At 60.5% G+C, this 112,709-nt stretch carries 109 protein-coding genes and 2 pseudogenes (2 of these 111 only partly in view); 61 read left to right on the top strand and 50 right to left on the bottom strand.

Annotated features, from left to right (window positions below):
• Both BMX80_RS10630 and BMX80_RS10625 read left to right on the top strand, forming a co-directional pair.
• Positions 1-460: the 3' portion of a hypothetical protein gene (locus tag BMX80_RS10630; RefSeq protein WP_074868140.1), read on the top strand. Its footprint begins 350 nt before the window's first position; 460 of the gene's 810 nt are visible here — the last part of the coding sequence; the start codon falls outside the window, past its left edge; it ends in the stop codon at positions 458-460.
• A complete protein-coding gene (locus tag BMX80_RS10625; protein ID WP_074868137.1) occupies positions 426-851 on the top strand; it encodes a hypothetical protein in 426 nt (141 codons plus the stop codon). The genes BMX80_RS10630 and BMX80_RS10625 overlap by 35 nt, the downstream gene beginning before the upstream one ends.
• Before the next feature lie 817 nt (positions 852-1,668).
• Here the strand turns inward: BMX80_RS10625 and BMX80_RS10620 are convergent.
• On the bottom strand, positions 1,669-2,049 hold the full coding sequence (locus BMX80_RS10620) for a VOC family protein (protein ID WP_074868134.1): 381 nt from the start codon (positions 2,047-2,049) through the stop codon (positions 1,669-1,671).
• A gap of 265 nt (positions 2,050-2,314) precedes the next feature.
• On the opposite strand from BMX80_RS10620, the gene BMX80_RS10615 reads away from it, so the two are divergent.
• Together BMX80_RS10615 and BMX80_RS10610 are read left to right on the top strand one after the other, a co-directional pair.
• Positions 2,315-3,361, top strand: coding sequence for an alcohol dehydrogenase family protein (locus BMX80_RS10615; RefSeq protein ID WP_074868130.1), 1,047 nt, complete (start codon positions 2,315-2,317; stop codon positions 3,359-3,361).
• Positions 3,362-3,430: 69 nt separating this feature from the next.
• Positions 3,431-4,656 (top strand): annotated as a pseudogene (locus tag BMX80_RS10610) (PilT/PilU family type 4a pilus ATPase).
• 56 nt (positions 4,657-4,712) lie between these two features.
• Here BMX80_RS10610 and BMX80_RS10605 read toward each other — a convergent pair.
• The 7 genes from BMX80_RS10605 to BMX80_RS10575 form a co-directional block, all read right to left on the bottom strand.
• Positions 4,713-5,939 carry a heme biosynthesis protein HemY gene (locus BMX80_RS10605; protein WP_074868230.1) on the bottom strand — a complete coding sequence of 409 codons (1,227 nt, stop codon included), beginning with the start codon at positions 5,937-5,939 and terminating at the stop codon, positions 4,713-4,715.
• Between the two features lie 8 nt (positions 5,940-5,947).
• A complete protein-coding gene (locus BMX80_RS10600; protein WP_074868128.1) occupies positions 5,948-7,135 on the bottom strand; it encodes a uroporphyrinogen-III C-methyltransferase in 1,188 nt (395 codons plus the stop codon).
• A 38-nt stretch (positions 7,136-7,173) separates the two neighbouring features.
• Positions 7,174-7,458 carry an antibiotic biosynthesis monooxygenase family protein gene (locus tag BMX80_RS10595; RefSeq protein ID WP_071872301.1) on the bottom strand — a complete coding sequence of 95 codons (285 nt, stop codon included), beginning with the start codon at positions 7,456-7,458 and terminating at the stop codon, positions 7,174-7,176.
• A 33-nt stretch (positions 7,459-7,491) separates the two neighbouring features.
• Positions 7,492-8,268, bottom strand: a complete 777-nt coding sequence (locus tag BMX80_RS10590) for a uroporphyrinogen-III synthase (RefSeq protein ID WP_074868119.1) — start codon at positions 8,266-8,268, stop codon at positions 7,492-7,494.
• Complete coding sequence (hemC, locus tag BMX80_RS10585) at positions 8,265-9,209, bottom strand: hydroxymethylbilane synthase (RefSeq protein WP_074868116.1); 945 nt, start codon at positions 9,207-9,209, stop codon at positions 8,265-8,267. The genes BMX80_RS10590 and hemC overlap by 4 nt, the downstream gene beginning before the upstream one ends.
• A gap of 93 nt (positions 9,210-9,302) precedes the next feature.
• Positions 9,303-10,055: a LytR/AlgR family response regulator transcription factor gene (locus tag BMX80_RS10580; RefSeq protein WP_071872298.1), complete on the bottom strand. Its 753-nt coding sequence runs from the start codon at positions 10,053-10,055 to the stop codon at positions 9,303-9,305.
• A gap of 5 nt (positions 10,056-10,060) precedes the next feature.
• A complete protein-coding gene (locus BMX80_RS10575; protein WP_071872297.1) occupies positions 10,061-11,131 on the bottom strand; it encodes a sensor histidine kinase in 1,071 nt (356 codons plus the stop codon).
• Between the two features lie 203 nt (positions 11,132-11,334).
• On the opposite strand from BMX80_RS10575, the gene argH reads away from it, so the two are divergent.
• The 5 genes from argH to BMX80_RS10550 all read left to right on the top strand — a co-directional run bounded on the left by argH (position 11,335) and on the right by BMX80_RS10550 (position 16,739).
• Positions 11,335-12,726, top strand: coding sequence for an argininosuccinate lyase (gene argH / locus BMX80_RS10570; RefSeq protein WP_074868113.1), 1,392 nt, complete (start codon positions 11,335-11,337; stop codon positions 12,724-12,726).
• A 26-nt stretch (positions 12,727-12,752) separates the two neighbouring features.
• Entirely contained in the window at positions 12,753-13,610 is an 858-nt protein-coding gene (gene ypfJ / locus BMX80_RS10565) for a KPN_02809 family neutral zinc metallopeptidase (protein WP_074868110.1), read from the top strand.
• A 140-nt stretch (positions 13,611-13,750) separates the two neighbouring features.
• On the top strand, positions 13,751-15,280 hold the full coding sequence (locus BMX80_RS10560; RefSeq protein ID WP_074868107.1) for a methyl-accepting chemotaxis protein: 1,530 nt from the start codon (positions 13,751-13,753) through the stop codon (positions 15,278-15,280).
• Positions 15,281-15,288: 8 nt separating this feature from the next.
• The gene (locus tag BMX80_RS10555; protein ID WP_074868104.1) at positions 15,289-15,987 is read left to right on the top strand and encodes a substrate-binding periplasmic protein; all 699 of its coding nucleotides are present in this window, start codon (positions 15,289-15,291) and stop codon (positions 15,985-15,987) included.
• A gap of 17 nt (positions 15,988-16,004) precedes the next feature.
• Positions 16,005-16,739, top strand: coding sequence for a substrate-binding periplasmic protein (locus tag BMX80_RS10550; RefSeq protein ID WP_074868101.1), 735 nt, complete (start codon positions 16,005-16,007; stop codon positions 16,737-16,739).
• A gap of 54 nt (positions 16,740-16,793) precedes the next feature.
• Here BMX80_RS10550 and BMX80_RS10545 read toward each other — a convergent pair whose 3' ends face one another.
• From BMX80_RS10545 to BMX80_RS10530, 4 genes are all read right to left on the bottom strand, one after another.
• The gene (locus tag BMX80_RS10545; RefSeq protein WP_083394304.1) at positions 16,794-17,570 is read right to left on the bottom strand and encodes a substrate-binding periplasmic protein; all 777 of its coding nucleotides are present in this window, start codon (positions 17,568-17,570) and stop codon (positions 16,794-16,796) included.
• 90 nt (positions 17,571-17,660) lie between these two features.
• The gene (gene phnX, locus BMX80_RS10540) at positions 17,661-18,488 is read right to left on the bottom strand and encodes a phosphonoacetaldehyde hydrolase (protein WP_074868099.1); all 828 of its coding nucleotides are present in this window, start codon (positions 18,486-18,488) and stop codon (positions 17,661-17,663) included.
• Positions 18,485-19,603: a 2-aminoethylphosphonate--pyruvate transaminase gene (locus BMX80_RS10535; protein WP_074868096.1), complete on the bottom strand. Its 1,119-nt coding sequence runs from the start codon at positions 19,601-19,603 to the stop codon at positions 18,485-18,487. Before BMX80_RS10535 ends, phnX begins: the two co-directional genes overlap by 4 nt.
• Before the next feature lie 11 nt (positions 19,604-19,614).
• Positions 19,615-20,304 carry an HAD family hydrolase gene (locus tag BMX80_RS10530; protein ID WP_074868094.1) on the bottom strand — a complete coding sequence of 230 codons (690 nt, stop codon included), beginning with the start codon at positions 20,302-20,304 and terminating at the stop codon, positions 19,615-19,617.
• Between the two features lie 177 nt (positions 20,305-20,481).
• Here BMX80_RS10530 and BMX80_RS10525 point away from each other — a divergent pair, with 177 nt between their 5' ends.
• From BMX80_RS10525 to BMX80_RS10505, 5 genes are all read left to right on the top strand, one after another.
• The gene (locus BMX80_RS10525) at positions 20,482-21,387 is read left to right on the top strand and encodes a LysR substrate-binding domain-containing protein (RefSeq protein WP_074868092.1); all 906 of its coding nucleotides are present in this window, start codon (positions 20,482-20,484) and stop codon (positions 21,385-21,387) included.
• A 161-nt stretch (positions 21,388-21,548) separates the two neighbouring features.
• Positions 21,549-22,562 carry a putative 2-aminoethylphosphonate ABC transporter substrate-binding protein gene (locus tag BMX80_RS10520; RefSeq protein ID WP_074868089.1) on the top strand — a complete coding sequence of 338 codons (1,014 nt, stop codon included), beginning with the start codon at positions 21,549-21,551 and terminating at the stop codon, positions 22,560-22,562.
• Between the two features lie 64 nt (positions 22,563-22,626).
• The gene (locus tag BMX80_RS10515; RefSeq protein WP_071872284.1) at positions 22,627-23,685 is read left to right on the top strand and encodes a putative 2-aminoethylphosphonate ABC transporter ATP-binding protein; all 1,059 of its coding nucleotides are present in this window, start codon (positions 22,627-22,629) and stop codon (positions 23,683-23,685) included.
• 25 nt (positions 23,686-23,710) lie between these two features.
• Positions 23,711-25,420: a putative 2-aminoethylphosphonate ABC transporter permease subunit gene (locus BMX80_RS10510; protein ID WP_074868086.1), complete on the top strand. Its 1,710-nt coding sequence runs from the start codon at positions 23,711-23,713 to the stop codon at positions 25,418-25,420.
• The gene (locus BMX80_RS10505) at positions 25,421-26,326 is read left to right on the top strand and encodes an EamA family transporter (RefSeq protein WP_074868083.1); all 906 of its coding nucleotides are present in this window, start codon (positions 25,421-25,423) and stop codon (positions 26,324-26,326) included. It abuts the gene before it with no gap.
• 8 nt (positions 26,327-26,334) lie between these two features.
• On the opposite strand, the gene BMX80_RS10500 is transcribed toward BMX80_RS10505, so the two are convergent.
• On the bottom strand, positions 26,335-28,248 hold the full coding sequence (locus tag BMX80_RS10500; protein ID WP_074868079.1) for a methyl-accepting chemotaxis protein: 1,914 nt from the start codon (positions 28,246-28,248) through the stop codon (positions 26,335-26,337).
• Between the two features lie 140 nt (positions 28,249-28,388).
• On the opposite strand from BMX80_RS10500, the gene BMX80_RS10495 reads away from it, so the two are divergent.
• The 5 genes from BMX80_RS10495 (at position 28,389) to BMX80_RS10475 (ending at position 33,263) form a co-directional block, all read left to right on the top strand.
• Complete coding sequence (locus BMX80_RS10495) at positions 28,389-28,664, top strand: hypothetical protein (RefSeq protein ID WP_071872280.1); 276 nt, start codon at positions 28,389-28,391, stop codon at positions 28,662-28,664.
• Between the two features lie 71 nt (positions 28,665-28,735).
• Positions 28,736-28,984 (top strand): TIGR02647 family protein, encoded by a 249-nt coding sequence (locus BMX80_RS10490; RefSeq protein WP_071872279.1) that lies wholly within the window; start codon positions 28,736-28,738, stop codon positions 28,982-28,984.
• 52 nt (positions 28,985-29,036) lie between these two features.
• The gene (locus BMX80_RS10485) at positions 29,037-31,874 is read left to right on the top strand and encodes a class I adenylate cyclase (protein ID WP_074868075.1); all 2,838 of its coding nucleotides are present in this window, start codon (positions 29,037-29,039) and stop codon (positions 31,872-31,874) included.
• Between the two features lie 2 nt (positions 31,875-31,876).
• Positions 31,877-32,494: a glycine-rich domain-containing protein gene (locus BMX80_RS10480; RefSeq protein WP_074868072.1), complete on the top strand. Its 618-nt coding sequence runs from the start codon at positions 31,877-31,879 to the stop codon at positions 32,492-32,494.
• Positions 32,484-33,263: a substrate-binding periplasmic protein gene (locus tag BMX80_RS10475; RefSeq protein WP_175474904.1), complete on the top strand. Its 780-nt coding sequence runs from the start codon at positions 32,484-32,486 to the stop codon at positions 33,261-33,263. The genes BMX80_RS10480 and BMX80_RS10475 overlap by 11 nt, the downstream gene beginning before the upstream one ends.
• On the opposite strand, the gene BMX80_RS10470 is transcribed toward BMX80_RS10475, so the two are convergent.
• From BMX80_RS10470 to BMX80_RS10450, 5 genes are all read right to left on the bottom strand, one after another.
• A complete protein-coding gene (locus tag BMX80_RS10470) occupies positions 33,260-34,072 on the bottom strand; it encodes a lipase family protein (RefSeq protein WP_071872276.1) in 813 nt (270 codons plus the stop codon). The two genes, BMX80_RS10475 and BMX80_RS10470, sit on opposite strands and share 4 nt — an antisense overlap.
• A 140-nt stretch (positions 34,073-34,212) precedes the next feature.
• Positions 34,213-35,517, bottom strand: a complete 1,305-nt coding sequence (locus BMX80_RS17890; RefSeq protein WP_074868069.1) for a PI-PLC domain-containing protein — start codon at positions 35,515-35,517, stop codon at positions 34,213-34,215.
• Positions 35,518-35,685: 168 nt separating this feature from the next.
• Positions 35,686-35,880 (bottom strand): DUF1289 domain-containing protein, encoded by a 195-nt coding sequence (locus tag BMX80_RS10460; RefSeq protein WP_074868065.1) that lies wholly within the window; start codon positions 35,878-35,880, stop codon positions 35,686-35,688.
• Positions 35,867-36,199 carry an iron donor protein CyaY gene (gene cyaY, locus BMX80_RS10455; protein ID WP_074868063.1) on the bottom strand — a complete coding sequence of 111 codons (333 nt, stop codon included), beginning with the start codon at positions 36,197-36,199 and terminating at the stop codon, positions 35,867-35,869. The genes BMX80_RS10460 and cyaY overlap by 14 nt, the downstream gene beginning before the upstream one ends.
• Before the next feature lie 5 nt (positions 36,200-36,204).
• Positions 36,205-37,257 carry an AraC family transcriptional regulator gene (locus BMX80_RS10450; RefSeq protein WP_074868059.1) on the bottom strand — a complete coding sequence of 351 codons (1,053 nt, stop codon included), beginning with the start codon at positions 37,255-37,257 and terminating at the stop codon, positions 36,205-36,207.
• A 159-nt stretch (positions 37,258-37,416) separates the two neighbouring features.
• On the opposite strand from BMX80_RS10450, the gene lptM reads away from it, so the two are divergent.
• From lptM to BMX80_RS10420, 6 genes are read left to right on the top strand one after another with little or no spacing between them, the layout of a single operon-like run.
• Positions 37,417-37,548, top strand: a complete 132-nt coding sequence (lptM, locus tag BMX80_RS10445; RefSeq protein ID WP_071872271.1) for an LPS translocon maturation chaperone LptM — start codon at positions 37,417-37,419, stop codon at positions 37,546-37,548.
• A 10-nt stretch (positions 37,549-37,558) separates the two neighbouring features.
• Positions 37,559-38,809: a diaminopimelate decarboxylase gene (gene lysA / locus BMX80_RS10440; protein WP_074868056.1), complete on the top strand. Its 1,251-nt coding sequence runs from the start codon at positions 37,559-37,561 to the stop codon at positions 38,807-38,809.
• Positions 38,810-38,812: 3 nt separating this feature from the next.
• Positions 38,813-39,643, top strand: a complete 831-nt coding sequence (gene dapF, locus BMX80_RS10435; protein WP_074868053.1) for a diaminopimelate epimerase — start codon at positions 38,813-38,815, stop codon at positions 39,641-39,643.
• Positions 39,640-40,332, top strand: a complete 693-nt coding sequence (locus BMX80_RS10430) for a DUF484 family protein (RefSeq protein ID WP_074868052.1) — start codon at positions 39,640-39,642, stop codon at positions 40,330-40,332. The genes dapF and BMX80_RS10430 overlap by 4 nt, the downstream gene beginning before the upstream one ends.
• A gap of 5 nt (positions 40,333-40,337) precedes the next feature.
• Positions 40,338-41,231 carry a tyrosine recombinase XerC gene (xerC, locus tag BMX80_RS10425; protein WP_074868223.1) on the top strand — a complete coding sequence of 298 codons (894 nt, stop codon included), beginning with the start codon at positions 40,338-40,340 and terminating at the stop codon, positions 41,229-41,231.
• Positions 41,228-41,923 (top strand): HAD family hydrolase, encoded by a 696-nt coding sequence (locus BMX80_RS10420; protein WP_074868049.1) that lies wholly within the window; start codon positions 41,228-41,230, stop codon positions 41,921-41,923. The genes xerC and BMX80_RS10420 overlap by 4 nt, the downstream gene beginning before the upstream one ends.
• Positions 41,924-41,969: 46 nt before the next feature.
• Here the strand turns inward: BMX80_RS10420 and BMX80_RS10415 are convergent, their stop codons facing one another.
• From BMX80_RS10415 to glnK, 4 genes are all read right to left on the bottom strand, one after another.
• Complete coding sequence (locus BMX80_RS10415; RefSeq protein ID WP_074868046.1) at positions 41,970-42,311, bottom strand: hypothetical protein; 342 nt, start codon at positions 42,309-42,311, stop codon at positions 41,970-41,972.
• Positions 42,312-42,394: 83 nt separating this feature from the next.
• On the bottom strand, positions 42,395-42,817 hold the full coding sequence (locus BMX80_RS10410; RefSeq protein ID WP_074868044.1) for a secondary thiamine-phosphate synthase enzyme YjbQ: 423 nt from the start codon (positions 42,815-42,817) through the stop codon (positions 42,395-42,397).
• A 136-nt stretch (positions 42,818-42,953) separates the two neighbouring features.
• A complete protein-coding gene (locus tag BMX80_RS10405; protein WP_074868041.1) occupies positions 42,954-44,204 on the bottom strand; it encodes an ammonium transporter in 1,251 nt (416 codons plus the stop codon).
• Between the two features lie 212 nt (positions 44,205-44,416).
• Positions 44,417-44,755 (bottom strand): P-II family nitrogen regulator, encoded by a 339-nt coding sequence (gene glnK, locus BMX80_RS10400; RefSeq protein ID WP_071872263.1) that lies wholly within the window; start codon positions 44,753-44,755, stop codon positions 44,417-44,419.
• Between the two features lie 408 nt (positions 44,756-45,163).
• Here glnK and BMX80_RS10395 point away from each other — a divergent pair, with 408 nt between their 5' ends.
• Positions 45,164-45,430, top strand: coding sequence for an accessory factor UbiK family protein (locus tag BMX80_RS10395; protein ID WP_074868038.1), 267 nt, complete (start codon positions 45,164-45,166; stop codon positions 45,428-45,430).
• Positions 45,431-45,459: 29 nt separating this feature from the next.
• The gene (locus tag BMX80_RS10390; RefSeq protein ID WP_074868036.1) at positions 45,460-46,953 is read left to right on the top strand and encodes a YifB family Mg chelatase-like AAA ATPase; all 1,494 of its coding nucleotides are present in this window, start codon (positions 45,460-45,462) and stop codon (positions 46,951-46,953) included.
• A gap of 22 nt (positions 46,954-46,975) precedes the next feature.
• On the opposite strand, the gene BMX80_RS10385 is transcribed toward BMX80_RS10390, so the two are convergent.
• On the bottom strand, positions 46,976-47,893 hold the full coding sequence (locus tag BMX80_RS10385) for a LysR substrate-binding domain-containing protein (protein WP_074868032.1): 918 nt from the start codon (positions 47,891-47,893) through the stop codon (positions 46,976-46,978).
• 118 nt (positions 47,894-48,011) lie between these two features.
• Between BMX80_RS10385 and BMX80_RS10380 the strand changes: the two genes are divergently transcribed.
• Positions 48,012-49,421 carry a NorM family multidrug efflux MATE transporter gene (locus tag BMX80_RS10380; RefSeq protein ID WP_074868029.1) on the top strand — a complete coding sequence of 470 codons (1,410 nt, stop codon included), beginning with the start codon at positions 48,012-48,014 and terminating at the stop codon, positions 49,419-49,421.
• Here the strand turns inward: BMX80_RS10380 and BMX80_RS10375 are convergent.
• Positions 49,377-51,041, bottom strand: coding sequence for a putative bifunctional diguanylate cyclase/phosphodiesterase (locus tag BMX80_RS10375; protein ID WP_235821634.1), 1,665 nt, complete (start codon positions 51,039-51,041; stop codon positions 49,377-49,379). The two genes, BMX80_RS10380 and BMX80_RS10375, sit on opposite strands and share 45 nt — an antisense overlap.
• Positions 51,042-51,244: 203 nt before the next feature.
• Here BMX80_RS10375 and rep point away from each other — a divergent pair, with 203 nt between their 5' ends.
• Entirely contained in the window at positions 51,245-53,254 is a 2,010-nt protein-coding gene (gene rep, locus BMX80_RS10370) for a DNA helicase Rep (protein ID WP_074868026.1), read from the top strand.
• Positions 53,255-53,324: 70 nt separating this feature from the next.
• Here rep and rpmG read toward each other — a convergent pair whose 3' ends face one another.
• The 3 genes from rpmG to radC all read right to left on the bottom strand — a co-directional run bounded on the left by rpmG (position 53,325) and on the right by radC (position 54,588).
• Entirely contained in the window at positions 53,325-53,480 is a 156-nt protein-coding gene (gene rpmG, locus BMX80_RS10365; RefSeq protein WP_071872257.1) for a 50S ribosomal protein L33, read from the bottom strand.
• An 11-nt stretch (positions 53,481-53,491) separates the two neighbouring features.
• On the bottom strand, positions 53,492-53,728 hold the full coding sequence (rpmB, locus tag BMX80_RS10360; protein WP_071872311.1) for a 50S ribosomal protein L28: 237 nt from the start codon (positions 53,726-53,728) through the stop codon (positions 53,492-53,494).
• A gap of 185 nt (positions 53,729-53,913) precedes the next feature.
• Positions 53,914-54,588, bottom strand: a complete 675-nt coding sequence (gene radC / locus BMX80_RS10355) for a RadC family protein (protein WP_074868023.1) — start codon at positions 54,586-54,588, stop codon at positions 53,914-53,916.
• Between the two features lie 118 nt (positions 54,589-54,706).
• Between radC and coaBC the strand changes: the two genes are divergently transcribed.
• From coaBC to argB, 4 genes are all read left to right on the top strand, one after another.
• Complete coding sequence (gene coaBC, locus BMX80_RS10350; protein WP_074868020.1) at positions 54,707-55,918, top strand: bifunctional phosphopantothenoylcysteine decarboxylase/phosphopantothenate--cysteine ligase CoaBC; 1,212 nt, start codon at positions 54,707-54,709, stop codon at positions 55,916-55,918.
• 5 nt (positions 55,919-55,923) lie between these two features.
• Positions 55,924-56,379, top strand: a complete 456-nt coding sequence (gene dut, locus BMX80_RS10345; RefSeq protein WP_074868017.1) for a dUTP diphosphatase — start codon at positions 55,924-55,926, stop codon at positions 56,377-56,379.
• Positions 56,380-57,599: 1,220 nt separating this feature from the next.
• Positions 57,600-58,994 (top strand): phosphomannomutase/phosphoglucomutase, encoded by a 1,395-nt coding sequence (locus BMX80_RS17885; protein WP_217641974.1) that lies wholly within the window; start codon positions 57,600-57,602, stop codon positions 58,992-58,994.
• A gap of 79 nt (positions 58,995-59,073) precedes the next feature.
• Complete coding sequence (gene argB / locus BMX80_RS10335) at positions 59,074-59,979, top strand: acetylglutamate kinase (protein WP_071872252.1); 906 nt, start codon at positions 59,074-59,076, stop codon at positions 59,977-59,979.
• A 58-nt stretch (positions 59,980-60,037) separates the two neighbouring features.
• Here the strand turns inward: argB and BMX80_RS10330 are convergent, their stop codons facing one another.
• Positions 60,038-60,613: a DUF4124 domain-containing protein gene (locus BMX80_RS10330; RefSeq protein ID WP_074868013.1), complete on the bottom strand. Its 576-nt coding sequence runs from the start codon at positions 60,611-60,613 to the stop codon at positions 60,038-60,040.
• Positions 60,614-60,637: 24 nt separating this feature from the next.
• On the bottom strand, positions 60,638-61,288 hold the full coding sequence (gene pyrE, locus BMX80_RS10325; RefSeq protein ID WP_071872250.1) for an orotate phosphoribosyltransferase: 651 nt from the start codon (positions 61,286-61,288) through the stop codon (positions 60,638-60,640).
• 80 nt (positions 61,289-61,368) lie between these two features.
• Between pyrE and BMX80_RS10320 the strand changes: the two genes are divergently transcribed.
• The 4 genes and pseudogenes from BMX80_RS10320 to BMX80_RS10305 all read left to right on the top strand — a co-directional run bounded on the left by BMX80_RS10320 (position 61,369) and on the right by BMX80_RS10305 (position 65,269).
• Positions 61,369-62,148, top strand: coding sequence for an exodeoxyribonuclease III (locus tag BMX80_RS10320; protein ID WP_071872249.1), 780 nt, complete (start codon positions 61,369-61,371; stop codon positions 62,146-62,148).
• Positions 62,149-62,238: 90 nt separating this feature from the next.
• Positions 62,239-63,576 (top strand): 3'-5' exonuclease family protein, encoded by a 1,338-nt coding sequence (locus tag BMX80_RS10315; RefSeq protein WP_074868010.1) that lies wholly within the window; start codon positions 62,239-62,241, stop codon positions 63,574-63,576.
• Positions 63,573-65,108, top strand: a pseudogene (locus BMX80_RS10310) (cryptochrome/photolyase family protein). The gene BMX80_RS10315 and the pseudogene BMX80_RS10310 overlap by 4 nt, the downstream one beginning before the upstream one ends.
• An 8-nt stretch (positions 65,109-65,116) precedes the next feature.
• Positions 65,117-65,269, top strand: a complete 153-nt coding sequence (locus BMX80_RS10305; RefSeq protein ID WP_217641973.1) for a DUF2256 domain-containing protein — start codon at positions 65,117-65,119, stop codon at positions 65,267-65,269.
• A gap of 3 nt (positions 65,270-65,272) precedes the next feature.
• Here BMX80_RS10305 and BMX80_RS10300 read toward each other — a convergent pair whose 3' ends face one another.
• Both BMX80_RS10300 and rph read right to left on the bottom strand, forming a co-directional pair.
• Positions 65,273-65,623 (bottom strand): DUF4870 domain-containing protein, encoded by a 351-nt coding sequence (locus BMX80_RS10300; RefSeq protein ID WP_074868005.1) that lies wholly within the window; start codon positions 65,621-65,623, stop codon positions 65,273-65,275.
• Between the two features lie 20 nt (positions 65,624-65,643).
• The gene (rph, locus tag BMX80_RS10295; protein ID WP_074868002.1) at positions 65,644-66,363 is read right to left on the bottom strand and encodes a ribonuclease PH; all 720 of its coding nucleotides are present in this window, start codon (positions 66,361-66,363) and stop codon (positions 65,644-65,646) included.
• 124 nt (positions 66,364-66,487) lie between these two features.
• Here rph and BMX80_RS10290 point away from each other — a divergent pair, with 124 nt between their 5' ends.
• Complete coding sequence (locus BMX80_RS10290) at positions 66,488-67,351, top strand: YicC/YloC family endoribonuclease (protein ID WP_074867999.1); 864 nt, start codon at positions 66,488-66,490, stop codon at positions 67,349-67,351.
• Between the two features lie 29 nt (positions 67,352-67,380).
• On the opposite strand, the gene BMX80_RS10285 is transcribed toward BMX80_RS10290, so the two are convergent.
• The gene (locus BMX80_RS10285) at positions 67,381-69,336 is read right to left on the bottom strand and encodes an LTA synthase family protein (RefSeq protein ID WP_074867995.1); all 1,956 of its coding nucleotides are present in this window, start codon (positions 69,334-69,336) and stop codon (positions 67,381-67,383) included.
• A gap of 98 nt (positions 69,337-69,434) precedes the next feature.
• Here BMX80_RS10285 and BMX80_RS10280 point away from each other — a divergent pair, with 98 nt between their 5' ends.
• From BMX80_RS10280 to BMX80_RS10240, 9 genes are all read left to right on the top strand, one after another.
• On the top strand, positions 69,435-70,103 hold the full coding sequence (locus BMX80_RS10280; protein ID WP_074867993.1) for a response regulator transcription factor: 669 nt from the start codon (positions 69,435-69,437) through the stop codon (positions 70,101-70,103).
• Between the two features lies 1 nt (position 70,104).
• Positions 70,105-71,361 (top strand): sensor histidine kinase, encoded by a 1,257-nt coding sequence (locus BMX80_RS10275; protein ID WP_074867990.1) that lies wholly within the window; start codon positions 70,105-70,107, stop codon positions 71,359-71,361.
• Positions 71,362-71,453: 92 nt separating this feature from the next.
• Positions 71,454-71,855 carry a diacylglycerol kinase gene (locus BMX80_RS10270; RefSeq protein ID WP_074867987.1) on the top strand — a complete coding sequence of 134 codons (402 nt, stop codon included), beginning with the start codon at positions 71,454-71,456 and terminating at the stop codon, positions 71,853-71,855.
• A gap of 29 nt (positions 71,856-71,884) precedes the next feature.
• The gene (gene cptA / locus BMX80_RS10265; RefSeq protein WP_074867984.1) at positions 71,885-73,621 is read left to right on the top strand and encodes a phosphoethanolamine transferase CptA; all 1,737 of its coding nucleotides are present in this window, start codon (positions 71,885-71,887) and stop codon (positions 73,619-73,621) included.
• Positions 73,622-73,741: 120 nt separating this feature from the next.
• Positions 73,742-74,362 (top strand): guanylate kinase, encoded by a 621-nt coding sequence (gmk, locus tag BMX80_RS10260; RefSeq protein WP_071872237.1) that lies wholly within the window; start codon positions 73,742-73,744, stop codon positions 74,360-74,362.
• A gap of 73 nt (positions 74,363-74,435) precedes the next feature.
• Positions 74,436-74,696: a DNA-directed RNA polymerase subunit omega gene (gene rpoZ / locus BMX80_RS10255; RefSeq protein ID WP_071872236.1), complete on the top strand. Its 261-nt coding sequence runs from the start codon at positions 74,436-74,438 to the stop codon at positions 74,694-74,696.
• 62 nt (positions 74,697-74,758) lie between these two features.
• On the top strand, positions 74,759-76,867 hold the full coding sequence (gene spoT / locus BMX80_RS10250) for a bifunctional GTP diphosphokinase/guanosine-3',5'-bis pyrophosphate 3'-pyrophosphohydrolase (protein ID WP_074867981.1): 2,109 nt from the start codon (positions 74,759-74,761) through the stop codon (positions 76,865-76,867).
• Positions 76,868-76,901: 34 nt separating this feature from the next.
• Positions 76,902-77,282: a RidA family protein gene (locus tag BMX80_RS10245; RefSeq protein ID WP_074867978.1), complete on the top strand. Its 381-nt coding sequence runs from the start codon at positions 76,902-76,904 to the stop codon at positions 77,280-77,282.
• Between the two features lie 3 nt (positions 77,283-77,285).
• A complete protein-coding gene (locus tag BMX80_RS10240; RefSeq protein WP_074867974.1) occupies positions 77,286-78,026 on the top strand; it encodes a ZIP family metal transporter in 741 nt (246 codons plus the stop codon).
• A 3-nt stretch (positions 78,027-78,029) separates the two neighbouring features.
• On the opposite strand, the gene BMX80_RS10235 is transcribed toward BMX80_RS10240, so the two are convergent.
• Complete coding sequence (locus tag BMX80_RS10235; protein ID WP_074867973.1) at positions 78,030-78,875, bottom strand: NAD-dependent epimerase/dehydratase family protein; 846 nt, start codon at positions 78,873-78,875, stop codon at positions 78,030-78,032.
• A gap of 240 nt (positions 78,876-79,115) precedes the next feature.
• On the opposite strand from BMX80_RS10235, the gene BMX80_RS10230 reads away from it, so the two are divergent.
• The gene (locus BMX80_RS10230) at positions 79,116-80,033 is read left to right on the top strand and encodes a hydrogen peroxide-inducible genes activator (protein WP_074867970.1); all 918 of its coding nucleotides are present in this window, start codon (positions 79,116-79,118) and stop codon (positions 80,031-80,033) included.
• A 4-nt stretch (positions 80,034-80,037) separates the two neighbouring features.
• The gene (gene recG, locus BMX80_RS10225) at positions 80,038-82,116 is read left to right on the top strand and encodes an ATP-dependent DNA helicase RecG (RefSeq protein WP_074867967.1); all 2,079 of its coding nucleotides are present in this window, start codon (positions 80,038-80,040) and stop codon (positions 82,114-82,116) included.
• Between the two features lie 14 nt (positions 82,117-82,130).
• On the opposite strand, the gene BMX80_RS10220 is transcribed toward recG, so the two are convergent.
• Positions 82,131-82,577, bottom strand: a complete 447-nt coding sequence (locus BMX80_RS10220) for a c-type cytochrome (RefSeq protein ID WP_074867965.1) — start codon at positions 82,575-82,577, stop codon at positions 82,131-82,133.
• A gap of 183 nt (positions 82,578-82,760) precedes the next feature.
• Here BMX80_RS10220 and BMX80_RS10215 point away from each other — a divergent pair, with 183 nt between their 5' ends.
• A complete protein-coding gene (locus BMX80_RS10215; protein WP_074868217.1) occupies positions 82,761-84,161 on the top strand; it encodes an aminoacyl-tRNA deacylase and HDOD domain-containing protein in 1,401 nt (466 codons plus the stop codon).
• 207 nt (positions 84,162-84,368) lie between these two features.
• Positions 84,369-85,001, top strand: coding sequence for a LysE family translocator (locus BMX80_RS10210; RefSeq protein WP_074867963.1), 633 nt, complete (start codon positions 84,369-84,371; stop codon positions 84,999-85,001).
• A 24-nt stretch (positions 85,002-85,025) separates the two neighbouring features.
• On the opposite strand, the gene BMX80_RS10205 is transcribed toward BMX80_RS10210, so the two are convergent.
• The 5 genes from BMX80_RS10205 to BMX80_RS10185 all read right to left on the bottom strand — a co-directional run bounded on the left by BMX80_RS10205 (position 85,026) and on the right by BMX80_RS10185 (position 88,415).
• Positions 85,026-85,805, bottom strand: coding sequence for a hypothetical protein (locus tag BMX80_RS10205; protein WP_074867960.1), 780 nt, complete (start codon positions 85,803-85,805; stop codon positions 85,026-85,028).
• A gap of 232 nt (positions 85,806-86,037) precedes the next feature.
• Positions 86,038-86,433 carry a helicase gene (locus BMX80_RS10200; protein ID WP_074867957.1) on the bottom strand — a complete coding sequence of 132 codons (396 nt, stop codon included), beginning with the start codon at positions 86,431-86,433 and terminating at the stop codon, positions 86,038-86,040.
• A 126-nt stretch (positions 86,434-86,559) separates the two neighbouring features.
• Positions 86,560-86,832, bottom strand: a complete 273-nt coding sequence (locus tag BMX80_RS10195) for an HU family DNA-binding protein (protein WP_074868214.1) — start codon at positions 86,830-86,832, stop codon at positions 86,560-86,562.
• A 188-nt stretch (positions 86,833-87,020) separates the two neighbouring features.
• Entirely contained in the window at positions 87,021-88,172 is a 1,152-nt protein-coding gene (locus BMX80_RS10190; RefSeq protein ID WP_074867955.1) for an NAD(P)/FAD-dependent oxidoreductase, read from the bottom strand.
• A gap of 75 nt (positions 88,173-88,247) precedes the next feature.
• Positions 88,248-88,415, bottom strand: coding sequence for a rubredoxin (locus BMX80_RS10185; RefSeq protein WP_071872224.1), 168 nt, complete (start codon positions 88,413-88,415; stop codon positions 88,248-88,250).
• A gap of 200 nt (positions 88,416-88,615) precedes the next feature.
• Here BMX80_RS10185 and BMX80_RS10180 point away from each other — a divergent pair, with 200 nt between their 5' ends.
• Both BMX80_RS10180 and ubiA read left to right on the top strand, forming a co-directional pair.
• A complete protein-coding gene (locus BMX80_RS10180; RefSeq protein WP_074867952.1) occupies positions 88,616-89,149 on the top strand; it encodes a chorismate--pyruvate lyase family protein in 534 nt (177 codons plus the stop codon).
• Between the two features lie 27 nt (positions 89,150-89,176).
• On the top strand, positions 89,177-90,067 hold the full coding sequence (gene ubiA, locus BMX80_RS10175) for a 4-hydroxybenzoate octaprenyltransferase (RefSeq protein ID WP_074867949.1): 891 nt from the start codon (positions 89,177-89,179) through the stop codon (positions 90,065-90,067).
• A 41-nt stretch (positions 90,068-90,108) separates the two neighbouring features.
• Here the strand turns inward: ubiA and BMX80_RS10170 are convergent, their stop codons facing one another.
• Positions 90,109-91,290: a patatin-like phospholipase family protein gene (locus tag BMX80_RS10170; protein ID WP_175474902.1), complete on the bottom strand. Its 1,182-nt coding sequence runs from the start codon at positions 91,288-91,290 to the stop codon at positions 90,109-90,111.
• A gap of 202 nt (positions 91,291-91,492) precedes the next feature.
• Between BMX80_RS10170 and phoB the strand changes: the two genes are divergently transcribed.
• Both phoB and phoR read left to right on the top strand, forming a co-directional pair.
• A complete protein-coding gene (gene phoB / locus BMX80_RS10165; protein ID WP_071872221.1) occupies positions 91,493-92,182 on the top strand; it encodes a phosphate regulon transcriptional regulator PhoB in 690 nt (229 codons plus the stop codon).
• A gap of 5 nt (positions 92,183-92,187) precedes the next feature.
• Positions 92,188-93,507: a phosphate regulon sensor histidine kinase PhoR gene (gene phoR, locus BMX80_RS10160; protein WP_074867946.1), complete on the top strand. Its 1,320-nt coding sequence runs from the start codon at positions 92,188-92,190 to the stop codon at positions 93,505-93,507.
• A gap of 56 nt (positions 93,508-93,563) precedes the next feature.
• On the opposite strand, the gene BMX80_RS10155 is transcribed toward phoR, so the two are convergent.
• From BMX80_RS10155 to BMX80_RS10115, 9 genes are all read right to left on the bottom strand, one after another.
• A complete protein-coding gene (locus tag BMX80_RS10155) occupies positions 93,564-94,415 on the bottom strand; it encodes a Tim44 domain-containing protein (RefSeq protein ID WP_074867944.1) in 852 nt (283 codons plus the stop codon).
• An 80-nt stretch (positions 94,416-94,495) separates the two neighbouring features.
• Positions 94,496-95,197, bottom strand: a complete 702-nt coding sequence (gene tsaA / locus BMX80_RS10150; RefSeq protein WP_074867941.1) for a tRNA (N6-threonylcarbamoyladenosine(37)-N6)-methyltransferase TrmO — start codon at positions 95,195-95,197, stop codon at positions 94,496-94,498.
• Entirely contained in the window at positions 95,194-95,793 is a 600-nt protein-coding gene (locus BMX80_RS10145; protein WP_071872216.1) for a YitT family protein, read from the bottom strand. The genes tsaA and BMX80_RS10145 overlap by 4 nt, the downstream gene beginning before the upstream one ends.
• Before the next feature lie 8 nt (positions 95,794-95,801).
• Complete coding sequence (locus BMX80_RS10140; protein WP_074867939.1) at positions 95,802-96,461, bottom strand: ribonuclease T2 family protein; 660 nt, start codon at positions 96,459-96,461, stop codon at positions 95,802-95,804.
• Positions 96,458-97,210 (bottom strand): DUF4344 domain-containing metallopeptidase, encoded by a 753-nt coding sequence (locus tag BMX80_RS10135; protein WP_074867936.1) that lies wholly within the window; start codon positions 97,208-97,210, stop codon positions 96,458-96,460. The genes BMX80_RS10140 and BMX80_RS10135 overlap by 4 nt, the downstream gene beginning before the upstream one ends.
• 2 nt (positions 97,211-97,212) lie before the next feature.
• Positions 97,213-98,295: a 5-(carboxyamino)imidazole ribonucleotide synthase gene (locus tag BMX80_RS10130; RefSeq protein ID WP_074867933.1), complete on the bottom strand. Its 1,083-nt coding sequence runs from the start codon at positions 98,293-98,295 to the stop codon at positions 97,213-97,215.
• Between the two features lie 17 nt (positions 98,296-98,312).
• Positions 98,313-98,804 carry a 5-(carboxyamino)imidazole ribonucleotide mutase gene (gene purE / locus BMX80_RS10125; protein ID WP_071872212.1) on the bottom strand — a complete coding sequence of 164 codons (492 nt, stop codon included), beginning with the start codon at positions 98,802-98,804 and terminating at the stop codon, positions 98,313-98,315.
• Positions 98,805-99,068: 264 nt separating this feature from the next.
• A complete protein-coding gene (locus BMX80_RS10120) occupies positions 99,069-99,644 on the bottom strand; it encodes a YceI family protein (protein WP_074867930.1) in 576 nt (191 codons plus the stop codon).
• A 22-nt stretch (positions 99,645-99,666) separates the two neighbouring features.
• Entirely contained in the window at positions 99,667-100,221 is a 555-nt protein-coding gene (locus BMX80_RS10115) for a cytochrome b (RefSeq protein WP_074867927.1), read from the bottom strand.
• A 226-nt stretch (positions 100,222-100,447) separates the two neighbouring features.
• On the opposite strand from BMX80_RS10115, the gene BMX80_RS10110 reads away from it, so the two are divergent.
• Complete coding sequence (locus BMX80_RS10110) at positions 100,448-101,236, top strand: substrate-binding periplasmic protein (protein ID WP_175474901.1); 789 nt, start codon at positions 100,448-100,450, stop codon at positions 101,234-101,236.
• Between the two features lie 47 nt (positions 101,237-101,283).
• Complete coding sequence (locus BMX80_RS10105; RefSeq protein WP_074867922.1) at positions 101,284-102,036, top strand: substrate-binding periplasmic protein; 753 nt, start codon at positions 101,284-101,286, stop codon at positions 102,034-102,036.
• A gap of 36 nt (positions 102,037-102,072) precedes the next feature.
• Here the strand turns inward: BMX80_RS10105 and BMX80_RS10100 are convergent, their stop codons facing one another.
• The gene (locus BMX80_RS10100; RefSeq protein WP_083394300.1) at positions 102,073-103,434 is read right to left on the bottom strand and encodes a flavin monoamine oxidase family protein; all 1,362 of its coding nucleotides are present in this window, start codon (positions 103,432-103,434) and stop codon (positions 102,073-102,075) included.
• A gap of 148 nt (positions 103,435-103,582) precedes the next feature.
• Between BMX80_RS10100 and BMX80_RS10095 the strand changes: the two genes are divergently transcribed.
• The 4 genes from BMX80_RS10095 to BMX80_RS10080 form a co-directional block, all read left to right on the top strand.
• Positions 103,583-104,989, top strand: a complete 1,407-nt coding sequence (locus BMX80_RS10095; protein ID WP_074867916.1) for an adenosylmethionine--8-amino-7-oxononanoate transaminase — start codon at positions 103,583-103,585, stop codon at positions 104,987-104,989.
• Positions 104,990-105,212: 223 nt separating this feature from the next.
• The gene (locus BMX80_RS10090; RefSeq protein ID WP_074867913.1) at positions 105,213-105,935 is read left to right on the top strand and encodes a 16S rRNA (uracil(1498)-N(3))-methyltransferase; all 723 of its coding nucleotides are present in this window, start codon (positions 105,213-105,215) and stop codon (positions 105,933-105,935) included.
• 63 nt (positions 105,936-105,998) lie between these two features.
• The gene (locus BMX80_RS10085; protein WP_083394299.1) at positions 105,999-106,487 is read left to right on the top strand and encodes a hypothetical protein; all 489 of its coding nucleotides are present in this window, start codon (positions 105,999-106,001) and stop codon (positions 106,485-106,487) included.
• Between the two features lie 132 nt (positions 106,488-106,619).
• Positions 106,620-112,709, top strand: the 5' portion of a protein-coding gene (locus tag BMX80_RS10080) for an FG-GAP-like repeat-containing protein (protein WP_074867910.1). 714 nt of this gene lie beyond the right edge of the window; the window shows 6,090 of its 6,804 coding nt (coding positions 1-6,090); its start codon is at positions 106,620-106,622; its stop codon lies off the right edge, out of view.

Below are 112,709 nucleotides of genomic sequence, written 5' to 3'. Positions count from 1 at the left end.
ATGGGTCATGGGCGGGGGGTTGATTAACTACCCGCTGCTGAGCGACGCTTGGCAGGAATTAATAAAGTTTGCCGAGCGCCATGATGCCTTTAAAAGCATTAAGGGTGGCGATGCGCTGAAAAAGTTTTTCCACAGTATCGTGTATTTTAATCCTGCATCACTTGTTGCAATTGAGCCGTTACTGAACTATTTCTCTTTGCGCTTCGATTTTTCTGTATTGAGCTCAAGTACTGCCGATGCATTAATCCGCTTTATGGTGCCTGCATTGCGCGGTGATCTTATTGAGGGTGGTCCAGAGGTTTATGAGCACCCCGCAGTGCTGCGCTTTTTTACCTTATTGCTAAGCGGTGAACTGCCTGAGCCTTTCTTAAGTTTTTGCCGCGAACATTACGATGCGCTGCCTGCCGATCAACGAGTGACCTTCGATGGAAAACGCCTTTTATTGCCTGCTCAGCAGTGAGTCTGCTGAGCACTGCGCCCAAGTGGAGTGCTTTCTGGGCCCCGATAAGCCTGTGCTGGACGACGATGTGGCCGAGCCTTGGCAAGCTTGCTACCGGGCGCTGGAGTTTGTCGTAGAGCCTGTGTACCTACAGCGCGAAGACAACCGCCGCCTGTGGGCCGGTTGGGATATTCATGCCGGTTTTGAAGTGGCGCAAACCCTGATCGCAGCCTGCCGCGAGGCGGGCTGTGAGGTTTGGGTGCCCACCTTGTGGTTAGGCGGCGATGTGCTGGCTATCGAAAACCCACACGACCTCTACGCCCCCAAAGCGCTGAAAATGCTCAAAGAAGATTCGGTGTTTGATGAGAGCAAATTAATTAAGCTGCTTAAAAAACGCTTGCCTGATGCTTAACCAAGCAACAACAGCGTATTTAATACACCTTGTAGGGCGGGTCATTTGACCCGCGCTGCAACTATTAAAATCCTCCCGATAATCATTAACCCCATCACGTAATCACCGTGCTTTAGCTATTTAACAGTGAGCGACTGAGAGCCCTAATTTCGCCTCCCGGCGACTTACTATTCTTTACGAAAGAATAGTAAGCACAAGAAACAGGCCCCCAACATTGGCTCGGCTGCGCCGAGTTCCCTCGCTCCAGACTGCTTACAGAGGCCCAGCCCGAAGGACCATCCATGGCCCATCGGGCTTTGCGCGGCATCCCTGCCGCTTAACCTCTTCCAGCAGCCTTCCACTCGGCCTGCTGGAGGGGGCATTGGTGCAAGTCGATGGTTTGGCGGTTTCAATATTTAGGCTGTTTGAGCTCGCGCACTTCAATTTTTCATATTTGGAAAACGCATGTCGTGCGAAGGCGCCAACCCCTTCGTGTTCGGCTGAGCAGAGGGTTTGCGCAGCGGGGCGCGAGACAAGGATGTCGAGCGAGTGGCGATGGGCCAGGATGGCCCTTCGCCGCGACCCGTGGAGCAGGCCCGGCGCGAAGGGAGTTTGGCCGCAGGCCAAACCCGGACACAGGGTGCCCTTCTTCTTTGGTTACTTTCTTCTTGGGCACGCAAGAAGAAAGTGACGCGCCGGGAAGGCGCAAAAAATGGTTCAGCGCGATCAGCAATCAGCTTGGCACCTCAACCCTCGTGAAACACGGAAAGCAGAGCAAGGGCCAGTACGCCGGATTACGCCGTTAGCTAACCCGGCCTACGACCATCAAGCTAACGAATCACGGCATCCGATACATCGCACACACCTTATTCCCCGCCGGATCCAGCAGGTAGGCCAAGTACAGCTTCATCCCCGCGCCCTCGCGCACGCCGGGCGCGTCTTCAATGGCTACACCGCCGTTGGCTAGGCCTGCCGCGTGCCAGGCGTTTACTTCATCGGCACTCTTAGCGCTAAAGCCGATGGTGCTGCCGTTGCCTTTGCTGGCCGGCTGGCCGTCGATGGGCTTAGTGAGGGCAAACACATCGTGCTTGCTGAAGTAAAAGCAGCGGCCTTTGGGGTCGATCACGCCTTCTGGGTAACCGAGCACCGCCAAGGTGGCGTCGTAGAAGGTTTTCGATTGTTGAATATCGTTAGCGCCGAGCATCACGTGACTGAACATGGCATTTCCTTGCAGTGCATGCGGTGGATGAAGGGAGTCGCGGGCGGTGAGCGCGCGACGAGCTATCAGTGGATAGCAGATTTACGCCACGCCCGCGAGCCGCTTATCACCCAGCATTCACAGCCCACACAGGCGGCACGCTGGTCTGGCCACTTCCTGCAAGGGTTAAGTGTGAGCGCTCAATCGCTTAAGCTTGGTCACCTTATTGGTCTTTGTGTGCCGGCGTTTTTATCCGCCAGCACCATCAACCACCACTGAGGAGCCTATGAATTCCCTTCCCTCCCACATGTGCGGCGTTGTGTTAACCGGCTACGGCGAACTGGATCAGCTGCATTACCAAAATGACTTGCCCGTGCCGCAACCCGGCCCGCAGGAAGTGCTGATTCGCGTTGGCGCAGCGGCGGTGAACAACACCGATATCAATGTGCGCATCGGCTGGTATAACCGCAACGGCGATGGCGAAGCCGCCGGCTGGAGCGGCCAAGCGCTGCAACTGCCGCGCGTGCAAGGTGCCGATGTGTGCGGCGAGATTGTCGCCATCGGCAAAGGCGTAGTGCCCGAGCGCTTGGGTCAGCGCGTGCTGGTCGACCCATGTTTTTGGCAGCAGCATGGCCAAGCACTCAGCCAGCCGTGGTACATGGGTTACGACTGCGACGGCGGCTTTGCCGAATACGTCTGCGTGCCCAGCGACAACGCCTATGCCGTGCGCAGCGCGCTGAGCGATAGCGAGTTGGCGTCTTTCCCGTGCTCGTATTCCACGGCGGAAAACTTACTCACCAAAGCCCGCGTCAGCGCCAGCGACACTGTGCTGGTAACGGGCGCCTCAGGCGGTGTGGGCTCGGCGGCGGTGCAGCTGGCCAAAGCACGCGGCGCGCGGGTATTGGCAGTCACCAGCGCGAGCAAAGCGGCAGATCTGCTGGCCTTGGGCGCCGAGCAAACCCTCGACCGCCAACAGCCGCTCAACGAGCAACTGGCCGATAACAGCGTGGATGTGGTGATTGATTTGGTCGGTGGCGAACAATGGCCGCAGCTGCTCGACGTGCTCAAGCCGCAAGGCCGCTATGCGGTGTCCGGCGCTATCGGCGGCGCGCATGTCAGCCTCGACCTGCGCACCTTATACCTCAAAGACCTGAGCTTCTTTGGCTGTACTGTGCTGGAGCCCGGTGTGTTTGCGCAGCTGGTGGCGCGTATCGAGCATGGCCAGATCAAACCCTTGGTCGCCGCTCGCTACCCGCTACAAGATATCGCCCAAGCGCAGCAGGCGTTTCTGGCCAAGCAGCACACCGGCAAGATTGTGCTGACGGTGCGCTAAAGCCGCTTTTTGCAGCGCTCCGCGCAAGGCTCATCTAAGGTGAAGTAACCGCCTTAACGGAGCACCGCGATGGAACTGGTTGCCATGCTGAAGATTCTTGCCACGCAGGATGGCTCGGATCTGTACTTATCGACCGGCGCACCGCCGTGCGCCAAGTTCAATGGCGTGCTTAAACCGCTGTCGAACGAGGCGCTTAAACCCGGCGAAGTGGCCGAGATTGCGGCCTCGGTGATGGATGACGAGCAGCGAGAAGAGTTTCACCACCAGCTGGAAATGAACCTCGCCATGTCGGTGCCGGGCGTGGGGCGCTTTCGCATCAACATTTTTAAGCAGCGCAACGAAGTGTCGATTGTGGCGCGCAATATCAAGTTGGATATCCCGCTGTTTGCCGATCTCAAACTGCCCGAAGTGCTGCTGAAAGTGGTGATGGAAAAACGCGGCTTAGTGCTGTTTGTCGGCGGCACCGGCTCGGGCAAATCCACCTCGCTGGCCGCGCTGATCGACCACCGCAACCACAACAGCGGCGGGCATATCATCACCATCGAAGACCCAGTGGAGTACGTGCACCGACACCGTAAATCGATCATCAACCAGCGCGAAGTGGGCGTGGATACGCGCAGTTTTCAAGCAGCGCTGAAGAACACCCTGCGCCAAGCGCCGGATGTAATCTTGATCGGCGAGATTCGCGACCGCGAAACCATGGAGCACGCGCTGGCCTTTGCCGACACCGGGCATTTGGCATCTCCACCCTGCACGCCAACAACGCCAATCAGGCGCTGGATCGGATCATTAACTTCTTCCCCGAAGAACGCCGCCCGCAGCTGCTCAACGACTTGGGCAACAACCTCAAAGCCTTTGTTAGCCAACGCTTGGTGAAAACCCTCGACGGCAAGCGCCGTGCGGCGGTGGAAATCCTTTTAGGCACGGCGACCATCAGCGACATCATCAAGCGCGGCGACTTCAACCTGATCAAAGAAGTGATGGAAAAGTCCCGCACACTGGGCATGCAGACCTTCGACCAAGCGCTGATCGAACTGGTCCGTGAAGGCGCCATCAGCGAAGAAGAAGCGACGAAAAACGCCGACTCGGCGAACAATGTGCGCCTGCAACTGAAACTGCACCGCGATCAGCCCGCCGCCGCATCCACAGCAACCCCCGCACCTGCGCCGGCAGCGCCTGCGCCACAACCCATGGCAGCACCAAGCATGGCCGACAGCAAAGCCTGGGGCTTAGAGCTGACGCTGGAAGATATCGACGAGCCCGACGACGAAGAGCCGCCTAAAGAGGGCCAATAACCAGCCCTTCAACAACAACGGCGCCCGCAGGCGCCGTTGTCTTATTAGCAAACCACTTAGGCCGCCGGCATATCCACATCCAGCAACTGGTTGTTGCTATACAGGCCTTTTTGCAGCAAGGCAAAGGCGCCTTCGCGGTCGCCTTCGGCCACCAGCAAGCGGGCCAGTTCGGCGGCGGCATGCGGCAAGTTGGCGAAGCTCAGGCTAGCCTCGAAGTATTCCCGCGCCTTGCCCCATAGCTGATTACGCAGGCACAGACGGCCCAAGGTAAGCAGCAGCTGGGCATCTTGCGGATGCTCTTTCAGCCAGCCCTCGGCCACTTTTAGCTGGCGTGCGGCATCGCTGCCACGCACCTGACCGTACAGGGCGACCAAGTCGGCGCGGTAGTCTTGCTCGATAGCTTTGCGCAGCACCTTCTCGGCCTCTTCGCCGGCGCCTAGGCGTTTTAATTGCTCGGCGTACAGGCCCAACAAGGCGGGGTCGTCGCGACGCTTAGCCGGCAAGGCTTGCCATGCTTGGGTGAGCGGCTGCAGGCTCAATTCGCCCTCGCCTTCGCCACTGTCGGCGGCTTCCGTCAAGCGCACATGCCAGGCTTCTAGCTCCAGTGCATCTAAGTGCGCCGGCGGGAAGATACCTTGCTTGCGCAGCTCGGGCAGCAGCTGGCAAAGCTTGCTCCACTGATCGCTGTGCTCGTACAGGTTGGCCAATTGACGCAGCAGCTGCGGCTGACGCGGATGGCTATCCCGCAGCGGCTCGAGCAACGCGGCGGCTTGCGCGGGGTCGCCGCGCTCGGCCAGCAACTCGGCGCGGGTCAGTGCCAGCGGCAAGTCACCTTTGGGTGCTACAGCTTGTGCTTGCGCCAGCAGGGCATCGCACTCGTCGTATTGGCCCAGCTCGTTGGCAGCCTGCGCCGCGCCTAAGTAGAACGGCAACGGCTGCTTGCTGCCTTCGGCGGCTTTTTTCAGGTGCACCAGTGCGCGCGCCCAACGACCTTCGGCCAGCTCCAAGAAGCCATCCAAACTGGCGCGCTCAATGCGCTTGGCTTTGTGGTGCCGCGACCACGGGTTAAGCGCGCTGTTGGATACCTTGAGCATGCCCAGCAGTAAGCGCAGCAGCCACACCACGGCCCACAACACCAACAACAGGGCGAGGAAGATCCACAGGCTCGACTCGAAGCGCACTTGCTTGTATGACACCAGCACATAGCCGGGGTGCTCGGTCAGCGCCCACGCCACTAAGGCAATCGGCGCGGCGATCAGCAGTAGTTTGAACAGGCGGAGCAACCAGCGCATCACTCACCCCCTTGCACGGCGGGCTCGACGGGCTGAGCCGCCGGAGCGGGCTTAAGCAGCAAATCTTTGCGTTCGCGCTGGGCCAGATACAGCTGATAGGCCGTTAAGGTGTCGGCAACGCTCGGCAGGGTGACATCCACCGGCTGTGCGGCCAGTTCTTTCAAGCGCTGGCGCACATTGCGCACTTCGGCGTGCTCCAGCGGGAAATAGCGCTCAATGATGCGCCCGGCTTGCTTGAGGGCATCTTTGTACACCGCCGGGTCGCCGTTAAACACGCTCCACTGCGCTTGCTGCAAGGTCAGGCTCAGGGCCAGCTGCACTTGCTCTAAGCTTTCGCCGGCGAGCAGTGGGCGGATGCTTTCTTCGGCGGCCACATCGATGCGCACATAGGCCGATAGCTTGCTCAGCCATTGCTTCCACTCTGGGTCGCTGTCGTTGGCGGCAAGCAGCGGCGGTTCAGCATCGGCGTCGTAATCTGAGGGCAGCGGCTTTAAGGCAAACAGTTGCTCACGCAGGGCCGAGAGTTGCAGGAACAAGCCCGTGCGGTCGATGGCCGGCAGCATGCGCAGTGCTTCGATGCTCTTGGCCAGCTGCTCGCGGGCGCCATAAGCGGCGGGGTCGTCTTGTTCACGCAGAATATTATCGGCGGCCAGCAACAGCGCGGTGGCGCCTTGGCTGTCGCGCAGGCTCTGCAAACGCAGGCTGGCAAGGCGCACTAAGTGCTCACCTTCGGCCAAGCGCCAATCTTGGCGACTACGGTCCAGCAAGCTAGACAGACGCTGATCAAACTGTTGCTGCGCCTGTTGCACGGCGGCAAGCGCCGCTTGCTGCTCGCTCAGCCCCGCTTGCGACGGCATTTGCGTGACGGCCTGCTGCAGTTCGCTCTGCAAACTGGCTAGGGCTTGTTGTTGGTTCTGCAGGGTTTGCTGCGCGGCTATTAGCGCTGGATCAGGCTCTGGCTCGGCGGCTACGGCCTGCACCTGTTGGCGCTGAAATTCTTGCCAAGCGGCCCAGCCACCCGCGCCGGCGCCCGCCAAGGCGATCAGCAGGGCGAGTAACGACAGGCCGGTGCCCGACGATTTCGCCGCTGGCTTGGCTGAGGTGGGCTCACTCTTAGCCACTGTCACGGGCGTCTCGGCGGCTTTGTCCACATGAGCCGCCGGTTGTTGTTCAGGTTTATCGCTCACCCTTGCTCCCCCTTCGTGTTGTTATGCCTTGCCGAGCCTTACAGCGGCTCTAGCAAGGTGATGCGTTCTTCATCTTCCAGCATTGGTTGGATCACTGCCACCGTGGCCAAACGCTCCGGCGACTGATGCCACACCTGCCAGCTGGCCAGATCACGCATGGTGACGATCACCACGCGATGGTTCGGCCGTTGCAGATCGGCAAAGGCTTCCCCGGAAATAAACCCCGGCGCATTCACCGCCGCCTGAATCACTTGGCGGATGGCCATTTCGTAGGCGCCTTCCAGCCCTTCGGCAATCTCGCGTTCAATCAGTACCTTAAGCATGTCGTACTCCTCGCTTGCGCGTTCTCGATCACCTTAAGTAAAGCTGATGGCCTCAGGCGCGGCCGGCAGACTGGCCAATAACTCGTCGCTGCGTAGCCCTTTAAGCACATGCACGCGCCGCGCACCGTGCTCGCGCGCCTGCTCGGCAACCCGCTCGCTGGGCACCAGCAAGACCCGTTCGCAGACCTCCGGCCAGTCGATGCCAGTGCTGCGCAGCAGGTGCTCTAAGGCTTGCGCACTGGACAGCACAATGCCATTGATCGCCGCTTGCTCCAACTCAGCCGCTATTTCACCGGGCAAATAGTGCGGTGCTTCGCGGCGGTAAAGCTCCAGCACATCCAAGGCGATGCCACGGCCTTGCACTTGCTCGCTTAACCAATCGCGCCCACCTTCGCCGCGCACCAACAGCACGCGCGCGCTGGGTACCGCCAAGGCCGCTTGCACCTCGGGCAGCGCCCACAGAGCTTCGCTGTCGCGGCCTGCCGCGGGGTAGGCCACGTTTAAGCCGTAATCGGCGAGCAGTTCTGCCGTGCCGGGGCCAACACAGGCCCACAACTGGCGCGCCGGTGGTTGCGGCCAGTATTGATCGACCCGTTCGATCATCAAGCGCGCCGCCGTTTTGCTCACCACAATGACCAAGCTGTAGCGGTCGAGATCGAGCAGCAGACTGCGCTGTACCGGCGTTTCTGCCATTGGCTTGAGCGCCAGCATCGGCAGCGCCCGGGCCACAATGCCGGCAGCGGCTAACTCCGGCAGCTGCGCTTGGCATTCATCCGCCGGGCGGGTAAGCAGCAGACGCCAAGGGCTCATGCCGGCGGGTTGTCGCTGTACACAGCCGCGAGAATTTCCCCGGCACCCTGCATCAACAGCGCCTCGGCCACTTGCACGCCCAACGCTTCCGGCGCTTGCGCCGGGCCATAGGCTTCGGCACGCAGCAGGCGGGTGCCTTGCGGCTCGCCAACTAAACCGCGCAAGTACAACTGGTCGTTATCCAGCGTCGCGTAGCAGGCAATCGGCACCTGACAGCCGCCGTTTAGGCGGGTGTTCAGCGCGCGCTCGGCACGTACACGTAAGGCGGTGGGCTCATGGTGCAGCGGCGCCAACAAGGCCTGCACGCGGCTATCGGCCACCCGGCATTCGATACCCACAGCGCCTTGGCCACCAGCCGGCAGGCTGTCTACATCGCTGATCGCGCTCTTGATGCGTTCGGCAAAGCCCAAGCGAATCAAACCGGCGGCGGCGAGAATAATCGCGTCGTACTCGCCGGCATCCAGCTTGGCCAAACGGGTGTTGACGTTGCCGCGCAGAAAGCGGATCTCCAGATCGGGCCGGCGCGCCAGCAACTGGGCTTGGCGGCGCAGGCTAGAAGTGCCGACCACACTGCCCTGCGGCAGCTCGTCGAGACTGGCATAGGTGTTGGAGACAAACGCATCGCGCGGGTCTTCGCGCTCGCAGATGCAGTACAGCCCCAGGCCTTCGGGGAACTCCATCGGCACGTCTTTCATCGAGTGCACGGCGATGTCGGCCTCGTCGGCCAGCAAGGCGTTTTCCAGCTCTTTAACGAACAAGCCTTTGCCGCCGATTTTCGCCAGCGGCGCATCCAGCAGCTTGTCGCCGCGGCTGACCATGGGCAGCAAGGTGACGGTTAAGCCCGGGTGGGCCTGTTCAAGACGGTCTTTAACGTAATTGGCCTGCCACAGCGCCAGAGCGCTCTGGCGGGTGGCAATGCGCAGGGTGTTGGCGTGAGCCATAACGCGGCAGCTCCAGAACAAAACTGCGGCGATGATAGCACGCGCTTAACGCGCGGCTTTTTGACTGAAGGCAGGTAGCCGCGCAGCTGCGCGTTACAGGTGTTGCATGAGCTTACGCAGACCCGCCACATGCCGGCGGCTGACCGTCAGGCTGTCTTCCTCCAGCCCGCGCAGGTGCAGCTGGAAGTGCCCCAAGGGCGTGCGATGCAGACGTTCGATACGTTCGCGCATGACCAAGGCATTACGGTGGATGCGCACCAGCTGGTCGCCAAATTCGTCTTCCAGCGATTTCAGTGGCTCATCCAGCAGCACTTCGCCGCCTTCGTGGCGCAAGGTCACGTATTTGTGATCGGCCATGAAATACAGCACTTGCTCCAGCGGAATCAGCTCGATGCCCTTGCGCGTGCGGGCGCTGATGTGGCTGCGCGCTTGCGCGTGACCGGCGTCGTCTTCCAGCGGTTTGGTGAGCGTTGCCAGTTGCACACGATTGGGCCGCTCGGCCTTTTTCAGTGCCTCCGAGAGCTGCTCTAGGCGCACCGGCTTCACCAAGTAGCCTACCGCGCTGACTTGAAATGCCTCAAGGGCAAACTCATCGTGCGCGGTGCAGAAGATCACCGCCGGTGGCGCATCCAGCTCGCACAGTCTAGCGGCCACCTGCAAGCCATCCAGACCGGGCATGCGGATGTCCAGCAAGACAATGTCAGGCTTCAAGCGCTCGACCAGGCCCAGCGCCTCTTCGCCATTGGTGGCCATGGGCTCAAGCACACGGTACCCGTTGATTTGCCCGACTAAACGGGCCAGGCGCTCACGCGCCAGTGGTTCATCATCGACAATCAGTACATTCATAGCGCTCAGGCTTCCGGCATGAGTCTCGAACAAGGATAGCTCAGCGTGGCAATGTAGCGACCCGCGTGCCGCTGAGCCGAGATCAAGGCCTCGCTGCCAAACAACACCTGAAGTCTGGCTTGGATATTCTCCAATGCCAGATGGGTGCCGGTGGACTCCACCACCTCCTGCGCCGCACACGGATTACTTACTTCTAGGCGTAGCAGCTGACCGTCCCACGCGCCAGTCACAATCACTTCGCCACCTTCAATCCGTGGCTGAATGCCGTAGATCAAAGCGTTCTCGAGCAAGGGTTGCAGGGTGAGCTGCGGTATTGGCAGATCATCGGGGATACCTGCGACATCCCAGCGCATTTGCAGACGATCGCCCAAACGATACTGCTCAATCGACAGGTAGCGCCGGCATAAATCCAGCTCTTCGGCCCAGCGCACTAACGTGCCGGGCTTAGCCAAGCTGGCGCGGAACAAATCAGATAAATCCAGCACCGCCTGTTCGGCTTTGTCGGCATCCACGGCAATCAGGCTGGCAATGCTATTCAAGCTGTTGAATAAAAAATGCGGGCGAATCCGCGCTTGCAGCGATTGGATGCGTGCCAGCAGTTCGGCTTGGCGTTGCAGGCGCCACTGTGATTGCAGCCAGAAGTAACGCAGCACCAGCGCCGAGACGATCAGACTGATCGCGCCATTACGCAGATAACGCTCTTCGCCGGATTCCGGCAGCACCACAAAAAGGCGCAGAGTTTCCGCCGCCAGCGTGCAGGCCAAGGTCAGCAGCACCACCAAGAGCAGGCATAACAAACCGGCACTGCGCGGGCTAAGCAGCGCCAAGCGTGGCCGCAAGGCACACAGCATGGCCGCCGAGAGCAGCACATTCCACTGCACAAACAGCGAGGTCAGTGCCAAGCGCGACCAGTCAAAACTGCCAGCAAAGGGCTCGGCCAGCACCAGCACTAAGACCAGCAATTCGGCCATCACTACTAGAGTGAACACCGCCTCGCTGGTACACAGCGACGGCACAAAAAAATCATCGTCGCCCAGAAAGGGGCTGCGCTCACTGTCCTTCGCCAACTTGGCCATGGGGTTTCCTTGCGTAATGACTGGCTAACGCGGTGCCGGCACGCCCAGTGCAGGGCTGTGCGCTGGCTGCGCCCGCGTTACACGGCGCCTCTTGTCGCAGAGCCTAGCGCGACTGACAAGCCACGCAGGCCATGCGGGCAAAAAAACGCCCTGAAATGCTATGATCGGCGCACTTTTGCCAATCGATAAGCAGGTTTTTGTCCATGAGCCAGCACACCAATCAGTCTTGGGGCGGTCGTTTCAGTGAGCCCGTCGACGCCTTCGTGGCCCGTTTTACCGCCTCGGTAGACTTCGACAAGCGCCTGTACAAACACGACATTCAGGGCTCCATCGCCCACGCCACCATGCTGGCCAAAGTCGGTGTGTTAAGCGACGCCGAGCGCGACACTATCATCGACGGCCTGAACGCCATTCGCGGCGAAATCGAAGCGGGTAACTTCGACTGGCGCGTCGACCTCGAAGACGTGCACATGAACATCGAAGCCAAGCTCACCGAGCGTATCGGCATCACCGGCAAAAAACTGCACACCGGCCGCAGCCGTAACGACCAAGTCGCCACCGACATTCGCCTGTGGCTGCGCGAAGAAATCGACGTCATCTTGGCCGAAATCAGCCGCCTGCAAGACGGCCTACTGAGCCAAGCCGAGCAACACGCCGAGGTGATCATGCCCGGCTTCACCCACCTGCAAACCGCGCAGCCGGTGACCTTTGGCCACCACTTGCTGGCGTGGTTCGAAATGCTCAGTCGCGATTACGAGCGCTTGGTCGATTGCCGCAAGCGGGTTAACCGCATGCCGCTGGGCTCAGCGGCACTGGCCGGCACCACCTACCCGATCGAGCGCAGCATCACCTGCGAACTGCTGGGCTTTGAGGCCATCTCCGGCAACTCGCTGGATGGCGTGTCGGACCGCGACTTCGCCATCGAATTCTGCGCTGCCGCGAGCCTGGCGATGATGCACCTGTCGCGCTTCTCTGAAGAATTGGTGCTGTGGACCAGCGCGCAGTTCAACTTCATCGACCTGCCAGATCGTTTCTGCACTGGCTCGTCGATCATGCCGCAAAAGAAAAACCCCGACGTACCTGAGCTGGTGCGCGGCAAAAGTGGCCGCGTCTACGGCCACCTGATGGGCCTGCTGACCCTGATGAAAAGCCAGCCGCTGGCCTACAACAAAGACAACCAAGAAGACAAAGAGCCGTTGTTCGACGCCGTGGATACCCTGCGCGACAGCCTGCGCGCCTTTGCCGACATGATCCCGGCCATCCAGCCCAAGGTTGAAGTGATGCGCGAAGCGGCGCGGCGTGGTTTCTCCACCGCCACCGACTTGGCCGACTACTTGGTACGTAAAGGCCTGCCGTTCCGCGACTGCCACGAAATCGTCGGCAAAGCGGTGAAATACGGCGTCGATAGCGGCAAAGACCTCGCCGAAATGAGCTTGGACGAGCTGCGCCAGTTCAGCGAGCAGATCACCGACGACGTGTTCGCCGTGCTGACGCTAGAAGGCTCGGTCGGCGCCCGCGACCACATCGGCGGCACCGCACCCAAGCAAGTGCGCGCGGCAGTTGGCCGTGGTCGCGAGCTGCTGGCTAACCGCTAAACCAGCAACACCGCCCGGAGGCTGCCATGCGTTGGCGTAAAGCGCGCTCCAGTGACAACGTGATCGACGCGCGCGGCCGTGGTGGCCGGCGCGGCGGTGGCAAGCTCACCTTAGGCGGTGTGGCTATTGTGGTGGTGGTCGGTTTGCTGATGGGTGAAGACCCGCTGCAAATCCTCGGCAAGCTGGCCGGCCAAGCGCTTACCCAACAAAGCGCGCCCAGCAGCGCCAGCACCGGCAGCAACGAAGAGGTGGCGTTTGTGAAAGCCATCTTGGGCGATACCGAAGACACTTGGCAGGCGCTGTTTAGCGCCAGCGGGCAACGCTACCCCGAGCCCAAGTTGGTGCTGTTCTCCGGCCAAGTGCAATCGGCCTGCGGCTTTGCCAGCGCCGCCGTGGGGCCGTTTTACTGCCCCGGCGATCGCCGTGTGTATCTGGATTTACAGTTCTTCAGCGAGATGGCCACGCGCTTTCGCGCCGCCGGCGACTTTGCCCAAGCCTATGTGATCGCTCACGAAGTGGGCCACCACGTGCAAACCGTGCTGGGTATCTCGAGCAAAGTGCAGCAAGCACGCCAACGCGGCCAGCGCGTGGAAGGCGATAACGGCCTGTTGGTGCGCCAAGAGCTGCAAGCCGACTGTTTTGCCGGCGTGTGGGCTCATCATGCGCAGGCGCGTCATAAATGGCTAGAGCCCGGCGACATCGACGAAGCACTCAACGCTGCGCATGCCATTGGCGATGACACCCTGCAACGCCAAGCCCAAGGCCGCGTGGTGCCCGACGCCTTTACCCACGGCACAGCCGCGCAGCGCCAGCACTGGTTTAGCCAAGGTTTTCAGCACGGCCAACCCAGCCAATGCGACACCTTCAGCGCACAACGCCTGTAAGCCCAGCTCCACAGCACGAAACTTGCGCACGCCCCTTACTCTGCTAAACCTGCTTAAGAGGCCAGCTCTTTTGCAGGACGCCACTTCCCCTTGAGGACGACTCGCGCTTTGGCCTGAAATAAGCCATTCAGGACACGCTTATGAATCGTCAAAGTTTGAAATTACGCTTGGGCCTGTTCATCGTCACGCTAGTGACCTTGCTGCTCTTGGGCTTTGCCTACTACGGCTACCACAACACGCAAACCACCCGCAGCGAACAAATCAACGCCTCGATTGAGCGTCTGAGCAAACGCCTGCAACTGTCGTTACCGGGGCCGCTGTGGAATTACGAGAAAGGCTTTGTCGAGTCGGCCATCCGCTCCGAGATGAACGACCCCAGCGTGGCGATGATCCTGATCAGCAACGAAGGCAAGCTGATCTCCGGCTTTCGCAAGGATGACGACGGCACCATCCGCACCCTACAAGAGCTGCCGAAAAGCCTGCCGGAAGGCATTCTCACCCAACCCCTCATCTACCAAGACGGCGACGAGAAAAACCGCGTCGGCCAAGCCGATTTGCTGATCAGCGATGCGCTGCTTAAAAGCGAGCTGCGCAGCTTGCTGATTCGCTCGCTGGTGCAGGCCCTAGTGCTGGATGTGGTGATCATCTTTATTCTCATGAGCCTGATGCACAGCAACGTGCTCAAGCCGCTGCACCACATGAACAGCGCGCTCAGCGAGCTGGCCCAAGGCGGTGGCGACCTCACCCACCGCTTGAAGATCAAGCGCCTCGATGAAGTCGGCACTTTAGGCGCCAGCACCAACCAGTTTCTGGAAAAACTGCAGCAAATTATTCGCGACATCAAAGGACTGTCTGCGCAAGTCAGAAGCAGCGCGCAGAGCAGCCAAACCCACAGTCAGGCCAATGTGCGCGGCATCGAAGCGCAGCAAAGCGAGCTGGATCAAGTGGCCACCGCGGTGACACAAATGACCAGCGCGGTAGAGGAAGTGGCGCGCAATGCCACGCAAACCTCACAAGTCACCGACGAAGCCTCCAGCTTCGTCAATCGCGCCGCCGAGGTGTCGCACAACGCCAATCAGGCCATCGGCAAGCTGGTCACCGATATCCAACAGGTCGCCTCCCTCACCGAGTCGCTGGCCGAAGAAAGCAACGAAATCGACAAGGTTATCGAGGTGATCAACGCGATTGCCGAGCAAACCAACCTGCTGGCCTTAAACGCCGCCATCGAAGCCGCGCGCGCCGGCGAAATGGGCCGCGGCTTTGCCGTGGTCGCCGACGAAGTGCGTGTGCTCGCCAGCCGCACGCGCAACTCCACCGAAGAAATCCGCACCATCATCGGCCGCCTGCAAGAAGCCACCGGCAAGGTGGTGCACGCCATGGGCCAAAGCTGCCAATACGCCAGCGATGTGGGCCGCGAATCGGAAGACGTGCAGCACTCAGTGAGCAACATCAACGAGAAGATGAACAAGGTGCGCGAGATGAACATCTACATCGCGCAGGCCGCCGAAGAGCAGCACAGCGTGGCCGAAAGCATCAACAAAAGCGTTACCCGCATCGCCCAGCTCAACCACGAAAACACCCAAAGCATCAGCATTGGCCAACAAGAAATCGACAAACTCAACCAGCTTTCGGCTCAGCTTGACCGGCTGATCGACCGTTTCAGCGTTTAGGAGTACTCATGCGCCGCCTCTCTTGCCTCACCACCTTAGCCCTTGGCCTGAGCCTTTGCGCCAGTGCCTACGCCGACACCTTTCAACTGAACAGCCTCGACTGGCCGCCTTACACCGGCGCCAAACTGCCCGAGCAAGGCACCTCGGCGAAAGCCGTTAAAGAAGCCTTCGGCAAAGGCGGACACAAAGTCAGCGTGAAGATTCTGCCGTGGCAGCGCGCGGTGGATACCGCTAAATCAGACCCAAGCATCGTCGGCTACTTTCCCGAGTATTACGACGCCAGCCTCGACTGCGTGTTCTCCGACCCCATCGGCACCGGCCCACTGGGTTTTGCGCAAAACAGCAGCAAACCGATCAGCTGGCAAAACCTCGACGACCTCAAGGGTCTGCGCATCGGCGTGGTGGCCGGCTACGTGAACACAGCCGAATTTGACGAACGCGCCAGCAAAGGCCAACTCAACGCCGATGCCACGCAAAGCGACGAACAAAATCTGATCAAGCTGGCCAACGGCCGACTCGACCTCGCCGTGATTGACCGCAACGTGATGGATTACCTGCTCACTAACTCGCCAAAACTGGCGGCACTGAAAGACCAGCTGCAGTTCAACGCAACGCTACTGGAAGACAAAACGCTGCACATTTGCTTCACCAACGACGCCAGCGGCAAGGCCGCCGCCGACGCTTTTAAACAAGCTCAAGGAAACTAACCGCTGGAGAACACCCAATGCCCATCAAGCAATTACTCGCAGGCATCGCCCTACTGTGCGCCAGCCTAGCGCAGGCCGACACCATCACCGCCGCTGGCGACCCTTGGCCACCGTTTCTCGACCCCGAACACGCTAAGCAAGGCGTAGCGGTAGAGATAGTCACGGCCGCGCTGGCCAGCCAAGGCCACACCCTGAAATTTAGCTTTATGCCTTGGCAGCGTGCGTTGGATGGCGTGAAAGACGGCTCCATCGACATCCTCGTCGGCGCTTGGCACACCCAAGAGCGCGAAGCCTATTTAATGTTTGGTGACGCTTACCTGTCGAATGACCTCAAGTTCATCAAACGCAAAGGCGACAGCTTTGCCTACACCGGCATCGACAGCCTCAAAGGTAAAAACATCGGCACCGTACGCGGCTATGGCTACGGCGACGAATTTGCCAATGCCACCCACTTCAAAAAGCAAGAAGCCGCCGAGCTAATGCCCAGCATTCTGAAACTGGCAGGCGGGCGGATTGACCTGACGCTGGAAGACGAAGTCGTGGCGCGCAGCATGATCAGCAAGAAAGACCCAGCCCTGCTCGAGCAACTGGAGTTTGTCGACCCGCCGCTGTCGAGCAACCCACTGCACATCGCCACCGGGCAAAAAAACGCCAACAAAACCAACATCATCGACGCCTTTAACAAGGGCCTTGCGGCGATTAAAGCCGACGGCACATTCGATGACATTCTGACGCGTAATGGCTTGAAGTAACGCGCCCTAGGCGTGCACAACCTTGTGCACGCCTTCGGCACACTCACTGCACATTCATTGCAACTGATACTTAGCCTTCAGCGCAGCAATCTGCTCGGCCTGCGCGGCCAAAAACGCGTTGAACTGCTCGATCAGCGCCGCATGCTTGAGGCTGGCCAATTGATAGCTGCCTTGGGTGTGCGGCAAGCCAGCATCGAACACCAGCGCATCGGGCTGCTGGATGTTCTCGCGCAGCAGGTAGCGCGCCACGTCGACGTTCATGTACACACCATCCACTCGGCCATTAATGCCCTGCTGCAACGAGGCATCGAAAGCGGTAACTTCCTGCACTTTGAGGCTGCCGGCCTTGATGCGATCCAGATAGTCCCACGCGGTAAAACCACGCACAGTGCCGAGGCTCTTTAAGCTATCGGCGCCGGCGCCGACTTTGCTCGGCAACACCATTACCCCGTCAATGGCCTGCACCACCGAAGCGGAATAGCTGATGCTCTTACCGGCCTTGGCGTCTTGTTGCCAGTTGGGGTTGTCGGGGTATTTGAAATCGACCTGCCCTTCCAGAAACGCCGGGTACAAACGGCTGATCGGCAGCGGCTTGTAGTCGAAACGAATGCCCTGCTGGGCGGCAAACAGGTCCAGCACATCACGGGCGAAGCCCTGATAATCGCCACCTTTGGCGCGGTAGTGCGGGTAGTAGTCGAGGTCTTCGACGCCAACTACATAGGTATCTTGAGCCTGCCCAAGGGTTGGGCTTAACGCCAAACACAGCGCAAAAAAACCACGCAGCCAGCCGTGCAGCCAAGAGTGCAGCCAAGAACGCAGAGAGCAGCGCATAGTACGGTCCTCGCTAACAACACGGCAGACCCCAACGGCCTGCCCTTGTTGTTAGCCTAGTCGGCCTCGGCGCGACTGCCAGACCAGCTGTCAGGGCCGCTCGCCGCGCGCAAGGCGCTGTTCGATGTCAGCCAACACCGCGCCAAGCTCGGCCACACTGGCGATCACATAATGCGCGCCGGCCTCGGCGAGCGGCTGGCTGGCCAGCGCCAGGCGCTGCTCACGCTCGGCTTGCTGCAGCGCTTGCCACTGCGCCCAGTTCAGGCCCATGGCATTGCCCGAGGCCGCTAAACCCACCGTCCACATGCCGGCGTTATGGCCCTCGAGAATGCCCGGCACGGTGTCGTCCACCTTCACGCAGGCGGCGACATGGCTCACGGCTAAACGCTGCACGTTCTCCAGCGCCATCCACGGACCGGGGCGCCCTCCGGCTGGTAGGTCGTCGGTGGCGATGGCTTCGTCGGGGGCGATACCGGCGGCGCGAGCGTGCGGCAGTAGGGCATCCATCACCACGCGCGGGTAGCCGGAACAAGAGCCGATCTTCAAACCCCGCTCACGCAGTGCTTGCAAACACTCGCGGGCACCGGGAATCGGTGCCGAGTAATCGGCCACCCGCTCGATTTGCAGCGGCATAAAAGCAGCGTACAGGCGATCCACATCAGCGCTGCTCATCGGCGCGCCAAAGCGGGCCTGCCAACGGGCGGCTACCGCTGGCAACTGACCCAGCGCCTGAATGTGCTGCCACTTACCAAGCCCCATGGGAGTGCGGGCCTCATCAAGGCTAACTTGGACATCTTGCGCGGCAAACACGTCGAGCAGTACTTGGGTGGGGGCAAACGAACCGAAGTCGACCAAGGTGCCGGCCCAATCAAAGATGACCGCCTGCAAAGCCCCGCGATGGTTAGTTACTGAGTTCATGCGGCACACTCCTTAGGGGCTTGCCAGCCCATATCGGCTAAAGCGCTGCCCAATGCAGCTAGGGCCTGCTGTATATCGGCGCGATTTATGGCGCCAATACAACCAACACGGAAGGTTTCCAGCGCCGTAAGCTTGCCGGGGTAAAGAATGAAGCCGCGCTCACGCGCTGCCTGGTACAGCCTGCCAAAGCCATAACCGGCAAGCCGCGGCGCGTGCACGGTAACGATGATCGGCGCCTGACACGCTGGGGGCAGATAAGTCTCCAGCCCTAACTCACGCAGCCCAGCCAGCAGTGCTTCTGCGTTATCGCGGTAACGGGCCAGCCGCGCAGCTTGGCCACCCTCGGCGTGATAACTATCCAAAGCACTGCGCAACGCCGCCAGCACGTGGGTCGGCGGCGTATAGCGCCATTGCCCCGTGCGCGCCATATAGGCGTGCTGGTCATACAGATCCAACGCCAACGAGTGGCTATTGCCTTGCGCAGCACTCAAGGCTTGTCGCTCAACCAATACAAAACCCATGCCCGGCACGCCTTCTAAGCACTTGTTGGCGGAGGCAATCAGGGCGGTAAACGGCAGGCGGCGCGCATCTACTGGCAAAGCGCCAAACGCACTCATGCTGTCGACCAACAAGCCGCGCCCCTCTGCGGCCACCACCTCTGCCAGCGCCTGTAATGGATTCAGCAAGCCGGTGCTGGTTTCGCAATGAATCACCCCAACATGGGTAACTTCCGGGTGCACGCTGAGGTAAGCCGCCAGCGCCTTGGGGCAAGCCGGTTGATCGTCAGCAAACTCCAACACCTGCACGGCGCGGCCCATCACTTCGGTGAGCTGCGCCATGCGCCGCCCGTAAGCGCCGTTGACCAGAACCAGCAGGCAGCCATCGCGGGGCACTAACGTGCCTACGGCGGCTTCCACGGCGAAGGTGCCGGAGCCTTGTAGCGGCACGCACACATGGCTGGCTTCGGCGTTGGCGATGCGTAATAAGTCGCGGCAGATGCCAGCGGTTAGCTCGTTAAAGGCGCTGTCCCACGAGCCCCAGTCGCGCAGCATGGCGCTTTTGGTAGCGAGGCTAGTGGTCAGTGGGCCGGGAGTCAGCAATAGCGGTTCGCGCATAAGGGCCTCCGTTATGCCTGCGCGCGGCGGCGCGGCGGTTGATTCAGCTGCAAGCAAACCCAACCGCGTGCAGCGGCGATCTGGCGTAATTGCGCATTAGGGTTGGTGGGTACCGGCTGGCTCACCCACTCCAGCAGCGGCAAGTCGTTGTGCGAGTCGCTGTAAAAGGTGCTGTGGGTGGCGTGCTGGCCACGGCTGGCCAGCCAGCGCTCTAGGCAATGCACTTTGCCTTGCCCATAAGTAGGCTCACCGGCGCCACGCCCGGTAAAGCGGCCGTCGCTGCGCTCACAGGGCACGCCGAAGATGTACCTAAAGCCCAGCGCGCGACCAATCGGGGCGACCAAGAAGTCTTCACTGGCGGAGATCAGCAACAGCTCATCGCCAGCGCGGCGGTGCTGGTCGAGCAAATCCCAGCTTTGTGCATACAGGCGCGGCACTATGTGCTCCTGCACAAACAGCGCAACCTCTGTATTGACCTCGCGCTCGCTGCGTCCGGCCAAAGGCGCCAAGGTCAGGGCCAGATAGGCCTGCATGTCGAGGCCGCGCTCGTGGTAATCGGCCATCAAGGCTTGGTGCGCGGCGGCAAACGCCTGCGCCTCCACCCAGCCGAGGCGCTGCATGTGTTCACCCCACAACTGCGAGCAGTCGCCGGCCAGCAGGGTGTGATCCAAATCGAAAATGGCCAGGTTGGCACCGGGCATGTGAGTCTCCAAAGGGGCAGCGAAAACATGCCGCTCAGTATCGGCAGCCACTCTGGCCTAGCCCAGACACCACCCCTTAGCCGCTGACCAAGTTTTGCTTAACCCTTGTCACATGCCTGTCATGCGCCTGCCGTTTACTGCCAACCCATCACATGACTGACTAGGTATAAGCAGACCATGACCAGCCTGCCGCCACTCAACGCCCTGCGCGCCTTCGAGGCCTCGGCCCGCTTGGGCAGCTTTACCCGCGCCGGGGAAGAACTGCATGTCACCCAAGCGGCGGTCAGCCAGCAGGTCAAACTGCTGGAGCGGCACTTGGACTGCCAACTGTTTATTCGCGAAGCCAAAGGCCTGCGCCTCACCGATATTGGTCGCAGCTATTTGCCGCCGCTGACCCAAGCCTTCCATAACCTGCACAGCAGCACCGAAGAGCTGTTCGGCGAACGCAGCCGCACGCAGATCTCGGTCAAGGCCTCCAGCTCGTTTGCCGAGCACTTTCTCGCCCCGCGCTTGCATCGCTTTCTCGCCGAATACCCGCGTTTTCGCCTGCGCATCAGCTCATCGCCATGGACCGTGTTCGAGGATGACAGCAACGCCGATGTGGAGATCTGCAACGGCTACGGCGACTGGAGCAACCGCCAAGTCGAGCGCCTGACCACCGAGCATTGGCTGGTGGTATGCAGCCCAGAAACGCTGGATCAGCGCGGCGCGCCGGGCTCGGCCCGCGAGCTGTGCGAGTGGCCGCTGTACAGCGTGCTCGGCTACCGCGAAGGCTGGCATCAGTGGCTGGCCTGCCAACAAGTGGACGGCTTGGCACCGCCAGCGGCGCTGGAGTTCGACACCACCACCTTGGCCATGCAGGCCGTGCGGCGTGGCGATGGCGTGCTGCTAACGCGCAGCTTTTTGGTCGAAGACGCGCTGCGCGACGGCAGCTTAGTACGCCCCCACGCCGGGGTAATGGCCACCCGTGGCGGGCACTATTTAGTCTGCCAACGCGGCGATCAGCGCCCCAAAGTACTGGCCTTCTGCGACTGGCTAAAGCGCGAAGTACGCCACCACGGCGCGGGGCTGCGCCGTTGGTAAGCCTTGGACTAGCCCAAGGCGACCTCAGCAGTGCCCCAAGAAAATCTGGGGCATATGCCGCCACCCCGTCACACCGCTGCAATACGGCCTGCCTAGCATCCTCCCTCAATCTCACCCCGCAAGCCCAAGCTGCGGTTATAACGACCTAGGAGTGATTCACCATGCGTAAGCCGTTAAAGCACCTGCTGGCCTTGTCCGGCACCTTGTTCGCCCTCACCGCGCAGGCCAATACCGAGCTGACCGTGTACACCGCGCTGGAAGCCGAAGACCTGCAAAAGTACGCCGAGCGCTTTAACCAAGATCACCCGGAGATCACCATCAAGTGGGTGCGTGACTCCACCGGCATCATCACCGCCCGCTTGTTGGCCGAGAAAGACAACCCGCGCGCCGATGCGGTATGGGGCTTAGCCGGCACCAGCCTGATGCTGCTGCAACAGCAAGGCCTGCTGGAAGGCTACGCGCCCAAAGGCGTCGAGCAGCTGAACCCGCTGTACCGCGACAAGCAAAACCCGCCGCAGTGGGTTGGTATGGACGCATGGATGGCGGCGATCTGCTTCAACACCGTCGAAGCGAAGAAGCACAACCTGACCCCGCCGACCAGCTGGCAAGACCTGACCAAGCCGGAGTACCAGAACCACATCGTCATGCCGCATCCGGCCTCCTCCGGCACTGGCTATTTAGATGTGTCGGCTTGGCTGCAAACCTTTGGCGAAGACAAAGGCTGGGCTTACATGGATGGCCTGCACCAGAACATCAAGAGCTACACCCATTCCGGCTCCAAGCCCTGCAAGATGGCCGCCAGCGGTGAAGCCGCGATCGGTATCTCGTTCGCCTTCCGTGGTGCCCGCGAGAAAGAAAACGGCGCGCCGCTGGAGCTGATCTTCCCCAGCGAAGGCCTCGGCTGGGAGATGGAAGCCGCCGCCATCATCAAAGGCAAGCAAAGCGACGCTGCCAAGACCCTGCTCGACTGGGCGGTGAGCGAAAAAGCCAACCAGCTGTACAACGAAGGCTATGCCATCGTGGCCATGCCGGGCGTGGCCAAGCCGGTTAAGCACTTCCCCGCCGAGCCGGAAAAGCTGCTGATTAAGAATGACTTCACGTGGGCTGCCGCTAACCGCGAGCGCATCCTCAGCCAGTGGCAGAGCCGTTACGAAGGCAAAGCCGAAGCGCAATAACCGTTCGCCACGCCGCGCGCCGTTGCCTTGCAGCGGCGCGCGGCCGTTTACACAAGGAGTTGCCATGCACGCTCATGGATTAAGCCTGTCGGGAATCAACAAACACTTTGGCGCCTTCCACGCCCTGCGCGATATCCAACTGAATATCGCCGCCGGTGAGCTGGTGTGCTTTCTCGGCCCCTCGGGCTGCGGCAAGACCACCCTGCTGCGCATCATCGCCGGGCTGGAGCAACACGACAGCGGCCAGCTGCAACAAAACGGCCGTGACATCGGCAACCTGCCGCCGCGCGAGCGTGACTTTGGCATTGTCTTTCAGTCCTATGCGCTGTTCCCCAACCTCAGCGTGTTCGACAACGTGGCCTTCGGCCTGCGCAGCCTGAAGTGGCCCAAGGCGAAAATCGCCGCGCGCGTCGCCGAGCTACTGGCACTGATTGGCCTGAGCGATCAGGCGCGCAAATACCCCAATCAACTCTCGGGCGGCCAGCAGCAGCGTGTGGCTTTGGCCCGCGCGATGGCCCCGGAGCCGGGCCTACTGCTGCTCGATGAGCCGCTTTCGGCGCTGGATGCGCGCGTGCGCCAACACCTGCGCCGCGAGATTCGCAGCCTGCAACAGCAACTCGGCGTGACCACCATTTTGGTCACCCACGACCAAGAAGAGGCGCTGACCATGGCCGACCGCGTGGTGGTGATGAACCACGGCGTGATCGAACAAATCGGCACCCCGCTGGAGATCTACCAACACCCAGCCAGCGCCTTTGTTGCCGACTTTATTGGCGCGATGAACTTTGTCGACTCCACCCTGCTGGGCCCCGAACAAGCGCAAGTCGGTGAGCATGTGCTGCGTTTAGCGCACACCCACGGCAAGCAAGGCAGTGCCCTGCGCCTGGCGATTCGCCCGGAAGAAGTCGAACTGTGCCGCCCCAGCGCCGACAGCCTGCCGGTGGTGGTCGAGCAGCTGGATTTTCTCGGCACCTTTATCCGCTCGCGGGTGCATGTGCCGTGCCTGCAACAGCGTTTGATCGTCGATATTGACCCGCGCAGTGCGCGCGCCTTGGCCTTGGCCGAAGGCCAGCAACTGGGCCTGCGCCTGCCGCAAGAAGCCCTGCGCTGCTTTGCCGCGTAACGGCCTTGGCCTGAAGGAAGACCTTGTGACTGTTTCCGCTACCGCATTACCCCCGGCCCGCTGGGCCCTCACCGCGTGGCAACGCGAGCGCCTGCGCTGGGCCTTGTGGCTGGTTGCCGCGCTGGGCCTGTTTGCCGTGCTGCTGCTCGGCCCGCTGTACAGCTTGCTGTCTAAGAGTGTTGCCGATGGCAACGGCGCCTTCGTCGGCTTGGCTAACTTTGAGGCCTATTTCGCCAGCGGCGGGATTGCCCGTGGCTTAAGCCATTCGCTGTGGATTGCCAGCGCCAGCACGGTGATCGTGGTCAGCCTAGCCTTTGCCAGCGCCTGGGCGCTGACCCGCACCCGTTTGCCGCTGCGCGGTGGCATTCAGGCACTGCTGATGCTGCCGATTCTCGCCCCGTCGCTATTGCCGGCGCTGAGTTTGATCTACCTGTTCGGCGAGCAAGGCATCTTTAAAAGCTGGCTGGGCGAGACCTCCATCTACGGCCCACTGGGCATAGTGCTCGGCTCGTGCTTCTGGACCTTTCCGCATGCGCTGATGATTCTAATCACCGCCATGCGCCACGCCGATGCGCGCCACTACGAGGCCGCCGAAGTGCTGCGCGCCTCCAGCCTGCGCACCTTCTTCACCGTCACCCTGCCGGGGGCGCGCTACGGCTTGGTCAGTGCCGCCTTTGTGGTGTTTATTCTGGTGTTTACCGACTTCGGCGTGCCTAAGGTGATCGGCGGCAACTACGAGGTGCTGGCCACCGACATCTACAAACAGGTGATCGGCCAACAAAAATTCGAGATGGGCGCGGTGATCAGCGTGTTGCTGCTGTTACCGGCGCTGCTGGCCTTTGTCGCCGACCGTTGGGTGCAGCGCAAACAAGCCGCCAGCCTCACCGCGCGCGCCGTGCCTTATCAACCCAAAGCCAACCTGCGCCGCGAACTGACCGGCGCCGCCTTGCTCACCCCGGTGCTGGGCTTTATTGGCTTAGTCATCGGCATGGCGATCTATGCCTCGCTGGTGCGCTACTGGCCGTATAACTTGGAACTGAGCCTGCGTAACTACGAATTTGGCCGCATGGATGGCGGCGGTTGGACGGCCTACGGCAACTCGCTGACCCTCGCCGCGCTGACCATGCTGGTCGGCACCGCCGTGGTGTTCTTCAATGCTTGGCTGAGCGAGCGCACCCCGCAGCCCAAGCCGCTGCTGGCACTGTTCCAACTGTGCAGCCTGTTGCCGCTGGCGGTGCCGGGGCTGACTTTGGGCTTGGCGTATATCTTCTTCTTTAACCACCCCAGCAACCCGCTCAACGGCCTGTACGGCAGCATGGCGATTCTGGTGCTGTGCACGGTGGCGCACTTCTATTCGGTGGCGCACCTCACCGCGCTGACGGCATTGAAGCAGCTGGATCACGAGTTCGAGGCCGTCGGCCAGTCGCTGCGCGCCTCGCGCTGGCGCATGCTGCGGCAAATCACCCTGCCGCTATCGGCCCCGGCGCTGTTGGATATCGCCCTGTATTTGTTCGTCAATGCGATGACCACCGTCTCAGCGGTGATCTTCCTCTACGGCCCGGACACCGCGCTGGCCGCCGTGGCGGTACTGAACATGGACGAAGCCGGCGACACCGCCCCCGCAGCGGCCATGGCGGTGACCATCATGGCTACCTGCTTGCTCGCTAAATTGCTGCACGGCGCGCTGAGCGCGTGGCTCAGCCGACACACCCAACACTGGCGCGGCGGCCGCTAAATGAGTGGCCTGAGCCTGCTGTTGGTACTGCTCTCGGCCATCGCCCACGCCAGTTGGAATCTGGCCGGCAAGAAGGCCAGCCCGACGCTGGGCTACTTCTGCTTGGCCTCGTGGTGGGGCTTTCTGCTTGGCCTGCCGCTGGTGCTCGGCTTGGCCTGGCCGCTGCTCACCGCCTTAACGCTGGAGATCTGGGGCTGGCTGCTGCTCACCGGGCTGTGCCAATGCCTGTATTTGTGGGGGCTGGCACGCGCCTACCAACAGGGCGAGCTGTCGGCGCTGTACCCGCTGATCCGCTCGTCACCGCTGATTTTGCTGCTGCTCGGCAGCCTCCTGTTGGGCACCGCCGAACGCATCAGCACGCAAGCCGTGGTGGGTATCGTGCTGATCGTCGGCGGCTGCTTTTTTCTGCCCATGCAGCGCTTTAGCGACTGGCACTGGCGCAATTACCTCAACCAAGCGACCTTGTTCGCCCTGCTGGCGGCCAGCGCTACCGCCGGTTATTCGCTGGTCGATGACATCGCCACCCGCGCCATGCGCCAACTGCCCGGCCATGGCCTCAGCGACGGCGGCATTGCCTTGGTGTATGTGGTGCTGCAGGCCGGCACCGCCAGCCTGTGGACGAGCCTCGCCATGCTGCTGCCCAGCGAACGCGCGCAACTGCGCGGGCAGCCCATGGCCTGGCGCAGCAGTGTGTTTACTGGGGTGATGATGCTGGTCACTTACGCCTTAGTAGTGTGGGCCATGGCCTACGCCAGCGATGTCAGCTACGTGGTGGCGCTGCGCCAAGTGAGCATCCCGCTCGGCGTGGGCCTGGGCATCGCCCTGCTTGGCGAGCGCATGACGCTGCCCAAGCTACTCGGCGTGAGCATTGTGGTCGGCGGGCTGGTGCTGGTGGTGCTCGGTTAGGCCGCCAGCTAGTCGAAATGCCGCAGGTTTTGCTCCAAGCGCTGGGCCAGCTCGCGCAGCGCTTGGCCTTGCTGGTCGGTGTCACGCGCGGCGGCCAAGTTGTCGTCGGTGCCTTGCTGAATCTGGTGCATGTTTTGGGTGATTTCTTCGGTGGCCGCCGATTGCTGATGCGCCGCTTCGGCAATCTGCCCGGCCTGCGCGGCCAAGGTGTGCAGCTGGCCGCGCACCTGCTGCAAGGCATCCTGCACTTGCTGGGTTTCACCGCCGAGGCTCTGGCTCTGCTTGGCCGCTTGCAGCATGCCTTGCACGGCCTCTTGCGCCACTTGCTGCAAACGCTGAATGATCTGCGCAATCTCTTCGGTAGAGGTTTGGGTTTTCTGCGCCAAGGTGCGCACCTCGTCGGCCACCACGGCAAACCCACGACCCTGCTCGCCGGCGCGCGCCGCCTCAATCGCCGCGTTAAGCGCCAGCAGGTTGGTCTGCTCGGCAATGCTCTGAATCACCTGCAACACACTGCCAATGTTTTGCGCGCCCTCGGCCAGCGACTTCACCACTTGCTCGCTGTGCTGAATGCCGCTGACCAGCGTGCCTTGCTCATCGAGCATGTGCTGCATGCGCGTTTGCATATGCGCGAAGCTGTCGTTGGCGGTAGTGCAAGACGCCGCGCTGGCAGCGGCGTTCTCGGCGATGCCGCGCACTGTGGCAGCCATTTCGTCGATCGCCACCACCATCTGGTCGAAGGTCTGTTTCTGCCCGGTAGCGCGCTGGCGCGTGGTGCCGGCGGCATCCACCAAGCCATCGCTGCTGGCGCCTAAGCGCACGGTGAGCTGACGCAGCTCGTCAATCAAACTGGCCCAGCGCGCGGCCATCTGCGCCAAACTGGCCATCAGGCTATCGCCGTGCTGATTCTCGGCAGCAAACACGCGCAAATGGCCTTCGCCCAACTGCTGCGCCAAACGGCGCATCTCGGCCGGCTCGGCGCCCAGCGGATTGATCACCGCACGAGTGATGCGCCATGTCGCCACCGCCACCACCACGGCGGCGGCCAGTGCCAGCAGCAGTAAGGTGCGTTGCAGCAAAATCAGCGTGGCAAAGGCCTGCTCGCGGCTAACTTCTTCGACCAACACCCAGTTTTGCTGCCCAAAGCGCGCCGCCTGATAAGCACGCAGTGCCGGTTCGCCATTTAGCCCAAGCTGCTCACTCACCACCGCGCTGCCTTGCAGGGCTTGCTGCAGCGCCACGTCGCTGCGCCAATCCTGTTGCTGCGCAGCGCTAGAACCGAGCCGCCACTGGCCATCGGCGCCGACCCAAAAACTGTTGCCGTCACCGCTGGCGCTGTGCAGCGCGCCGAGCCCGGCTTCGTCGATGCTCAACACCAGCCAAACCAGCAGCTGCCCTTCGTCGCGCACCGGGGCGAGCAAGTACACCGTGCGCTGGCCATCCAGCCACGCTTCGCTCTGCACATCGCTGAGCAGGCTTTGCCCGGCGGCCTTGGCTTGCTGCCACGACTGCGCCAGCGCCGTGCTAGCGCTGGCGAGGTTTTGTTGATAATCCTTGCCGCGCTTGAGGGTGAAAATCACTTGCCCATCGGGGCGCACCAGCTTCATGTCGGCAAAGCCAAACAGGGCAGTAAATTGCTGATAGAACTGGCTGTCGTAATTGGCCGCGCTGATGATGCCGTTGTCATCCATGCCCTCGTAATTGCTCTCTAAATTACGCGTGAGCATTTCTAGCTGAGCCAGCCACGCCTGTTGCTGGCGCTCCAGCTGCTGCACTTTGAGCGCCGCCAGTTGCTCCATACGCTGCACGGTTTGGGTCTTTAAGCGCTCGCCCACCTGCGCGGTGACTACCGCCAAGGTGAGCAATAACGGCACCACGCCGACCAGCACAAAACTGGCGATCAGTCGGTGTTTCAAGCGCATAACCATCTCCCCGGCAGACTTCTTAATTCAGGCCATCCAACAGCGCTATCGGCCAAACGACGCGGCAATTGAGTGCCAGCATTTGCCAAGCCCGCCGCGCTTAGGCAGATTGAACGCTGATTGTTCAATGAGTAAAGCGCATGTCGCACGATGACGACGCCGCCTTCAGCGAAGGCAAACTGATCGAAGCGGTTGAAAACCAACTGCGTGATAACCACCCCAGCTTTGTCCAAGCGGTGCTGAATAAGCTGACCTTAGTCGGCTATGCCCGCGAAGAGTCGCTGCAGATGATGGCCTTGGTCTTGGCCTACTGCATCGAACAGATGCTGCGCGACGAAGCGCCGAGTTTTGACCTAGAAAACTACGAAGCCCACCTGCGCAACCTGCCGGATTTACCGCCCAGCTTCGAAGACTGATTTAGCGCAAGTCAGGCATGGCTTGGCCAGCTACACTCAAGCCAGTACGCCCCCGCCATTAAGGAGTCACCATGGCTTTTACCCAAGAGTTACTGGCTGAAGTGGAACTGCTCGCCCTGTTCGATCTGGATAATCACCAAACCGGCCTCAAGGTGCACCATGATGCGGCCGACAGCACCGTAGCCGCCGCGCAGCGCCTGCACGCCAAAGGGCTGATCAGCCAAGCCGATGGCGGCTATCTGACCAGCCTCGGGCTGGATGCTGCCGAGCACGCGCAAGGCCTGTTGACCATTTTGCGTAGCGCCACGGCCCCTGCTTAATTCGCCGCGCCGGCCAAGGATGGCCGCGTAGCCCAGCCGTAGCCAAAGAACTGTGGTGCTAAAGCCAGAAATCCGCCTTGAAATCGACGAGGGCATCGACCGCAAAACCCTTGCGCAGCTGCGCGAGCGTTTTTTAACCATCAACCGTGGCCGCCTAAGCCGCGCGCAAGAGGCCCTGCCGACGCGCCAGCAACTGGTGCTGCAACTGTTGCCGCTGCTGTTCCACGTTAACCACCCGCTGCTGCCGGGCTATGTCTCGGGCAGTACCCCAGCGGGGCTGTGCCTGTATGAGCCCGATGACAGCGTGCTGCTCGAAGTGGCGCGGCTTACCCGTTCGTTCTCTTACAAGCGCCAGCGCAATGCCCCCACGCCGATCTGGAGCCTGTTCTTAATGGGCAGCGTCGGCACCGTGGCGCATTCCGACCATAGTGATTTGGATATCTGGGTCTGTCACGACCCGGCCTTGCCCGCCGAGGCGCTGGCCGAGCTGTCGCGCAAGTGCGAGCTGCTCACCTTGTGGGCCGCCAGTTTAGGCGCCGAAACCAATTTCTATCTGGTCAACGCGCAGCAGTTTGCCCGTGGCCAGCGCACCAGCGAGTTATCTGCCGAAGACTGCGGCAGCGCGCAGCATTTTCTCTTGCTCGATGAGTTCTACCGCACCGCCGTGCACTTAGGCGGGCGCTACCCGCTGTGGTGGTTGGTGCCGGTGGATGACGAGCTGCGCTACAACGAGTTTTGCCGCACGCTGATCGACAAACGTTTTATCCGCGCCGAAGAAACCATCGACTTCGGCCATCTGGCCTACATTCCGCCGGGCGAGTTTATCGGCGCCGGCATGTGGCAGCTGTTTAAGGGCATTGAGTCGCCGTATAAATCGGTGCTCAAGCTGCTGCTCACTGAGGTTTACGCCAGCGAACACCCCAAGGTGGAGTGCCTCGCGCTGCGCTTTAAGCAGGCGGTGTATGCCGGGCGCTTGGAGCTGGATGAGCTCGACCCCTATGTGATGGTCTATCGGCGGCTGGAGGAATACCTCGCCGCGCCGGCTGAGCGTGATCGCCTAGAGCTGGTGCGCCGCTGCCTGTATTTAAAGATCAACCAAAAACTCAGCCGCAACAGCCGCTATGCCAGTTGGCAGCGCGCCTTGGTGCAGCGCTTAGCTACCCAGTGGCAGTGGTCAGAACGCCAGCTGGCGCTGCTCGATAGCCGCAGCCAGTGGAAGGTGCGGCAGGTGCTGGGCGAGCGCAAACAGCTGGTCAGCGAGCTGACCTACAGCTACCGCTTTCTCTCCCAGTTTGCCCGCCAGCAACAGGCCGAAGTGCAGCTTAATCAACGCGATTTAGGCGTACTGGGCCGCCGCCTGTATGCCGCGTTCGAGCGCAAGGCAGGCAAGATCGAATTCATTAACCCCGGCATCGCCCCAGATTTAGCCGAAGACACCCTGACCTTAGTGCGCCTCGACAGCGAACAATACGCCAACGAGCCGCAGTGGGCTCTGTTCCACGGCATTCTGAGCGCTAACGAAGCCGCCGATTACGCGCCCCTCAAGCGCAGCCGCGACCTGATCAACCTGCTCACTTGGTGCCAACGCAACGGGGTGATCGACGCCAGCACGCGGCTGGCTCTGCATCCGGGGCAAACCGAGCTGAACGACCCGGAGCTAACCAATCTGCTCAACAGCCTGCAGCACAGTTTTCCTCTGCCGTTTACCCCAGTGGTGGAAAGCGCGCTGCTAGAGCCTGCGCGGCCCGTGCAAATATTGTTGCTGGTGAATGTCGGCCGCGACCCGCTCAAGCACATCACCCAACGCAATTTGCAGCTGACCACCGCGCGCACCGACTCGCTGGGGTATTCGGGACTCAAAGAAAACCTCGTGCTGACCTTCGATCAGGTGACCCTAAACAGCTGGAACGAGCTGTTCGTCAGCCGTCACGATGGCCCGCAGGCGCTGCTCGATTGTTTGTCCGATTTGCTCGACAGCATTCCCGCCGGCGCCCCAGCACCGCTGTTAGAAGTGCGCTGCTTTAGCCGCAACCGTGGCCCGGCGATCAGCCAGCGGCTGGAGGAATTATTCCAAGACGCGCTGCAATGCCACTTAAGCGAGCAGCCGCAGCGCTTACTGATCCAAGTGCAGGAGCAGTTCCATTTGCTCGATTGGGCCTATGCCAGCCCGCGCCCGTTTCATCTGCACGATCGCGCCGAGCTGCTCGAAGCGCTTAGCCAGCCTCGCCCACGCTTTAGCCCCATCACCCTCGATCGCCACGCGCTGGAAGATGACGAGCTGCATTTAGTGTTGGAAATGGGCCGCCCCAATTGCGTGCAAGTGTTCTACCGCCGCGAAGAAGAGCTCGGCACCGTGTACGTGCTGGATGAGCACAACAGCCTATGGACCCGGCAGCTGGCCTGTCGCGATGACATCAGCCTGCTGCTGCCGCTGCAGCGCTTTCTGCAGACTGTGCTGTACCGCCGCCTCAATGCGCTGCCGCTGGATGAAATCGCCAGCCCGCCGGAGGTGCTGTATTACGAGATGCTGCCCGCGCCGCCGCTGAAAGCGCAGCGCCTAGAGCGGCGCAATGCGCCGCCGAGTCAGTCGCTGACGCCGTTTTATCAAGTGCAGGCGCTGGTCGAACCACACCCGGCCAGTGGCCGCGAACATATCACCCTGTTCTGCGACGATCGCGAATTTTCCGAGCTAGAATATCGCAGCAAGGTTTACCAAGCGGCGGCTCAACACATTCTGCGCCAGCGCCAAAACGGTGAGCGTTACCCCTGCCACCTGACCGACCTTGACCTGTCGCGGCTGTTTAGCGAAGCCGAAACGCAAACCGTGCATTACCTGCGCTACAAGCGCGACATTGAAGACACCCTCAACAAAGCCTTGCAGCGAGCGTAGCGATGGCATGGATGACCTTGGGCCTAGCCGCCCTCCTCAGTGGCTGGTTGTATTGGCGCTGGCGCCGTCAGCAACAGCTGAAGCTGATTAATCAGTACCCACTGCCCAGCCAGCTATGCAAAGCGCTGCACAAGCGCTACCCACACTTACAAGAAGCCCAATTGCAGCTGGCGCAAGACGGCCTGCGGCAGTTTTGGCGGCTCTGCCATCAAGCCGGGCAGCGCCAAGTGGCCATGCCCTCGCAAGCGGTGGATGTGCTGTGGCACGAATTTATTTTGCACACCCGCAGTTATCAGCAATTTTGCCAGCGCGCCTTTGGCCGCTTTTTGCACCACACACCGGCCGAAGCCATGCACAGCCAACGCCAAGCGCAAGAAGGCATCCGCCGCGCGTGGCGCTTGGCCTGTGCCGATGAAAAGCTCAACCGTAAAACTCCCACGCGCTTGCCTCTGCTGTTTGCGCTGGACGCCCTGCTGGTGATTCCCGATGGTTTTAGCTATCAGCTGAACTGCCAACCCGGCACGCAAGATTACTGCGCCAGCCATATTGGCTGCGGCAGTTGTGCCAGCGGTTGTGGCGGCGATAGCAGTTGCAGCGGTGGGGGCTGCGGTGGCGATTAAGCGCCTCGCGCTATTCGGGCTGCTATTTAGCCTGTGCAGCAAAGCACTGGCAGCCCCGCCCATTGCCATTGGCGCGGAAGACGATTGGTACCCGTTCACCGGCACTCACCAACAACAGCTGCAAGGCCTTTCGGTCGAGTTGGTTGAAGCAGCGTTTGCCGCCAGTAACACGCCGATCACCTTTAAGGTGTATCCCTATGCCCGCTGCATGCACTTGGCGCGCCTCGGCAAACTGGCTGGCTGTTTTAACACCGCTGCCGACGCCAGCTTGAGCAAAGACTTCGCGTTTTCTGCCGAGCCGTTATTTAGCGCGCCGATTGTGCTCTGGCAGCACAAAGACGACCCCCGCCAACCGCGGCATTTAAGCGACTTGGCCAAGCAACAAGTGGCCGTGACTTTGGGCTACGAATACGGCCCCTTGTTTGATCAATACCCCGACATACATCGCATACCCGTACGCAAAGACCTATACGGCTTACGCATGCTCGCTAACCAGCGGGTGGACTACAGCGTGGCGTATTTAGGCACCACGCTGGCACTGTTTGAGCGTTATCCCAAGCTGCAAAAACACGTACGCGCCAGCCTTGTGGTAGCCACGCCCACCCTGCACTTATCCTTCTCGCGGCAGCACCCACAAGGTCCCGAGGCCAAACGCCAGTTCGATGCTGGGTTAAAACAACTGCGCTTGAGCGGCCAATACCAGCAGATCATCGCCCGCTGGCAACGCTTTCTGCCTACCGAGCCCGCTGCCCCCGACCTGTTGCCTTAAGCCTGCTGAGCATCATTCACTGGCGCCTGCGAATGCTGCAGGGCATAGGCGTAGCAGCCCGCCAAGCTGTGGTTGTCGCTAAAGCTGGCGTAACTGGCGGCAAACTCCACCGCTTGGCCATGGTGCTGATAGCGCCAATCGCCACACACCGCCGTGGGGGTTTGCGGCACTAAGTCGCTGTCATTGACCAAGCGAAAGGCATGCAAGCAGTGCTGATCCAGCCAAGCAGCGAAGGCCGGATTACCCACGCGCGGGCCGCCAAAGCTGTAGTAATCCAAGCTGCGTTGCGGCCAACGCTGGCGTAAATCGGCCAAAGCCAACGCCGCCAACGCACCGCCTAAGCTATGCCCACACAGCACCAGCGGGGTTTGCACCGGGTAGCGCTCCAGCGCCTTAAGCAAACTGGCTTGCACCGCCTGATACAGCTTAAGAAAACCGTGGTGCACTTTGCCGCCGGGAATATCCCACGGGCAGTTCACTTGCCGCGCTTCTAGGTCATCCAACCAGTCTTCGGCGCTGCAGGTGCCGCGCAGCACGACAAACACTTTGGCGCCGCCTTCTTGCACGGTAAAGCCAAACGGCTCGCTGTCATCCAAAAGGCCCAGCACGCGCTCGTTAGCCCACAAGGGAGCAGAAAAATGCCAGCCCAAATCCGTCGGCGCTTGCCAGTTGAAATCTTCGGCGTGGCGCGGCTTCCCTTGCTCGCACCACTGCTGGTATTGACCATAGGCCTGCTGCAACCAGCGCAGCGCAAAACGTGCCTTACCCGGCTCAAAATGCGGCGGATAGAACAAGGGCAATCCAGACATAGCCACCTCCGTCGAGAGTCTCTAGCGCAGATGGTGCTGAGCAGCCTGCGCTGACAAAAAAGCCGCGCTTTCCCGTCGCGGCTTGTTTAAGACTAAGTTTAGGCAATGACAGATTTTTTGCCGTCCGCCGCTGGCAATTTTTAGCGCAGTGGCGCGTCACCGTGCCGCGCTGTGAGGTCATCCTGCCCTGTCGCCAAGCGCAAAATCTGCGCGTAGGGCGCTTCCTTGAGCACTTGCGCTAAACAGCCGGGCTTGTTGGTGATGATCGCATCGACACCGGCATCCAGCGCGTTACGCATCGACTGCGGGCGATCCACCGTCCAGAAGAAACTCTTGCGGATTTGCCCCAGCGCATCGCGACGGCTGGTCAGCGCTTGCAGCCACGGCATCCAGTGCGGCATGGGCTTGAAGATGTCGTACACCACCGCGCCCACGCCAATAAAGGTCGCGCCGGTGGCTTCCACTTGCTGCACCCAGCTGGCCGGCGTGAGGTCGCCGTAGTCTTCTAGATACGAATCAAACACGCAGGGGTACAAGGGCGCTTCACCGGCGGCCAAGGTGGCATAGAAGGCCGCGGCGGTATTGCCCGGCACCGACATCACCACCTGCTGCGGGGCAATGCCCACGGCCAGCAGGCGCTCGACCAAACGCTTGGCGTAAGTGGCTGGGGCAATGGCTTTGTCTTGCTTGCAATCGAGCATCACCATGGCCAAGGCGCCGCTATCCAGTAACTGCTTGAGCTGCTGCAGGTAGGCATCGAAGTCGCGGTAGTGGGTATAGGCCAAATCGCCGATGTGGTAGACGTAAAAACCCACGTCATCGCCCAACTCCTTAGGGGTTAAATCGCACTCGATGGCATTGGCGCCGGCGGCCACGCTCTCGCGCACTTTGGCTTGGGTGCTGCAACGGTGGGCGATGTTGTAGAAGGGGCGCGGGCTGTCGAGCGGGGTCACGCTGACCATGCCGGTCCACAGATCCGCTTGGGCGGCGAAGTACAGCTCGAACTCTACGCCACGGCTGTCACCGTGCAGGGTTACCTCGAGCAAGGCGCGTTGATAACCGCCGGCGTGTTTATCGGCAATGTCTTCGGCATACAAGGGCTGGCGGGCCAGCAAGCTACCGCCTTGCCACGCGCGCAGCTCACCGAGTAATTGCCCCGGTGCGCTTTTGTGCCACAGCTGAAACACCACGCCGTAACGGCCTTGTGGCAAGTCCACGGCGGCGGTGCGGAGAAAACTCCCGGCCGGGGTGCCGCGATCGTGAGTCCAGTTCTTAATCCATTCGGGGCTAATCGAGCGCGACAAGCGGCCAATGGCATGGCTTTGGCCTTGTTCCGGCAACCAGCTGGTCAGCGCCGGACGCACGCTGGCGGCCTGCGCGGGCAGCGCTAACGCGCTAAGTACGGGGGATGCTGCAAACCATTGCAGCAGGTGACGACGTTGCATGACGACCTCCTTAGAGCACGCAAAAGAGGCACGCTAATGCAAAGGCGTCGCATTTCAAACAAGCGTTCGACCGGCAAAATGCCAGCTTTATTACTCAACCCGCGCCAGCCGTGGGCTGGCGACAAAGCCTAACTTTGGTTTGGCGATAAAAACGCAGAAAAGCCCGATCTAGAGCGGCTGCTTTGGCACGCGCCGCTTGGCGTCTTGAAGGATTTGTTCGCGCCGCGCGTTGCTGGCTTGCGACCACTCGCGGATTTCCGCCAAGGTGCGCCCACAGCCTAGGCACACCTCCTGCTCATCCAAACAACAGCGCCGCACACAGGGGCTGGCCGGCGCTGGGCGCGGCGTATCAGAGCTCGGCAAAATCGAGCTGCTCGCCGGTTTGCTCTTCCACCACGCGGGTTAACAGCTCGCCAAGCGCTTCATCACTGGCGGGGCAATACCAACGCGCCGCGTCGGCGTCGTAATTAAGGTGAAAACCGCCGCTACGCGCCGCTACCCACAGCTGACCGAGCGCTTCTTGGCGGCTCAAGATCACTTGCGAGCGATTAGCAAAGCGCAGGGTCAGCACGCCGCCGGAGTTTTCCACATCGACATCCAGATCGCTGTCGTCCAGCACGTCTTCCACGGCGTTTTGCGCAGCATCGATCAGGTCATGAAATTCGGCGCTATTTAGGGCCATGGCAACTACTCCTCAAGGTTGCAGATTGGCGGAAGCTGGCGACGGTACTCCGCAGGGGTCTGTCCCGTCCAGCGACGAAAAGCGCGGGTTAGCGAGCCGCTTTCGCTAAAGCCGACCAAGAAGGCAATCTCGGCCAGCTCCAGCGCGGGGTCGCGCAGGTAATGCAAGGCCAGCTGCTGGCGGGTCTCATCCAAGAGTTGCGAAAAGCTTAGCCCCACTTCGGCCAACCGGCGCTGCAAGGTGCGCACGCTTAAGTGCAGCTCGGCGGCCAGCCATTCCAAACTGACGCTGTCTTGCGGCAACTGCTGAGCCAGCCGCTGGCGCGCTTGATCGAGCACGTTGTCGCCTTGGCGTAGGCCCTGCAATAAGCGCTCGGCATAGGCGTCGAGCATGCGCCGCACTTGCGAATCCGCCTGCCCCAAGGGCGTGGCCAAGATGCGCTTGGGGAACACCAAGGCGTTATCGGCCTGGGCAAAGCTCAGCGGGCAACGAAAGATACGTTCGTGCTCGCCGGTGTCATCCGGCGCGGCATGCTGAAAACGCACGGCAGTGGGCGCCTCTTGCACGCCGCTGATCCAATAACCAAAGGTCAGCCAGCTCGCTAAGGTTTCTTCGCAGACTTGCGCGCGCTGCTGCGGTAAATGCGGCACCCAGGTCAGCGCCACCTGCGCTTCACCGTCATGCGCGGGTTCGTCTTGCAGCAGAATGCGGCCTAAGTTGCCAACCAACTCGGCATAGCGCGCTTGACGGTGCAACGCATCGGCCACCGTGGCGCAGCTCATCACCAAATAACCCAGCACGCCGTAGTAGCCGGGGCGAATCGCCTCGCCCAAGTGCAAGCCTAAGTGCGCGTCGCCGGTCAGCTGCACGGCACGGCCGAGCAAGTCCAGATAACGACTGGCGGCGATGCGCTGTTCGCGCTGCGCCAACAGCTCAACCGACAGCCCTGCCTCGCGCAAAAACGCGCTGCTGTCGTGGCCTTCTCGGCTTAGGTAATCGACCAGCCCTTGGACATACGCCACCGACACGGTACTGGCAAAGGCCGCAGGTTCACTCATCAGGCAACATCCTCTGGGCGCTGCTGCGCCTCTACTTATCGCTGCGGCACATCCTAACCCGCACCGCCTGGCAAGCCCAGCCGCCGCGCGCGTAGGCAATGCGCGGCCTGCACGGGTATACTGCGGGCATTTTTCCGCTTGAAGAAAAGGATCGTCCCCATGAAGCGTCTGCCCCTGCTGGCCTTGATCTTCGCTGTATTGCTCGCCGGTTGCGGCCAAAAAGGCCCGCTGTATCTGCCGGATGACGAAAAAGCTGCCAAAGAGCACGACAAAGACGTTTACGAGCTGTAAGGGGACCGCCATGCAAGCCTTTACCCGCCAGGGCAACGTATTACACGCCGAAGGCGTGGCCCTGACGGCGATTGCCGCGCAGTTCGGCACGCCCACCTATGTTTATTCCCGCGCACACATTGAAGCCAGCTTCCGCGCTTATACCCAAGCGCTAGAAGGCTGCGAGCATCTGGTGTGCTTCGCAGTAAAAGCCAACTCCAACTTAGCCGTGCTGAATGTGCTGGCGCAGTTGGGCGCAGGTTTCGACATCGTCTCGCGTGGCGAGTTGGAGCGCGTGCTGGCCGCCGGCGGCCAAGCCAGCAAGATTGTCTTCTCCGGCGTGGGCAAAAGCCGCGACGACATGCGCCGCGCCCTCGAAGTGGGCGTGCACTGTTTTAACGTCGAGTCCGACGTTGAGCTGGAGCGCCTGCAAGAAGTCGCCGCTGAGCTGGGCGTTAAAGCGCCGGTATCGCTGCGGGTTAACCCGGATGTGAACCCCAAGACCCACCCGTATATCTCCACGGGCTTGAAAGAGAACAAGTTCGGCATCGACATCGAGCAAGCGCCGGCCGTGTATCTGCGCGCCGCCAGCCTGCCGAATATCGACGTGCAAGGCGTGGACTGCCACATCGGCTCGCAGCTGACTGAGATCGAGCCATTCCTCGACGCCCTCGACCGCTTGCTGGCCTTAATCGACACCTTGGCCGCGCAAGGCGTGACCATCCACCACCTCGATTTAGGTGGCGGTTTGGGCGTGCAGTACCGCGACGAGCAGCCGCCGCTGGCCGGCGACTATGTGCAAGCGGTGCGCGAGCGCATTGCTGGGCGTAACCTCAAGCTGGTGTTCGAGCCGGGCCGCTCGATTGTCGCCAACGCCGGCGTGCTGCTCACTCAAGTAGAATTCTTAAAGCACACCGCGCACAAAGACTTCGCCATCATTGATGCGGCGATGAACGACCTGATCCGCCCCGCGCTGTACCAAGCGTGGATGGACGTGCAGCCGGTGACCCCGCGTGACGGCGAGCTGCGCAACTACGACTTGGTCGGCCCGATCTGCGAAACCGGCGACTTCTTGGCTAAAAACCGCGACCTGTGTCTGGCCGAAGGCGACTTGCTGGCGGTGTGCTCGGCCGGCGCCTACGGTTTTGTCATGAGCTCAAACTACAACACCCGTGGCCGCGCCGCCGAGGTGATGGTGGATGGCAGCAACGCACACTTAGTGCGCGAGCGCGAAACGCTGCAATCCCTGTTCGCCGGGGAACGCCTGCTGCCGGCGGAGTAACTCATGCTGCTGAAATTCACCAAGATGCACGGGCTAGGCAACGACTTCATGGTCATCGACCTGGTCAGCCAGCACGCGCAGATCAAGCCCGCTCAGGTTAAGCAGTGGGCCGACCGGCATTTTGGCATCGGCTTCGACCAGCTGCTGATCGTCGAGCCGCCGGGCGACCCGAGTGTCGATTTCCGCTACCGCATCTTCAATGCCGACGGCAGCGAAGTAGAACAGTGCGGCAACGGCGCACGTTGTTTCGCACGTTTTGTGAGCGACAAACGCCTGACTACCAAGAAACGCATCCGCGTCGAAACCAAGAGCGGCGTGATCGAGCTGAACTTGCAGCAAGATCGCCAAGTCAGCGTCGACATGGGCGCGCCGATCCTTGAGCCGCTACGCGTGCCTTTTGACGCACCTAGCGAGGCCATCACGTATCCGCTGGAAGTGCGCGACGAAACCGTGCAGCTGGCTGCCGTGTCGATGGGCAACCCGCACGCTGTGCTGATCGTTAGCGATGTAGCCAGCGCGCCGGTTGAGCGCTTGGGCCCAGCGATTGAGCATCACCCGCGTTTTCCCAATCGGGTCAATGTCGGCTTTTTGCAGGTCGTCGATGCGCACAACGCCAAACTGCGCGTGTGGGAGCGCGGCGCTGGGGAAACCCTCGCCTGCGGTACTGGCGCGTGCGCGGCAGCGGTGGCGGGCATTCGCCAAGGCTTGCTGCAATCGCCGGTGCAGATCACCCTGCCAGGCGGCACCCTGACCCTTGAGTGGGCAGGCCCCGGTCACTCCGTTATGATGACCGGACCCGCTAGCCGAGTTTACGAAGGGCAAATCCGCCTATGAGCGAGCCGCAGGACCACGCCATCAGCGCTGAACAAGTCGCCGCTTACCTGCGCGACCACCCGGCGTTTTTTGTTGAGCACGACGAGCTGATCCCCGAGCTGCTGATTCCGCATCAGCCGGGCGAAGCGGTATCACTGGTCGAGCGGCAGGTCAAACTGCTGCGCGAGCGCAACATCGACATGCGCCATCGCCTGTCGCATTTGATGGACGTGGCCCGCGACAACGATCGCCTGTTCGATAAAACCCGCCGTTTAGTGCTCGGCCTGTTGGATGCCAACAGCCTCGAAGACGTGGTCAGCACAGTGGAAGACAGTCTGCGCCAAGAGTTTCAGGTGCCGTTTGTCAGCCTAATTCTGTTCAGCGACAACCCGCAAAGCGTCGGCCGCTGGGTGTCGAGCGCCGAAGCGCACCAGCAAATCGGCAGCCTACTGAGTGCCGGCAAAACCACCAGCGGCGTGTTGCGCCCAGCTGAGCTGAGCTTCTTATTCCCCGCCGAGCCACGTGGGCAGATTGGCTCTGCGGCGGTCGCCAGCCTCAGCCATCAAGGCCTGCACGGCGTATTAGCGATTGGCAGCCCCGACGCCAACCACTACAAGAGCAGCATGGGCACGCTGTTTTTAGGTTATGTGGCCGAGGTACTGAGCCGCGTGCTGCCGCGCTTCGCCAAACCGCTACGTTCCGCCCGCTAGCCATGCTGCAAACCACGCTGGACCGCTACCTGCGCCAACTGCGCGAGGTGCGCCAGCTGTCGCCGCAAAGCTTAAACGCCTATCAGCGCGACTTAGATACCTTCTGCGCCTTCTTAACCGCTCGGCAGATCGACGACTTTGCCAGCGTGCACAGCCAAGACATTCGCGCCCTGCTCGCCCAACGCCACGGCGAAGGCTTAAGCCCGCGCAGCTTGGCGCGGCTACTATCGGCCATTCGCGGCCTGTTCAGCTATTTGATTCGCGAGCAAGCGCTGCCCGCTGACCCTACCGCCGGCGTGCGCCCACCCAAGCAAGGCCGCAAGCTGCCCAAGGTGCTCGACGCCGACCGCATGCAGCAGCTGCTCGACACACCGACTTGCGAAGACAACCCGTTTCTCGCCGCTCGCGACCAAGCCATGCTGGAGCTGTTTTATTCCTCCGGCCTGCGCTTAAGCGAGCTAGCCAGCGTGCACTGTGCCCAGCTGGACTTACCCGCAGGCCTGATGCGCGTAATCGGCAAAGGCAACAAAGAACGCGAAGTGCCGGTGGGTAGCGTGGCGCGCGAGGCGATTCGCGCTTGGCTTGGCGAACGTGCCAGTTGTGCGAGGCCCGATAGCCCGTGGCTGTTTATCAGCCAACAAGGCCAACCGCTGACCCCGCGCGCCATTCAGCTGCGCATTCGCCGCGCTGGCAGCACGCGCCTCGGCCAGCCGCTGCACCCACACATGCTGCGCCACTCGTTTGCCAGCCATCTGTTGGAAAGCTCCGGCGATTTACGCGCCGTGCAAGAGCTACTCGGCCACGCCGACATCAGCACCACGCAGATTTACACCCACTTAGATTTTCAGCACTTGGCCAAGGTGTACGACCAAGCGCACCCGCGAGCGAAACGTAAATGAGCCGTATTGAGCTGGTCTGCTTCGACCTCGACGACACCCTTTGGCCGATTCACGACACCATGCGCGCCGCCGAAAAGCACCTGCGCGAATGGCTCGGCCGTGAGGCGCCGCTACTCGGCCAACCGCAGCTGGACGACTGGCTAGCGTGGCGTCAGCACGTGCTCAGCGGCAATCCACAGCTGCAATATCAACTCAGCGAGCTACGTCGCCGCGTGCTGCAGCACGGCCTGCAAGCCGCCGGCTATGCCGAGCGTGAGGCCGGCGAACTGGCCGAAGGCGGTTTTCAGGCGTTTCTCGACGCACGCCATCAGCTGACTTTATTCGGCGATGCCCTGCCGACCTTAGAAGCGCTAAAAGCCGATTACCGCTTGGCGGTGCTGTCTAACGGCAATGCCGATTTGCGCCGCTTGGGGCTGGATCATCATTTTGAGGTGATTCTAAGCGCCGACGGCTTAGGCATCGGCAAACCGCATGCGGCGGCGTTTGATGCGGTATTAAACCGCGCTGGGCTGACTGCCGAACGCTGCGTGCACATTGGCGATCACTTAAGCGACGACGTTGCCGGCGCCAAGCAAGCAGGGCTGGCGGCCATTTGGTTTAACCCCGAGCGCAAACCCTTCACCGGCAGCCACGCCGCCGATGCAGAGGTGCAGCGCTTAAGCGAACTACCCTCGGCCATCGCCAAGCTGTAAAAACAACGAACCCGCCATATGGCGGGTTCGTTGTTTAATGCGCGGGTTAAATCGGCCGGCTGCCGTACTTCACCGCCGGCTTTTTCGGCGGATCAGCGCTGACATCATCGCCAACCACTTCCACCTTGCCGCCTTTGGCTAAGAAGGCTTCGATCTGTGCCTGCAGGGCATCCCGCTCGCGGTTTTTCGCGGCTAAGGAGTGATCGCCTTCGTCGTCAGCGTCGCTGGATTTCTTTTTCTTCTTGCTGGCACGCGGCGCACCATCGCCGTCGTCGCCATCGTCACCTTCGTAGTCGTCGGCGCCATCGACACCATCGTCGTCATCAAGGCTATCGTCATCGCCGTCTTCCAGCTCGGTGTCATCCTGTTCGATATCGTCGTCGCTCATGCCTTTTACCTCTGTCACTGGGTACTGCTGTTTGCTGTATATAGACCGTCAGAGCGCATGTGCAAGTCTGATCGGCGGATTAATTAGTCGTTACCTTGTAGCGTCAGCACCACACGCCGGCTACCGCCATGCACACGATGCTCGCCTAAATAAATGCCCTGCCAGGTGCCTAGCGCGAGGCGTCCTTGGTTTATCGGCAGCTGGAGGCTGCAACCTAAGAGCGAACTTAATACATGCGCGGGCATGTCGTCGGCGCCTTCGTAAGTGTGCTGAAAATACGCTGTGTCATCGGGCACTAAGCGGCTAAAAAAGCGGCTGAAATCGCCACGCACCAGTGGGTCGGCATTTTCATTCACGGTGAGCGAGGCCGAAGTGTGCTGCAGCCACAGGTGCAGCAAGCCGACCTGCACGGGCGCCATCTCCGCCAGTGCTTGGGCGATCTCATCGGTAATCAGGTGAAAGCCGCGCTCACGCGGGCGCAGGCTTAAGGTTCGCTGTTGCCACATAGCAAAATCAGGTGTTGTCGTTGGCCGGCATTGTATTCATCTACACAGCGCTGAAAAGACAGCCTGCCGACTTTTTCTTCTGCCCAAACGCAACAAAGGGCGCCGAAGCGCCCTTTGTGTACTCGTAGCTCACCGCTTATTTGCGAGTGAACTCCGGGTAGGCTTCCATACCGCACTCGGCCAAGTCAGCGCCTTCGTACTCTTCTTCTTCAGAGATACGCAGGCCGATGATCAGCTTGATGATGAACCAGGTCACCAGGCTAGCACCGAATACCCAAGCGAAGATCACGCCGATACCAAGCAGCTGAGCGCCCAGAGTGGCGTCGCCATTGGTCAGTACCACAGCCAGCAGGCCCCAGATACCTACCACGCCGTGTACGGAGATAGCACCGACCGGATCGTCGATCTTCAGCTTATCCATACCCAGGATGGAGAACACCACCAGCACGCCGCCTACGCCACCGATCAGGGTTGCTTGCAGGGCAGTCGGAGTCAGCGGCTCAGCAGTGATCGCTACCAGACCAGCCAGAGCACCGTTCAGGGCCATGGTCAGGTCGGCCTTGCCGAACATGATGCGGGCAATTGCCAGCGCGGCAATCAGGCCACCGGCAGCAGCCATGTTGGTGTTAACGAAGATGTTGGCAACGGCGTTAGCGTTGTCGATGTCGCTCATCTTCAGCTGCGAACCACCGTTGAAGCCGAACCAGCCCATCCACAGGATGAACGTACCCAGCGTAGCCATCGGCAGGTTAGCACCCGGAATCGCGTTCACTTGGCCGTTAGCACCGTACTTGCCCTTACGAGCGCCCAGCAGCAGCACGCCAGCCAGAGCAGCCGAAGCACCGGCCATGTGCACCACGCCAGAACCGGCGAAGTCGAGGAAGCCCTGAGCGTTCAGGAAGCCCGAACCCCACTTCCAGAAACCCTGGATCGGGTAGATGAAGCCAGTCATCACGACGGCGAAGGCCAAGAAAGCCCACAGCTTCATACGCTCAGCCACAGCACCGGAAACGATCGACATCGCAGTGGCAACGAACACCACCTGGAAGAAGAAGTCCGAACGGCTGGAGTAGTAAGGCGCGTCATCGCCACCGCCCAATACGGCGTCAGCGGTGTTTTCGTCGCCAATCAGGAAGCCCAAGCTCGGCAGGATGCCGCCTTCTGGGCTGGAATACATGATGTGGTAACCCACCACCATGTACATCACACAGGCTACTGCGTAGAGCGCAATGTTCTTGGTGAGGATTTCGGTGGTGTTCTTCGAACGCACCAGACCAGCTTCAAGCATGGCGAAACCCGCAGCCATCCACATGACCAGGGCGCCACAGACGAGAAAGTAAAACGTATCAAACGCATACTGCATCGGAATCACAGCAGTGTTTTCCATCGCGGAGTACCTCTTGCGTTGCGCGTTAAGCGCTTCGTTAAGGCATCAGCAGAGCTGACGCCGCTCCCAAAAATGAGTGGGGTAAATCCCCATTTCCACGCTTCGAAAGCGGCTATCCGGTGACTGCAGGCTGCAAGGGGCTTAGCCCTGCGACATGCGCAGAGTCAGCGGTGCTCCCGGGGCGTGGAGGTATTACGTTGTGTTGGCGCGGATCAGATCGCGTCGTTACCGGTTTCGCCGGTACGAATACGAATGGCCTGCTCCAGATTGACCACGAAAATCTTGCCGTCACCGATCTTGCCGGTGTTAGCCGCTTTGGTGATGGCTTCAATAACGCGATCCAGCTGGGCGTCGTCGACGGCAACGTCGATCTTCACCTTGGGCAGGAAATCAACAACATACTCGGCGCCACGGTACAGCTCGGTGTGGCCCTTCTGGCGACCGAAACCCTTTACTTCGGTCACGGTGATGCCTTGCACACCGATTTCCGACAGGGATTCACGCACGTCGTCCAGCTTGAAAGGCTTGATGATGGCAGTGACTAGCTTCATGAACATTCTCCCGTTTTTAGTTGACCCGCCCCGGATTAACCGAGCACAAGTCTAAGCGCTGCAACAGCTTCTTGTAACGCGCTACCCTGCTCTTTAGCGGGGCTAGGTCAGGCATATGTGCCAAGCAAGGGCGAAATCTGCGCTTCGCCTCGTTGGGCACCACCCCATTGGGGCCGCCGTGCCATAGACAATGCAGATACCTTGCCAATTTATGACCAAGCGCTTAAGCGCGGCATTTCGCCAGCTTTCGCCGCCCATCAACGCAACTTACAGCCGCATATCGCACCAAAATCGCGCACCATAATTTTTCACCGCGCACCATAACTGCACATTTTTTGTTCAAAGCCCACGACACAGCCCTGCGCAAGCTGCGTGCTACACTCGCCGCAGATTTTTGAGGATTTCCCCATGCTGCCACCTAAAGCCGTTATCGACCTGCTCAGCTCGCAAGCTGCGCGCCTGTTCGCACAAGCGCAAAGCGAAGGCCCCAGCGAACTAGAAAAGCAGCTCAAAGCCTTGCTGCAAAGCGCTTTCAGCAAGCTCGATTTAGTCAGCCGCGAAGAGTTCGATGGGCAAATGGCAGTACTGGCGCGCACCCGCAGCCGCCTCGAAGCCTTAGAAGCCAAAGTGGCCGAACTGGAACAGCAGCTCAGCCCGCCTAACGACAACGCCTGACCTCAGGCTGGCACGATCAAGGAGCGATCATGTCACTGGCCCACAGCCACAGCCGCGCCCAATTGGGCGTGCATGCACCAGCGGTGAGCGTTGAAGTGCACCTCGCCAACGGTCTACCAGCACTGAGCTTGGTCGGCCTGCCGGAAACCGCCGTCAGGGAAAGCAAAGACCGCGTGCGTAGCGCCCTGCAAAGCTGCGGCTTCGAGTTTCCGCAAAAGCGCATCACGATTAACTTAGCGCCCGCCGACTTACCTAAAGACGGCGGGCGTTTTGATTTGGCGATTGCCTTGGGCCTACTCGCCGCCAGCGGGCAGATCCCCGCGCAGTGCTTAGACAACTACGAATGTATCGGCGAGCTGGCGCTGTCGGGCGAGCTACGCCCCGTGCGCGGCGTATTGCCTGCCGCCTTGGCCGCGCGCGATGCGGGGCGCGCCCTGTTGGTGCCCAGCGCCAACGCCGCCGAAGCGGCACTGGCACGCGGCTTAACCATTATCGCCGCCGAGCACTTGCTCGCCCTCACCGCGCACTTAAGCGGTGCACAGCCGCTGGAGCCCTACAGCGGCAAAACGCTAGAGCCCAGCCCGCAAGCGCACTTGGAGCTGGCCGATGTGCAAGGCCAGCAACAAGCTAAGCGCGCGCTGATTATCGCCGCCAGTGGCCGCCACAACCTGCTGTTTAGCGGCCCGCCGGGCACCGGCAAAACCCTGCTGGCCAGCCGTTTACCGGCGCTGTTGCCGCCACTGTCGGAGCAACAAGCGCTGGAAGTCGCCGCGCTGCACTCGTTAAACAGCAGCGCCAGCCTAAGCCACTGGCCGAGTCGGCCGTTTCGTCAGCCGCACCATACCGCCTCCGCGGCGGCACTGGTCGGTGGAGGTAGCTCGCCGCAACCGGGCGAAATCAGCTTGGCCCATCACGGTGTGCTGTTTTTGGATGAGCTGCCGGAGTTCGACCGCAAAGTGCTGGAGGTTTTACGCGAGCCACTGGAAAGCGGCGCGATTGAAATCGCTCGCGCCCGCGAAAAGGTGCGTTACCCCGCGCGCTTTCAGCTGATTGCGGCGATGAACCCCTGCCCGTGCGGCTATCACGGCGACCCCAGCGGCCAGTGTCGTTGCTCGCCGGAGCAAATCCAGCGCTACAAACTTAAGCTGTCTGGCCCGCTGCTGGATCGCATCGACTTGCACTTAAACGTGCCGCGCGAGCCCCATAGCCCGCTGGCCACAACGCCCGGAACACCCAGCAGCGCCGAAGCCAGCGCACAGATAGCCGCCGCTTGGCAGCGCCAGCTGGCTCGCCAAGGCAAGGCCAATGCCGAGTTAAGCCTGCAAGAGCTGCAACAACACTGTGCACTGCATGAAGAAGACCGCGCCTGGTTCGAGGCCGCCTGCCAGCGTTTGAACTTAAGCCTGCGCGCCAGTCATCGCTGCTTGAAAGTAGCGCGCACACTGGCCGACTTAGCCGCTGCCGAGCAGATTCAGCGCGCCATGCTGGCCGAGGCCTTGCAGTACCGCCTCAGCCACGAATAAGCCGTTAATCACGTGCGCCGCGTCATTCCAGCCGCTCCACTTCGGGTAAACGCTGGTGCTGCGCTTGGGTGGCTAAGTACTCCGCCAAGGCTTTAAGGGCCGGCTGATTGGCCCGCTCACTGGGCAGCATCAGTACATAGCGCGCGCCGCTAGCCACCGCCACCGGCCACGGCAAAGCCACGCGACCACAGGCAGTGTCTTCAGCGAGCATGGTCAAATCGCCAATCGCCACGCCGTAACCGAGAGCAGCAGCTTCCATCGCTAGGTCGATGGTGTCAAAGGCTTGCCCGCCATTAAGGTCGACCTTACCGAGCAAGCCCATGCCATCCAGCCATAGGCGCCAATCACGGCGGTCGTGAGTTGGGTGCAACAGCGCCGCGGCTTGTAAGTCTTCCAGCTGCCACGGCTGTTCACCCACCAACTGCGGGCGCGCCACCGGCAGCAGCCACTCGGCAAACAAGTCGGTGACTTGCACGCCCGGCGGCGGCGCGCTGTTTTGCAGCAGCACCGCGCCATCGAACGGCTCGCTGTGGAAATCCACATAGTCGCTGTGCATCCAGCTGCTGGTGAGCTGCACGTCGTACTCGGGATATTGCTGACGAAAGCCCGCCATCACCGGCAGCAACCAGCGGATGGTCAAGCTGGGCGGGGCTTTGAGGCGGATCACTTTGGCGTTGTGCTTAAGCTGCGCGCAGCTGTGCTCCAGCGCATCGAAGCCGCGACTTAAGCCCGGCAACAGCAGCTCGCCGGCGGCACTCAAACTCACCTGCCGCCCTTGGCGAACAAACAGCTGGCAGTCGAAGTGTTCCTCCAGCGTACGGATATGCCGGCTCACCGCGCTCTGGGTCAGCGCCAGCTCATCGCCGGCACGACTAAACGACAAGTGCCGCGCGGCGGCCTCAAAGGCGCGCAGGGCATACAACGGCGGCAGCTTACGCATGGCGAGCACTCTTTAGTATGAGTTTTAGTTATGTCTAGCATGGCTTTTTTCGGTTTGTCGGCCAAGCCCAGCATCACCACACTAAGCGCCTATCTGTGAATCTATTGGATTACGCGCGATGCCTTTAACTCATCGTTGGCAACACCTACTGCGCGCTAGTCGCCTTGAACTACCGGCGCTGGCTAAACTCGCCGGCCCTTTAATTGCCGCGCAAATGGCGCAGGTGGCGATGGTGTTTACCGACACCCTGATGATGGGCCGCGTCGGTGCCGAGGCACTGGCCGGCGGCGCGCTGGGCGGCAGCCTGTATAACTTTTTGTTTATCTGCGCCAGCGGCGTGCTGGCTGGCGTGGCTAACGGCGTGGCGATTCGTCACGGCGCCGGCGACCGCGACGGCGTGCGCGGTTTCACCCAAGCTGGCGTGTGGCTGGCCCTGATGCTCGCCGGCGGCAATATGCTGCTGCTCGCCCTCGCGTTTTGGCTGTTGCCGCTGGCGGGCCTCTCGCCGATCAGCGTAAGCGGCGGCTTGGATTATCTCGCCAGCCTAATCTGGGCCATGACCGCCGCGCTGCTGTTTGTCGCCCTGCGCGGCTTTGCCGCCGGCTTAGGCCACGCCGGGCCAATCATGCACATCACCTTACTCGGCGCGCTGCTGAACCTGCTGCTGAATTGGCTGTTTATTGAGCTGGGCTGGGGCTTATTCGGCATTGGCTTAGCCACCACGCTAGTCATGAGCGGCATGGCGCTAACCCTGATGCTGTTTCTGCGCCGCAGCCGCCGCTTAGCCGGTTATGACTTACTCGGCGGCTTAAGCCGCTGGCCAGCGCAAGCGATGCGCGCCTTGCTGGCGTTGGGCCTACCGATTGGCGGCACCTATGCGGTGGAAACCAGCTTGTTTTTCGTCGCTGCTTTAGCCATGGGCTATTTGGGCGACCTGCCGCTGGCGGCGCATCAAATCGCCGTGCAGGCGGTGTACGTGGCGTTTATGGTGCCGGTGGGCATCAGCTATGCGGCGACCATTCGTATTGGCCAGCACTTCGGCGCTGGGCGCTTACAGCAAGCACTGATCACCGGCCGTTTAGCCATTGGCGGCGGCGCACTGTTAATGCTCAGCTTTGCCGCGCTGTTCTGGCTGTGGCCAGAAAGCGTGGTGGGGTTGTTTATTGACTTAAACAACCCCGCCAACCGCGAACTGGCGGTGCTCGCCACCAGCTTGCTGGCGATTGCCGCGTGGTTTGAGCTGTTTGATGGCAGCCAGTGCATTGCCATGGGCTGCTTGCGCGGACTGGGTCAGTCGCGCTGGAGCTTCGCCATCGGCGCGGTGGGTTATTGCCTACTGGGGATTCCCGCGGCGCTGGCCTTGGGCTTTCTTAGCCCGCTGGGCGCAGAGGGCATCTGGTGGGGCATGGCGCTGGGCCTGTCGCTGACCGCCGTGGGTTTGATAGTCGCCTTCGAGCGTTTGCTGCATCAGCAGCTGCAACCGTCAGCGCTGGGCGTGCAGGCTACGGCTCAGCGCATGGCGGCGTAAAAACGCGCTCAGCTCGGTCAGCGGCTGCGGCGCGCAAATCCAATAGCCTTGCAGCTGGTCGGCGCCAAATTGGCGCAACAAGGCCAGTTGCTCGGCGTTTTCCACCCCTTCGGCCACCACCGGCAGCTCAAGGTCGTGGGCGAGGTTAATCATCGCGCGCACTAAGCGTCTGTCAGCAGCGTGCTCGGTCATGCGCTGCACAAAGCCTTTATCCAGCTTGAGCAGGCTGATCGGCAGGGTCGCCAAATGCTGGAACGACGAAAAGCCCGTGCCAAAGTCATCCAACGAGAAGCGCACGCCCAGCTCTTGCAGCGCCTCCATAGTGCTCAGCACATGGCTGCTGCGGCGCATCACGGCGGTTTCGGTCAGCTCGAACTCGAAGCAACCCGGCTGCAGGCCTCGATCACGGAACAAGCGCTGCAAGGTGGACAGCAGCTGGCCATCTTGGAATTGCTGGAACGACAGATTGACCGCCAAGTGCAGCGCCAAATGGCCTTGACCATTCAGCCACTGCAGATCGCGCAAGGCGCGGTCAATCACCCAGTAGCCGAGCGGAATAATTAAGCCGCTTTCTTCGGCCAGCGGGATAAAGTCTTGCGGCTGCAGCAGGCCACGGCGCGGATGACGCCAACGCACGAGGGCTTCCACACCAATAATCGCGCCGCTTTCCAGCGCCAACCGCGGCTGATAGTGCAGCTCTAGCTCATCGCGGCGCAGCGCGCGGCGCAGGTCGGCTTCTAAATCAGCCAAGCTGCGTCCGGCGTCTAAATGCCGCGCATCAAAAATCCGATAGCTGTTACCGCTTAAGCTGCGCGCTTGCTGCAGGGCAATGTGGGCGTGACTGAGCAGTAGGTCGGCTTCGATGCCGTCCATGCCGTGCGCCAAGCCTAGGCTGCAGCTAAGCAGCTGCGGCTGGCCGTCCACTTCGAAGGCAGCAGAGAGCTCATCCAACAACAGCTGCACCATGCGTTCGCCACGCTGCGGCTCGCCACGGGTATCGAGCAAAATGGCGAACTCATCGCTGCCTAAGCGCGACAGGGTGTCACCGGGGCCGAGAGCCTCTTGCAAGCGCTGTGCGAGTTGCTGGATCAGGCTATCGCCACCGCGATGCCCGCAGCGCTCGTTGAGTTGATGAAAATGGTCGATATCCAAGTGCACCAGCGACCAGCCTTCGCCGCCGGTTTCCGCCAAGCGCGCATTGAGCAGCGCTTGAAAGCCTTGGCGGTTAATCACTCCGGTTAACGCATCACGCCCCGCCAAACGCTGCAGGCGCTGCTGCAGGCTAAAACGCTCGCAGGCATAACGCAGACAACGCTGCACGGCATCTCGGGTCAGCTGACTGCTGGCCAGCCAATCACTGGCATCACGCGGAGTAATCAGAGGTGGGTGGTCGAGCAACAGCACCAGCGGCCAATTGCACGCCGCCGCTGGTGGACGACAACCTGGGGTGGCCAAGACGATGCCGGGGCGCTCATCCAACAGACTGCTGGCGGCCTCCCAGCTCGGCGCGGTAATCAGACGCGCAGCCAAGCGCGGGCCGAGCAACTCGCCCAAGCGTTCCGCCCAATGTGGCTCACGAGCCAACAACAGCAGGTGCGTAATCGCGGGACTCAGCGACAACCCTCTCTCCCCAGCGCACGAAATCGGTGCATAGCCTACCGAAATTTTCGCCGGCGCCAAGGGTAGCCATTCGCCGCCAGCCAATTTCGAACCTGTGCATCCTGCCGAGGGGCTCCGTGCGCCGCTTGAGCAGTTGCCCCAGCCGAACAGCGGATTCATTGCTAGAATCGCCCACCCTGTCTTTACAGCACGCCTTACCCCCCATGTCACGACTCAATGAGCGACAACAAGAAGCGGTTCACTATATTGACGGCCCGCTGCTGGTATTAGCCGGCGCAGGCTCCGGCAAGACCAGTGTGATCACCCGCAAGATCGCCTACCTGATTCGCGACTGCGGCATCCGCGCCCAGCACATTGTCGCGGTGACCTTCACCAACAAGGCCGCGCGCGAAATGAAAGAGCGCGTCATGAGCCTGGTAAAAAGCAGCGAAGCCAAGGGCCTGACGGTATCGACCTTCCACAACCTTGGGCTGAACATAATCCGCAAGGAGCACGCCACCTTAGGCTACAAGCCCGGCTTCACGATTTTTGACGAGCAGGACATCAAGGCCCTGCTGCGCGAACTGATGCAAAAGGAATACGCCGGCGATGACGGCGTGGATGAAGTGCAGAGCCAGATCGGCAGCTGGAAGAATGACCTGATCACCCCTGCCCAAGCGCTGGAAAAGGCCCGCAACCCCAGCGAGCAAACCGCGGCGATCATCTACGAGCACTACAACCGCATGCTGCGTGCCTACAACGCGGTGGATTTCGACGACCTGATCGGCCTGCCGGTGCAGCTGTTTAGCCAGCACCCAGAGATTCTCGCCAAGTGGCAGGCGCGCATCCGCTACATGCTGGTGGATGAATACCAAGACACCAACTCCAGCCAATACCTGTTGGTTAAACAGCTGGTCAGCGAGCGGGCGCGTTTTACCGTGGTGGGCGACGACGACCAGTCGATCTACGCTTGGCGCGGCGCGCGGCCGGAAAACTTAGTGCAGCTTAAAGAAGACTTTCCCAGCTTGAAGGTCATCATGCTGGAGCAAAACTACCGTTCCACAAGTCGCATCCTGCGCGCCGCCAACGTGCTGATCGCCAACAACCCGCACGTGTTTGAAAAACAGCTGTGGAGTGAGCTGGGCAAAGGCGACGAGCTGCGCGCGATTCGCTGTCGCAACGAAGACGCCGAAGCCGAACGCGTAGCGCTGGAGATTCTTACTCAGCACTTAAAGACCAGCGTGCCCTACGGCCAGTTCGCCATTCTCTATCGCGGCAACCACCAAGCGCGCCTGATGGAAATGAAGCTGCAGCAGCATCAGGTGCCTTATCACCTCTCCGGCGGCACCAGCTTTTTCTCCCGCCAAGAAGTCAAAGACATCATGGCTTACCTGCGTTTGTTGGCGAACCCCGATGACGACAACGCCTTCTTGCGCATCATCAACGTGCCGCGCCGTGAGATCGGCCCGGCGACGCTAGAGAAGCTCGCCAACTACGCCAATGGCCGCAACGTCAGCCTCTATAACGCAGCCAGCGAGCTGGGTGTGAATGAGTGCCTAGAACAGCGCTTTGTCGAACGCTTACAGCGCTTTACCAGCGGCCTCGACAAGGTGCGTCAGCAATGTGCCGAAGGCGATGCCGTGGCCAGCCTGCGCAGCCTGATGATGGATTTGGACTACGAAAGCTGGCTGCGGCAGAACAGCTCCAGCGACAAAGTGGCCGAAGCGCGCATGGGCAACGTGTGGTTCCTGCTCGACAGCCTGAAATGGATTTTCGAGAACGACGAAGAAGGCGACATGGACCTCGCCAAAGCCGTAGCCAAATTACTGCTGCGCGACATGCTCGAACGGCAGAACGAAGAAGACACCGACGACCAGCGCGTGCAAATGATGACCCTGCATGCCTCCAAGGGCTTGGAGTTTCCGCACGTATTTATCATCGGCATGGAGGAAGAAATCCTCCCGCACCGCTCCAGCATCGAAGCCGACAGCATCGAAGAAGAGCGCCGCTTAACCTACGTGGGCATCACCCGCGCACGCAAAACCCTGGCCTTCACCTTTAGCGCCAAGCGCAAACAATACGGCGAAATTATCGACTGCCTGCCGAGCCGCTTCCTCGACGAACTACCACCGGAAGATTTGATCTGGGAAGGCCTCGAAGAAGCCCCCGTAGAGGTCAAGCAAGCCACCGGCAAGGCGGCGCTGGCGGGGATTCGGGCGCTGCTTAAACAATAAGCCTGCGCCTAACCCGCAGGCACAAAAAACCCGCGCTAGGCGCGGGTTTTTCATCTACCGAAGCGATCAATTACTTGATCTTGGCTTCTTTGTAGATCACGTGCTTACGCACAACCGGATCAAACTTTTTGAATTCCAGTTTGTCCGGGGTATTACGCTTGTTCTTGTCGGTGGTGTAGAAGTGGCCGGTACCGGCGCTAGACACCAAACGAATCAAATCACGCATGGTAATGCTCCTTAGATCTTCTCGCCACGAGCGCGAATTTCGGTCAGAACGGCGTCGATGCCTTTCTTATCGATTACACGCATACCTTTAGCCGAAACACGCAGACTCACGAAACGCTTCTCGGACTCAACCCAGAAACGATGGTGGTGCAAGTTCGGCAAAAAACGACGACGGGTTTTGTTATTGGCGTGGGATACGTTGTTCCCAGTCACCGGACCCTTACCGGTCACCTGACATACTCGAGACATGCCTAAAGCCCTCTCAACCTCGACCCAACCCATGGGCGGGCTGGTAGCTTAACGAACGAAATCTTTCTCTTAGGTCACCCCAAACGCAACAAGACGCGAGGGCGGCCAAAAATGAGCGGTGCTTTATACCAGAAGCCCTACCCCTAAGCAAATTTTCCCGCAGAAAAAATAGCGTGATTTGTACCCTATAACCAGCCGCGCTCGGCCAGCGACAACGGCTCGCCCTCGCCCACCACAAAGTGATCGAGCAAGCGCACATCCACCAGCGCCAAGGCTTCTTTTAAGCGTAGCGTCAGCTGCCGGTCGGCTTCACTGGGCTCCGCGACTCCCGACGGGTGGTTATGGGTGATGATCAACGCTGCCGCATTGTGGGCCAGGGCGCGCTTGAGCACTTGCCGTGGGTACACCGCCGCCGCGTCGATACTGCCTTCGAACAAGCGCTCGAAAGCCAGCACACGGTGTTTGCTGTCCATAAACAGGCAGGCGAACACTTCGTGTGGCTCGTGGCGTAATCGCGCTTTGAGGTAATCACGCACGGCTTGCGGGCTTTCCAGCGCCGAATCGCGCTGTAGTTGCTCGGCCAAATGCCGGCGGCCCATTTCCAGCACCGCTTGCAGCAAGGCGAACTTAGCCGGCCCTAAGCCCAGCGGCTGGCTAAACCCTGCTAAGTCAGCCTGCAATAACGGCCGCAAACCGCCAAATTGCTGCAACAACTCGCGGGCTAAATCCACCGCGCTTTTACCGGCCACGCCGGTGCGGAGAAAAATCGCCAGCAGCTCGGCATCGGTCAGCGCCTGTGCGCCCAACTGCAATAAACGCTCTCGCGGCCGCTCGTTGGCTGGCCAGTCGCGAATACTCATGCTCACCTCCCTGTGAGCCGCGCCAGCACTGTGCCGGCACGGGTGCTGTGGTATCTTAGCGCAACTTTTGCGCCGCGCCCTGCCGTGGCCACCCGCCAACTGACAGCAAGGCCGATGTATGCAGCGCTTGTACGGAAAACGCATTGTTTTGGGTGTTAGCGGCGGTATTGCTGCGTATAAAAGTGCCGAGCTGATTCGCCGTCTGCGCGAACACGGTGCCGAAGTGCACGTGGTGATGACCCACGCCGCGTGCGAGTTCATCACCCCGCTGACCTTACAGGCGTTGTCTGGCAACCCCGTGCACCACTCCTTGCTCGACCCGGCCGCCGAAGCCGCCATGGGGCATATCGAGCTAGCCCGCTGGGCTGACTTAGTACTCATCGCCCCCGCCACTGCGGACCTCATGGCGCGCATCGTCGCTGGCCAAGGCGACGATCTGCTGACCACCTTAGTGCTGGCCACCGATGCCCCGGTAGCACTGGCGCCGGCGATGAACCAAGCCATGTGGCGCGACCCAGCCACCCAAGCCAATGCCGAGTTGCTGCAAAAGCGCGGTCTGCATCTGTTTGGCCCCGGCATCGGCAGTCAAGCCTGCGGCGACACCGGCGCCGGACGCATGCTGGAGCCCTTAGAGCTAGCCCAGCGCGCCGCCGAGCTATTTGCCAACGGCAGCCTCACCGGCCGTCATGTGCTGATCACCGCCGGCCCCACCGCCGAAGCGATTGATCCCGTGCGCTACATCACCAACCACAGCTCCGGCAAAATGGGCTTTGCCTTAGCCGAAGCGGCGATTGAAGCCGGCGCACGCGTGACTTTAATCGCCGGCCCGGTGCATTTGCCGACTCCCGATCGCGTGCAGCGCATCAACGTCACCAGCGCACGCGACATGCTCGCCGCCTGCGAAAAGGCGATGCCCGCCGACGTACTGATCGCCGCCGCGGCAGTGGCTGACTACCGCCCCGAAGTGATCGCCGATCACAAACTGAAAAAAGACCCCGCCAGCGAAGATGGCTTGCTGCTGCGCTTAGTGCGCAACCCCGACATTCTCGCCACGCTGGCCGCACGTGACGACCGCCCGTTCTGCGTTGGCTTCGCCGCCGAAACGCAAAACCTGTTGGAATACGCCACGCGCAAACTGAACGACAAAAACCTCGACTTGATCGTCGCCAACGACGTCGCCAACCCGGCGATTGGCTTTAATAGTGACGATAACGCCTTCACCGTGATCGACCGCGCACGCGGCGAACACCGTTTTGCGCAGACCAGCAAAGCCAAGATTGCCCGCCAACTGGTAGCCTTAATCGCTCGACGCCTGCAACCACAAGAATAAGCCCTATGCACAGCCTGCAAGCCAAAGTACTCGACCCCCGCTTGGGCAGCGAATTTCCGCTGCCTGCTTACGCCACCGAAGGCTCCGCCGGCCTCGACCTGCGCGCCATGCTTAAAGAGGCGCTGACCTTACAGCCCGGCGAGACCCAGCTGATCCCCACCGGTTTAGCCATTCATATTGCCGACCCGGGCCTTGCCGCGTTGATTCTGCCGCGCTCGGGCCTGGGCCATAAGCACGGCATCGTGCTGGGTAACTTGGTCGGCTTGATCGATTCGGACTACCAAGGCGAGCTGATGGTGTCGTGCTGGAATCGCGGCCAGCAGGCGTTCACCATTGAGATTGGCGAGCGCCTGGCGCAATTAGTGCTTGTGCCTGTGGTGCAGGCTAAGTTTGAGCTGGTGGACAGCTTTGACTCCAGCGAGCGCGGCGCCGGTGGCTTTGGCCACAGCGGCAAACACTAAGAACAACAGGAGCGCGACCGGTGAAACTCAAACGTACCGCCAAGGAAAAACCGCTCAAGGCAGAAGGCAAAAAGACCCCGGCCACGCCCAGCGCCCCGCTGCAACAAGCGCTGGCGGTAGGTCTGGCCAGTGTGCTGGCCGCTGTGGCAGTGCTTTGGGTGCTGCTGTTAAGCCCCAGCCAAAGCGCGCACCAAAACCAGCTCGACCAACAAACCGCCGCGTTATTGGCCGACGCCAGCCAACGTGCGGTGCGCCAGCTGCAGCGCAACACCGAAACCGCCGCGCAGAACCCGGAGCTGTTCAGCCTGCTGCAAAGTAATGACCGCAGCGCTTGGGCCGCCAGCGAACGCGCCATGACCTACCAAAGCGGCGTAATCGATGCCTATTTGGCACGCAAAAGTGAGGCGCGCTTAGATAATCAGCGCAACGCACCGATCAACTACGCCGCGCTGGACATGATTCGGCGCACCGAAAATGGCCAAAGCGTCGCCCCCGAAGCCTACCGTATCGGTAGCCGTTGGCTGGTCTATGTCGTGGCCCCGGTGCGCCTCAATGCCAACGAGCCACTGCAAGGCACGTTATTGCTGGCTTATGAGCTGAGCAGCTACACCGGCCTGCTCCCCATCCCCAGCGCTGGCGGCTTTGCGCTGCTACAAAACTTTGGCAAAGGCCCAGAGCAAAACCTGTTTCAAATCGGCCAATACGACCCCAGCAACGCACTCGACGTAAGCAGCGGCAATAGCAACTGGAAGCTGCAGTACAGCGCCGCCAGCGATCTCTCGCAGGCACTGTTCTCGCCGGTATGGCTGGTCTTAGTCGTGCTGTTACTGATCGGCGGCCTGTTGGCTGCCACCTTCGTGATGAACAAGCGCTGGCTGGCCATCATCGGCGAAGATATTGAGCAGCTCAGCAGCTACCTAGCCGAGCTGCAAAAAGGTAAGTCGGGCAGCCCGCCGGCACTGCGTCTTGCGCCACTTAGCCGCCTCACCCAAGGCATGGCGCGCTTAGGCATGCGCCAGAACAGCAAAGCCGACAGCCCCAAACGGGCCGCCCCCAAGCCTGCCGAACAACCCATGCTGATCGAAGAAGCGCCCAGCGCCGCCGCCAGTGCCGACCAACCGCTGTTCCAAGACGCCGACATTCTGGATATCGACGACCTGGACGATGGCAGCGACTTTCTTGGTCTTAACCAAGTAGAACCCTTGCAAGATAACCAACCTATGCTCGAAGAAATCGAAATCCCCGCACTGCCTGACACTATCTTCCGCGCCTACGACATTCGCGGCACTGTGGGTGAAGACCTCACCTTAGATGGCGTGTACTGGATTGGCCGCGCCATCGGCAGCGAAAGCCTGGCGCAGGGCGAGCCGCACGTGAACATCGGCCGCGATGGGCGCCTGTCCAGCCCGGAGCTGGCGCAGCGTTTGGCACAAGGCTTAGTCGACTCAGGCTGCCAAGTCACCGATGTCGGCCTAGTGCCGACGCCCGTGCTGTATTTCGCCACCCACGAGCTGCAAGGCAAGTCCGGCGTGATGGTCACCGGCAGCCACAACCCGCCGGAATACAACGGCCTGAAGATTGTGATCGCCGGTCACACCCTGTCGGGCGACACCATTCAGGCCCTGCATCAGCGCATTAAGAGCAACGACTTGGCCCACGGTGTGGGTAGCTTGGAACAGGTCGAAATCCTCGACCGCTACTTCAAGCGCGTGCGCGATGACATCGCCTTAGCCCGTCCGATGAAAGTGGTGGTCGACTGCGGCAACGGCGCCAGCGGCGTGATTGCCCCGCAGCTGATCGAGGCGCTGGGCTGCACTGTGATCCCGCTGTACTGCGAGGTGGATGGCAACTTCCCCAACCACCATCCCGATCCGGGCAAGCCGGCCAACCTGAAAGACCTGATCGAGCGTGTGAAAGCCGAAGGCGCCGACATCGGCTTAGCCTTCGATGGCGACGGCGACCGCGTCGGCGTGGTGACCAACAGCGGCAAGATGATCTTCCCCGATCACCTGATGATGCTGTTCGCCAAAGACGTGGTATCGCGCAACCCCGGCTGCGACATCATCTTCGACGTCAAATGCTCGCGCCGCTTGGCCGCGCTGATCAGCGGCTACGGTGGCCGCCCGGTGATGTGGAAAACCGGCCACTCGCTGATCAAGCAAAAAATGAAAGAAACCGGCGCCCTGCTGGCTGGCGAAATGAGCGGCCATATCTTCTTTAAAGAGCGCTGGTACGGCTTCGATGACGGCCTGTACAGCGCCGTGCGCCTGCTGGAAATCTTAAGCTTGGAAAGCCGTGATGCCGACACCGTGTTCGCGGCCTTCCCCAGCGGTATTTCCACGCCAGAAATCAACATTCAGGTGCCGGAAACCCACAAGTTCAAGCTGATTGAAGCGCTGCAACAGAAAGCCACCTGGGGCCAAGGCAATGTCTCAACCTTAGACGGCGTGCGCGTCGATTACGCCAAAGCGTGGGGCCTAGTACGCGCCTCGAACACCACGCCAGTGCTGGTGCTGCGCTTTGAAGGCGACAGCCAAGAAGAACTGGAGCGCGTGCAGAACGTGTTCCGCGAGCAACTGCAGGCCATCGCGCCCAAGCTGCCGCTGCCCTTTTAATCTCGCTGGCAGGTCTTTAGCCTAACCTTTCAGACTAAAGACCTGCCGCGAGCTTGTGTCATTTGAAGAGGAGTCCACCATGACGCTCAGCCGTAACGATGCCGCCAATGTCGCCAAAGTGCTTAGCGAAGCCCTGCCTTACATTCGACGCTTTGCCGGCAAGACGCTGGTGGTCAAGTACGGCGGCAACGCCATGGAAAGCGACGAGCTAAAAACCGGCTTTGCCCGCGATATCGTGCTGATGAAAGCCGTGGGCATTAACCCCGTGGTAGTCCACGGCGGCGGCCCGCAGATTGGCGACTTGCTCAAGCGCTTAAACATCGAAAGCCACTTTATCGACGGCATGCGCGTCACCGACAGCGCCACCATGGATGTGGTCGAGATGGTGCTGGGCGGCCAGGTGAACAAAGACATCGTTAACCTGATCAACCGCCACGGCGGCCGCGCCATCGGCCTGACCGGTAAAGACGCCGAACTGATCCGCGCGCGCAAACTGACCGTCAGCCGACAAACGCCGGAAATGACCCGCCCCGAGATCATCGACATCGGTCATGTCGGTGAAGTCGCCAGCGTCAACACGCAGCTGCTCAACATGCTGGTCAACAGCGACTTTATTCCGGTGATCGCACCGATTGGCGTGGGCGACGATGGCGCCAGCTACAACATCAATGCCGACTTAGTCGCTGGCAAAGTAGCCGAAGCCCTGAAAGCAGAAAAACTGCTGCTGCTGACCAATATCTCTGGCCTGCTGGATAAGCAAGGTGAGGTATTGACCGGCCTAACCACCGAGCAAGTCGACCGCCTGATTGAAGACGGCACCATCTACGGCGGCATGCTGCCGAAGATTCGCTGTGCGCTAGAGGCCGTCAACGGCGGCGTGACCAGCGCGCACATCATCGATGGCCGCGTGCCTAACGCGGTGCTGCTGGAAATCTTTACTGACTCCGGCGTCGGTACGCTGATCAGCAATCGCCGTCGCGTTTAAACCGCGCCGCAAACCAAACGGGCCGCTTTAAGCGGCCCGTTTTGCTTAACCCAAAGACTTATTCTTCGCCGGTTAGGCGCGCCACATGGCCGCGGTCGGCGGCGAATTGCTCGCGGGCTTTTTCTTTCAGTTGCCGGTAACCGTCGATCTCGCCCTTAAGGCGGTCCATTTCTTTGTTCAGATCGACGATCTGCTGGCTGATGTGTTCGGGCACTTGGCGCCCAGCACGCTCCATGTCCGCCGCTTGCGCCTGCAAGTTATCGCGCTGAGTGCGCGAGCGCTGCCAGTTACCGCGGGTAATGCCGATCACGCTGTCGATTTCCGCCAGCTTGCGCTGCTCGGCACGGTCAACGTCATCCACGCTGGTGTACAAGGTCATCAACTTGGCATCGCTGGCCGCCTGCTGCTCTTGCAGCTTACGCTGCGCCAGCTCTTCGGCGGTCGGCGCCGGCGGCACTACCTTGATCACCATGCCTTGGTTGTTCAGCACCTCGTAGCCCTTGCCGATATACGCCGCCGGCACGCCATTGCTGTCGAGCACCGTCACGCCTTTATCATTGACGTAGCGGTACAGCTCAGCCTGCACCGGCAGCACTGCCAGCACAGTTAGCCAACCTATCCAGCGTTTATCCATCAACTCGGGCTCCTTCAGCGCCACTTAAACCTTAATACCATACTCCGCACGATAGGCCTCAACGGCCGGCAGGTGCTGTTTGAGTTCGGCGTTTTCTGCCAAGTACTCCAACACCTGCGTCAGCGAGACAATGCTCACCACCGGCAAGGCAAAATCACGCTCAACCTCTTGAATCGCCGACAGCTCGCCCTGGCCGCGCTCTTCGCGGTTCAGCGCAATCAGCACGCCCGCCGCTTGTGCATTGGGCTGCGCTTGGATGATCTGCATCACCTCGCGAATCGCTGTACCGGCGGTGATCACGTCATCGACGATCATCACCCGGCCTTCCAACGGCGCACCCACTAAGGTGCCGCCTTCGCCGTGGGCTTTGGCCTCTTTACGATTAAAGCACCATGGCGAATCGATATCATGCTGTTGCGCCAAGGCTACCGCCGTCGCCGCCGCCAAGGGAATGCCTTTGTACGCAGGCCCAAAGAGTACGTCGAAAGGCAGGCCGCTGGCTTTGATCGCCTGCGCATAAAAGCCACCCAGTTTGGCCAACGCCAACCCTGAGTTAAACAAACCGGCATTAAAGAAATACGGGCTAACGCGGCCCGACTTTAAGGTGAATTGACCAAACCGCAGCACGCCGCGCTGGATAGCAAATTCGATAAATTGACGCTGATACTCTTGCATGCAAGGCCCCGAAATACTTGGGTTTACCTAAAATTGGAATCGTCCGGTATCATACACAGACGCTTTTTTGGGGGCCATGCATGCGCATCATCAGTGTCAACGTCAACGGTATTCAGCCAGCAGTCGAACGCGGTCTGTTCGATTGGCTGAAAACGCAGGACGCCGACGTCATCTGTCTGCAGGACACGCGCATCCGCACCTACGATATCGAAGGCCCCGAGTACCAGCTCGACGGTTACTTCCAATATGCCGTGGACGGCGAAAACGCCAATGAAGGCGGCGTGGCGATTTACTCCAAACTGCAACCCAAGGCGATCATCTTTGGCTTGGGTTTCGAGCATTGCGACCGCTATGGCCGCTATTTGCAGGCTGACTTCGAGAAAGTCTCCATCGCCAGCCTGCTATTGCCATCGGGCATGGACGGCGACGCCGCGCTCAACCACAAATTTAAGTTTCTTGAGGACTTCACCCAATACCTCAACAAACAACGCCGCAAGCGCCGCGAGTTTATCTATTGCAGCTCGCTGTACATGGCGCACCACAAGCAAGACGTGAAAAACTGGCGCGACTGCCAGCAGCATCCCGGCTTCTTAGCGCCGGAACGCGCATGGATGGACGAAGTGTTCGGCAACATGGGCTATGTCGATGCCCTGCGTGAAGTGACCCGCGAAGGCGATTTGTTCAGCTGGCTGCCAGATACCGAGCAAGCGCAGATGCTGAACTTGGGCTTTCGCTTCGACTACCAGATCCTCACCCCCGGCCTGCGTCGCTTTGTGAACAACGCCCGCATCGTTCGCGCAGCGGCTTACTCGCAGCATCGCCCGCTGGTGATTGATTACGACTGGAAACTGAGCATCTAAGGCGCGCATCTACCCCACCGAGCCATTCAGCGACCTCAACAAATATCTGTACAAGATTGAAATTTATGTACAGATATTTATGCTGAGGGCATGAATGCTGCCGCCCTGCCGTCGCGTCTCGCGATTATTGATGTAGAAACCACCGGCCTCGACCCGCAACGTGATCGCCTGTGGGAAATCGCGGTCGTGCAGGTGGATGATGGCTGCTTGGTGGCGCGCCAGCATTGGCTGGTTAACCCCGGCATACCGCTACCACCCCGTATCGAAGCCCTGTGTCAGATCAGCCACGCCGAGCTGCGCCTGCAACCTAGCCTTGCTGAGATTGCCCCGGCACTGAACGAGGCCCTGCGTGGTCGTACGCTGGTGGCGCACAACCTGCGTTTTGATGCGGCTTTTTTGCGCCGCGCCTTGCCGGGCAAGCTGCCGAGTCGTGGCCAGCTGTGCACCTTGAGCTTGGCCCGCCAGTGTTTGCCCAACGCCGCCAGCCACAGTCTGGAAGCCTTGTGCCAACAGCTGGGCATTGCCCACTTTGCCGCCCATCGCGCGCCTAGCGATGCCGAAGCCACTTGGCAGCTGCTGCAGCACTTATGGCCACTACGCCCTAACCAATCAGCGCCCGCCGTGCGGCACGAACTAAACCTCGCCGCCCTGCCACAGCGCCCTGGGGTGTACTACTTCTATGGCGAGCACGATGCGCTGCTCTACATCGGCAAAAGCCGCCAACTGCGCCAGCGCGTGCACAGCCACTTTTACGCCGATCACCACAGCCGCCGCCAGTTACAGATGACCCAACAAGTGCGGCGCATTGCCGTCACCCCGTGTGCCGGCGAACTCGGCGCCTTGCTGCTAGAAGCCGCTGAAATCCAGCGCCTGCAACCGCTGTATAACCGCCTGCTACGCCGCCAACGGCGGTTGTTTAGCTGGCACTGGGATAGCCAAACCGCACGCTTACAGCTACTCAGTCATGACGATGCCGGTGCGGCCAGCAGCGGCGTGTTCCGCTCGCCTAAACAAGCACGTACATGGCTACAACAACAAGCCAAACACGCGCAGCTGTGCCCGCAACGGCTTGGCCTGAGCAAAGGTCACGGTGCCTGTTTTGCCGTGCAACTGGGGCAGTGCCTCGGCGTCTGCTGTGGGCAAGAAAGCCCCGCCAGTCATGACGAGCGCTTACTGGCCTGCCTGGCTTCGCGGCGCCGCCAAGCTTGGCCTTGGCCGGGGCCCATTGCGATTGCCGAGCACGACCGCGAGCACCGCCTTAGCCAGTGGCATGTGGTGCACGACTGGCGCTACCTCGGCAGCGTCAAGCAACGCCGCCAAGTGCGCCAAGCACTCAAGCAGACGACCGCCTGCGCCACCCTAGACAGCTATCACATCCTCCTGCGCCATTTACAGGCCAACCCCACGTGCGAGGTCATCCCGCTATGAGCCAACGGCAACTGGCGCTGATCCTCGGCGATCAGCTGAGCTTTAACCTACCCAGCCTGCAGGCGCTCAACCCCGCGCGCGATCTGGTGCTGTTGGCCGAAGTGCACGAAGAAGCCAGCCACGTGCCGCACCATCCGCAGAAGATCGCCTTTCTGTTCAGCGCCATGCGCCACTTTGCCGAAGCACTGCGCCAACGTGGCTATCAGGTGCACTACGTGACGCTGGACGACCCCGCCAACAGCGGCAGCCTGCTCGGCGAGCTACAACGCCAGCTAGCTGCCGAATCGTTTACCGCCGTGCACCTGTGCGAAACCGGCGACTGGCGGGTAGAAAAAAGCCTGAAAGACGCCGACCTACCCATCACTTGGCACGCCGACACGCGCTTCTTGTGCAGCCGCGAGCGCTTTGCCGCGTGGGCGGCCGGCAAAAAACAGCTGCGCATGGAGTTCTTCTACCGCGAGCAGCGCAAGCGCCTGAACATTCTGCTCAACCCCGATGGCACCCCGGTGGGCGGCGCGTGGAATTTCGATGCCGACAACCGCCAAGCGCTGCCGAAAAACGCCAAGCCGCCCTATCCGCTGCGGGTGACTCCGGATGCCATCACGGAAGAAGTCTTGGCGCTCGTCCGCCAGCGCTTTAGCCATCACTACGGCTCGCTGGACGACTTCCACTACCCGATCACCCACGCCGATGCCGAGCGCCTGTGGGGCTATTTTCTCGACCACGGCCTGGCCGCCTTTGGCGACTACCAAGACGCCATGGCCTGCGACGAGCCGTATTTATTTCACGCGCGGATCAGCGCGGCGCTGAATATCGGCCTGCTCGATGTGCGCCAGCTGATCAGCGATGTCGAAGCCGCCTACTGGGCCGGTCGCGTACCGCTGAATGCCGCCGAAGGGTTTATCCGCCAGCTACTCGGCTGGCGCGAATACGTGCGCGGCATTTACTGGCTGCACATGCCCGAGTAGGCCCAACGCAACGCGCTGGACGGCCAACGCGCCCTGCCCGCGTTTTACTGGACCGGGCAGACCCGTATGCGCTGCCTAGCGCAAACCATCGGCCAGACCCTGCAAACCGCCTACGCGCACCATATTCAGCGCCTGATGGTGACCGGCAACTTCGCTCTGCTGATCGGCGTGGCGCCGCCGCAGCTGTGCGATTGGTATCTGGCGGTGTACATGGATGCCTTCGACTGGGTCGAGCTACCCAACACCCTCGGCATGGTACTGCACGCCGATGGCGGTTATTTGGGCTCGAAGCCTTATTGCTCGAGCGGCCAATACATCAAGCGCATGTCGGATTACTGCCAAGGCTGCGCCTACGATGTGCGCGACAGCACCGGTAGCAACGCCTGCCCGTTCAATGCGCTGTATTGGCATTTCTTAATGCGCCAACGCCCGCGACTGGGCAAGAACCCGCGCCTAGCGATGCCCTATCGCACCCTCGACAAGATGGCCGACAGCAAACGCCAAGCCCTGTGGGCGCGCGGCGAAACGCTGCTGGCCAAGCTCGATAGCGGCGAGGCGTTGTGATGCGTGGGGTGAAAAAGGCCAACCTGCCGAGCAAAACCTGCGCCTGTTGCGGGCGGCCGTTTAGCTGGCGGAAGAAATGGGCCCGTTGCTGGGACGAAGTGCGTTACTGCTCGACGCGCTGTCAGGGACAGCGATCGCCGTTAAAACATAATGAGCAGTAGTGCTTACTTCACAAAGCGAATGCAGAACGGGTAGCGATAGCTCTGCCCTTCATTGGCCTTGATGCCGGCAATAATGGTCAGCACCAGCGCGGCGATACTCACCACCGCCAACAGCGGAAAGCCAATCACCACCACCGTGAGCATGCCGCAGATGATCATCGCTAGGCTCACCGTGAGCTGAAAATTCAGCGCCTCTTTGCCTTGCTCATCCACCAGCGGATCAAGCTCTTTCTTGATCTGCCAAACAATCAACGGGCCGATCACATTGCCGATCATCGGCGCCAATAGCCACAAGAACGCCGCAAAGTGGCAGAGCATTGCCCACTGACGGACTTCCTGACTGGGTTGGCTCATGGCGCCTCCTTACACGGTGATTAATCGGCCAGCGCTTGCTGTTGCAGCTCGAACAGGCGGTTGATGCCGTCCTGCGCTAGCGCCAGCATGGCGTTGAACTCATCGGGGGTAAACGGCGCGCCTTCGGCGGTGCCTTGCACCTCGATAAAGCCGCCTTGGTTGGTCATCACCACGTTGAGGTCGGTCTCGGCGGCGGAATCTTCTAGGTAGTCCAAATCCAGCACCGGCTGGCCCTGATAGATACCCACCGACACCGCGGCGATCATCTGCTTGAGCGGGTCTTGCTTGAGCGCGCCGCGTTTTTTCATTGCGCGCAGGGCATCGACCATCGCCACAGTGGCGCCGGTGATCGACGCGGTGCGGGTGCCGCCGTCGGCCTGAATCACATCGCAATCGACATACAGGGTGTACTCACCGAGCTTGCGTAAATCCAGCGCGGCGCGCAGCGAGCGGCCAATCAAACGTTGAATTTCTAAGGTGCGGCCGCCCTGTTTGCCACGGCTGGCTTCACGCTGGGTGCGCTCACCGGTGGCGCGCGGCAGCATGCCGTATTCGGCGGTCAGCCAACCTTGCCCTTGGCCTTTGAGGAAGCGCGGCACGCCGCTTTCTACGCTCACGGTACAGATCACCTTGGTATCGCCGAACTCGACCAACACCGAGCCCTCGGCGTGCTTGGTGTAGTTGCGGGTAATGCGCACGTTGCGCAACTGATCGGCGGTGCGGCCGCTGGGACGTTTCATAGCAAGGTACCTGTCAGGTCTAAACGTGGATCGCCGCCATTATAGGCCGAAGCGACGCCCGTGTGCGGTTGGGCTGCTCGGCGGGGTCGGCTACAATCGGCCCCTTTGCACACGAGGACATCCCATGGCGCACAGCATGACCGGTTTCGCCCGCATCGAGCAGGCCAGCAGCTTCGGCACCCTGAGTTGGGAGCTGCGCTCGGTCAACCAGCGCTATTTGGAGCCCTACCTGCGCCTGCCCGATAACCTGCGCGAGCTAGAGCCGGCGGTGCGCGACGGCCTGCGCAACACCCTGTCGCGCGGCAAGGTGGAAGTCACCCTGCGCTTTACCCCCAACCATCAGGCCAGCGGCATTCAAATCGACCGCCAACGCGCACAAGCGCTGATCAGCGCCGCCGAGCAAGTCAGCAGCCTGCTTGCCAGCCCTGCGGCGATAGACCCCTTGGCCGTGCTCAACTGGCCCGGCGTGATGATTGCCGATGCCACCGATCAAGAAGCACTGGTCGCCGAGGCTCTGAGCCTGTATCAACAAGCCCTTAAGCAACTCGGCGAAGCCCGCGCCCGCGAAGGCGCCGCGCTGGCCGCGCTGCTCGAAGAGCGCCTAGCGAGCATCTTGGACGAGGTCAGCACCCTGCGCCCACTGCTGCCTGAAATGCTCGCCGCGCAAAAGCAGCGCATCTTAGACCGCTGCGCCGAGCTGCAACTGGAACCCGACACCCAGCGCTTAGAGCAAGAACTGGTAATCCTCGCGCAAAAAAGCGACGTCGCCGAAGAACTCGACCGCCTGTGCACGCATATCGACGAAGTACGCCGCGTGCTCAAGCAAAAAGGCGCCATCGGCCGCCGGCTAGACTTCTTAATGCAAGAGCTCAACCGCGAAGCCAACACCTTAGGCTCCAAGGCCATCGACCCGCGCAGCACGCAAGCTGCGGTGAACATCAAGGTGCTGATCGAGCAAATGCGCGAGCAAGTGCAGAACATCGAGTAAGCCAGCGCCTGCGCAGCCAATGCGCGCCCTCAGCGGCGCGCGTGTGCTTGCTGCCAAGTCGCCCCCGCTTGCCAGCTGAGTAAATGCTGCCGGTAGGCATAACTAGCGCCTTGGTAGTAGGCAATATCGCGGCGTAGCAAAGGGTCGCTGCTGTCGGTGGCGTGCTCGTGACTAAAGCCCAGCGCATCGTCGTGACGACGGGTTAAGCGCTGCGGACTCAAAATCGCCAAATCACGGCCATCGAACAAGCCTAAATGCTGGTAGTTACCGATCAGGGCACGCCCCGGCGGCGCATCGGCGCGCAGGGCATCTACGCCGAAGAAGGTCGAGGTATAGCTCATCCCCAGTAAGCCCAGCAGCGTCGGAGCCAGGTCGATCTGGCTGGTCAACCGATCAACCTCGCGTGGCGCCAGCCAGCCCGGCGCATAGATAAACAAGGGGATGTGGTAATTAGCCACGGGCAAGTCTTCTATGCCGGCGCTACCGGCAGTGTGGTCGGCCACAAACACAAACAGGGTGTCGTTAAACCACGGTTTAGTGCGTGCCGTTTTCAGAAATGCGCCAATGGCATAGTCGGTGTACTTCACCGCGCCCTCGCGCCCCTCGCCAGAGGGGATATCAATACGCCCTTCTGGGTAGGTGTACGGGCGATGGTTCGAGGTGGTCATCAACTGCAGGAAAAACGGCTTACCCGTGGCGTAATCCTGATCGGCGATTTGCATGGCTTGGCGATACAGATCTTCATCGGCCATCCCCCACGCGTTGGTGAATGACATGTCCGCATCCGGCACGCTGCTTTGATCGACCACGCGGTAGCCGTTACCAGCAAAGAACGTGTTCATGTTGTCGAAATAACCGCGCCCGCCATAGACGAACACGCTGTCGTAGCCTTGTGCGGTCAGTTGCTGGCCTAGGCTGGCAAAGCCGCTTTCACGACCCAAGCGCTTCACAATAGAGCGGCCCGGGGTGGGCGGCACCGATAGGGTGATGGCTTCCAAGCCACGGTCAGTGCGTGTGCCCGTGGCGTAAAACTGGTTGAAGAACACACTCTGCGTACGCAGCTGATCAAGGTTCGGCGTCAGCCCACGGGTGTCGCCCATGCTGCCTAAGTATTTAGCGCTTAAGCTTTCGATGGTGACTAACAGCACATTACGCGGCTTAGCCAACGGCTGATTGCTGATCTGCCGGCGCACCGGCAACACGCCGTCATCCACTAGACGGGCATTGCTTTCTTGCCATTCGGCTTGTAACAGCGAGGCCACTTGGCCCTGCGGCAAAGTGGCGTAAAAGCTGGGATAGTCCAGCTCGTTATTGCGAAACGCGGCAAAAAACTGATACAGGCCATTGCTGCCCAGCTCACGCAGATAGGCATTGCCCTGTGCCGGGCGCGGGAAGTCTTGCCCAACGCCCAACACCACAGCAAACACCGCTGTGATTAAACCCACACTCAGTAGCGCCCGTTGCGGCAAGGTCGCTAACGGCGCCTGCCACGCGCGACGCAGCCAAAGGTTGAGTGCCGCGGTAATCGTCACCGCCAGCAAGCCCAAGGCAGCCAGCAAGGGATACACCGGGTATGACTCAAGAATGTTGTTCAGCACCTCATCGGAGTAAACCAAGTAGTCCACGGCAATAAAGTTAAAGCGCACGCCGAACTCATCCCAAAACAACCACTCGGCCGCGGCGACAAACAGCATCACAAACACACTCAGCAGCAGTACGCCCTGTAGCGCAGTGAACATAGCGCGGCGGCGCCACAGCCGCTCGGGCAGCCAGAGCAACAGCAGCAGTGGCAGCGCGGCATACAGCAAAAAGCTCACGTCATAAGCGAGGCCTAACGCAAGCACCTGCAGCACGTCGCGCATGGTGATGCTTGCCACGCTGAAAAACTGTACGAGCAACACTAGGCGCGTCACACTGAATAGCGCCAGCCAAGTGCCCAATAGCAATAACCCCAACCGCACGACGGCAGTACGTTCGCTCAACATGCTCGGATCCTCTGTTCAACCAGCAAGGCGAACAGTGTCTGGCGGCGCACGTCAGCACCCCGTTAAGACCATGTGAAAAAAATGTCATGTGAGGCTTCATGCGTATTTTGGTGATCGAAGACAACCCCGACATCCTCGCCAACGTGCTCGACTACCTGAACCTCAAAGGCTTCACCACCGATTGCGCACGCGATGGCTTAAGCGGCCTGCACTTAGCCAGCCAAAACAGTTACGACCTGATCGTGCTCGACCTGATGTTGCCCGGCCTCGATGGCTTGCAGGTATGCCAGCGCCTACGGAACGAAGCGCGCAGCAGTGTGCCGATTCTTATGCTCACCGCCCGCGATGCACTAGACGACCGCCTGCAAGGCCTACGTGCCGGAGCCGACGATTACCTGATCAAGCCCTTTGCGCTGGCCGAATTGGTGGCGCGGATCGAGGCCATCTTGCGCCGCACCCAAGGCAATCGGCAGCGCCAGCTGCAAGTGGCTGATTTGGTTTACGACCTCGATACGCTCGAAGTCAGCCGTCAGCAACAAGCCATCCGCTTAAACCCTTTGGGCCTAAAACTGCTGCAAGTGCTGATGCAAAAAAGCCCCGGCGTGGTGCGTCGCGAAGCCCTTGAACAAGCCTTGTGGGGCGACGACAGCCCCGACAGCGACAGCCTGCGCAGCCACATTCACCAGCTGCGCCAAGCCATCGACAAACCCTTCGCCAACGCCCTGTTGCATACCGTGCATGGCATTGGCTACTGCTTGAAGCCCTGATATGCATCTGCCGTTTATTCGCCGCATTCTGCTGGCCTATGTGCTGCTCACCGCCATTGTCAGCGGGGTGTTTTCGCTAAGCATCGTCGCCATCGTGCACTTGGTCGAAGAGCATCTGGTTGCCAACGACATGCTGCGCGACCTCAATACCGCCCTGCAGGAAGACATTGCCCTAAAGCAGCAGCCGCGCTTAGACGCGCACAGCCAGCTGTTCACCACGTTAGACGCACGCTACGCCTTACCAGAAGCCTACGCCCAGCTGCCGGAAGGCTTCAGTGAAGTGTTCGAGCCAGATCGTGCCTTCTACGCCTACACCTTGCTGCGCAATGGTCAACGTCATGTGCTGCTGCAGCAGCAAGACGAGTTTGAGCAACGTGAACAAGCCTTGTTCAACATTGTTTTGGCCGGGTTTATCGTCACCCTGATTCTGGCTTGGGCGCTGGGCTGGTTAATGGCGCGACAGGTGATGCGCCCGGTCAGCCGGCTAGCCGACGATGTCCGGCAATTGCGCCCCGGGCAGAGCCCGCTGCACGCGCTGCAACGCCACTACAGCGCCGATGAAATCGGCGAGCTGGCACGCGCCTTCGACACCACCTTGGCGCAACTGCAAGACGCTCTACAGCGCGAACAGTGGTTCACCAGCGATGTCAGCCACGAGCTGCGCACGCCCTTAATGGTGATCGGTAGCTCGTGCGAACTACTTGAGCAAAGCGACCTGCAACCAGCACAGCGCAACCAACTGGCACGTATTCAACGCGCCAGCCAGAGCATGCAAGAGCTGGTGCATACCTTCTTGCAATTAGCCCGCGACCCGCGCCACGCGCTGGCTAACCGGCGCGCCACCCTTGGCGTGGTTGCGCAAGAGCACGTCGAGCATTGGCGCCAAGCCATGCTCGACAAAGGCTTGGACTTTAGCCTTAGCGGCCATGCCGCCGCCGATAGCCACTACGACGCCAGCTTGCTCGGCACCGTGCTGAATAACCTGCTGCGCAATGCCTGGCACTACACAGAAAACGGCCATGTGCGCTTAGAGCTACATGAACACGGCTTTGCCGTGCACGACAGCGGTGGCGGCATTACCGCCGAGGAACAAGCGCAACTGTTTGAGCCCTTTGTGCGTGGCCGCCACGCCCGTGGCGAGGGTCTGGGCTTAGGTCTAGCTTTGGTCAAAAGAATCTGCGAGCGCGAAGGCTGGCAGATTGAGGTCAGCAGCCAGCCACAGCAGGGCAGCTGCTTTAGCGTGCGCCTAAAATCATGAGCATTGACACTTTCTTCACATTCGCTTGACGTTGTCGTGATACCGCCGTCGTTAGCCTGCAGAACACTCTCAGGCTCACGCGGAGGTCTTTCATGCCTGCAAGCTCCCTCAAACATTCAGCTGCCTTAACGCAACAGCCGTACAAAGGCGCAACCGGTGTGCGCCGCATTCTTAACGCCACGGGTTACTCGTGGGCCGGTTTGTGCGCGGCCTGGCGCGGTGAAGCTGCGTTCCGCCAGCTGATCGCTCTCAATGCCCTGTTAATTCCTCTGGCCTGTTACCTCAACGTCAGCCGCGCCGAACGCGCCTTGCTGATCGCCAGCGCACTGTTGTGCCCACTCATTGAGCTACTCAATTCGGCCATCGAAGCGGCTATCGACCGCATCTCCCTCGAACGTCACACCCTGTCTAAGCAAGCCAAAGACATGGGCAGCGCCGCACAAACCTTTGCCCTGCTGATCGTTGCCAGCACCTGGGCGGTCATCTTGCTGTAAGCCGCCACGGCGCAGCTTAAGGAGTCTTTATGCAGCACACCGTGCAATCGACCAGCACGCCGCGTTTTGATTGGCGCGCACTGGGCTGGCAATTCTTGTTCTTTTGGTATTTCTCCGGCGTAACCCACCTGCTCATTCAGCTCAACGGCGATGCGGGTTTCAGCGGTTTTCGCCAAGCCACCACCATGAGCATTTTGTGGCTAACGCCAACCTTGCTGTGGCCGGCGCAAACCAAACGCATCACCGCCGTGCTCGGCTTGCTGCTCGGCAGCTTATCGTTACTGAGCTTTGGCTATTACTTGGTGTACGGGCAGGAGTTCTCGCAAAGCGTGATCTTCATTCTGTTCGAGTCCAACCTGCGCGAGGGCAGCGAATACTTAGTTCAGTACCTTAGCCTTGGCAACGCGGCCGCCTTTGCCGCCTACATCGCCGGCGCGTGGTTGATCTGGCGCTACAAGATTCGCCCTGCTTATGCCCCACAACACTGGCGTCCGATGATTGCCGTGCTGGTGTTGATAAGCAGCGTTGGTTATCCGTTTGGTAAAGAATTCCTCGCCACCGGCGACTTGCATAGCGCCCGCGTGCACTTAGAAAAACGCCTAGAACCGGCGGTACCGTGGCAACTGCTAATGGGCTACGCGCAATACCGCGAACAGCTGCACAACATGCAAAACTTGCTCGCGCAAAACCAAGCACTACCACCGCTGGAGGGGCTCAAGGACCTGTCCGGCAACGGGCCGCAAACCGTTGTGCTGGTGATTGGCGAATCCACCAATCGCCAACGCATGAGCCTGTACGGCTATCGCCGCGACACCTCGCCCGAGCTACAAAAACGCCGCGCACAGCTGGCCGTGTTCGATAACGTCGTCACCCCGCGCCCCTACACCATCGAAGCGCTGCAACAGGTACTGACCTTCGCCGACCAAACCCATCCTAACGACTATCTCACCACCCCTTCAGTGGTCAACTTGATGAAACAGGCCGGCTACAAGACCTACTGGGTGACCAATCAGCAAACCATCACCGCGCGCAACACTATGCTGACCACCTTCTCGCAGCAGGCCGACGAGCAGGTGTACCTGAATAACAACCGCGAGCAGAACGCCCGCCAGTACGATGATGACGTGCTCAAGCCGTTCGCCAAGGCGCTAAACGACCCGGCGCCACGCAAATTTATCGTCGTGCACCTGCTGGGCACCCACATGAGCTACCAATACCGTTACCCACAAAACTACGAGCGCTTTACCGATCGCCAAGGTGCACCGGCGTGGGTGGATGACTACGAACTGCCAACCTACAACAGCTACGACAATGCAGTGCTGTTCAACGACCACGTGGTCGCCGGGCTGATCGAACGTCTCGACAGCGGCAGCAATAAAGGGCTACTGGTGTACCTGTCTGACCACGGCGAAGCGGTGTTCGACGCCCCGGATGACGCCACCTTAGGCCGTAACGAAGGCCGCCCCACCGCGCCCATGTACACCGTGCCGTTTATCGTCTGGCGTTCAGCGGCGTGGCAAAGCGCCCACCCGCGTGATTTCAGCAGCATGCTGCAACGCCCCTATAGCAGCATGAACTTTATCCACACCCTGGCCGATCTTAGCGAGCTGCGTTTTGATCGCTTCGAGCCCAGCAAGAGCTTGGTCAACGCCGGCTTTGTCGCCCAGCCACTGCTCATCGGCAACCCGGAGCAACCGAAAAACCTGATCGATTTCAGCCTGATCAAACCCAAAACCGCGCCAACCCACGTGGCGCAAAGCAAATAAAAAGCGCGCACAAACAGGTCACAGCAGCGGCCAACGCCACGCGCTGTGACCTGCGGGCCTCACAAATCGCTTCGCATTGCGTACACTAGCGGGCCAATTGGCGTTATCGGCGACAGCTTCATGGCTCATACCCCCGGCACTCTGTATATCGTTTCCGCCCCGTCTGGCGCGGGCAAGACCAGCTTAGTGAAAGCGCTGATCGAGCAAGTCAGCGATGTGCGCGTGTCGGTGTCGCACACCACCCGCGCCATGCGCCCGGGTGAGGTGGACGGGGTGAACTACCACTTCGTCGAGCGCGGCGAGTTCGAGCGGATGATCGAGCGTGCCGCTTTTTTGGAGCATGCCGAAGTGTTCGGCAACCTCTACGGCACCTCCGAAGAGTGGGTGCGCGACACGCTGGCCGATGGCTTTGATCTGATTCTGGAAATCGACTGGCAAGGGGCACAGCAAATTCGCCGCCTGATCCCTGAGGCGCGGTCGATCTTTATTCTGCCGCCCTCGCGTGAGGCGCTGCGCCACCGCCTGAACAATCGTGGCCAAGACAGCGAAGAGGTCATCGAACACCGCATGACCCAAGCCGTGGAAGAAATGAGCCACTACGGCGAATACGACTACTTAATCATCAATGACGATTTCCGTTTAGCGCTGGAAGACTTCAAAGCCATCTTCCGCAATCGCCACCTGACGGTCGCTCACCAGCAGCTGCGCCATGCGCACTTGTTGGCTAGCCTCTTGTCATAAACTTTGTACATTTTTTAAACTATCAGGTCTGCCCGTGTTTTTCGGGCCCTGAACTGACAGCCTGAGGAACACCATGGCCCGCGTAACCGTAGAAGATTGCTTGGATCACGTCGACAACCGCTTTGAACTGGTGATGTTGTCCTCCAAACGTGCTCGCCAACTGGCCACCGGCGGCAAAGAGCCGAAGGTTGAATGGGAAAACGACAAGCCCACCGTAGTAGCCCTGCGCGAAATCGCTGGCGGCTTGGTCGACATGAAATACGTGCAAGAGCAGGAGTTGGTTGAAGACGAACCGATTTATGCCTTCGACGACGAGAACGCCGAGGCCCTGTAACTCTGTGGATCACGCATGGCGCGGTATCTCGCGCGGTCAGCCAGCCGACCGGAGGCCTCGCCATGCCCACGCTTGACGCGTTTGTTGAGCGCATCAGCGGCTACCTAAGCGCGCCGCAAGTCAATTTGGTGCGCCGCGCGTTTTACTACGCCGAGCAAGCCCACGACGGCCAACGCCGCCGCAGCGGCGAACCCTATGTGACTCACCCGCTGGCGGTGGCGCATATTCTCGCCGACATGCACATGGACCATCAGAGCCTGATGGCCGCCATGTTGCACGATGTGATCGAAGACACCGGCATCGCCAAAGAAGCGCTCAGCGCGCAGTTTGGCGAAACCGTCGCCGAGCTGGTCGACGGGGTCAGCAAACTGACCCAAATGCAGTTTGAGACCAAGGCCGAGGCACAGGCGGAAAACTTCCAGAAAATGGCCTTGGCCATGGCCCGCGATATCCGCGTGATTCTGGTTAAGCTCGCCGACCGCCTGCACAACATGCGCACCTTAGGCGTGATGCCGCCGGTCAAGCGGCGCCGCATTGCCAAAGAAACCCTCGAGATCTACGCACCGATTGCCAACCGTCTGGGCATGCACCAGATGCGCATCGAGTTCGAAGACTTAGGCTTTCAAGCCATGCACCCGATGCGCGCCGACCGCATTCAGCGCGCGGTGCGCCGGGCGCGCGGCAATCGCAAAGAGATTCTCTCCAAGCTCGAAGAATCGCTGCGCGCCGCCTTAGAGCGCGACGGTTTAGAAGGCGAAGTACACGGCCGCGAGAAGCACCTGTACAGCATCTATAAGAAGATGCGCGGCAAGCGGCGCGCCTTCCACGAAATCATGGACGTCTACGCCTTCCGCATCGTGGTCGACAAGGTCGATACCTGCTACCGCGTGCTCGGCAGCGTGCATGGCGTGTTCAAGCCGATTCCCGGGCGCTTTAAAGACTACATCGCGATTCCCAAAGCCAACGGCTACCAGTCGTTGCACACCACCCTGTTTGGCTTGCACGGCGTGCCGGTGGAAATCCAGATCCGCACCCGCGAGATGGAAGAGCTGGCCAACCAAGGCATCGCCGCACATTGGCTGTATAAATCCGCCGAAGGCGAGAACTTAAAGCAAGGCCACGCCCGTGCCCGCCAGTGGGTAAAGGGCCTGTTGGAGCTGCAAAAGAACGCCGACAGCTCGCTGGAATTTATCGAGAACGTGAAGATCGACCTGTTCCCCGACGAGGTCTACATCTTCACCCCCAAGGGCCGCATCATGGAGCTGCCCAAGGGCTCGACGGCGGTGGATTTCGCCTTTGCCGTGCACACCGACGTGGGCAACAGCTGCATCGCCTGCCGTATCGACAAGCGCTTGGCGCCGCTGTCTGAGCCGCTGCAAAGCGGGCAAACCGTGGAAATCATCACCGCGCCCGGCGCACGGCCAAACCCGGCGTGGCTGAACTTCGTGATCACCGGCAAGGCGCGCACGCACATTCGCCATGCGCTCAAGCAGCAGCGCCGTAGCGAGTCCATTTCGCTTGGCGAGCGCTTGCTGAATAAGGCGCTAAGCGCCTTCAACTTAAAGCTGGAGCAAATCGCCGACGACGTGCTGCACACCGTGCTCAGCGAATATCGGCTCGCCGGACGTGACGACCTGCTGGAAGAAATCGGCCTCGGCAATCGCATGGCGTACGTAGTGGCCCGCCGCCTGTTGGCGCAAGACCACGAGCCGGCGCATAACCCCGACAGCCCGTTGGCGATTCGCGGCACCGAGGGGCTGATCATCAGCTACGCCAAGTGCTGTACGCCGATTCCCGGCGACCCGATCATCGGCCACCTGTCCGCCGGTAAAGGCATGGTCATTCACCTCGACAGCTGCCGCAATATCACGGACATCCGCCACAACCCGGAGAAGTGCTTCCCGCTGACCTGGGCGAAAGACGTCAGCGGCGAGTTCAATGTCGAGCTGCGCGTCGAGCTGGAGCACCAGCGCGGCCTGATCGCCGTGCTCGCTACCGGCATCACCGCCACCGATGCCAATATCGAGAAGATCGGCATGGACGAGCGCGACGGCCGCGTCAGCGTGGTGCACCTGATCATCAGCGTGCGTGATCGTTTGCACCTCTCGCGCGTCATCAAAAAGTTGCGCGCTTTAAAAGGCGTGATGCATATCCAACGCATTCGTAACTGAGGCCTACCGGCCTCAATCAAGACAAGGAACTGCCATGAGCAAGACCATTATCAGCACCGACAAAGCCCCCGCCGCCATCGGCACCTACTCGCAAGCCGTGAAAGTGGGCAACACTGTGTACCTGTCCGGGCAAATCCCCCTCGACCCGGCCACCATGGAGCTGGTCGAAGGCTTCGAAGCGCAAACCGTGCAAGTGTTCGAAAACCTCAAGGCCGTGTGTGAAGCCGCCGGCGGCTCGCTTGCCGACATCGCCAAGCTGAATATCTTCCTCACCGACCTGAGCCACTTCGCCACCGTTAACGAAGTGATGGGCCGTTACTTCCAGCAGCCCTACCCAGCCCGCGCCGCCATCGGCGTAGCGGCCCTGCCCAAAGGCGCTGCGGTGGAAATGGACGCGATTCTGGTGCTGGCGTAAGCCATGCCCGATTCAGGCCCTCTGGTCACGGCGCTTGCATACGCCTGGCTAGGCGGCCTGACCATCCCGCTGGGCGCTTGGCTCGCCGGGCGTCCTCAGTTATTCCCGCGCTGGCTGGATGGCGAACTACGCCACACCCTGCTGGCGTTCGGCGCCGGCGCCCTGCTCGCCGCTGTCACCTTGGTGCTGATTCCTGAAGGCGCCCGTTTCATCCCACTGTGGCAACAACTGCTGGCGCTGAGCCTTGGCGGCGTGACCTTTCTCTTGCTGGAAAAACACCTGCCGCGCACCGGGCTCGGCCTGCCGCTGCTGCTGGCCATGCTGCTGGACTTTATCCCCGAATCGATGGCCTTGGGCGCTTTGCTGCCGCAACACGCCGAGGCCGGATTGTTGCTGGCCGTATTGATTGCTCTGCAAAATCTGCCTGAAGGCTTTAATGCACAGCGTGAACTGCAACGCCTGCCTGCCGTGGCGGCCCATCGCCACGCACTGCTCGGGCTGTTTGCCGTGCTCAGCCTGTTGGGGCCGCTGTGCGCTTGGCTGGGCATGCGTTATCTGCACAGCTCCCCCATGCTACTGGGGTGGCTAATGCTGTTTTCCGCCGGCGGCATTCTGTACCTGATGTTCCAAGACATCGCGCCAAAAATCCCCCTACGCCAACACTGGGGCCCGCCGCTCGGTACGCTAGCGGGCTATATGCTCGGCTGGGCTGGGCAACACTTGCTGCATGGCGTTGGGGCTTAAGCTTTACAAAGCGTTTTGAGCTAACAAGACGCGATAACCCTCGCGGTAACTGGGGTACTGCGGCTGCCAACCTAAGGCCCGCGCACGCTGGTTGCTGCAGCGCTTGCTGCCCGCGCGGCGCTTGGCCAGCTCGCCTGTGCCTGCGGCAATGCCCAGCTCGGCGCGCAGCCACGCCAGCACTTCATCCAGCGGCGCTGGTTCGTCATCCACGCCAAGGTAACCGACCTCCAGCGCAGCGCCCTGTTCCGCTTGCGCGATGAGGGTGGCGAGCAAGTTGGCCGCATCGTCGGCATGAATCCGGTTAGTGAACTGCAGCGGCTCGGCCCGCGCACCGCTTTGCGCTTGCTTGAGCAAGTAACCCCGCCTTGGACCATAGATACCCGCCAAGCGCAGCCAACTGGCCGGCTGGCCACTTTCGAGTGCCAATTGCTCGGCAGCGAGCAGAATGCGCCCGCTGTAGCCCGCAGGCTCGGAGGGCGAGGTTTCATCCACCCATTGCCCGTCGCTCTGCCCATACACCCCAGTGCTGGAAACAAACAACAGGCGCTTGAGCTGCTGACCGCGCTGCGCCAGCCAGCCCAGCACATTGCGCAAGCCCTCGACATACGCGGCCTGATACGCCGCCTCGCCGCCGGCACCGGCGGCCACGGCATACACCAGATAATCCACCTGCGCCGGCCAATCGGCCGGACACGCTGCCACGCCGACATCCGCCTGTAGCGCCTGCACGCCCGCTGGCAACGGCACGGCGCTACGGCGCACGCCCGTCACCGTGTGCCCGACCTGCTGCAACTGCGCTGCCAAACGACTGCCAACATCGCCACAACCGACAATGACTACCTGTGCCATGAACTGACTCCTGTTGTGTTTAGGCAACACTGCTTTAATGCCTGCACGATCCAATCACTGCGCGGTGTGGTGCTCGTAACCTCGCCTACCGGGCGGTATGCCTCGGTGACTGCGCTCCGTACGCCTTGTGCTTGACCCCTTCGGCGCTTCAATCAGCGCTTCCTTTATTCCATGATGCCAGACACTTGGTCTTGCACTACAGCAAAGCTATGCTTCGCCGCAGATCAATGGAATTTACCTATGACGCTGACCGAACTGCGCTACATCGTAACCCTCGCCCAAGAACGCCACTTTGGCCGCGCCGCCGAGCGCTGCCATGTGAGCCAGCCGACCCTCTCGGTGGGGGTGAAAAAGCTCGAAGACGAGCTGGGCATTTTGCTTTTTGAGCGCAGCAAAAGCGCGGTGCGCGTCACCGAAGTCGGCGCGCCGGTGATTGCCCAAGCGCAGAAGGTGCTGGAGCAAGCGCAGACCATCCGCGAGCTGGCGCAAGCCGGTAAAGATCAGCTCAAAGCACCGCTCAAGGTCGGCGCCATCTACACCATCGGGCCGTATCTGTTCCCGCACCTGATTCCGCAGCTGCACCGTGTCGCACCCGATATGCCGCTGTATATCGAAGAAAACTTCACCCACGTGCTGCGCGACAAACTGCGCACCGGCGAGCTGGATGCGATCATCATCGCGCTGCCCTTCCAAGAAGCCGATGTGCTGACCAAGCCGCTCTACGACGAGCCATTCAGCGTGCTGCTGCCGGCTGGCCACCCGTGGTGCCAATACAGCGAAATCCAACGCGAGTGGCTGAATGACAAGAGCCTGCTGCTGCTTGGCGAAGGGCATTGCTTCCGCGATCAAATCCTCGAAGCCTGCCCCACCTTGAGCCGCCCGCAAGACGACGAACACAAGCACACCACGGTCGAATCCACCTCGCTGGAGACCATCCGCCATATGGTCGCCTCCGGGCTTGGGGTTAGCGTGCTGCCGCTCTCGGCGGTGGAGAGCCACCATTACGCGCCGGGTATCTTGGAGGTGCGGCCGTTCTGCGCCCCGGCGCCGCTACGCACCGTGGCGATTGCCTGGCGGGCGAGCTTCCCGCGCCATCAGGCCATCGAGGTGCTGGCCGACTCCATGCGTCTGTGTTCGGTCAGTAAGCCCAGAGGCTAAGCCGATGACCGATCTGGCAGCCATCCCGCTGACGGTGATCAAAGGCGTCGGCGCGGCGCAGGCAGAAAAACTCACCCGCCTGGGGCTGGAGAACCTGCAAGACCTGCTGTTTCACCTGCCGCTGCGCTACCAAGACCGCACCCGCATCACCCCGATCGGCGCTTTGCGGCCCGGCCAAGATGCGGTGCTGGAAGGCTTCGTCGCCGGTGCCGATGTGCTGATGGGTCGCCGCCGTAGCCTGCTGGTACGCCTACAAGACGGCAGCGGCACGCTGAGTTTGCGCTTCTATCACTTCAGCGCCGCGCAGAAGAACGCCTTCGCCCGAGGGGCGCGGGTGCGCTGTTATGGCGAAGTGCGCCCCGGCGCCTCGGGACTGGAGATTTACCACCCCGAGTACCGCGTGCTGGAAGAAGACGAGCCGCTGCCCGTGGCGCAAACCCTCACGCCGATTTACCCTGCCACTGAGGGCGTATCGCAAGCGCGCCTGCGCCAGCTGGCCGATGCTGCGCTAGCCCGCCTCACCGACAGCACGCTGCCGGACTGGCTACCCGAGCACATGCGCAGCGACTATCACTTAGGCCCGCTGGCCGAGGCGATTCGCTACCTGCATAAACCGCCGCCGGATGCCAATCTGGAGCAACTGGCCGAAGGCGCGCATTGGGCGCAGCAGCGTTTGGCGTTTGAAGAAATGCTCGCCCACCAGCTGTCGCTACAGCGCCTGCGCGAACAAGTGCGCGCCCTGCAAGCACCGGCTTTGCCGCCGAGCCAGCGCTTGGTGGACGGCTATCTGGCTAATCTTGGCTTTGCCCCCACCGGTGCGCAAAAGCGTGTGGCCGCCGAGATTGCCTACGACCTCGCGCAAGACGCACCCATGCTGCGCTTGGTGCAAGGCGATGTGGGCGCGGGCAAAACCGTGGTCGCCGCCTTGGCTGCGCTGCAAGCGCTGGAGGCGGGTTACCAAGTGGCGCTAATGGCACCCACTGAGATCCTCGCCGAGCAGCACTACGTCAACTTTCAGCGCTGGTTACAACCGCTGGGGCTCGAGGTCGCGTGGCTGGCCGGTAAGCTCAAGGGCAAGACCCGCGCCACCGCGCTGGAACGCATTGGCAACGGCAGCGCGCGCATGGTGGTCGGCACCCACGCGCTGTTTCAGGCTGAAGTGCAGTTCGAGTCGCTGGCCTTGGCGATCATCGACGAGCAACACCGCTTCGGCGTGCAGCAGCGTTTGGCGTTGCGTGAGAAAGGCGTCAGCGGCCGTTTGTGTCCGCATCAGCTGATCATGACCGCCACGCCGATTCCGCGCACGCTGGCGATGAGCGCCTATGCCGATTTAGACACTTCAGTGCTCGACGAACTACCGCCCGGGCGCACGCCGGTGAACACCTTAGTGCTGGGCGATAGCCGCCGTGGCGAGGTGATCGAGCGGGTGCGCGCCGCCTGCCAAGAAGGCCGCCAAGCCTATTGGGTGTGCACCCTGATTGAAGAGTCGGAAGAACTCACCTGCCAAGCCGCGCAAAGCACCTATGAAGAGCTGCAGCTGGCGCTCGGGGAGCTGCGCGTCGGTCTGATCCACGGGCGCATGAAGCCCACGGAAAAAGCCGAGGTGATGGACGCCTTCAAGCAGGGCGAGCTGCAACTCTTGGTCGCCACCACGGTGATCGAAGTGGGCGTGGATGTGCCCAACGCCAGCCTGATGATTATCGAAAACCCCGAGCGCCTAGGCCTCGCCCAGCTACACCAGCTGCGCGGTCGCGTAGGCCGTGGCAGCGCCGCCAGTCATTGCGTGCTGCTCTATCACCCGCCGCTGTCGCACATCGGCCGCGAGCGTTTGGCGATCATGCGTGAGACCTGCGACGGCTTCATCATTGCCGAGAAAGACCTAGAACTGCGCGGCCCCGGCGAAATGCTCGGCACGCGGCAAACTGGCCTCTTGCAGTTCCGCATTGCCGACTTGCAGCGCGATGCCGACTTGCTGCCCGCCGTGCGCGATGCCGCCGCCGAGTTGCTGGCCAATCAACCGCAGGCCGTGAGCCCCTTGTTAGCACGCTGGCTGCGCCACGGGCAGCAGTACGGGCAGGTCTGAGTTCAGCCTTTTATTCAGGGCAATGGCACCGGCGCATCGCTCAGGCTGCGTAAATACAGCAACACACTGGCGCGCAGCTCGGCGTCGCTAATGCCGCCAAAGTTCATGCTGCGCCCGGGTATCGCACGCTTGGTATCGGCGAGGTAGTAATCCAGCGCGGGCAAGTCCCAACGGCCGCTAGTCGCACGCATGGCCGCAGAGTAGTTAAACCCCGCCCGCGCGGCTATCGGTCGGTTCACCACGTTCCATAGCAGCGGGCCGGTGAAGTCGATGCCATCGCCGGCGGCATCGTGGCACTGCGCGCATTTGCGGGCAAAAAATGCCTCACCAGCGGCGCTATCCGCCGCCTGCAAGCGCTCGCGCAAGCCTTCATCCAGCAGCGGTTGATACTCCGTCAGGGGCTGCCCCGCCAGCGTTGGGCTAAGCCAACCCAGCAGCACGCCGATCACCAGTGTGCGCATGGCGCCTCTCCAGCTTGGTTAGGTGAATAGGCTCAGGCTAGGCAAGCCATGCCGACGTTGTCCTTGTCAGTGGTCAAGTTTTCCGCACCACTGGCGGCTAGCCGGTGGGGGCAATTCGCTGCAAGCTGTTTATACTGCAAGAAAACTCAGCAAAAGGTATGCGCGATGAGCGAGCCACTGGCCATGACCGACGCCCAGATCCCTCCGCCTGCCGTTCCCGGCATCATTCAGCAACTGATGAGCAAATTGTCTTTGCCCTATCAGATGGTGCTGGATAACCCCAACATCGACGCCGCCCAGCGTGTGCAAGCCATGCTGCTGGATGACCAAGTGGGCGCGTTACTGGTGCTCTTCCCGCAGAGCCATTTGCTCGACTTGGCCGCACTCAACGAGCTCACCGGACGCAAGCTCAACCCGGTGCGCCAAGAGCGCCTCGACCGCATGCTCGGCAAACACAAGCTCGACGGTTTACCGGGCCTGCCGCCGCTGACCAGCTCACCGTGCATTTATGAGGAAGGCTTACTCACCCCGCCCACCGTGCTGATCGATTCGGGGCACAAAGGTGTGCTGCTGGAGATGCCCACCCCCAACTTTAAAAGTCTGCTCAGCAAAGCCAGCTCAGCGCGCTTTGCCGTGCCGCTGGCGCAAATCCAACCAAACCTCGACCGCCCCGACGACGACCGCGAAGAAATCACCCAAGCGGTGCAAAACTTCACCGCCCGGCGTATTCGCCAGCGTTTGGAAGAAACCTTAGAAATCCCGCCGCTAGCAGAAACCGCGCAGAAAATCATCAAGCTGCGCGTCGACCCCGATGCCACCGTAGAAGACATCACCGGCGTGGTGGAAACCGACCCCGCGCTGGCCGCGCAAGTAGTCAGCTGGGCAGCCTCGCCCTATTACGCCGCGCCGGGCAAGATTCGCTCGGTAGAAGACGCCATCGTCCGCGTGCTGGGTTTTGATTTGGTGATTAATCTGGCGCTGGGCCTAGCCCTGGGCAAAAGCCTGAGCCTGCCCAAAGACGGCCCGCAAAAGGGCATTCCCTACTGGGACCAAGCCATTTACACCGCCGCGGTTATCGAAGGCTTGACCCGCGCCATTCCACGCCCTCAGCGCCCTGAGGCCGGCTTGAGCTATCTCGCCGGCCTGCTGCATAACTTCGGTTATCTGGTGTTGGCGCATGTGTTTCCGCCACATTTCTCGCTGATCTGCCGACACATGGAGGCCAACCCGCACGTGCCGCACAACGTGCTGGAGCAACACCTGCTGGGCATTAGCCGCGAGCAAATGGGCGGCTGGCTGATGCGCTTTTGGGACATGCCCGAAGAAATCGCCACCGCACTGCGCTTTCAGCACGACCCCAGCTATCGCGGTGCGCATCACGCCTATGCCAACTTGGTTTGCCTCGCCACACGCTTGCTGCACCAACGCGGTATCGGTGGCGATAGCCAAGAGCCGATCCCCGCTGAGCTATATCAAGCGCTGAATATCGAACCGGATAAAGCGCTGGAGGCAGTCAATAAGGTGATGGATGCCGAAGTGGCGCTGCGCGAACTGATTAGCCAATTTCACCAAAGCGGCGGTTAAACTAGCCAGACCTCATACACAAGACCGCCAACCCAGACTGGGTGAAAACTACTGCACTTGGCTATGCAGCGTTAAAAACAGGCTCAAAATGCTCATTTACCACACGTAAACTGCGCTTTTTCGCCTGTTTTTGCCTTGCCTAGCCTACGCTCGCGACGTTTTCACACAGTCTGGACCGGCGGTCTTTCTTTGCTTGGGTAATGACTCATGGACGACCTCACCTACTGGCTGGTGTTTTTTAGCGCCGCACTGGCGCTGAACTTAGCCCCCGGCCCTGATCTGCTGTTTATTCTCTCGCGCACCTTGGCGCACGGCACCCGCGTGGGCTTGGCCTCGGCGGCGGGCGTGTGCTCGGGCGCGGTGGTGCATGTGCTGGCCGCCGCGCTGGGCTTATCCGCGCTGCTGGCCAGCTCGGCCTTGGCGTTTAGCGTGGTGAAGTACTTAGGCGCGGCCTATTTAGTCTATTTAGGCGTGCAAACCCTACGCAGCGCCGGCAGCAGCTTTACCCCCAAAGCCGCTCAAGATGCACCGCGCAGCGCCTGGCGGGCGTACCGCGAAGGCGTGCTGGTGGACATTCTTAACCCCAAGGTGGCGATCTTCTTTATGGCCTTCTTGCCACAGTTTGTGCGCCCCGAGCACGGCCAACCGACCCTGCAACTGATCGGCCTCGGCCTGCTGGTGATTGTGGTCGCTATGTTGGTGGAAGGCAGCTTTGTGCTGCTGGCTGGGCGCGCGACGCGGTTCTTCCGCGAACAACCGAAAGCGGCCTTGTGGCTAGACCGCTTGCTGGGTGGGGTATTGTTGGCCTTAGCGGGGCGATTAGCGCTGAGTGAACGCTAGCAGACTCTAAGTTCCCTACGCAGCTTATTTCAGCTGCCCTCGGCGCTCGGCAAACACGTGACTAAGGCTGTCTTTCACCGTGCGCATCAGTGCTTTAACCGGCGGCTGTTCGTACAGCTCCACGTAGGTTTGTAAGGTTTCGCTGGGTACGCGGCGGTAGGCGTAAAGCAAAAAGACTTTCACTTGCTCGCGGCTAATCTCGTCAAGCTTGCGACCTTGTTCGGCAGTCTGGCGGCTTAGCTCTTCTTCACTTAACTCGGCGCCTTGGGCTTTGAGGTTAAGCAGCGCTTGGGTTTTACCCACCTCATAGCGCAAACGGCTAGTCAGTGCGCTGGTTTGCGCGGCGGCATCTAAGCGCTCGACCAAGTCCACCCGTGGACCACGCGGGGTTTGCTCCAGCACTTTGCTGCGATAGGCCGCCAAGCCCAAGCTGCCCTCTGGGCCGGGGCCAGTGGCTAAACGCTCTTGCTCGGTCATGGTGGCGGCAATGGGGTTATCCAGCAGCACAGTGACCTTGGCCAGCTGTTCTTCATTCAGCGTCAACTGCACATCACGAGCGAGGCTGGCGCACAACTCGCGCGCGGCAAATTGCTGGTTAAGGCTGGCTTGGTATTGCTGGCTTAACGCTTCCGGCAGGCCACGCTGCAGCAGCGGTGCGGCTTGCTCGCAGAGCAAATGAATACCAGCCACCTCAAAGGCACGGTTAATCGTGCTGCTGGCGGCAGGCTGTTCGGCACTGAAAGCATTTAGGGAAACGACACTGGCCATCAGCGCCAGCAAGGAGGCAAAACCGGATACGCGCATGAAGAAACCCTCAACAACTGCGCGCTGAGCCTAGCGAAATGTAGAGGAACCGCCAAGCGACAGACACACAAATCAGGCCGCAAGAAAGCAGCTGCACTCGGCTATGCGGCGTTAAAAACAGGCTCAAATGCTCATTTACCGCACGTAAACTGCGCTTTTCACCTGTTTTTGCCTTGCCTAGCCTTCGCTCGCGGGCTTTCTTGCGGCCTGAGTGCCTGCACCCATCTGTGGGTTACGCGGCTTTCTTGCTCGAGGAGTCTTTCTTCTTCGGCGCCAAGTACTTGGTCAGACCTTGGAACCACAGCACCAGACCGGGGTTGCCCTGAATCTGGATGTCTTTGTTCTGCACACCCTGCATAAAAGCCAGCTGCTTGTTCTTCGCGGTCATGGTCGCGAAGCCATAAGCGCTGTCACGGAAACCCAGTGAGAACGCCGGCTGCGGATGGCTGCCGCCGTGACTGGTGATACGCAGGTTTTTCACCACGAAGTGGCGCGCCACTTTGCCATCTAAGGTGTGCAGCTGGAACACCATGTCCTGACCTTCCAGTTGCTTCTGCATGGCCGGATTAGTTTTGCTGGCCTTGGCCAACATACGGCCCATCATCCACAGCAGAAAACGGAATTTCATCGACAGCCCCTTAAGCGGCGAAAAAGGACCTGCGATTCTAAAAAGCCCGCCAATAAAAACGCCCAACCTAAGTTGGGCGCTTGCGTGGAGGGCAGTCAGGTAGCGCCGACTGCGCGCGCGAGCCGCTTAATTAACGGCGTCTTTCAGGGCCTTGCCGGGCTTAAAGGCAACGGTGTTGCTGGCCTTAATTTGCACCGGAGCGCCGGTCTGCGGGTTTTTACCGGTGCGCGCACCACGATGGCGCTGCGCAAAGGTGCCAAAACCCACTAGGGTCACAGAATCTTTACGGTTTAGAGCGTTGGTGATTTCGTCGAGAACGACATTCAGGACGCGATTGGCTTGTTCTTTAGACAGATCAGCCTTGTCGGCGATTGCAGCAGCAAGTTCCGGTTTACGCATAACAGCCTCGTTGACGGTTTTTTTGTTGTTGTTGCGCGCCGACTCTTCCTGGTCGACGTCAGTCTGACTCTCGTGGCGGCAGCACGAAAGAACGCTTTGGAGCATGGCACGGGATACGCGCCCGCGCCAGCCTTGTCCTACATTTTGCGCGGCCATTCACATGACATACGTGCCAAAACGCCAGCTTTTTATGCCAACACAGCAGGCAGCGACTTATTCAGTGCCATGCGTTCGCTCACGCAGCCGCCGGTCAGGTTAAAGCCCAGCAGCGCGCCGCTGGCGTCTTTACACAGAATGCGCAGGTCTGGCGCCTCACCTTCAACGCTCCACTGCCCAGCGCTGCCAGCCGGTGGCGGCGACACCACCAAGGGGCACGCAGGGGTTTTCACCACCACGGGCATGGGGCCATAGCTCACCGCCGTGGGTTCGCCAGCTAAGGTTTTCGCCAGGGCGCGCGCGCAGCTCATCAGCGGCATCACGTATTGCAGGTTTAACCCAGCAACTTCGGCGCAATCGCCCAAGGCGTAGATGTGCGCGGCGCTGCTTTGCAGCTGACGATCCACGGCAATGCCACGGCCCAATGTCAGCCCTGCCGCTGCGGCCAGCTGCGTGCGCGGACGCAGGCCCACGGCAGACACCACCGCATCGCAGGCCAGCACAGTGCCGTCGGATAGCTCCGCACGCAGCGCTGCGCCATCGCGGCTTAAGCGACTGACCACCGGGCCTAGGTGAAATGCCACGCCTAATGCTTGCAGCGCGTGCTGCACTGCCTCGGCGGCTTGCGGCTGAATCAAGCCGGGCATCACCTGATCGCAGGGCGCCACCACGCTCACTTGCAAGCCGCCGCTGGTTAAGTCATTGGCAAATTCACAGCCAATCAAACCGGCGCCCATCAGCAGCACACGCTGCTTGCCGTCTATCGCGGCGCGAAAGCGTGCGTAGTCTTCAAGATCATTGATTGCGTAGACGTGATCGGCGGCATCGCCGGGGATATCCAAGGCAATCGGATCAGCCCCTAAGGCCAATACTAAATCGCGGTAGTCGATGGCCTCAGCACCCAGCCACAGGCGCTTGGCGTCTGGCTCGATACGCGTGACAGGGGTGTGGGTGCGGATCTCGGCATTTAATTGCTCGGCCATGGCACCGACATCAGCCATCACCAGCTCATCGGCTTGTTTGTTTTTCGCAAAGCCGGTGGAGAGCATGGGCTTAGAGTACGAACGCCCGTCATCGGCGCTGATTAGCAGCAGCGGCGTGCTGCTATCGAGCTTGCGCCATTCGCGCGCGAGGTTATAACCGGCCAGCCCCGTGCCGACGATGACCAAAGGTTTACTGCTCATGCTCTCTCCTGTGCTGCAACAGGGCCTCCGCGTGCTGCTTGCGCAACCACTGCAAAGGCCTATGACGGTCGCTGATTAAGCGATTTCGATCATTTCGAAGTCGGCTTTGCCCACGCCGCAGTCGGGGCATACCCAGTCTTCGGGCACGTCTTGCCACTTGGTGCCGGCAGCGATGCCGTCTTCGGGCCAGCCTTGCGCCTCGTCATAAATCAGGCCGCAAACTACGCACTGCCACTTACTCATCACTCTGTCCTCATCGTTATTACGGGTGCCTCACTGAGCACTATTAAAATTGTCCAACAATTTTTTTGGTCGGATCAAGACTCACTCGGCGCCACCCTACCCAAGTTAGGCCGGGCGCACACGTGGTTATCGCGATCATGGTAACCTGCCGCGCGCCGGCCAGCGCGGCCAGCTGCGCCAATTAAAGGACTGATCACGTCGTGTCGTTATCCTCTCTGCCCCTGCACTGGCACTTGCCCAGTCAACTGCATCCCGGCCCAACGCCCATCGAGCGCGACTGGCTGCTGGAGCAGGGCTCGCTTACGCGGCGTCTGCAAGCGCTGGCAGACGGTGCCTTTCGGGTCGAGCCATTAAACGAAGGCTGGCACAACCTACGTCTTGATGAGGCCCGTGCGCTGGGCGTCGCCCCCGGCAGCCAAGGCTGGGTGCGCGAAGTGCTGCTGCGCGGCCACGAGCAGCCTTGGGTGTTTGCCCGCAGCGTGGCCAGCCGCGAGGCACTGAAAGGCTCGGGGTTTGATTTAGCCCACTTAGGCAGTCGCTCGCTGGGTGAGCTGCTGTTCACCAGCCCCGTGTTTCAGCGCGGGCCGATTGAGCTAGCGCACTACCCTGCCGACTGGCTGCCCAGCAGCGTGCGCGCCGAACAGCTATGGGCGCGGCGCTCGCGCTTTGCTCGTGAGCGACTGAGCGTGCTGGTGTGCGAGGTGTTCCTGCCGAGCTTATTCGGCCAGCTATAATCGCCGCGTCGCCTAAGGAACCCCGTCATGTACGTCGCGCTGCTGCAACGCCTAAACCACCTTCACCCTCGCGCCTTCGACTTTATTCAGCTGATGCGTTTGGAGCGCCCGATCGGCATTTATCTGCTGCTCTGGCCCACCCTATGGGCACTGTGGGTAGCTGCCGAAGGCGTGCCGAGCACCGCGAACCTAATTATTTTCACCTTAGGCGTGGTGGTGATGCGCTCCGCCGGTTGCGTGATTAACGACTACGCCGACCGCGACTTCGACGGCCACGTGGCGCGCACCCGCGAACGCCCGCTGGCCAGTGGTCGCGTGCAGCCCAAAGAAGCGCTGATCTTGTTCGCCGTGCTGATGGCACTGGCGCTGGTGCTGGTGCTGTTCACCAACCTCTACACCCTTGTGCTATCGCTCGGCGGCGCGCTGCTGGCGGCGCTGTACCCGTTTATGAAGCGCTACACCTATTACCCGCAGGTGGTGCTGGGCGCCGCGTTTAGCTGGGCGATGCCGATGGCGTTTGCCGCCGAAACCGGCGGCTTAACCGCCACCTTATGGCTGCTGTATATCGCCAACCTGCTGTGGACGGTGGCCTACGACACGCAGTACGCCCTGTGCGACCGGGAAGACGACCTCAAAATCGGGGTGAAATCCACCGCCATCCTGTTCGGCGAGGCCGACCGCCTAATGATCGGCCTGCTGCAAGGTTTAGCGCTGCTGTTCTTAATCGTCGCCGCCAGCCAGCTCAAGCTCGGTCTGTACTTTCACCTAGGCCTTGTCGGCATGCTGCTGACCTTTGCGTGGCAGCACTGGCTAATCCGCGAACGCGAGCCCGGCGCCTGCCTGCGCGCGTTTCTTAACAACCACATCAGCGGCTTGCTGCTGTTTGCTGGCTTAGTCGCCGATTACGCGCTGCGCTAAAACCGCGTAGCGCGTCACCCTCGGCGAAAAATACCGCGCGCTCAATAGCCCGGCGGCTGCTTAGCCCAGTCATAACCTTCGCGAGCTCGCTCAAAGCCCACTTGATACAAAGCGCGCATATAGCGCTGATCGAAATCTTCCTGATGCTCGACGTTAAAGCTGGCAGGAATATAGGCCAGATTAAAATCGAAGCCGTCGCGCTGGGCCGTGAGGAAGATGCGGTACAGATCGCCCACCCCTTGGGTTTGAATCAGTGATGACACCGCGCGCCCGGCAATATCCATCGTGCGCCGCTCGACTTGTGCCCACTGCGGGTCGAGGCGCGCATTGCGGATGACGTACAAGACGCGCTCGCGCTGTACATGGCGGCTTTGGCTGATATTGGCGACCTGCAAACTCGGCGGATAGACGAACACCTGCGACATAGTGCCGCCGTCAACATGCATCTCTTGATAGCGCTGGCCAGCGGCTTCGACATCAATCATCACCGGCGGGAATGCCCCCGGAATGGCCGCTGAGGCCAGCATGATGGAACGGAACAAGTGCAGCGCCTCAGGCGTGCCCGCCGCGGCAATCTTGGTCATGTTCCACAGCACCGCTTGGCGCGCATCCAAATCGGCGGTCGCCACCATCAACAGCCGGCCCTTGGCATATTCCGCAGCGATCGCCTTGAGCATCGCCGCATCCACGGTTTTTTCCAGCTGCGCAAACAGCGGCGCGTTGTCGGCCATCGCATCGCTGGTGATCGCCGCCCAGAGCGATCGCGGCTTAAGAATGTCCGCCGGGGTCACATCGGTATACAGCTGTTTCAGCTGAGCGTCGTAAGCCGGACCCAAAAACGCAAACGGGGCAATCAACGCCCCGGTACTCACCCCAGTCACCAACTTAAACTCGGGGCGAGAGCCATGCGCGCTCCAGCCATTGAGCAAACCGGCGGTAAACGCGCCGTCATCGCCGCCGCCTGAGATGGCTAAAAAATTCGCCGGCGGCAATTGCTGCACACCTTGGGCACGCAGCACCTGGGCTTCACGCTGGAACGACAGCATGGCCTCCTGCTGCAAAGCCTGGTCATCCAGCCCCACGTGATAGCGCACCTGCGCCAAGCCGGGAATCTCTGCCTGCTGGGTTAAATGGGCCGGTACCGCCTGATGCCTTGGCAACTGGCTACACGCCGTTAACCCCCATAACGACAGCAATACTGCACACACGCCTACTTTGTTCATCCGCCACACCCTCGTTGCTTTGCCCTGTATATAGCCCAAGCACATGACATTACAAAACGCCCAGCGCTTGCCCACTTGCTTACTGACGGCGCGAAGCCGCGTGCTTGAGAGCGGGGATAGCCCTGCAGCACTGTCACATAGCTGCAATAATTTGGTTATCTAATGGCCACGCACAACAGCTAACCAACAAGCGGAGCTTGCTATGAACGGCAAATCCATCCTGATCGTTGACGATGAAGCGCCGATCCGTGAAATGATCGCCGTGGCCCTGGAAATGGCCGGTTACGAATGCCTAGAAGCGGAAAACGCCCAGCAGGCGCACAGCTTGGTGGTCGACCGCCAGCCTGATCTGATCTTGCTCGACTGGATGCTGCCCGGCACCACCGGCATTGAACTGGCGCGGCGCTTAAAGCGCGATGAAATCACCGCCGAAGTGCCGATCATCATGCTCACCGCCAAAGGTGAGGAAGACAACAAGATCCAAGGTCTGGAAGTCGGCGCCGACGATTACATCACCAAGCCCTTCTCGCCCCGCGAGCTGGTCGCGCGCTTAAAAGCTGTATTGCGCCGCGCCGCGCCGCTGAATGAAGAAGCGCCGTTGGAAGTGGGCGGCCTGCTGCTCGACCCGGTCAGCCACCGCGTGACCATCGATGGCAGCGCCGCCGAAATGGGCCCCACCGAATACCGCTTGCTGCAATTTTTCATGACCCATCAAGAGCGCGCCTACACCCGCAGCCAGCTGCTCGACCAAGTCTGGGGCGGCAATGTGTACGTTGAGGAGCGCACCGTCGACGTGCATATCCGCCGTCTGCGCAAAGCCTTGGGTGAAAGCTACGAGAATCTCGTGCAGACTGTGCGCGGAACAGGTTACCGATTCTCCACCAAGGCATAAGCACTGTGAACAACCCTTGGCTTTGGGCAGCACTACGCCGCTTGCTGGGCCTGCTGCTGCTCGCGCTATTGGCTGGCGTTATCACTGGCCAATATGCGTGGATGCTCGTGTTAGGTTTAAGTGGCTATTTGGCGTGGATGTTCAGCCAAACCCTGCGCCTAAACAGCTGGCTGGAAAGCCCGATCAGCGATGAACCGCCGCCGGACTCCTTCGGTCTGTGGGGCGAGATCTTCGATCGCATTTATCGCCTGCAACGTCGCGACCAAAAGGTCCGTGGCCGCATGCAGGCGGTGATCGACCGTATTCAGGAATCCACCGCCGCGCTACGCGATGCGGTAATCATGGTCGACAGCGAAGGCACTCTCGATTGGTGGAACCGCGCCGCGGAAACCCTGCTGGGCCTGCGCAGCCCGCAAGACAGCGGCCAGCCGATTGGCAACCTCGTACGCGACCCACGCTTTAAAGACTATTTCGACAAACGCGACTACCGCGAGCCGTTAGAAATCCCCGCGCCGAGCAAGCCGCATCTGCGTTTGCAGTTTCACGTCACCCTGTATGGCCAAGGCGATCGCCTGCTGCTGGTGCGCGACGTCACCCGCATGCACCAGCTGGAGCAAATGCGCAAAGACTTCGTCGCCAACGTCAGTCACGAGCTGCGCACCCCACTGACGGTAATCACCGGCTATCTGGAAACCCTGCTGGACAACAGCGACGACCTCAACCCGCGCTGGAAGCGCGCCCTGCAACAGATGCAACAGCAGGGCGGGCGCATGCAAAACCTGCTCAATGACTTGCTGCTGCTGGCGCGCCTAGAAACCACCGACTACCCCGCCGACAGCCAGCCGGTGGCGGTAGACCTGTTGCTGCTGTCGATTCAGCAAGATGCCATCGCCCTCTCCGGCAGCGCGCACCATAAAATCAGCGTCGACAACAGCACGCGGGGCAAGCTCAAGGGCAGCAGCGCCGAGCTGCGCAGCGCCTTCTCTAATCTGATTTTTAACGCGGTGAAATACACCCCTGCCGAAGGGCAGATCAGCATTCGCTGGTGGCAAGACGAACAAGGCGGCCACCTGAGCGTGAGCGACAGCGGCATCGGCATTGAGCCACAACACTTGCCACGCCTCACCGAACGTTTCTACCGCGTCGACGCCAGCCGCAGCTCCGCCACCGGCGGCACCGGCCTTGGCTTAGCCATCGTCAAACACGTACTGCTGCGCCACAAAGGCCGCTTAGAGATCAGCAGCGTGCCGGGGCAAGGCAGCACCTTTACCTGTCACTTTCCTACTAGTCAGCTGAGCGACAGCAAACAACCGGTGATCTCCTGAGCCGGCGCAGAATTATAAGGCGCCCGCAGGCGCCTTTTTTATTACCGACAACCGCCTTAGTTCTGGCGGATACCGGCGATCAACCACGGCGCGTTGTCGCCTTCGCGCTCCATACGCCAGGTTTCGCTGAAGGGCTCGCCTTGGTCGAAGCGCGAGGTCTTACTCACGCCAATGAAGGTCAGGCTGGCCACGGTGGTGTCGCCCTGCTGTTGCACGTCATCGAGGTGCGCCTGCAGATTGTCGATGTAGGTGGCTTGGTAGCCTTCGCCAAGGCTGGCGCGCTCATCACGCAGGTAGTCGAACAGCTGCGGGGTGACGAACTCAGCGACTTTGTCCATTTCGTTAGCGTCCCAGTGCTGTTGCAGGCTCATGAAGTGCTCACGGCCAGCGGCCACAAAGCGCGCCTCGTCGAACCAAGCGGGGGCATTGATCGCGCCGCGCTCAGGCGCCGCGCTGCCGCCAAATAGGTTGTCGCTCACCGGCTGACGGGCCATGCCCTGCGGCATGCTTTGCCCAGCGCTGGCCATGCTCGGCGCCTGACGGCGGCTGGCAAATAGCTTGAACAACAAGAAAGCGATACCGGCGAACAGCAAGATATCCATCAGCTGCAGGCCTTCGAAGCCGTCACCAAATAGCATGGCGGCCAGCAGACCACCGGCAGCAATACCCGCCAGCGGGCCTAACCAGCGCGATGCGCCGCTCGCGGCGGCACCACGGCCTGCGGTGGCGGCAGCAGCGCCAGCGGGCGCCGCAGCCGGTGCAGCGGCAGGGCTATCAGCACGGCGCATGGGTTGGCTAGTGGGGGCTTTGCCCCAGCTTTTGCCGCCACCAAAGCGCTTGGCTTCGGCTTCCATGCTTAAGGTCAGGCTCAGGCACAGGGCCAAACCTAAGGACAACAATTTTTGCATCGAGGAACTCTCCGTCGTTGATTGTGTGCATCCTGCCGCAGCCGCTGGCTGCCGCCCAATGCAAAGCGTTAGCAAATGTTTCAGGGCGCCGTGTTAACCGCCAGCACGCAGATTTGCGCTGCACTGGGGTAGTGCCACTGCACGTCGACATCCCACAGGCGCATGCCGTAGCGGCGCGCGGGGTCGGGGGTTTGGTAAGCGGGTTTCGGGTCTTGTGCAAGGCACTGTTCGATCAGCGCCAGCAAGGGCTGGCCAAGTCGCTCGCCTTGTGCCTGCGCCTGCGCGCGTGCCTCGGCCGTCCACTGTACTGGCAATAACGCTGGCGGTGCGCTGGCGATGTGGTTAAACGCGCCGGGCACTTCGTCGGCGTAGGGCACGTAGGGTTTGATATCTAGCACCGGGGTGCCGTCGAGCAAATCCACCCCGGAGAGCCACAAGCAGCCGGGCTCGACTTTGTCTAAACGCACCACCGATTGCCCCAGCGGATTAGGCCGGTGGGTGGCGCGGCTGGCAAATACGCCAAGCTTTTGGTTGCCACCCAAACGCGGCGGGCGCACGCGAATATGCGCAGGGCCCGAGGGGCATTGGTGAAACACGAACAGCAGCCACACATGACTGACTTGCTCCAGCCCCGCCACGGCCTCGGGCGCGTCATACGGTGGGGTGAGGATTAGCTGCGCGCGGGCATCGGGCGCTAGCTGTGGCTGGCGCGGGATGCCGAACTTCTCGGCAAAGCACGAACGCACATAACCCACGGGGCTTAAGGTGTACACCTCGCTCATCCCCAGCTCACCCCGGCGTAACGCCCCGGCTTATGGTTGATCGCCGGCACTAAATTGAGCGCTACGGCACCGAGAATCGACAGCAGCACTTGCTGCCAATCCACCACGAATAGCGCCGACAGCACGATCAAGCAATCCACGCCCATCTGCACTTTGCCGGCACTCCAGCCGAAGCGGTCTTGCAGGTACAGCACGAGAATGTTCAAACCGCCAAGGCTGGCCTTATGGCGGAACAACAAGAGCATGCCCAAGCCAATCAACAGGCCGCCGATTACCGCCGCGTAGATCGGATTCAGGCTATTAATGCTCAGCACGTGCGGCATTAGTTCAGTGAACAGCGACAGCAAGCTCACTGCCGCGAAGGTTTTCAGGGTGAAACCCCAGCCCATGCGCCGCCATGCCAAGTAATAAAACGGCAGATTAATAACGAAGAAGGCGGTGCCGAAATTTACCGGCGCGGCGTACTGAATCAAGAAGGCGATGCCCGAGGTGCCGCCGGTGAGTAGCCCGGCGGTTAAGTACAAATGCACGCCGAGGGCGACCACTAAGGTGCCAATCAACAGGGCTTGGGCATCGTCGAACCAGCTATGACGCATTGAGGCTCCTACCTGACCGGGCGCAGAACAAAACTACCCTGCCCACAGCTTTTACGCGCCGCGCGCTGCACTTCTGCCGAGCAGGCGCGGTAGTCGTTGGCGCTGCGGTCAAAACACACGCGCAGCTCTTTTAAGAAGCGCCCGCCGCCGGAGCAAAAGCTCGCCACGGCCTCGCTGGGCATGTCGGGATTGCCCTGGGTAAACGCGGCAGTTAACTCCGCAGCCGTTAACCGTTGCGCTTGCTGCGGTTGTTGAAACGCCGAGGGAATTTGCACGCGCTGCTTGAGCTGCTGCGACAGACTCAGATAACCCTCAGGCGATAGCCCCGAGCAGGTGCCGTGCTTGCGCCACTCATGCACAAACAGGCGGTCGTTGGGGTACAGGCCGGCGTATTGGCGCATCAGCGCTTTGTCCATCCAGTCGCCTTTGCAGTTACTCGGCCAGCCACGCTCGTGCTGCGGCCACAGGCCGTGCAAGACAAAGCCGTAGGGGCGACCGCACTGCTGCGCATCACGCTGCGCATTGGCGGCGCAGTAGTCCGGCGACCACGACAGCGCCAACAGGTAATAGTCGAAATCCGCCGCGCTACTGCCCGGCCCAGCCGCTTGCTCGCGACTATCGCAGCCCAGCAGCAAGAACAGTAACGGTACAGCCCAGCAGATCTTCATGGCGCGGCCTCCCGCCAGTGCGGCGCTAAAAGCTGCTCGAACGAATCGGCCAAAATCGCATACTCATCGGCACAGCCTTCGCGCCGCGCTTCGGGCAACTCTTCGCCCGCCCATGCGTAACGCTCGGCATCGGCGCCATAGGCCCAGCACAGCATGTTGAACGCACGCTGCGCATTGAGTGCGTGCGGATCGGCTAAGGCCTCATCGCTCAATTCATCTTCTTCGCTGTAGCCATCGAGCACGCTTTGCAGCGCCAGCTCGCCGTCTTCATCGGCAAACATGAAGTACGCGGCCAGTTGGTCGGCAACATCTTCTTCCCGACCCAACGCCGGCAGTTCCAGCAAGTCGATCAACGCATGCCCCAGCTCGTGCAGATAGCTGTAGTCGAACCACTGCTGGATCAGCGCGGGGATTTCCTCTGCCTCGACGTCGCCCTCTGCCAGCCATTGGGCATAGCGGGCTTCGCTGTCTTGTACGTCTTCGTAACAAAGGGTGATCTGCGCGCGCTGCTCGTCACGGCTGTAATAGGCGTTGGCTTCGTCGCACTGGGCAAACGCCAGCCACAAGGGTTGCGGCAGGTGCAGGTCGGCAACGCTCGGCTGGTAGCGTTCTAACCACTGCTCGTGTTGCACGCGCTCAGCGATGCGCTGCAAGGCCGGCTCCGTGGCCGGCTGGTAGCTCAGCTGCAGGCTTGCGGCCGCTGCCAGAGCGCCCCAGCCAAGCAGCAGCGCCAGAACGACCGCGCGCATGTTTAGGCCTTAATCAGCGCCTGCACGGCGGCGATGGTACTGTCGAGCTGCGCACGGTCGGCGCAGCGCAGGTTGGCGTGGCCAACTTTGCGCCCGGCTTTGAACGCCTTGCCGTAGTGGTGCAGGTGGCAGCCGTCGATGGCGGTCACCGCGCTAACATCCGGCACTTCGCCGATGAAGTTCAGCATCGCCGCCTCGCCCACGGTGGCGGTGGAACCCAACGGCAAGCCGGCGATGGCGCGCAGGTGGTTTTCGAACTGGCTGCACTCGGCGCCTTCGATGGTCCAGTGTCCGGAGTTATGCACACGCGGGGCAATCTCGTTGGCCTTTAAGCCGCCATCGACCTCGAAGAACTCAAACGCCAGCACGCCAACATAGTTGAGCTTATCCAGCACGCGCCCAGCGTAGTCTTCGGCCAGTGCTTGCAGCGGGTGCTGCTTGCTGGCGATGGACAGCTTGAGAATGCCGCCCTCGTGGGTGTTGTGCACCAACGGGTAGCAACGGGTTTCCCCATCGCGACCGCGCACGGCAATCAACGAGACTTCGCCGCTAAACGGCACGAAGCCTTCCAGAATGCATGGCACGCTGCCCAGCTCGGCAAACGCACCAGCTACATCGGCGGCTTCGCGCAGCACCTTCTGGCCCTTGCCGTCGTAACCTAAGGTGCGGGTTTTCATCACCGCTGGCAGGCCAATGCTGGCCACGGCGGCATCTAAATCGGCTTGCGATTGGATATCGGCAAACGCCGGGGTGGGAATGCCCAAGTCTTTAAACATGGACTTCTCAAACCAACGGTCGCGGGCCACGCGCAGCGCCTCGGCACAGGGATAGACCGGCACGAACTGAGAAAGAAACGCCACGGTTTCCGCCGGCACGCTTTCAAACTCGAAGGTCACCAGATCGACTTCGTCAGCCAGCTGGCGCAGGTGATCCTGATCGCTGTAATCGGCGCGGATATGCTCGCCCACCACTTGCGCGCAGGCATCTGGCGCGGGGTCGAGAAACGCAAACTGCATGCCCAGCGGATACCCCGCCATGGCCATCATACGGCCCAGCTGGCCGCCACCGATTACACCAATCTTCATGCTTAAACCTCGTTGTTTCAGGCGTCGCGGGGGTCCGGATTATCCAGCACGGTTTGCGTCTGGTTATCGCGGAAGTCCTTCAGTGCGGCGTGGTATTCCGGGTACTTGTTGCCCAGAATGCTCGCCGCCAACAGTGCCGCGTTGATCGCCCCGGCTTTACCGATGGCCAAGGTGGCTACCGGCACACCGGCAGGCATCTGCACGATGGACAACAGCGAATCGACACCGGACAAAATCGACGACTGCACCGGCACGCCAAGCACCGGCAGGTGCGTTTTCGCCGCACACATACCCGGCAAATGCGCTGCGCCACCGGCGCCGGCGATGATTACCTCGATGCCGCGACCTTCCGCCTGTTCGGCGTACTGAAACAGCAGATCGGGGGTGCGGTGGGCAGAAACCACCTGCACTTCATTAGGAATGCCGAGCTTGTCGAGCATTTCGACAGTGTGGCTGAGGGTGGACCAGTCGGACTTGGAGCCCATGATCACGCCAACCCGTGCAGTCATTACGTAGGCCTCTTGCTGGGCGCCCGCGGGGCGCTAGAAAGTCAACAAGCCACGGCGTCACCGGAAATCAATCGCGTGCTTCCGGCCGTTCGTGGCTTGCCCGGCGCGCGGCGGCCGCCACGCGTTAAGCGGCGATTATACCCACAAACGGCGTACAGGGCAGTGCCGACGGACGCCTGCCCGTGCAATCCATCTGCGGCCACAATAAAACGGCCCCGCGCAGCAAGCTGACGCGGGGCCGTTTTTTACCTTGCGGCGTCGTGCTTACTGACGCACGCCCTCAACCGACAGAATCAGCTGCACTTCTTGCGAAGCGGGGCCTAAGTCCATGGCGATGTCGAAGTCTTTCAGCTTTAACGTGGTGGTGCCTTCGAAACCGGCACGATAGCCGCCCCACGGGTCTTGGCCCATGCCGGTCAACGCTGCTTTGATCACCACCGGCTTGGTCACGCCGTTCAAGGTCAGGTCGCCGCTGATGTCGGCGGTTTTCTCGCCGGTCATCGCCACGCCAGTCGACACAAAGCTGGCCTGCGGGTGCTTGTCCACATTCAGGAAGTCGCCACTGCGCAGGTGCTTGTCGCGTTCGGCATGGTTGGAGTCGACGCTGGCGGTGTTGATGGTGACCTGCACTTTGCTGGCTTCTGGCGCCGCTTCGTCGTAACTGAAGGTGCCATCGAAGTCGTTAAACGTGCCGTATAGCCAGCTGTAGCCTAGGTGGCTGATCTTGAAGTTGATAAAGGCGTGCTGGCCTTTTTTGTCGATCACGTAGTCGGCGGCCAGCGCCTGCGGGACGATCACCGCGGCGCTCAGCGCCAAAGCAGCAAAGGTTTTCTTCAACATGGAGGGTTCTCCTTCGGGGTTGTTATTGGCCACGTCCGCCGAGCATGCGGCGCAGCGTGGCATCACGATCAATCACATGGTGTTTTACCGCGGCCAGCGCATGCACACTGACCAGAGCGATCAAGCCCCAGGCCAGTACTTCGTGCAGCCAACCAGCAATATCTTCTTGTTGCGGCAAACCGCTGAGCAGCGCAGGCACCGTGAACAGGCCAAAGACCTCAATGCCGCGACCATCGGCCGTGCTGATCAGATAGCCGCTGATCATCAGCGCAAACAGCAGCACATACAGGGCGATATGCCCACCTTTAGCCGCCAATTTGACCAGTGCCGAATGGCTGGCCAACGGCTGCGGCTGCGGGGTGAACAGGCGCCACGCCAAGCGCAGCAGCATCACAGCGAACAAACACAGGCCCACGCTTTTGTGCAGCTCGGGGGCGTCTTTACGCCACGGGTCGTAATAACCCAGATCCATCATCCACAGGCCCCAAGCAAACATGCCGATCACCACCACGGCCACCAACCAGTGCAAGGTGATGCTCAACCAGCCATAACGGTCTGCGGTGTTTTTCAGTGCCATCGTCTTTCCTCATTTAACGAGACTGAGCATAGCCCTTACAAAACTGATTAAAAGCGCAAAAATAACGTCAAAAGCATCAGCTTTTTAGATGCATCGCGATTTACTGGACTGCCTGTGTGACGCCAAGGCCGGCGTAAAGTTGCACAGCCGGGACTAAGAACGACGCCCAAAGGCCTGCTACGCTGTCTGAGCTTCAGCCTGTCACTAACCGATGATCGAGACGCCCTTGCGCCCAAGCCTGCTTAATCGCCTCACTTACGCCGTGTGTTTTGTGGCGTACCTCGTCAGTGCCGCCGCACACGCACAAACCGTGCGGATGGGCTTTGCTGATGACATTCCGCCTTTGTCGATGCGCGAAGATGGCGCGCTCAAGGGCTTGATTCCTGAGTTAGCGCAATGGCTGGTTGAGCACAGCGGCGACTTCACCTTTTATGGCGAAGGCCTGCCTTGGCCGCGAGCACAGCAGAAAGTTGAGCAGGGCGAACTGGATGCGTTTTTGACCTATCCATCGGCGGAGCGACAGCGCTATGCGCTCTTTAGCGCAAGCCCGGTGTATCTGTTGGATTCGTCCTACCTGATCTATAGCCGGCACAACCCGCAGCGGGCGCGCTTGGAGCAGGCGCAATCGCTGGCGGATCTGGCCGGCATGACCTTAGTGGCTCAGCGCGGCACGGGATATATCGACGACAATATTCCAAACAGCATCCAGCGTTTGCTCAGCACGCACTTAGATGGTGTATATCACTTGTTATTTCGTCGTGGGCATGGCGACTTCACCCTCGCGCCACCCGAGCAAGCACTCTATTCGGCGCAGCAATTGGGTTACCGCGAAGCCTTGTTATACCGCTCGGTCGATTTCATCCCCAATGCGCGCATTCCGCTGCACTTGGGCATCTCCCGGCAACAGCCGCAAGCCGCGCAGTGGCTGGCGGCGCTGGAGCGAACCCTGAACAGCGCGGCCTTTCGCCAAGCGCGCGAGGCCATCACCGCCCGCTACCGACAAACCGCACCGTAAAGTGTTCTACAGTTAAAGCGTAATAACCTGTTGGGGGCTGCTTAGCCATGCGCATCTTATGGACAGTACTACTCGCTCTTTACCTGCTGCCCGCGCAAGCTGAAGTGCTGAAGTTTGCCTTTGCCGCCAATGAGCCGCCGATTAGCACCCAGGCCGGCGGGGTGGCGAGCGGCTTGATTCCCGAATTGGCTGAGCTGGTGGTGCGCTTAACCCCAGAGCTGCAATACCAAGGCACCGTTTTGCCTTGGGCGCGCGCACAATATGATGTTGAGCGCGGCAAGTTAGATGCTCTGCTCACCTACCCCTCGGATAGCCGTAAAGCCTATGCGCTGTTCACCGCCACGCCGGCGTATCACTTAGATTTCGGCTACCTGATTTTTCACAAAGACCACCCCAAGCGGGCACAGCTGGAAGCGGCGAAAAGCTTCGCCGACCTCGAAAGCTTTATCTTTGTTGCTCAGCAGGGCGCCGAGTTCGAAGAGCAAAATGTGCCCGCGTCGATCAACCGTCTGTATGCCAATCAGCTCGACGGAGTGATGCACCTGCTGCTCAAACGCCGCGATGGCGACTTTGCCATCATGCAGCCGGAGCAAGCGGTGTATCTGGCCAAAGGCTTCGGCTATGCCCGCGACCTGGCCATGCAGTCGGTGGATTTTATCCCCGACGCGAAAATCCCTTTTCATGTCGGTATTCGTCGCAGCCATCCACAGGCTGCCGTGCTGATTGAGCGCATTGAGCAAACCCTGCACAGCCAAGCTTTTCAGCGCGAGCGTGAGGCATTGCTGCAGCGTTATCGCTGAGCTGCCTAGCCCTGAGTTGCCTACCTCTGGGCTTGTCTAGCGCTGAGCCGACAGCAACTGCTGGGCCACCCGCTGGCCACTGCGCAGGGCGCCTTCTAGAGTGCCAGGGAACAGTTTATCGGTGTGCTCACCGGCGAAATACATCCGGCCCATGGGCTTTTCCCACAAGCCCCAGTAGCGGCTCATCTCACCCGGCCCGTAAGCCAGCCACGCACCGCCCGCCAGCGGATCTTTACCCGGACGAGTCACTTCGTAGCCTTTAAACGCCGCACGCGCGCCGGGGTAGCGTTTATCCAGCTTGAACAACACCTGATCGACCACTTGGCGGTCGCCCAAGGTTTGCAGCAGACGTGCGTTGTCGCCGGCCAAAGTGACCATCAAGTTCGCCCCGCCCTTCAGCGCCGGCTCCAGCCAGATCACCCCAAGGCCTTCGTCGCTGTAGATCTCGCCAGACAAACGCGTTTGCCCCCATACCGGCTTTTTAAACTTGAGCAGCATGCTGTCGCGCCAGCCGTAGTTGATGTCTTTAATCGCCGCGCTGCGCAGCGGGTCGAGGCTCGGGCTAAGGCTGATCTTGCCCAGCGCCGGCAGCGGCACGCTAAGCACCACGTAATCGGCGCGGTATTCGTGTTTGCCGGCTTGCACCACTACGTGCTCGCCTTGCTGCTGCACGCGCGACACCCACTGACCGGTCTTGATCTGCCTCACGCGCTTGGCAAAGGCTTGCGCCAACACACCCGAGCCGCCGTTTAGGCGCGCGGCGCGGCGTTCGCTCTCGCCAATCTGCTGATACACGCTGTACTGCTGCAGCAAATACAGCAGCGAAATGCGGCTGGGCTCGTCAAAGCGCGAGCGCAGCATTTGGTTAACTAGGGCGCGCGCAGTAGGCGGCAAACCTTGGCCATCCAGCCAGCGCGCCACGGTGGTTTGGTCGAGGGTGAGTAAATCGCGGTCAGGCGCTGGGTTACTCGGGTCGGTGATTTTCTGCGCCAGCGTTGCTAATTCAGCACGCACCTTGTCGATGGCTTGCGCATCGCGCGGCAGCTGTTTGGCCAGCTCACTTTCGGTGAGGTATTGGCCATTGACCAAAAACGCTGGGCGCTGCACTTCGCCGGGCGCCTTGTGGGTGCTCAATTTGAACAGGTCGATGTAGTTATGCAGCACTGGCATGGCGCTTTTCGAGCCAATCCACTCGCCGCTTTGCGGGCCGCTGCGGCCCCCCACTTCGTCTCGCGCTTCAAGCACGGTGACCTGCCAACCGGCCTTTTCCAGCTCGTAAGCGCTAGACAGCCCCGCCAAACCGGCGCCGACCACAATCGCGCTAGGTTTATTAGCGGCCTGCGCCATCGGCACAGCTAAGCATGCCGCGACTAACCAACCCCAAGATGCCCGCACCATCACCGCTCCCCCGTTTTACTGTGCTCAGCATACTGCAGCCGTGCGACCTTAGCAGCCGCAGGTTTCACAGTCTGATCAATGGCTTAGGCTGGCCAGCACAGCGCCGATTGCATAGGCTGTGAAGCACATGCACCGATGGAGCCCCCCCATGAGCCTGAACGACCAGTGGATGCAGCGCGACCTCGCCGTGCTCTGGCACCCCTGCACGCAGATGAAAGATCACGAGACCCTGCCCGTGATCCCCATCAAGCGCGGCGACGGCGTGTGGCTGGAGGACTTCGACGGCAAGCGCTATCTGGATGCCGTGAGCTCGTGGTGGGTGAATGCCTTTGGCCACGCCAACCCGCGCATTAACCAGCGCATCAAAGACCAGCTCGACCAGCTGGAACACGTGATCTTGGCTGGCTTTGGCCATCAGCCGGTGATTGAACTGTCCGAGCGCTTGGTAGAAATCACCCCGCCGGGGCTGAACCGGGTGTTCTACGCCGATAACGGCTCGTCGTGCATCGAAGTGGCGCTGAAGATGAGCTACCACTTCTGGCGCAACAGCGGCAAAGCCGAGAAAAAACGCTTTATCACCTTAAGCAACAGCTACCACGGCGAAACCGTGGCGGCCATGTCGGTGGGTGATGTGGCGCTGTTTACCGACACCTACAAACCGCTGCTAATGGACACCATCAAGGTGCCCAGCCCCGACTGCTACCTGCGCCCCGAGGGCGTGAGCTGGGCCGAGCATTCGCGCACTATGTTTGCGCACATGGAACAAGCGCTGGCCGAGTATCACCACGAAGTGGCCGCAGTGATCGTCGAACCACTGCTGCAAGGCGCGTGCGGCATGCGCATGTACGACCCGATCTACCTCACCCTGCTGCGCCAAGCCTGCGACCGCTACGGCGTGCACCTGATTGCCGACGAAATCGCCGTCGGCTTTGGCCGCACCGGCACTATGTTCGCCTGCGAGCAAGCGGGCATCACGCCAGACTTTATGTGTTTATCCAAGGCACTAACCGGCGGCTACTTACCGCTGGCCGCCTGCCTGACTACCGATACTGTGTACCAAGCGTTTTACGACGAATACGACACCCTGCGCGGCTTTTTGCATTCGCACAGCTACACCGGCAACCCGCTGGCCTGCGCCGCGGCGTTGGCCACGCTGGACATCTTCCGCGACGATGACGTGATCAACGCCAACAAAAAGCTCGCCGCGCGCATGGCCAGCAGCACCGCGCACCTCAAAGACCACCCGCACATCAGCGAAGTACGCCAAATGGGCATGGCCATCGCCATGGAAATGGTCCAGGACAAAGCCAGCAAGACCGCCTTCCCGTGGCAAGAACGCCGCGGCCTCGCCGTCTACCAGCACGCCCTCAGCCGTGGCGCCCTGCTGCGCCCGCTGGGCAACGTGGTGTACTTCCTGCCGCCGTATGTGATCAGCGAAGAGCAAATCGACTTCTTGGCCGAAGTGGCCACCGAGGGCATCGACAAGGCTACTTCACAGAAAGTTAGCGTGAGTGTGGATGCGGATCTCTACCCCGATTTCACTCATCCCGGTTGAGGAAGCACTGCTTTAATGGCTGCACAGCCCCATCACCGCGTTGTGCGGTGCTCACAAGCTCGTCTACCAAACGGTGTGTCTCGCTTGCTGCGCGCCGTACGCCTTGTGCTGGGGCTGTTCGCCGATTAAATCAGCGCCTCCTAGATCCAAAGCGCTTTCAACGGCGGTTACCTAGTCTAAAAGGCACAGGTAAACTGCCCACCCCACACCGCGAGCCTGCATCATGCGTTTGTCCCGTTTTTATATTGCCCAAGCCCTACACCTCGGCGAGCAAACGCTGCCGGAAGCCACGGCGCACTACATGGCTAAAGTGTTGCGCTTAAAAACGGGCGATGCGGTGCAGTTGTTTGACGGCAGCGGGCAGGAGTTTCGCGGTGTGCTCAGCGAGGTGAGCAAGAAGGCCGTGCAGGCCGACCTTAACGAGCAGTTCACCGGCCAGCCGGACTCACCGTTGCACGTGCACTTGGGCCAAGTACTGTCGCGCGGCGAGCGCATGGATTGGGCGATCCAGAAGGCCACTGAGCTGGGCGTCAATCGCATCACCCCGCTGTTTAGCGAACGCTGTGAAGTACGCCTCTCGGACGAGCGCCAAGACAAACGCCTGCAACACTGGCAGCAAGTGGCAATCAGCGCCTGCGAGCAATGCGGCCGCTCCAGCGTGCCAGAAATCCTCGCTCCGCAAGCACTGGCCGACTGGCAAGCCGAACGCGACGAAGACCTGCGTTTAGTGCTGCACCCCGAGCACGCCCAGCCGATTGCTAGCCTCGCTAAGCCGCAGCGTTTGGCCTTACTGATCGGCCCTGAAGGCGGCCTCACCGACGCCGAAGTGAACGCTGCCTGCGCCGCTGGCTTCACCCAAGCCTGTTTCGGCCCACGCGTGCTTCGCACCGAAACCGCGCCGATTGTCGCCCTCAGCTTGGCGCAGCAACTGTGGGGTGATTTTTAAAACACCATCAAGGTCACCGCACGACTACTTTGCTACTCTGGCGCAAAAAACACAGGTCACCCCATGCTTAAGCACCTTGCCATCTCGCTGCTCTGCACCTGCCTTAGCGCTACCGCGTTCGCCGTGGAAGAACCGCCAGCCGACCGCAGCGAGCCGATCTACCTCATCGGCCAACTCAAACTCGATGGCAGCAATATGAGCTACAGCATCTTCCTCCACGAAGACGCCGTGACCAGCTTGGATCAGTGCAACGCCGCTTGGCAGTCTGGCCAACAAGGCGACTGGCCGCATTACTTCCACGTCTTTCGCCGCGACCTGATTCAAGGCTTTTCCGCCCACATCCAATACCGCTGCGCCACCAGCACGCAAAGCATTAGCAGCTGGGAAGAGCGGCGCGACTACCGAAAATCCTACCTCGTGCACATCGACCGCCAGCGCCTCACGCTCAAGCCCTACAACAGCTTCGCCGCCTGCAGCCGCGATTTCGGTTACTTAAGCAGCGCCGATCAAGCCAATCGGTTTTGCACTAAAAGCAGCCAAGAACTGCGCTAACTCACACAAAACCAAAGGCCCAACCAAGGTATGGCGCGAGGCTGATTTTGTATATTTAGCTATAAGCATATAGCCAAACAGAGCTCTTATTGCTAAAACCCTGCAAGAATCCACTTTCAAGCAAGGGACTGCATGAACCGTCACGCTCTGCGTCTGGCGCTGCCTATTCTCGCCACCGCCACATTTGCCCTTTCCACGCCAAGTTATGCTGCGCAATGGAATACCGCCCGCGTTCAAGCATTAACCGGGGACTACAACGGCGATGGTCAGCCCGACATCTACTTAAAGCCACGTGACGGTTTTGCCCTGATCGGCCTTGAGTTACCCGCAGCAATTCCTCTCAAAGCACCCTTTCCGCCAGTGGTGCTACTAAAGAATGGCGCGGGCTACAGCCATCTCTACAACCCACCATTAAGCGAGCTCAACAAGGTCAACTGGCAGCCATTGGCGTATCAGTTGCAGACTGGCGATGTGAATGGCGATGGTTTGGCCGACCTAATCATGCAGCCACAGCAAGCAGGCAGTGATTTACTCATTGTCAGTGGCAACCCACAAAGCCAAGGACTGCTTGCAACACAAAGCGCGCAGGGGCTAGGCATAGAGCTGGCTGCCAGCAATGGCGTGACCGTCACACAAGGTGACTGGAACGCCGACGGCAAACTCGACCTGCGCATCAAGCATCCAACACAAGGGCAAAAAAGCTTTTCCCTAATCAATGGCGAGCTTGTCGCGCAGTCTGATACTCCGACGACGCCCAGCAATCCATCTACACCAGGCCAGCTTGACGACAGCCCACAAAGTTTTTCGGCGCTAAACCTTGCCTTGCCTGCCGCCGGGGTTTCTGCCAGCGGCGATGCGCAATACGGCTACCCAGTGTCTTTGCCAGAGGGCATTAACGGCCTCACACCGCAACTAAGCATTAACTATATTGGCAACAACGAGCCGAGCCTCGTCGGACGCGCTTGGGCTCTAGGCGGTATTTCAGCTATCTACCGCTGCGCAAAAACCATCGCTCAAGATGGGGCCTATGCTCCGATTGCCCTAGCAAGCTCGGATCGTCTATGCCTCGATGGCATGCGCCTACAACTGGCAAGCGGCCAATATTTGCAGCCAGGAAGCGTTTATTACACCGAGCTAGACAGCTTTAGCCGCATCACCCAAAAAGGCACAGCCAACAATCCAATCTTTGAGGTTAAAACCCAAAGCGGCCAAATCATTGAGTACGGCGGCGCAACCGCCAGTATTCGCAGTCAAGGCAAAGTTACGGAATACCTTTGGGCCATCAATACAGCCAGTGATCGCTTTGGCAATAACATTAACTATAGCTACGAAGAATCGGCCAGCAGCTTAGTACCCAGCGAAATCCGCTATGCCGACATCGAAGTCAAATTCACCTATGCCGATGGCACCGAAAAGCTTCCAAAATACTTTGGCGGTGGCTTTAGCGAGTCAACCAAACTATTAAAAACCATTGACGTTAATGCTGGCTCACAACGTCTTTCCAATGTGACACTGGGCTACGGCGCATCCACCCTTAATAGTCAACAGCATGTACTAAAGCATATTCAATCATGCGCGTGGAGCAACGGCGAAAAATCCTGCATAGCGCCTGCGACGTTTGATTACTCAGATGCAAGCACCCAGCTGCAGTCGGCCAAGCCATTTACAGATACTTTGGGTGGCATGACCCGAAAAATGGCCAACCCCAGCATGTTTTCGCTGGACTGGAATGGCGACGGCATCGACGACATGTTTACCACCACGATGGAGGTAGGCTCTCAAGGCCAAATAGGCAACTACATCCATACCGTAAACATATTCAAAAAAGACGGTAGCTATACGCAAAAGACAATATACAAAGAGCCACTACTGACCTTTTCCGCAGACAAAGCCGACTTCGATGGCGATGGCAAAGACGAAGTTTACTTTCTAAAGTTAATTAGCCAAAGCAACGTTGGCTCAACACAGTACTGGACCATGCAATGGCTGATGGCTAGCGAAGCTGGCATAAAGCCAATTACGGGCCAATGGCAAGCTCCCGCCTTGAGCATGATGGCCAGTTATACTATCAGCAATGCTAACGGCTTATTTCTAAAAGGCACGTCAACAGATATCAACAATGACGGCCGGACTGACTTGATCCTGCCGTTTAATGGGCAATGGACTGCCTTTATTAGCACCAGCACCGCAGGGGCATTTAATTTCACAAACAAGCCGGCACTATCAGGCTTTACCACTCAAGAATACCCATGGATTGGCACGCTCGGAAGCGATCCTGCAGGCGGCGCACAAATAACTACTAACAAGGCAAGCCAACTGCATGCAGCTGTTATTCGAGATAACACCACAACCACCCCAAGCGCTTTAATTAACTTAGGAGTTACACTTAACCGCAGCGCAGGGGCAGACCTAAACGGCGATGGCTTGCAGGACTTCATTGTGCCTGACGCCAGCAATAAAGTTACCGTCATGCTTAACACGGGTGGCGCACTATCAGCCAATCTGTTCAAAAAAGTGCCCACCAGCTTTGACGCCTCAGAGGTGTTGCCCACCTTTAAGTATCGCTCATCAGAAGGTGACTACCCAGCCAAGGCAGCGGACTTAAACGGTGACGGACGACAAGAAATCATTTACACAGCCAAAGACAGTCGCTACTTAAGGCTGAGTTTCAATAACGAACAGCTTACAGCCGCCCCGCTTGGCATCAGCACAAGCCGCATGTTCGTCAATGACTTCTCTAAACTCAGCGCCAGCTGCCAAACGCAAATAAACCAGTTTAATAGTTTTATATCTCAAATAACCGATCCAGCCGCAAAAGCTGCATTCAGAAGCATGCTAGATCTCATATATGCAGGAACCTGTGCCTATAACCCCGACGGGATGCATGGTGACCCTGCGATGTATTACATCGGCAACTTCACCGGCAGTGGAGCAGACAGCATTATTGTTGGCACGCCTGTTTTTACGACGCTCAATGCAGCAACAACATATTACTCCGGCGACAAATGGCACCTTTACACCCAGTCGCGCGAATTCCCTGAACTACTCAGCAAGGTCGATAACGGCGCTGGCAACGTGGTTTCTTATGAGTACACCACCCTCCACGACACCAGTGTGGCAACGGCAGCTAATGACGCGGTATACCCTGATGTCGCCTATCGCGCGCCTAAGCCGGTGGTTAAGCAACTGCTCAGCAGTGACGGCGTAGGCGGCACGCGCACCCAAAGCTATCGCTATCAAGGCGCTAAGCTCAATCGCCAAGGACGCGGCTTCTTGGGCTTCGCCAGTATCGAAGTACAGGATCAGGCCCGTGAGAGCCGGGTTGTGCGGCAGCTGCGCCAAGATTTCCCATATATCGGCGCGCTCAAGCAAGAAGAGCAATACCTGGCCGACAAACTCAACCTACGGGTCACCAATACCTGGGCCGACAAGCAACGCGTGGCTGGCAAGGTGTTTTTCCCCTATCTGGCCAATGCCGTTAACGAGCAATTTGAAGCGGGCGTAGCTGTTGCCGCACAGAGTACCGCTTATGAATACGATGCTGATTACGGCACGCTCACCAGCACCATCGAGAAAACCGCTGCCACAGCAGCAGGGCTGGGCAGTCCGCAACGCACAGTAACCGTAACCCGGCAGTACCAAAACGACAGCGCCGATTGGTTGATTGGCTTCTTACGCCAAGAAACCCATACCAGCAGCGCCAACGGCGTCGCCCGGACTCGCACGCATACCTACCAAGCCAAACCGGGCACCCTCGCGGTGGCAAGCCAGACCCAATATCTGGGCGATGCAGACAACGCGTTACAAACCAGTTTTACCTACGATGGCCAAGGCCGCCTAACCAGCAGCACGCAGAGTGCAGCCGGCCTGCCCGCTCGCACCACCACCCTGAGCGACTACCAAGGCCCTTGGCCGCAAACGGTTAAGAACCCGCTCAACCATACCCTGCGCAAAACCTACGATCGTGCCACCGGGCAAGTGCTTACCAGCACCGATGCCAACGACCTGACTACCACCAACCGTTACGATGCCTTTGGCCGGGTGCTCAGCACCCTCAACCCCGACGGCAGCCTGCACACCACGGCCTACAAAATCTGTGGGCAAGGCGCAGTGGTTTGCCCTGCGCGGGCCAAGTTGGCCGTACAGCAACGCACCACCAACAGCAATGGTGACCAACAGGGCGCGCCGGAACAGTGGCAGTACCTCGACCAGCTAGGCCGCACCCTGCAGACCCGCCATCAGAGTTTTGACGGCAACTGGGTCAAAGTGGATCAAACCTACGACGCCCTAGGCCGTATTACCCACACCACCGAGCCCTATGTTCAAACGTCCACGCCGCTGGTGACTGTTTGGGATAACCAAGACCGTCCACGTCAGCGCCAGCTACCCGGCGGCGCCACATTAAGTTTCGACTATGGTGCCAACAGCACCGGCGGCACTTGGCGGCAATACAGCCTGAGCTACGAAGAAAACGGGCGCAAAACCCGCGTAGAGCGTCGCGAAAACAACGCCCTCGGCCAGTTGGTGCTCAGCGTGAATGCTGCCGGCAGCGCCGAAGCCAACCAAACCCGCTACCAATACGATGCTGACGGCAACCTAGCCCGTGTCGAAATCAACGCTGATCCACGCACCCAAGTGCAGATGAGCTACGACCTAGCCGGCAACCGCATCACCCTCAGCGACCCCAACAGCGGCCTGCAGCGTTACCACTACAACGCCTTTGGTGAATTGCGCGAAACCGTAGCCAGCGATGGCAGCAAAATCGTCAACCAATATGACCCGCTCAGCCGCCTCACCACGCGGGAAGACCTAGCCGGTGATGGCAGCGTGCAAGACGCCTCCACGTGGCAGTACGACCAAGCCGCCAATGGCATCGGCCTGCTCTCGGCCATGGGTAAGCACAACCAAAGCTTCTTGCAGGTCTATAGCTATGACCAGCTCAGCCGTCTGCAGATGCGCCAAACCAGCATCCGCGCCAATGACCAAGTGCTCACCTACAACGATGGGCAGGTATACGATGGTTTTAGCCGGCCCAGCACGGTACAAGACGCCAGTGGCTTCCGTTACACCATGCACTACAACGGCTACGGCTATCTCGCAGGCGAGAGCAACCACGCCGACAGCAAACCCTTGCGACAAATCCTCGCGCAAAACGCGCGCGGGCAAGCCACCCGTATTGCCTACGGCAACGGCATCGTTAGCGAAAAAACCTACGACGACGACACCGGCTGGCTGAAACAAATCATCAGCGGCACCCAAGCCGGCCCGGTACAACACCTCAGCTATCAATACGGCCAAAATGGCGTACTGCTCAGCCGTAGCGATGCCCGTGGCTTAACGGAAAGCTTCAACTACGACCTGCTGCAGCGCCTCACCAGCAGCACCCGCGTATTGGGCAGTGAAACCCTGAGCGACACCTACCGCTACGACAACCTCGGCAACCTGCTGCAAAACCCGCAGTTCACCCAGCTGGATTACGGCCAGTACGACGCCACCGGGCAAAGCCACTGTGCGGCGCAAGGCGCCCAAACACCGCCTGGGCCGCATGCCGTACTGAAAAGCACGGCGGGTTACTACTGCTACGACAGCCGTGGCAACCAAATCACCGCGCCAAACCGGCAAGTTAGCTACAGCCTGTACGACAAGCCGCTGCGCATTACCCACAACGGCCAGCACAGCGACTTTCAGTACGACCCCGAGCGCCGCCGCTTCCTGCAGGTCAGCCCGCAGCGCATCACCGTGTACTTGGACGAAGGCCGCTTCGAAGAGATTCTCGACAACGGCAAACGCTGGCAAAACAGCTATATCGACGGTTACCTGCAAGTGCAGCGTGACCCGGGCAGTAACCAGTTGCGCCTCAACTACCAGCTGCAAGATCAGCTGGGCTCCCTGGAGACCGTCACCGACGCCAACGGCGCATTGCTGGAAAAACGCAGCTACGCCCCCTTCGGCGGTGTGCGCGGCGCCGACTGGAGCAACACCCCAGCAGCCCTGCTCACCACCCGCCGCGGCTTTACCGACCACGAACACCTGGCGGAAAGCGGCCTGATCCACATGAACGGCCGCGCCTACGACCCCGCGCTGGGACGCTTCTTAAGTGCGGATATCGTTTATCAAGACACCGCTAATGCGCAGTTCTTTAATCGTTATTCTTATGTCTTTAACTCGCCATTTAGTGGGGTAGATCCGACGGGGTATTTTTGTATTGGTTTTTGCGGATTG

This window comes from Atopomonas hussainii (assembly GCF_900109735.1).
Classification (GTDB): domain Bacteria; phylum Pseudomonadota; class Gammaproteobacteria; order Pseudomonadales; family Pseudomonadaceae; genus Atopomonas; species Atopomonas hussainii.
The sequence above is the reverse complement of the archived record's forward strand: the minus strand, read 5'-3'. Positions and strand labels throughout refer to the sequence as shown.

Bases quoted from the DNA above. Each gene is read 5' to 3' on its own strand.
- BMX80_RS10555 (WP_074868104.1), top strand. From the start codon at position 15,289: ATGCGCCGCCTCTCTTGCCTCACCACCTTAGCCCTTGGCCTGAGCCTT.
- BMX80_RS10315 (WP_074868010.1), top strand. From the start codon at position 62,239: ATGAATGCTGCCGCCCTGCCGTCGCGTCTCGCGATTATTGATGTAGAA.
- BMX80_RS10495 (WP_071872280.1), top strand. From the start codon at position 28,389: ATGTCGCACGATGACGACGCCGCCTTCAGCGAAGGCAAACTGATCGAA.
- BMX80_RS10625 (WP_074868137.1), top strand. From the start codon at position 426: ATGGAAAACGCCTTTTATTGCCTGCTCAGCAGTGAGTCTGCTGAGCAC.
- dut (WP_074868017.1), top strand. From the start codon at position 55,924: ATGCACAGCCTGCAAGCCAAAGTACTCGACCCCCGCTTGGGCAGCGAA.
- BMX80_RS10205 (WP_074867960.1), bottom strand. From the start codon at position 85,805: ATGCGCGTATCCGGTTTTGCCTCCTTGCTGGCGCTGATGGCCAGTGTC.
- BMX80_RS10230 (WP_074867970.1), top strand. From the start codon at position 79,116: ATGACGCTGACCGAACTGCGCTACATCGTAACCCTCGCCCAAGAACGC.
- BMX80_RS10195 (WP_074868214.1), bottom strand. From the start codon at position 86,832: ATGCGTAAACCGGAACTTGCTGCTGCAATCGCCGACAAGGCTGATCTG.
- BMX80_RS10240 (WP_074867974.1), top strand. From the start codon at position 77,286: ATGCCCGATTCAGGCCCTCTGGTCACGGCGCTTGCATACGCCTGGCTA.
- BMX80_RS10275 (WP_074867990.1), top strand. From the start codon at position 70,105: ATGCATCTGCCGTTTATTCGCCGCATTCTGCTGGCCTATGTGCTGCTC.
- BMX80_RS10155 (WP_074867944.1), bottom strand. From the start codon at position 94,415: ATGCAAAAATTGTTGTCCTTAGGTTTGGCCCTGTGCCTGAGCCTGACC.
- BMX80_RS10405 (WP_074868041.1), bottom strand. From the start codon at position 44,204: ATGGAAAACACTGCTGTGATTCCGATGCAGTATGCGTTTGATACGTTT.
- BMX80_RS10520 (WP_074868089.1), top strand. From the start codon at position 21,549: ATGCGTAAGCCGTTAAAGCACCTGCTGGCCTTGTCCGGCACCTTGTTC.
- radC (WP_074868023.1), bottom strand. From the start codon at position 54,588: ATGAGTATTCGCGACTGGCCAGCCAACGAGCGGCCGCGAGAGCGTTTA.
- BMX80_RS10420 (WP_074868049.1), top strand. From the start codon at position 41,228: ATGAGCCGTATTGAGCTGGTCTGCTTCGACCTCGACGACACCCTTTGG.
- BMX80_RS10575 (WP_071872297.1), bottom strand. From the start codon at position 11,131: ATGGCCAAGTTGGCGAAGGACAGTGAGCGCAGCCCCTTTCTGGGCGAC.
- phnX (WP_074868099.1), bottom strand. From the start codon at position 18,488: ATGAACTCAGTAACTAACCATCGCGGGGCTTTGCAGGCGGTCATCTTT.
- BMX80_RS10280 (WP_074867993.1), top strand. From the start codon at position 69,435: ATGCGTATTTTGGTGATCGAAGACAACCCCGACATCCTCGCCAACGTG.
- BMX80_RS10170 (WP_175474902.1), bottom strand. From the start codon at position 91,290: ATGAACAAAGTAGGCGTGTGTGCAGTATTGCTGTCGTTATGGGGGTTA.
- BMX80_RS10410 (WP_074868044.1), bottom strand. From the start codon at position 42,817: ATGTGGCAACAGCGAACCTTAAGCCTGCGCCCGCGTGAGCGCGGCTTT.
- BMX80_RS10380 (WP_074868029.1), top strand. From the start codon at position 48,012: ATGCCTTTAACTCATCGTTGGCAACACCTACTGCGCGCTAGTCGCCTT.
- BMX80_RS10525 (WP_074868092.1), top strand. From the start codon at position 20,482: ATGACCAGCCTGCCGCCACTCAACGCCCTGCGCGCCTTCGAGGCCTCG.
- BMX80_RS10200 (WP_074867957.1), bottom strand. From the start codon at position 86,433: ATGAAATTCCGTTTTCTGCTGTGGATGATGGGCCGTATGTTGGCCAAG.
- rph (WP_074868002.1), bottom strand. From the start codon at position 66,363: ATGAAACGTCCCAGCGGCCGCACCGCCGATCAGTTGCGCAACGTGCGC.
- dapF (WP_074868053.1), top strand. From the start codon at position 38,813: ATGCTGCTGAAATTCACCAAGATGCACGGGCTAGGCAACGACTTCATG.
- BMX80_RS10545 (WP_083394304.1), bottom strand. From the start codon at position 17,570: ATGCGCTGCTCTCTGCGTTCTTGGCTGCACTCTTGGCTGCACGGCTGG.
- BMX80_RS10300 (WP_074868005.1), bottom strand. From the start codon at position 65,623: ATGAGCCAACCCAGTCAGGAAGTCCGTCAGTGGGCAATGCTCTGCCAC.
- BMX80_RS10580 (WP_071872298.1), bottom strand. From the start codon at position 10,055: ATGAATGTACTGATTGTCGATGATGAACCACTGGCGCGTGAGCGCCTG.
- BMX80_RS10415 (WP_074868046.1), bottom strand. From the start codon at position 42,311: ATGAGCGACGACGATATCGAACAGGATGACACCGAGCTGGAAGACGGC.
- coaBC (WP_074868020.1), top strand. From the start codon at position 54,707: ATGCAGCGCTTGTACGGAAAACGCATTGTTTTGGGTGTTAGCGGCGGT.
- cyaY (WP_074868063.1), bottom strand. From the start codon at position 36,199: ATGGCCCTAAATAGCGCCGAATTTCATGACCTGATCGATGCTGCGCAA.
- BMX80_RS10620 (WP_074868134.1), bottom strand. From the start codon at position 2,049: ATGTTCAGTCACGTGATGCTCGGCGCTAACGATATTCAACAATCGAAA.
- BMX80_RS10105 (WP_074867922.1), top strand. From the start codon at position 101,284: ATGCGCATCTTATGGACAGTACTACTCGCTCTTTACCTGCTGCCCGCG.
- BMX80_RS10490 (WP_071872279.1), top strand. From the start codon at position 28,736: ATGGCTTTTACCCAAGAGTTACTGGCTGAAGTGGAACTGCTCGCCCTG.
- lysA (WP_074868056.1), top strand. From the start codon at position 37,559: ATGCAAGCCTTTACCCGCCAGGGCAACGTATTACACGCCGAAGGCGTG.
- BMX80_RS10290 (WP_074867999.1), top strand. From the start codon at position 66,488: ATGGCGCACAGCATGACCGGTTTCGCCCGCATCGAGCAGGCCAGCAGC.
- BMX80_RS10470 (WP_071872276.1), bottom strand. From the start codon at position 34,072: ATGTCTGGATTGCCCTTGTTCTATCCGCCGCATTTTGAGCCGGGTAAG.
- gmk (WP_071872237.1), top strand. From the start codon at position 73,742: ATGGCTCATACCCCCGGCACTCTGTATATCGTTTCCGCCCCGTCTGGC.
- purE (WP_071872212.1), bottom strand. From the start codon at position 98,804: ATGACTGCACGGGTTGGCGTGATCATGGGCTCCAAGTCCGACTGGTCC.
- BMX80_RS10210 (WP_074867963.1), top strand. From the start codon at position 84,369: ATGGACGACCTCACCTACTGGCTGGTGTTTTTTAGCGCCGCACTGGCG.
- pyrE (WP_071872250.1), bottom strand. From the start codon at position 61,288: ATGCAAGAGTATCAGCGTCAATTTATCGAATTTGCTATCCAGCGCGGC.
- BMX80_RS10320 (WP_071872249.1), top strand. From the start codon at position 61,369: ATGCGCATCATCAGTGTCAACGTCAACGGTATTCAGCCAGCAGTCGAA.
- ypfJ (WP_074868110.1), top strand. From the start codon at position 12,753: ATGCGTTGGCGTAAAGCGCGCTCCAGTGACAACGTGATCGACGCGCGC.
- argH (WP_074868113.1), top strand. From the start codon at position 11,335: ATGAGCCAGCACACCAATCAGTCTTGGGGCGGTCGTTTCAGTGAGCCC.
- BMX80_RS10115 (WP_074867927.1), bottom strand. From the start codon at position 100,221: ATGGCACTGAAAAACACCGCAGACCGTTATGGCTGGTTGAGCATCACC.
- rpoZ (WP_071872236.1), top strand. From the start codon at position 74,436: ATGGCCCGCGTAACCGTAGAAGATTGCTTGGATCACGTCGACAACCGC.
- BMX80_RS10385 (WP_074868032.1), bottom strand. From the start codon at position 47,893: ATGCGTAAGCTGCCGCCGTTGTATGCCCTGCGCGCCTTTGAGGCCGCC.
- hemC (WP_074868116.1), bottom strand. From the start codon at position 9,209: ATGGCTCACGCCAACACCCTGCGCATTGCCACCCGCCAGAGCGCTCTG.
- BMX80_RS10100 (WP_083394300.1), bottom strand. From the start codon at position 103,434: ATGGTGCGGGCATCTTGGGGTTGGTTAGTCGCGGCATGCTTAGCTGTG.
- BMX80_RS10590 (WP_074868119.1), bottom strand. From the start codon at position 8,268: ATGAGCCCTTGGCGTCTGCTGCTTACCCGCCCGGCGGATGAATGCCAA.
- ubiA (WP_074867949.1), top strand. From the start codon at position 89,177: ATGTACGTCGCGCTGCTGCAACGCCTAAACCACCTTCACCCTCGCGCC.
- BMX80_RS10390 (WP_074868036.1), top strand. From the start codon at position 45,460: ATGTCACTGGCCCACAGCCACAGCCGCGCCCAATTGGGCGTGCATGCA.
- BMX80_RS10395 (WP_074868038.1), top strand. From the start codon at position 45,164: ATGCTGCCACCTAAAGCCGTTATCGACCTGCTCAGCTCGCAAGCTGCG.
- BMX80_RS10090 (WP_074867913.1), top strand. From the start codon at position 105,213: ATGCGTTTGTCCCGTTTTTATATTGCCCAAGCCCTACACCTCGGCGAG.
- rep (WP_074868026.1), top strand. From the start codon at position 51,245: ATGTCACGACTCAATGAGCGACAACAAGAAGCGGTTCACTATATTGAC.
- argB (WP_071872252.1), top strand. From the start codon at position 59,074: ATGACGCTCAGCCGTAACGATGCCGCCAATGTCGCCAAAGTGCTTAGC.
- BMX80_RS10615 (WP_074868130.1), top strand. From the start codon at position 2,315: ATGAATTCCCTTCCCTCCCACATGTGCGGCGTTGTGTTAACCGGCTAC.
- BMX80_RS10500 (WP_074868079.1), bottom strand. From the start codon at position 28,248: ATGCGCTTGAAACACCGACTGATCGCCAGTTTTGTGCTGGTCGGCGTG.
- BMX80_RS10505 (WP_074868083.1), top strand. From the start codon at position 25,421: ATGAGTGGCCTGAGCCTGCTGTTGGTACTGCTCTCGGCCATCGCCCAC.
- BMX80_RS10530 (WP_074868094.1), bottom strand. From the start codon at position 20,304: ATGCCCGGTGCCAACCTGGCCATTTTCGATTTGGATCACACCCTGCTG.
- cptA (WP_074867984.1), top strand. From the start codon at position 71,885: ATGCAGCACACCGTGCAATCGACCAGCACGCCGCGTTTTGATTGGCGC.
- BMX80_RS10515 (WP_071872284.1), top strand. From the start codon at position 22,627: ATGCACGCTCATGGATTAAGCCTGTCGGGAATCAACAAACACTTTGGC.
- BMX80_RS17885 (WP_217641974.1), top strand. From the start codon at position 57,600: ATGCTCGAAGAAATCGAAATCCCCGCACTGCCTGACACTATCTTCCGC.
- BMX80_RS10085 (WP_083394299.1), top strand. From the start codon at position 105,999: ATGCTTAAGCACCTTGCCATCTCGCTGCTCTGCACCTGCCTTAGCGCT.
- BMX80_RS10450 (WP_074868059.1), bottom strand. From the start codon at position 37,257: ATGAGTGAACCTGCGGCCTTTGCCAGTACCGTGTCGGTGGCGTATGTC.
- lptM (WP_071872271.1), top strand. From the start codon at position 37,417: ATGAAGCGTCTGCCCCTGCTGGCCTTGATCTTCGCTGTATTGCTCGCC.
- BMX80_RS10215 (WP_074868217.1), top strand. From the start codon at position 82,761: ATGACCGACGCCCAGATCCCTCCGCCTGCCGTTCCCGGCATCATTCAG.
- recG (WP_074867967.1), top strand. From the start codon at position 80,038: ATGACCGATCTGGCAGCCATCCCGCTGACGGTGATCAAAGGCGTCGGC.
- BMX80_RS10190 (WP_074867955.1), bottom strand. From the start codon at position 88,172: ATGAGCAGTAAACCTTTGGTCATCGTCGGCACGGGGCTGGCCGGTTAT.
- BMX80_RS10285 (WP_074867995.1), bottom strand. From the start codon at position 69,336: ATGTTGAGCGAACGTACTGCCGTCGTGCGGTTGGGGTTATTGCTATTG.
- tsaA (WP_074867941.1), bottom strand. From the start codon at position 95,197: ATGAGCGAGGTGTACACCTTAAGCCCCGTGGGTTATGTGCGTTCGTGC.
- BMX80_RS10220 (WP_074867965.1), bottom strand. From the start codon at position 82,577: ATGCGCACACTGGTGATCGGCGTGCTGCTGGGTTGGCTTAGCCCAACG.
- rpmG (WP_071872257.1), bottom strand. From the start codon at position 53,480: ATGCGTGATTTGATTCGTTTGGTGTCTAGCGCCGGTACCGGCCACTTC.
- BMX80_RS10120 (WP_074867930.1), bottom strand. From the start codon at position 99,644: ATGTTGAAGAAAACCTTTGCTGCTTTGGCGCTGAGCGCCGCGGTGATC.
- BMX80_RS10480 (WP_074868072.1), top strand. From the start codon at position 31,877: ATGGCATGGATGACCTTGGGCCTAGCCGCCCTCCTCAGTGGCTGGTTG.
- rpmB (WP_071872311.1), bottom strand. From the start codon at position 53,728: ATGTCTCGAGTATGTCAGGTGACCGGTAAGGGTCCGGTGACTGGGAAC.
- spoT (WP_074867981.1), top strand. From the start codon at position 74,759: ATGCCCACGCTTGACGCGTTTGTTGAGCGCATCAGCGGCTACCTAAGC.
- BMX80_RS10095 (WP_074867916.1), top strand. From the start codon at position 103,583: ATGAGCCTGAACGACCAGTGGATGCAGCGCGACCTCGCCGTGCTCTGG.
- BMX80_RS10245 (WP_074867978.1), top strand. From the start codon at position 76,902: ATGAGCAAGACCATTATCAGCACCGACAAAGCCCCCGCCGCCATCGGC.
- BMX80_RS10430 (WP_074868052.1), top strand. From the start codon at position 39,640: ATGAGCGAGCCGCAGGACCACGCCATCAGCGCTGAACAAGTCGCCGCT.
- BMX80_RS17890 (WP_074868069.1), bottom strand. From the start codon at position 35,517: ATGCAACGTCGTCACCTGCTGCAATGGTTTGCAGCATCCCCCGTACTT.
- BMX80_RS10270 (WP_074867987.1), top strand. From the start codon at position 71,454: ATGCCTGCAAGCTCCCTCAAACATTCAGCTGCCTTAACGCAACAGCCG.
- BMX80_RS10185 (WP_071872224.1), bottom strand. From the start codon at position 88,415: ATGAGTAAGTGGCAGTGCGTAGTTTGCGGCCTGATTTATGACGAGGCG.
- BMX80_RS10140 (WP_074867939.1), bottom strand. From the start codon at position 96,461: ATGAAGATCTGCTGGGCTGTACCGTTACTGTTCTTGCTGCTGGGCTGC.
- glnK (WP_071872263.1), bottom strand. From the start codon at position 44,755: ATGAAGCTAGTCACTGCCATCATCAAGCCTTTCAAGCTGGACGACGTG.
- BMX80_RS10560 (WP_074868107.1), top strand. From the start codon at position 13,751: ATGAATCGTCAAAGTTTGAAATTACGCTTGGGCCTGTTCATCGTCACG.
- BMX80_RS10235 (WP_074867973.1), bottom strand. From the start codon at position 78,875: ATGGCACAGGTAGTCATTGTCGGTTGTGGCGATGTTGGCAGTCGTTTG.
- BMX80_RS10550 (WP_074868101.1), top strand. From the start codon at position 16,005: ATGCCCATCAAGCAATTACTCGCAGGCATCGCCCTACTGTGCGCCAGC.
- BMX80_RS10145 (WP_071872216.1), bottom strand. From the start codon at position 95,793: ATGCGTCATAGCTGGTTCGACGATGCCCAAGCCCTGTTGATTGGCACC.
- BMX80_RS10130 (WP_074867933.1), bottom strand. From the start codon at position 98,295: ATGAAGATTGGTGTAATCGGTGGCGGCCAGCTGGGCCGTATGATGGCC.
- BMX80_RS10330 (WP_074868013.1), bottom strand. From the start codon at position 60,613: ATGGATAAACGCTGGATAGGTTGGCTAACTGTGCTGGCAGTGCTGCCG.
- BMX80_RS10595 (WP_071872301.1), bottom strand. From the start codon at position 7,458: ATGCTTAAGGTACTGATTGAACGCGAGATTGCCGAAGGGCTGGAAGGC.
- BMX80_RS10535 (WP_074868096.1), bottom strand. From the start codon at position 19,603: ATGCGCGAACCGCTATTGCTGACTCCCGGCCCACTGACCACTAGCCTC.
- phoB (WP_071872221.1), top strand. From the start codon at position 91,493: ATGAACGGCAAATCCATCCTGATCGTTGACGATGAAGCGCCGATCCGT.
- BMX80_RS10135 (WP_074867936.1), bottom strand. From the start codon at position 97,210: ATGCGCGCGGTCGTTCTGGCGCTGCTGCTTGGCTGGGGCGCTCTGGCA.